Genomic DNA, 115,343 nt, shown 5'->3' with positions numbered 1-115,343 from the left:
TGGTACGGGCGTCCGAGCCCATCACCAGGATGTTGATCGGCGTGCGGCCGAACGCGTCGGCCTTCTCGGTGCCGCCCTTGCCGTCGAGGGAGACGCTGTTGATGTTGCCGTTGAGGTGCTGGTAGAACCACCAGCCCGCGCCCGCGGTGACCACGATCAGCAGGGACACGCAGATCCCGGCGATCTTCAGGAAGCGTCGGCCCCGGCCCGCCGGCCTGGCCCGCCGGGAGTTTCTTCCGCCCCGGGATCCGGCCGCCTGCCGGGCAGCGGCCCGCCCGCCCGTCGGGCGCGTCTCGTCCGCGGCAGCCGTACGCTGCCCGGGTACCCGGTCGGTACGACTGTGCGTGGCCTGCCCGACCGGGCCGCCCCAAGGGTCGCTCATCTCCCACTCCCACGAAGAAACGGTCGGGCACCGGGGTGCGTGGCTGCGAAATCTAACAAAGCCATGGCCCGAGCAGCACAGATCCTCATGCAACTCACAGCCGGAGATCTCTCACACTCCCGGGAGCCTCAGCCCCCGGTCCGCCCGTACCGGGCGATGATCCAGGCAGCCCCGTGCTCGGCCAGCACCCGTCGCCGCCCTCGCCGCGAACGCCGTACGCCGACGGTCGGGGACGGCTCCCGGGACGGCGCCTCCGCCAGTGCGGCGAGCCGGCGTGCGGCGCGGGCCAGGTCCGTCTCCAGTCGCCGACGGCCTTCCGGGGTACCCGCCCTCAGTAACGCCGTGTAGAGCCCCTCGACCTCGGCCATGGCGGCACCGATCCGCAGGTTCGCTTCGCGCGCACTGCGGCTGTCCCCACGTGGCATGGCTGTTCACCCTCCCCCGACGCCGGGACCGTTCCCGGCGCTTCCATTATTGCGCAATGCAGCAAGTGAATTCAGCCGTCACGTCAGCCACCGCCACCCTCCTTGGACGCCTCGTCGCAGAGGATCGGGGGCCGAGACTCCCGTGGGACGCCGCCGGGCCCGCCCCTCACGTCGCGGTACCGCTTTCCCCGCGACGCCGTTCGTAGCGCGCTCTGGCGGCCAGGACCGCGGCGGCGTAGAGCGCGAGGACGGCGGCGAGCAGCAGGTAGTACGCCGGAGACAGGGTCGTCAGGCCGAGCGGCGGACCGAGCGGTGAGGGCGGCAGCAGCAGTCCCACCGCGGCCAGCGCGGCCGCGGCCCAGACGACCGAGCCCGGCTTGCGCCCGTGCGCCCACAGGCGGCCTTCGCGCAGCAGCATCATCACCAGGGCCTGGGTGATCAGGTTCTCGGTGAACCAGCCCGAGTGGAAGATGGCCTCGTCGTCCCCGGTCCCGGGCCCGTGCAGGGCAAGGGCGAGGACACCGAAGGTGGCGAGGTCGGCGACCGCGTTGAGCAGTCCGAAACCGCAGATGAAGCGGAGCAGTTCGCGGGGCCTCAGTACGGTCGGGCGGACGAGTACGGAGGGGTGCGGGCGGTCGTGGACGTAGGCCAGCTGGGCGGCGTCGAAGCAGAGGTTCTGGATCAGGACCTGTGACGGAAGCATCGGCAGGTAGGGCAGCAGCAGCCCCGCGGAGAGCATGGCGATCACGTTGCCGAGGTTGGAGGAGAGCGTGATGCGCAGATAGGTCGCGATGTTTCCGCCCGCGTGCCGGCCTGCGGCGATGGCGTGGGCGACGGCGGTGAGGTCCTTCTCGGCGAGCACCACGTCGGCGGCCTCACGGGTCACGTCGGCGGCGCCCCGCGGAGCGATCCCGACATCGGCGGCGCGCACCGCGGGCAGGTCGTTGACCCCGTCCCCGAGGAAGCCGACGGTGTGCCCGGCGCCGCGCAGTGCCTCGGTGATACGGGCCTTGTGTTCCGGGGTACAGCGGGCGAAGACCGTCGTACGGCCGACGAGTTCGGACAGCTCGGTGTCGCTCGCGCCGTCGATGCGGTCGGCGGTGAGCAGTCCGTCCTCGCCGACGGGAAGGCCGAGGTCGCGGCAGGCACGTGCGGCGGTGCCCGGATGGTCGCCGGTGAGGATCCTGACGGTGACCCCCTGGCCGGCCAGAACGGCGAGCGCGTCGGCTGCGGTGGGCGCGAGGGCGTCCCGGAGGGTGACCAGGCCGCGGAAGGAGAGGCCGCGTTCGTCGGCCGGGGTGTACTCCCGGGCGCGGGCGGGGCGTTCGGCGGTGGCGACCGCCAGTACCCGCAGGCCGTCGGCGGCAGCCTCGGCGGCGAGCCGGCGCAGCCGCTCGCGCTCACGCCCGGCCGCGCGCTCGTCCCCGTCGAGCCGGCAGCGTTCGAGGACGGCTTCGACGTCCCCCTTGACGACCAGGGTGTGGCTGCCGAGCCGGCCCGGGGTGCGGATCACGGCGGTGGCCAGCCGGCGCACCGGGTCGAAGGGGACGACCGCCGTCCCGTCGTACGCCGTGAGCGCGTCCTCGTCCGCCGCGTCCAGCAGTGCCTCGTCGAGGGCGTCGGGCTCCGGCAGCTCGGCGAGTTGCAGGGTCCACCAGGCATTGACCGCGGCCCAGTGCAGGACGTCGGGGTCGTCCCGGCCGTCCGGGCCGAGCGCGCCGGCGACGAGCGGCCGGTCCTGGGTGAGGGTGCCGGTCTTGTCCACGCACAGCACGTCCACCGCGCCGATGTCGTGCAGGGCGGGCAGCCGCTTGACGATCACCCCGTGGGCGCGGGCCAGCAGGGCGGCGCCGCGGGACAGGCAGGTGGTGACCAGGACCGGCAGCGTCTCCGGGGTCAGCCCGACCGCCACCGCGACGGCGAACGGCAGCGTCTCCAGACCGCGGCCGCGCAGCGCGGCGTTGCTCATCAGCACCAGCGGCGGGGTGAGCAGCATGAACCGGATCAGGATCCAGGAGACCCCGTGCACGGAACGGTCGAAGGCGCTGTCCCGGTGCCGGTCCGCGCCCCGCGCGTGACCGGCGGCCAGCAGGGTCCGGGCGCCGGTCGCGGTGACGACCGCGGTGGCGCTGCCGGAGGCGATGCTGCTGCCCTGGTAGCAGGACTGCGGCTGCTCGAACCCGTCGGCTCCCGGTGCCCGGTCGTCACCGGCGCGCTTCGGGACCGGCGCGGACTCCCCGGTCAGCGCGGACTGGTGCACGGTCAGCCCGCTCGACCGCAGCAGCCGTACGTCGGCCGGGACCAGGTCGCCCGGCCCCAGGCGCACCACGTCGCCGGGGACCAGTTCGTCCACGGGGACCTCGCGGGCCGTCGGCGAGGCGTCCGCGTCGGCGCGCCGCAGCACGCCGGCGGTGGTGGCGACCAGCTCCCGCAGGGCGGCGGTGGACCGGTCGGCCCGGTGCTCCCCGGACGCCCGCAGCACACAGCTGACCACGACCAGGAGGAGGATCACCGTTGCGGTGCCCCAGGCGAACACGGCCGCCGACACGAGGCCGAGGCAGACGAGCACCGCCGTGAACGGGTCGCGCAGGCTTCGGACGAGCAGCCGGGGCCAGGAGGGTGCGCGCCGTTCCGGCAGCGTGTTCTCGCCCCACCGGGCCAGGCGTTCCTCGGCCTCGGCCTCGGTCAGGCCGCGCGGGCCGCTGTCCAGGGAGCGCAGCACTTCCAGCACAGTGGGCAGGGAGTCGCCCGCCCCGGGTTTCCCAGCGATGTCCGGGGCCCGGCCGGTGCCCCCTGCCGGCCCGGCCCCGCGATCGGGTGTCCCGGCGTCCGGTCCCGAGGCCGCGGTGGCCTCAGACACCGGTCCTGTGCAGTCGGTCCACCGACGCGCCGGCCTGGTGCGAGCGCGCGGTCAGCTGCCCGACCATCACCCGCACCACGGTCACGATGTCGGGGTCGTCGACGTAGTAGATGTGCCTGCGGCCCTCGCGGCGGGAGCGCACCAGCCCGGCGAGCTTGAGTTTGGTCAGGTGCTGGCTGACCGCGGGCAGGGCGCCGCCCACCCGGTCGGCGAGATGCGTGACATCGCTCTCGCCCTGCGCCAGCGCCCACATCAGGTGCAGCCGGGCCGAGGACGCGAGCAGCCCGAACACGGCGGCCGCCTCCGTCAGCACATCGACGGAGGGGTCCTCCAAGCCACCGGCGTTCTCCGCCACAGTCCTCTCCCGTCCCGCCCACGGTCACGGCGCCCGCACACGCGCCGACCCAGTGTAGGGGCCGCGGCCGCGGCCCTGGCGCTGCCGGGACGGCTGTGGCCGGCAGGGAAACCGTTCTCGCGAGGGCTGTCCCGTCAGTCCTCGTAGTGGTTGTTGGCGATCACGTCGGGCTCGTCGTCGTCGAACGCATCGTTCATCAGACCGCCGCCGATCAGGCCGGCGGCGCCGGAGGCGGCGCGGTCTCGCGCAGGACGTCGACGCCGTAGTCCGCGGACCGCCGGCTCGACGACACGGCGCCGCCCTTGGTCAGGGGGCGGTCATGCGCTCCTTCGATTCCGGACTTGCGCAATATCCGAATCAAGCAACAGAACCTCGACGACCGTGCGGCAACCGCGCATAACCCCTCGTCAGGGCACCGAAACCGTCCATACGCTGGCGCGGACGATCAATCCGCACATCTGGAGGACAACACCGTGGGCATCATCGGCTGGATCATTCTCGGCCTGCTCGCCGGAGGGATCGCCAAGGTCCTGCTGCCCGGCCGTGACCCGGGCGGCCTGATCGGCACCACCCTCATCGGCGTCGCGGGCGCCTTCGTGGGCGGCTGGCTCTCCTCCCGCTTCCTCGACCGCCCGGTCGAGAACCACTTCTTCGACCTCTACACCTGGGGCGCGGCCATCGGCGGCTCCCTGGTCCTGCTGATCGGCTACCGAGTGCTGTTCGGCAACTCCCGCGACTGACACCGGACTCCGGTGCCCCTCACAGGTGCCGGACGATGACGGGCAGGAGGTCCTGGAACGTCCGTCCCGTGGCCGGTTCGCCGATGGCCGTCAACTGCCAGCCGCCATCGGCCCGGTGGAGCTTGGCCATGATCTGCGCGGTGTACGTCCCGCCGCCGCTGAGGGTGTAGCGGGCCAGCTCCGCGCCGCTGGTCTCGTCGACCAGCCGGCAGAAGGCGTTCTGTACCTCGGCGAACGTCTGGCCGGTGAACGAGTTGACCGTGAAGACGATCTGGTCGACGTGGTCCGGGACACGGGCGAGGTCCACGAGGACGACCTCGTCGTCGCCTCCGGCTCCGGCTCCACCGGTGAGGTTGTCCCCGAGGTGCCGTACGGACCCGTCGTTACTCGTCAGGTGCTGGAAGAAGACGACATCGGCGAGTTGCGCGTCGGCGAAGAGCAGGGCCGAGGCGTCCAGGTCGATCTCCCGGGGGCCGGCCAGCTTGGCCAGGAACCCCTTGCGCTGCGCGGCCTGCCAGCCGAGCCCCATGCGAACCGCGCTCAGCGCGCCGCCGCCGGACTTGCTCAGGCTGATCCGCTGGCCCTTGCCGAGGTTGACTGACACAGGTCGTCTCGCCTTCTGTCGCTGGTTGGTTCACGGGGACGGCCGGCCCCGGGGGGCCGCGCCGTCTCCGGATGTGCCGCCGACCGTGGGTACGGCGGGTGGCCCTCGGTCAGACGCCGACGCCGAAGTCGGAGGCGATACCGGCAAGGCCGGAGGCGTAGCCCTGGCCGACCGCGCGGAACTTCCACTCCGCGCCGTTGCGGTACAGCTCGCCGAAGACCATGGCCGTCTCGGTGGAGGCGTCCTCGGACAGGTCGTAGCGGGCGAGTTCGGCGCCGCCGGCCTGGTTGACGACCCGGATGAAGGCGTTGCGGACCTGTCCGAAACTCTGCCCCCGGGCATCGGCGTCGTGGATCGAGACCGGGAAGACGACCCGGTCCACCTCGGCCGGTACGGCGGCGAGGTTCACCTTGATGGACTCGTCGTCGCCCTCGCCCTCACCGGTGAGGTTGTCGCCGGTGTGCTCGACCGAACCGTCCGGGCTGCTCAGGTTGTTGTAGAAGACGAAGTGCCGGTCGGAGACGACCTTGCCCGAGGCGTCCAGAAGCAACGCGGAGGCATCCAGGTCGAAGTCGGCACCGGTGGTGGTGCGCACGTCCCAGCCGAGGCCTACCAGCACCGCGGTCAGGCCCGGCGCCTCCTTGCTCAGCGAGACATTGCCGCCCTTGGACAGGGAAACACCCATGTTCATCCCTCCACGCACTGCCATTGATCTGCCGTCGGTCTGCCGTCGACGCGGGTCCGCGCCACGACTCCCGGCTAAAATCTACAACACTGTAGAAGTAAGCGGAGGAACAGCCGCGCGACCCGGCCATGGCCATCCACTCCCTGGCCGCACCGGCAGCGGCCGTCCGCTCTATACGATGTGACGCTCCCCGGCGCGAGGAGCCGAAGCCAGGCAGGAGGGAGAGCCGTCCGTGGGGAAGGCCGATCCGCGCCGCCCGCGCAGAGCGCAGGGCGCGCTGGAGACACGGGTGCTCGCGGCACTCCACGAGGCCGAGGGCGCGGTGACCGCCAGTTGGGTTCAGGACCGGCTGGCCGCCGGCCTCGCGTACACCACCGTGATGACGGTGCTGGCCCGCCTGCTGGCGAAGAACGCTGTGACGCGCCGACGTGAGGGGCGATCGTTCGTGTGGATGCCCGCCGCGGACGAGGCCGGGCTCGCCGCGCTGAGGATGCACCGGGTGCTGGACGGCGAGCACGACCGCAGGGCGGTACTGGCCAGCTTCATCACCACGCTGCCGGAGAACGACGAGCAGCTGCTGCGCGAACTGCTGGCCCAGGCCGGCGACGAGGACGAGGACTAGGACTGGGACCGGATGGGGATCTTCGTCTTTCTCCCGATGGTGCTGCCGTTGACGGCCTGGCCGATCGCGCGCCTGGCCGAACAACGTCTCCACCCGCGCTCCGCCACGGCTCTGCTGACCGGAGTCTCCTGCGTGATGGCCCTCTGCAGCACGGTGTGCCTGGCGCTGCTCATGGTGGTCGGTACCGCCCAACTGCCCGGCAATCCGCTGCCGGACGGCTGGTCGGATCCCGAGGTGCGCGAGAGCGTGCCGCGCCACGAGATCACGGGAAAGGCCGCGATTCTCGCGCTGATCTCCGTCGTCGCGAGCTGGGGCCGGGCGTTGGCGCGTCACTACCGTGTCCGATGGCGTGCTCACCAGGCACTGGCCGGTCTGCCGCCCACCGAGGTCGCGGTACTGCCCGCCCCGCAGCCGTACGCCTATGCCCTCCCCGGTGGCCGACGCAACCGGATCGTGGTGTCCACGGCGATGCTCGCCGGTCTGGGCTCACAGGAGCGCCGCGCCCTGTTCGCCCACGAACGCGTACACCTCGCCGCCCGGCACCACCGCCATCTGCTGTTCGTCGAACTGGCGGCCTGCGCCAACCCGTTCCTGTGGCCGCTGCGCCAGGCGGTCGCCTATGCGGCGGAGCGCTGGGCCGACGAGGAAGCCGCCCAGGTCGTCGGCAGCCGCCGGGCGGTCGCCCGTGCGATCGGCAAGGCGGCCCTCGTCTCGCGCGACGCCCCCACTCGAACGTTCGCCGCCTTCGCCGCACCGGGGCCGCTCCCGCGCCGTATCGCTGCGCTGCTCGGCCCGCCGCCCGCCGTACGCGCCTGGCCGCCCGTCTTCACCGCCGTCGGTCTGGCCCTGTGGACGGCCACCGCCGGAGCCCTCATGTCGGCGATGCTCTCGGCCAACTCGGCCGTCACCCTGCTCCTGCTGCTGCACGCGGCGACACCGCTCTGAAACGCAGAGGTCCGCACGGCGTCCGGCTCGGAGAGCGAACTCGCGCGGCGGCAGCCGCAGCGTGACGCACGGATCCCGCACCACGGCCCGCTCAGCGGCGTCGAAGGGGTGTCCGCATCCGCATCTGCGCCGCCGAGTCCTTGCTGCGACCGCGCGAACCACCCGTAAAGACTAACGCGCGGCCCGATCACCCCGCTCCCCCAAACGGGCTTCCTCGATGCGGCCGAGCAGGAAGGGCACCACTCCCCTTTCAAGCAGGGCGAGTTCCCACTCGTGCCGGGCCCGCACCGCTTCGACCTCCGCCTCCGCCTCCGCCTCCGCCTCTGCCTCTGCCTCGAACCGACTGTCACCGCGCCCGGTGGGAGCGTTGTGCGCCGACGCGAGCAGCCAAAGCAGGTCGCCGATCACCGCGCCGGCCGCCACCGCACCGGCGATCAGCCCTGCCGTGATCAGGCCGTCGCCGACGTAGGGACGGTCGCCGAAGGCCCGCAGGCAGTACCCGATCAGCAGACAGACGACGGCGGTAGCCGCCGAAAGGCGAGGCCAGAGCCTGGCGAGCATCAGCAACAGTCCTCCGGCGCAGGCGGGGGCAGCTGCCGGGTCTCGGACGCCCTCTGTCTGCCCCGCCGACTCGTCACACCCGCGTGTGAGCGCGAGGTACGCCCGGTACTCGACGGCCACCGTGGCAAGGATGACGGTACGTTCACGGACCGCTCTGCTGCGCAGCCGCTCGCGGTCGAAACCACCGATGCCACTGCCGAGCACCTCGTCGACCTGCCGGGAGGCCAGGGCCTGGTCGAGCACGCGCTCGAACACGGCACCGATCTCGGCCTCGGACAGCCCGGAAAGCTTCATGAGTAACCCCGATGATCGAACGCGTCCTGGCGCCCACGGTCTACGGAGGCGGCCGGGCAGTGAGGAGTGGCGATTCTATAGTTACCAAATTGCGCAACCAATGAAGACTTGCTCGGGTAACGGCCATCTGACGCTTCAGCGCATTTCAGCGCGACGGCGTCGCCTCCGGTTTCACTCGACGCGCCCCGACCGCGCTCGGCATGGTCGCCACGAAACCGCGCACGTGGTTGCCTTCGTCAAGGCGAAGGACGGCGTGGAGCGGCCGGGCGAGCCCGCTGGATCACGGGCCGTCTCAGCCCGCCGCTGCGGCGTCGGTCGTGTCACAACAGGGGCCGTTCGAGGAGGACGTACGAGGCGAGGGCCGCGACGAGTGTTGCAGGTCAGGGCTGTGGCCAGGGCCAGTTTTCGGCTCTGCCAGTCGGTGCGGACCTCGTACGGGATCTTGAGACCGTGAGCAGCTCGTGGCAGGGTCATGCCGCATGATCGATGAATTCGCGAAGGACAACCTGCACGGGAGACTGCGGCGGGACCGCGAGGCGTTGCTCTGGAAACTCGACGGCTTGTCCGAATACGACGCCCGCCGGCCTTTGACAGCGACCGGGACCAACCTCCTCGGCCTGGTCAAACACGTGGCCACCGTCGAGGCCAGGTACTTCGGCGAGGTCTTCGACCGCCCTTCCCCGGAACCGCTGCCCCGGTGGCAGGACTACGACGGCACCGATCTGTGGGTGACCGAGGACGAGACCCGCGATCAGATCATCGGGTTCTACCGGCGCACGTGGGAGCACTCGGACGCGACGATCAACGAGCTTCCCCTCGACGCCCCCGGCCACGTGCCGTGGTGGCGGGAGCCTCATCCCAACACGAACCTGTTCGCCGTCATGGTCCATGTCCTCGGCGAGTCCATCCGGCATGCCGGCCACGCCGACATCCTGCGCGAGGGCCTCGACGGCCGGACCGGGGTGCGCGCCGAATACGAGCAGCAGATCGACGAGGAAGCCCGTGCGGCCTACTGCGCGAAGATTGAGCAGGCCGCCAGATCGGCCGCACCGATCAAGGCCAAGAGGCTGTCTGACGTGACGTGATGTCCGTGCGGGCATGATGCTGCGCCTGACGGCATCTGCCGGCGACGGCCGGCCTGTGGACCCGCGGGTGGTCGGGACGATCGCTCATCACACCGGGCACGCTGACGGGCTCCAGGATCAGGCGTCGCCGCGGTGTCTGCCGGGTCGGCGGTTCGCGCGTCCGGACTGTGCTCTACTGCGGGACAAGGACGGTGAGCCACTCCGCTTCGCGTGGCCGGTACCCGTAGCGGTCCCAGAGCCCCGACACGATCGCCGGGACGTGGCCGGCTCCGTAGACGATGGCCACCCGGATCGGCTCGGCGCAGCGTTCCGAGTGGATCTCGCCGAGGGCGTCGAGCAACCGCTGGTCGCGCCGGTCGGTCATCGCGTGCTCGACGGGGTTGTCGGCCATCATCTCCGCCCGCAGTGTCGACGGCAGGTCCTCGACCTCCTGGTCCTCGTCGAGGAAGGCACGCGGACCGCGCAGCGCGAACACCAGGCCCATCACCGGGGCCATGAGCATCAGCAGTACGTACATCCACCGCGGCAGTGTCTTCAGGTCCTCGGCCGCCTCGGCCGCGGTCACGTCCGGGTTGACCACCGGCACGCCTTCGGGAAGCACCAGTTCATCGCGCTGCTCCTGCAGGCCGTTGCGCCGCCGGCGCGGGGCGAACCGGTAGGCGAGCGTGAGGGCGCTCACTCCGACCGATCTCCCCCGGATTCCTTCGACGACTATGAGATCGCATTCCCTGAGCCTGAGGCGGACCTGGGAGTAGAACGTCGGCGATGCCACATGCAGCATCGGGAAGATCACGAATTCAAGCGGTGTCTGCGTCCGTCTCATGGTGATCACAGCAGACCGGACGGCGTACCCGGTCACCTCGATGATCTGCATGATGCCCTCCTTCGTGCGCCGCCGGGTTCGACTCACGCCCGCAGCAGGACACGAACCCGCCCCGGTCCGCGGTTCCCTGGCGGCGGCGATGCGTCGTTCGCCTGCGGCGAGCGGGCGCCCAGCGGGGGTTGCGTCGGGGACGCGGCCGGGGTCACGTGGGCGGGTCGGGTGCGGCGCCTCCGCCGCTTCGGCTGTCGGCGCGCGTCTCGGAGACGGCTGCCTGAACTGCCGTCGACGTACGGGGTATTGACGCACAGCTGGTCTAGTCCATACCGTCTCCAACCATCGCCGGTTCAGCACTGGAACCATCGTTCAACTACGTGAACTCCAGCTTCAGCTCCCGAATGCTCCGCCTCGGCACCCCCACCTCGCGCTTCCCGCGTTCATGACAGGAGCCGCCCCGTGTTCAGATCCGCTGCCAGAGCCCTCACCGCCGTTCCCGCTCTCCTCGCGACGGCGGCCACCGTCCTCGTCGCCGCCGGCGGCTCCGCGAGCGCCGCGACCAACCCCGGCCCCGGCTTCCCCGCCCGCTACGCCGCGCCGTACGTCGAGACGTGGAACTCGCCCTCGGCCATGGCCAACGCCCGCAACGCCACGGGCCTCAAGTACTTCACCCTCGCCTTCGTCATCGACGGCGGCGGCTGCAACGCCATGTTCAACGGCGACACTCCGGTCACCGACGCCGGCTGGACCTCAGCGATCAACTCCCTGCGTGCGGCGGGCGGCGACGTCATCGCCTCCTTCGGCGGCGCGTCCGGCACCGAGGAGGCCCAGGCCTGTACCACCGTGGCCTCGCTGAAGGCCCAGTACAAGAAGGTCGTCGACACCCTCAACCTCACCCGGGTCGACTTCGACATCGAGGGCAGCGCGATCGCCGACACCGCAGCCAACGACCGCCGGAACAAGGCACTCGCCCAGCTCCAGCAGGAGTACGCCGCCGCCGGGCGCAAGCTGGACGTCCAGTACACCCTGCCTGCCATGCCCAACGGCCTGGACGGCAACGGCACGAAGCTGCTGTCCAACGCCAAGAGCAACGGGCTCAACGTCAATCTCGTCAACATCATGACGATGGACTACTACGACGGAACCCGGGACATGGGCAAGGCGGCCACCGACGCCGCCACCGCCCTGCGCACCCAGCTCGGCGCCATCTGGCCGGAGAAGTCCGACGCCCAGCTGTGGGCGATGGAAGGCAACACCCCGATGATCGGCGTCAACGACGACACCACCGAGATCTTCACCACCGGCAACGCCACCACCCTCGCCAACTTCGCCAAGTCCAAGGGCATCCAGGAACTCGCCTTCTGGGCACTCGGCCGCGACAAGGCGTGTGCCACCAACGGCCAGCTCTCCGACACCTGCAGCGGGACGCCGCAGAGCGCCTGGCAGTTCGCCGGCACCTTCAACACCGTGACCGGTGGTACGACTCCCCCGCCGCCCACCGGGTCCACGGGCCAGATCACCGGCCTCGGCGGCAAGTGCGTGGACGTCGCGGCGGCAAGCAGCGCCAACGGCACCGCCGTTCAGATGTATGACTGCAACGGGACCACGGCCCAGCAGTGGACCGTGGGTTCCGACAACACCATCCGCAGTCTCGGCAAGTGCATGGATCTCACCTCCGCCGGCACCGCCAACGGCACGAAGGTCCAGTTGTACGACTGCAACGGCACCGCGGCGCAGGTCTGGCAGCGGAGCAGCGGCGACACCCTGGTGAACCCCGCGTCCGGCAAGTGCCTCGATGTCACGGACAAGTCGACGGCCAACGGAGCCCGGCTGCAGATCTGGACCTGCGCCGGCGGCACCAACCAGCAGTTCCACCTGCCGGCCTGACAGGAACGTACGTCCGCCGGATCGCACGCGGCGTGCGGGAGACCCGACACCCCGGCGCGTTCGTAGTGCAGTGCGCGGGCCGCCTCCCACCAGTGGAGGCGGCCCGCCCGTTCCCTGTGGTGGCGTGGCTGGTTCGTCCGGCCTGTCTCACCAGGGCGCCGGGGCCGGTGGCGGAGCCACCGGGGGCCGGTCGTCGCAGGTGATGGTGTTCGGCAGTTCCCAGGACGCCAGCCAGGGGCCGGTGGTGCCGCCGCCGTCGTTGCCGCCGAGGTCGTTCACCGTGAACTCGGATCCGGATGCGGGGAAGTTGAAGGATCCGCAGTTGTTGATGCCGACCGCGCCGACGTTGCGGGCGTCCACGTTCTCGAAGGACGCCGATCCGGCGGAGCGGGCGCTGAGCACGGAGGTGCCGGTGCCGTCCACGCGGATGTCCTTGAAACGGACGCCTCGGATCGCGTACTTGTCCTTCACCGGGAAGTCGGAGACCAGCATGATCGCGTTGTAGGTGTTGTCGAGGAAGTGGTCGCCGGTGACCTGGATGTCGGCGTCGATGTCCCGCTCCAGGGCGTAGAACCAGATCGCGCCCAGGCCGATCTTCCAGTTGAGCTCGAACGGCCCCGAGCGGACGGTGGTGTTGTCCGAGATCTTCAGATAGCCGGTGAACGGCTGCGCACCGAACCGGGAGCCGACCTGGATGGCGCTGCCCTCTCTGATCGGGTCGGCTATCAGGTTGCCGGTGACCGTGTTGTCGGTGCCGCCGTACAGGGCGATGCCGTTGGCGAGGACCGGGGTCTGCACGGTGTTGTGGTCGAAGACGTTGCGCGCGTCGCCGGTCTTCTCCGACCACATGGCCAGACCGTCGTCGCCGGTGTTGCGGACGAAGGTGTCCGAGACGCTCGAATCAGTGACGCCGGTGTGGAAGTTGAGACCGTCGGCGATCTGGTCGGCGATCTGGGTGCGGGTGACGCGCAGACCGGTCATCGGGCCGTCGAACCACATGCCGACCTTGGTGTGGTGGAGGTAGAGCCCGTCGATCGTGGAGTCGCTGAGCGCCCCGCCGATGGCGTTGACCTGGTCGGTGTCGATGCGTTCGCGTACGTCGCCCTCGACGGCGAAGCCCGACAGGTGGACGTCGTGGCTGCCGCCGTCCGCGGCGTCCTTGCCGTAGAAGCCCACCCCGGTGTGGACCGAGCCGTCGGGGGCGGGGGTGTCGAGGGTGACCTGGTGGCCCTTGACGATCGTGTACCAGCTGCCGGCGCCGACGATCGTCACGTCGTCCACGATGAGGTGGCGGTTCACCTGGTACGTGCCCGGCGGCAGGTACACCTTGAGGTGCCGCTTCTTGGCGTAGGCGATGGCCCGGTCGAAGGCGTCGCCCGCGTCACGCCGGCCGGTGGGGTCGGCCCCGAAGGCGATGACGTTCGCGGCACGCGTCTCGACGTGGGGCGCGCCGACGAGCTGGGTGTCGAGCAGGTCGATGACGGTCCAGGCGGCCGTGCTGTTCCTGGGCGCGGTGAGGCGGACGGTGTCGCCGGCCGAGTACCGCTTGCCGAGCAGCAGTCGCTGCTCGTCGTAGAAGTGGCTCGGCCTGAACGGCTTGTCGATGGTGGGCGCCGGGGTGGTGGCGGCGGGAACGCAACCGCATTCGGTGATCCACCAGTCGGGGTGCAGCAGGTCGCCCTGGGGGTCGTTGCTGAACGGGTACTGGTTGTAGAGCCAGGAGTACTGCGAGGTGAGGCTCATCGTGGCGCGGTGACGGCCGCCCACGGAGACGTCGAGGGGGGCGGTGATGCCGCCGCCGCCCGGGGCGTCGGGGATGCTGTACCGCACGGTGAGGGCGTTGGCCGCGCGCGGCAGGGTGAACTCGACGTACTGGCCCGGCTGCAACCGTACCGCCGTGCGGCCGGATGCCTCCGAGGGGAGCGTGTAGGCGGTGCGGTCGGGGCCGATGACGGTGCCGTCCGTCGCCGCGTTCTCCGCCTCCTGTTCGTCGAAGTCCACCGCGGCGCCCCGCCCCGCGACAAGGGCGGGGTCGAGTCCGGCCCGGGTCACCGCCGGGGAGCCCGTACCGTCACCGTGCCACGACGACGCCGGGGCCGGTGCGCCGAGGCCGAGCACGAGTCCCGCGGTGACCGCGGTCAGTGCCACCAGGGTCCGAGCCGGTCTTCGCGCACGGCCTCTCAGCCGTTCCGCAGCCACGTGGTTGGTGTACCGCGCCATCGGATTCTCGTTTCTCTGGGAGCGGAGGCCACCGAGGGCAGCTCGGTGCGCGGCGGCACGACGGGAACGGGCCGTGCCGCTGCGTACCGGGACATTAGGACGCGACGCGACAGCCGGACAAGACAGTGGACGCTTCTTTCCATCATCCAGTACGGATCCTGCATGAGTTTGTCGATTACTTGCGATCCGGCAGGAGTGGCCGGTCAGTGTTCCTCGGCCCGCCGGCAACAGAGGCAGCAGGCCGCCTCGAACCGTTGCCCGGACGTCCGTGACCTGCGATGATCCAGTCCCGATTCGTGATCGCGGGGGAGTCCGAGCATGGGATTTTTGAGACCGGGCAGTCACAGCACCCTGTCCTGCCGGAGCGTGAAACGGCCGCGTACCACGCTGCTGGCGGCCCTGGGACTCACCGCCGTCTTCGTTACGGGGTGCGGCAGTTCCGCCGACGAAGGACTGCCGGTGCGGTTGGTGAACGAGTCGGCCTGGAATGCTCACGTGCTCGGCTGCCCGTCATGCGGAGAGCGCGGCCTCATAGTCGAGGGCGACCCCGACCCAACGACGGGCGGGAGCGGCGGCACCTACTTCGGGTGGAACGAAAAGCGCGCATGGCCTGTGACGTACAAGGTGGTCGTCCGGGGAGTGGAGTCGGTCTGCCCCGTCATCGACCCCGAGCCCGGCAAAGCGGACGGCGCGGTCGGCACCCGAGACATCATCTACGTAGTGGACAAGACCGGGACCTGTGTCGCGGGCCCGCCGAGCATGGACGACATCTGACGTCGGGACAAACCCCACGGTGACCGCTTCGGGTCGGTCATGTGTTCCCGGCTGGAAGCCGCTCCTCTCAAGTCAGGGGGTGCCTCGCCACCGGTGGCCCGGGCGCCACGGCGGTGCGTTCCCGGTGTGCGGGCGAAGGTGACCAGTGGGATTCTGTACTTCCTGGAAGCCGAGGGGGGAAACGGCACGACCCAAGGCACCGGCAGTTGCCCGAGGTGGTTGAAGTGATGGGCATCATGGGAACAGGACGTCCGCGACGACGGCCCCTCACGCCGCTGGCCGCCGTCGTCAACGGCGTCGTCGCAGGCGTCGCGGGGACGGTGTGCATGGATGCCACGCGCTATCTGCGATACCGCCGCACGGGAGGGACCGAAAGTCCCAAGGACTGGGAGTTCGCGCCGGTCGAAGGCTGGGAAGACGCCCCGGATCCGGGCAAGGTCGCGAAGCGGCTGCTGGAGGGGTTCACCCAGCGCGAGGTCCCTGACCGGTGGGCATGGCTCATGAGTACCGCGATGCACTGGTCCTACGGCTCCGTCTGGGGTGCGCTGTACGGGATCGCCGCCGGGTCGGTCCGGAGCCCGAACCCGTTGCTCGGCATCCCCCTCGGCGCGACCGTGTGGGCCAGTGCGTATCTGGTCCTCCCGGAGGCCGGGCTCTACCAGCCGATCTGGAAATACAGCCCGAAGACATTGGCCGACGACCTGAGCGCACACCTCGTGTTCGGTCTGGGAGCCGGCACCTGCTTCTGGCTCACCAGCAGACTTCGCTGACCTCGCGCTCGGCGAGAGTCTCGGCGCACCGCGCCGACCCCGCTACGGGTCTCGCGCGGCCGAGCGGCAAGGCGATGCCCAACCACCTCAGTGCAGTTGCTCGGCCAGGCCGACGATGATGCCCTCCGGGCCGCGGAGATAGCAGAGCAGGTAGCTGTCCTCGAACCGGGCGATCTCGCCGACCAGTTCGGCGCCGTGCGGGCGCAGGCGGGCAACGGTGTCCTCGATGTCGTCGACGGCGAACATGACGCGGTGCGTGCCCAGAATGTTGTGCGGCCGGTTGCGCGCCCCGGCGCTGATCGCCACGGGGCTGCGGTACTTCGCCAGTTCGAGCCGGCCGTGTCCGTCCGGGGTCCGGACCATCGCGATGTCGCAGCGGACGCCGTCGAGTCCGGTGCACTGGTCGGCGAAGACGCCCTCGACCTCCGCCCTGCCCTCCAGCTCCATGCCGAGTTCCACGAAGAACGCGATGGCGGCATCCATGTCCTCGACGACGATGCCCACGTTGTCCATCCGCTGAATCGCCATGCTGGTCTCTCCTTCTTCGCAGCGCGGCCGGTGGCAGCCGCTGTCGTCCCTGGGACGGAGCCGGCAGCACGTTCTCGACATCCGCAGACCGCCGGGCTCCGAAAGAGCTGGATCGTGCCGCACCGGACGGCTAGGGGAAATCGGCCCGGTTGCCCTGCGTGAGGTTGTCGAGGATCGTGCGGAGCCACGGGCGGCGAACGGCCGGCAGGCGGGCCAAGGTGTGCTGGAACGTCTCCCGGTCGGCGCGGAACCGGTAGGCGGGCAGGAGCGGCGGCGGGTCGTCGCGGAGGACGTCCTGGGGTATGCGGCCCGACGCGGGAACCGGCGGATACGGCTGGGGAGACACCAGCCACAGCCACACCCCCAGCGGCAACGGCACCGGGTGTGCCGACGCGGCCGGGCCCGCGGGGGTCCAGGCCCGGCCCGTCCGGGGATGGACCGGTACGAGGAGGATGTCGACGCCCGCGTCCGGGGAGGGCCGTCCTGGTCCGGCCAGGGCGGCGTGCCGCTTCGGGTTGCCCGGGGGCAGCAGGGCGTCGAGCGCGTGTTGGAACACGTCCGCGGTCAGACCGGCCGGGACCTGCACCGGCTGCCCTCGGGAGGCGACCAGCAGGTGGGCGAGCGCATGGCCGACTGCCGCCTCCCACTGCGGGCTCCACGACCAGTAGTGACTCGACCCCGACCGTCCTCCCCACGTGGCGATCGGCTCGAACGGGGGCGTCCTCTCCCCCTTCTCCACCAGCTCCGGCCAGGAGAGGGGCGGTGCGTGGACACCGCCGACGGGAACGCGGTGCGCGGTGTCCGGGCTGAGCCGTACCACCTGCCAGAGCGAGCAGTCGTCGACCCTGGTCGCCACGGGGAGGTCGCAGGCCTCGCAGGCCGTGTTGGGCCCGTCGGCTCCGTCGAGGCCGCAGCAGGCACCGCCGCGCTTCCCCGGAATCAGCCGGGTTCCACGGATGTCACCGGGTGCGATGAGACTCGCTCCGGGAGTGCCGTCGGACAGGGCGTAGACCGGCGCGTAGATGCCACGCGCCTCCGCCTCGCCCGGATCGATCTCGTCCCACCTCCGCCACGGCCCGCCCCAGGGCTCCGGGTCCACGGCAAACGTCCCTGACTCCATGAGCACCGGGAGCTGGGTGCCGTTCCCGTATTTCTGACGGGCGTGAACCGGCAGTGCGACCTGGGACAGCGGGGTGGTCAACTCGGCACCGCATCCCGCACACACGAAAACGAACAAATGTCCTCCGTCTGGGAAAGCAGGCGCATCCTCGCAGCTCGCTGCCGGCCCGCCAACAGGTTTTCTCATCGGTGCGGGAGCGGCACCTGCCGGCGTCGGCAGGCCCACCGGGGTCCACATCCCCGAGGGGCGGGCCGAGTGTGCGGTCACGGACTCAGGAGCACACGGCCGAAAGGGCCGCCTTCGATGAGATGGCGCTGGGCCTCGGCGGCCTGCTCCAGCGGGAAGACGCGGTCGACGAGCGGAGTGATCTCCTTGCCGGCCACCAGATCCAGGAGTGTGGCATTGGCCGCGTTGACCTGCTCCTGCGTGAACAGGGCGAACAGGAAGCCGTGCACGTGGGCCGCCTTCCAGATCAGGTCGGTGACGTCGATGCCGGCCTGCGTGCCGGCGGAGTAGCCGATGCTGATCAGGGTGCCGCCCCACGCGAGCGCGCCGAGGGCCGGCCCGGTGATCGGCCCGGCGACCCCGTCGAGGACGACGTCGACGCCCTTGCCGTCGGTGAGCCGGGCGACCCCGTCGCCCAGCGACTCCCGGCTGAGGTCGATGACCTCGTATCCGGCAGCCCGGCTCCGCTCGGCCCTGACCGTGGAGGTGGCGGTGGTGAGCGCGAGCGACGCGCCCAGGTGCCGGGCGATCTCGACGCCGCCCTGGCCCACCGCGCCACCGCTTCCCGGGGCGAGCACGGTGCCGCCCGGCTGGAATCCGGCGAGCTCGGTGAGCGCCAGGTACCCGGTCAGGTAACCGGCGCCCGTGGACAGCGCCGCGGCGGCGGTGTCGTCGACCCCGTCCGGGACGGCCAGCAGGTGCGCCGGATCGACGGTGACGTACTCGGCCCAGGTGCCGTCGGTGGCGACGCCGTACCGGCCGCCGCTGACCATGACCCGGGTGCCCGCAGCCGGACCGCTCCCACCGGGCTCTTCGACCGTGCCCACGCCGGCGCCTCCCGGAGTGATCGGGAACGGCTTGACCGGGCCCCGCTTGCCGCTGCGCACGGTGTCGTCCAACGGCTGGATGCCCGCCAGGGTCAGCCGGACCAGGGCCTGCCCGCTCCGGGGCTCGGGCCTGGGCACGTCCACCGGGCGCAGGACGTCGTAGTCGCCGAACTGGTCGTACTGGATCGCTCGCATCGTCTTGGCCCTTCCGCTGTGCCGATGCGCGAGGCTCGATGCGTATGTGTGCGGCGCGCTCAATGCGTTTGTGTGCGGCGCGCTCCGTCATGGTGCGGCGCGTTGGGGCAAGGCCCCCAGCAGCAGGAGCGCAATCCACCTTCCAACCCTAAGACTCCGCTAGATATCGGGACAAACCGACATCGCAACTCGACCAGAAGGTGATCCAGACGCGCGCTCTGCCGCGCCCGGACGTTCCCGGCCGACCGCTCACGGGGGGGGCGAAGGACGAGGAAGCCCCGGATGCCGACGGCCGACTCCGTACCCTGGCGGCATGCGCATGCGCCCCACCCTGAGCTGGACCCCCGCCGCGGATCTGCCGCCGGGCACCACCGACCTGGAACCGGTCGTCCACGCGCTGAGCACCGGCGGTGTGCTGGTGCTCAGCGGCGCGGGAATCTCCACGGAGTCAGGCATCCCGGACTACCGGGGCAAGGGCGGGAGCCTGAGCCGGCACACCCCGATGACCTACCAGGACTTCACCGGCAGCGCCCACGCCCGGCGCCGCTACTGGGCGCGCAGCCACCTCGGCTGGCGCACCTTCGGCCGCGCCCTCCCCAACGCCGGGCACCGGGCCGTGGCCGCCTACGCGCGGCACGCCCATGTCTCGGGTGTGATCACCCAGAACGTCGACGGCCTGCACCAGGCCGCCGGCAGCGCGGGCGTCGTGGAACTCCACGGCAGTCTCGACCGGGTCGTCTGCCTCTCCTGCGGCGACTTCAGCCCCCGCCGCGAACTCGCCCGGCGGCTGGAGGACGAGAACCCGGGCTTCGACCCGGTGGCCGCAGGGATCAACCCGGACGGTGACGCCGACCTCACCGACGCGCAGGTCGGGGACTTCCGCATCGTGCCCTGCGCCCACTGCGGCGGTGTCCTCAAACCGGACGTGGTGTTCTTCGGCGAGGCGGTTCCGCCGGAGCGCGTCGAGCACTGCCGGCGGCTGGTCCGTGAAGCGTCCTCGCTGCTGGTCCTGGGCTCCTCGCTGACGGTGATGTCCGGGCTCCGGTTCGTCCGGCAGGCGCACCAGGAGGGAAAGCCGGTGTTGATCGTCAACCAGGACCCGACCCGGGGCGACCCGCTCGCCGTCACCCGGGTCGCGCTCCCCCTCGGGCCTGCCCTGACCACCGTGGCCAACCGGTTGGGCGTCCCGGTCGACGGCGGGTCCGCGAACTGAGGCGGCGTCCACCCGGTGAGCGGGCCCAGCCGTTTCACCTGGCGGCCGCGGGCCCGGGTCGTCCTCGTGCCCGGCAGCGCCGAAGATGTCCGGCAGTGGTGGCAGGCGGCGTATGCGAACAGAATGGTGATCCGTGCGACCGCCTGCTCACAGCCACGTGCCGCACGGCCGGTGTCCCGCCGACGGAGGGTGGAAGACATGCGGCACTACGATCTCGTCGTCCTGGGGGCGGGCAGCGGCAACATGCTGCTGTCCGAGGAGTTCGACCGGCTGCGGGTCGCCATCGTCGAACCGGACCGGTTCGGCGGCACCTGTCTGAACCGGGGGTGCATCCCGAGCAAGATGTTCGTGGTCGCCGCGGACGCCGCCGAGGGGGCGCGGGAGGCACGGCGTCTCGGTGTCCACGCGAGCGTCTCGCACGTCGACTGGAAGTCCGTCCGGGACCGCGTGTTCCACCGCATCGATCCGCTGCACGCGAGTGCGGTGGAATTCCGCAGAAGCCAGGGCGTCGACGTGCTCACCGAGGCGGCCCGCTTCGTGGCCCCGAAGGTGCTGGAGGTCGGGGCGGAGCGGATCACCGCCGAGACGTTCGTCGTCGCAATCGGGTCGCGGCCGGTGGTGCCGGACATCCCGGGGCTCGACACCGTGCCCTTCCACACCTCGGACACGATCATGCGGATCGACGACCTGCCCGCCTCGCTGCTGGTGCTCGGCGGTGGTTTCATCGCGGCCGAGTTCGGCCACGTGTTCGCCTCGTTCGGTGTGGACGTCACGATCGTGCAGCGCGGGCCCCGCCTGCTCATGGCGGAGGACGAACAGGTGTCGCAGCGCTTCACCGAACTCGCCGCACAGCGGCACCGTGTGCTGCTCGGTGCCGAGGTCGTCTCCGTCGGACCGAAGGGGGACGGTGTGGCGGCCCGGGTGGCGGGTCCGGACGGTGAGCACGCCGTCGAGGCCGACATGCTGCTGGTGGCCGTCGGCCGCAGGCCCAACACCGACCGGCTGCGGGCCGTCGACGGCGGGCTGGAGCTGGACGAGCACGGCCACATCGTCACCGACGCCGCCTACCGCACGTCGGTGCCGGGGGTGTGGGCACTCGGCGACGCGGTGAACCACTTCCAGCTCAAGCACGTGGCGAACGCCGAGTCGCGGGTGGTGCGGCACAACATCCTCCATCCGCAGGACGTGCGGACGCTGCCGAACACGGTGGCACCGCACGCGGTGTTCACCCACCCGCAGATCGCCGGTGTCGGCCTCACGGAACAGGAGGCGCGGCGGCGCGGCACCGACTTCCTGGTGAGCGTCCGCGACTACGCCCAGACCGCCTACGGGTGGGCCCTGGAGGACACCACCAGTTTCGTCAAACTCCTCGCGAGCCCCGCCGATCGCCTGCTCCTGGGCGCGCACATCATCGGGCCCCAGGCCGCCACGCTCATCCAGCCCCTGATCCAGGCCATGTCCCTGGGACTGACGGTGGACCGGATCGGGCACGACGTCATGTACATCCACCCGGCTCTGACGGAGGCCGTCGAGCAGGCGCTGCTGGAGCTGTAGTCCGGCGGCACGAGGGAGTGCGCCTCCTGGGGCGGCGACGATCAGGCCGTGACGTCGAGGACGACGCGGAACCGCGCCTTGCCGGAGAGCATCCGCTCGTACGCGTCCATGGCCCGCTCGAAGGGCATCGTCTCGATCGAGGGGCGGATGCCGTGCGCCAGGGTGAAGGCGAGGTTGTCCTCGTTCTCGATGGACGAGCCGGTCAGGCTGCCGACGATGCTCCGGGTGCCGAAGATCAGGTCGGCGGTGGCCACCGACAGCGGGTCGGGCGCCGCACCCACGACGACGAGCTTCCCACCGGGCGCCAGGCCGCGCACCAGCGGACTCATGGACGCGCCGCTCGACGCCGTGGCGACGACGAGCGAGGCGCCGCCCAGGGCTGCCAGCGCCGCGCCGGGGTCCGTCTCCGAGCTGTCGATGTACTCGTGAGCGCCCAGCTCACGGGCGAGCGGCTCCTTGTCCTTGCCGCGGGCGACGGCGGCGACCCGGTGACCGAGGCTGCGCGCGTACTGGAGGGCGAGGTGGCCCAGCCCGCCGATGCCCTGCACGGCCACCAGGCTGCCCGCCCTGACGGAGTCCTGCTGAAGCGCGGAGAAGGTGGTCAGTCCGGCACACAGCAGCGGGGCGGCCTCGGCCGCGGACATGCCCTCGGGGATGCGGACCAGTCCGCTGGCCCGCGCGTAGGTCACCTCGGCGTAGCCGCCGTCGACGTCCGTGCCGGTCTGCCCCTGGTCGAGGCAGTTGACGAAGTCGCCCCGGCGGCACGGCTCGCACTCCCCGCAGTGCCCGTTCAGGAAGCCGACGCCGACGCGGTCGCCGGGGTGCCAGGCCGTGACGCCCGGCCCGACGGCGTCGATGACGCCGACGATCTCGTGGCCGGGCACGATCGGACTCGACGGGTCGGCGCGAAGGCCCTCCACGGCGAGGACGTCGGAGTGGCAGACGCCGCAGGTCTCCACCCGGAGGCGGACGTGTCCGGGCGCCGGGTCGGCCAGCTCGCGCTCGACCAGCCGCAGGTTGTGGACTCCGGTGGCCTCGAAGGCTCGGTAGGTGGTGGACATGGAGGCTCCTTGGTAGCGCCCGCCGGACGTGGGCCGACGGGGCTCGGTGTGATGATGCTTTTCAATATGACCGGTCGTCTTAGATGACGTCAAGCCTGGCCACCCAGGGTGCGAGGGTCCGCCTTCCAGGGTTGACAGCGGCCAAGACGACCGGACATATTGAGGGTGAGGTGATCCGAATGGCACGTGCATCGAAGCGCGAGGACATCGCGCAGGCGGCACTGGAGCAGTTCCGCACCCGGGGCTTCAACGCCACCGGCATAAGCGACATCACCTCGGCAGCCGGCGCCCCGAAGGGTTCGTTCTACAACCACTTCGCCAGCAAGGAGGACAGCGCCCTGGAGGCGCTCGACCGCTATGCCGCCGGTCTGCGCTTCGACATGCTCGACGCCGCCGGGCGCCCCCCGCTGGAACGCCTCCGGGCGCACTTCGAGTTCATGGGCTCGGACACGGTGGACAGCGGCTTCGCCCGCGGCTGCCTGGTCGGCAATCTCGGCGCCGAGGTGGCCGACCACTCCGAGGAGATCCGCTCGGCCGTCCGGCGCGGCTTCCAGCAGTGGGCCTCGCACATCGAGCGCGTACTCGCCGAGGCCAAGGAATCGGGCGAGGTCAGCGCCTCGCTCGACGTGCCGGCGACCGCGCTCTTCGTCCTCAGCGCCTGGGAAGGCGCCCTGATCGCGGCCCGCGCGGACAAGTCCTCCGCCCCCATCGACGCGTTCTTCCACCTGGTGTTCGACGTCGTGCTGCGCTGAGTCTGCCTGCCACCGTCACAGCCACTCCGGGTTGCACAGTCACGTACAGCTAGATAGCGTAACTGGCAGTGAAATGCCGTCGGCGCCTCACGACCCGGGCGGCGAACGATTTCAGTCCTGAGTCACTCCGCCCCATCTGCGATGCAGTATCTCGGTATGCGCACTTTTCCTCGCCGTGCCGACGAGTCGACTCATTGAAACAGCACTCCTTTCGCACGCTTCGCGACTGCGGACCCACCCAGGAATTCTTCAGGGAGATCCACTGTGTCCGAATTTCTTCGTCCGTGCTCCCGCAGGAAGTTCATCTCCGTGTCCGCGACCGCGGCGACCGCCGCGACAGGGGGATTCGGGCTGCGAGCCTGGAGCATTTCCGGAAAGCCGGAATCGCCGAGCGAGAGGCAGAGCATCCGCCCCTTTCGCGTGGACGTCCCGGAGCAGGACCTGGCCGAGCTCCGCCGACGCATCAAGGCGACACGATGGCCCGACCGCGAAACCGTCCATGATCAGTCCCAGGGCGTCCAACTGGCCACGATGAAGGAACTCGCCCACTACTGGGAAACGGCCTACGACTGGCGGAAGATCGAGAAGACGCTCAACTCCCTGCCGATGTACATGACGGAGATCGACGGACTCGACATACAGTTCATCCATGTCCGCTCCCGCCACAGCGACGCCCTCCCGGTCGTTCTGACCCATGGCTGGCCGGGCTCCATCCTGGAGTTCCTTAAGGTCATCGGGCCGCTCAGTGACCCCACCGCCCACGGGGGGCGTGCCGAGGACGCCTTTCACCTCGTCATACCGTCGATGCCCGGATACGGCTTCTCGGAGCGGCCGACGACCACCGGCTGGAATCCCGACCGCATCGCGCGTGCCTGGGCCGTACTCATGGAGCGTCTGGGATACCGGCACTACGTCTCCCAAGGCGGGGACTGGGGCGCGGTGATCTCCGACAGGATGGCCGTGCAGAAGCCCCCCGGATTGCTCGGAATCCACGTCAACTTCCCGGCCACCGTCCCGCCGGACATCGCGAAGAAGCTCGCCTGCGGTGACCCGGTACCCGCCGGTCTCAGCCCGGACGAGAAGGCGGCCTACGGCCAACTGGCCACCCTCTACAAGACCGGATCCGGCTACTCGGCCATGATGGTGACCCGCCCGCAGACCGAGGGATACGGGCTGACGGACTCGCCCGTCGGACTGGCCGCCTGGATGTACGACAAATTCGCGGCTTGGACGTACAGCGGCGGCCACCCCGAGCGCGTACTCACCAAGGACGAGATGCTCGACGACATCACCCTCTACTGGGTGACGAACACCGCGGTCTCCTCGTCACGTCTCTACTGGGAGAACAACGCCAACAACTTCAACGCGGTGTCCGTGTCCGTCCCGGCCGCCATCACGGTGTTCCCGGGCGAGATCTACCAGGCCCCACGCAGCTGGGCGTCACGCGCCTACCACGACCTCTTCTACTACCACCGTGCCCGCAGCGGGGGCCACTTCGCGGCCTGGGAGGTCCCGGGCATCTTCACGGACGAACTCCGGGCCGCGTTCGCACCACTGCGCGGATCCCGGCGGTCCGCCGGCAAGTAGGCGCCCACCTGGCACGGGGCCGACACTGCCTTGCGGACCGCCGGACTCGGCGGTCCCCCACGGCGCCGGGGCCCGATCAGGACCCCGGTCACCGGCCCCGCCTCGCTATCTGTACGAGACGGCCGTGGCCACGCGGATGCTCCGTGGGGGCATGGTGATCCGCAGTACGTGGGTGCCGGCGTCCCAGTGCCAGGCCGCGGTCGCCAACCGGGCACCGTCCGCGCTCACTTGACTCGGTGCTGCGCCGACTCCGAGGAAGGACACCGTCCAGGTGCGGCGGGTCGTCTGTCCGGGGAAGGTTCCCCTGGCGGGTGCGATCTTCAGCAGGTGGGTCCCCTTGTGTTCGGCGTAGCGGATCCGGGTGGTTGCCGCACGGCCGGGGTCCGAGGTCGTGCCGTCGTCCTCGTAGAGGGAGAACGCGCCGGACGTTCCCGGGGCCACGGTGACGCTGACCTTGTCGAGCGGGCTCCGGCTGTCGTTCGGCACGTTGTCGGACCGGGTCGCGACGATACCGCCCGCTCGGACGAAGACCGGCATGGTGTCCAGGGTGGTCGCGATGTCGTACGTGGCTCCGCCGGCGGGTGCGGTGTAGGTGCGGCCGGTGAAGTAGTCCGTCCACCGGCCCGGCGGGAACCACACCCGCGTGGTCGTGTCGGTACCGGGGGTGGTCACGGGGGCGACCAGCAGGTCGGGGCCGTAGAGGTACTCGCTGTCGGCCTCGGTGTAGGCGTTCTCCTCCTCCGGGTACTGGAGGTACAGGGGGCGGACGATCGGGGTGCCGGTGGTGCCCGCCTCGTGCGCCAAGGTGTACGTGTACGGCACGAGCGCCTCGCGCAGCCGGAGGAACTTCTCGGCGGACCCCTGTGCTTCGGGGCCGTACTGCCACGGCAGGCGGTCGCTGTGGTTGCTGTGCAGCCGGTCGACGGGCTGGAAGGTGCCGAACTGCACCCAGCGTGCGTACAGGTCGTCGGGCAGTCGGGTGGTGAGGCGGGTCTGGCCGTTCGAGGTGTACGTCTCGGATCCGGGGATGCCGTACCCGTCGTTGTGGCCGCCGATGTCGTGGCTGACGGCGGCGAGGCCGGTGGCGGCCGACTCCCCCGGTGTGTAGCCGACCTCGGCGCGCAGGGTGCCCCAGTTCGAGGTGGTGTCACCGGTGAAGTGGAGGGTGCTGCGCTTGTCGGCCCAGGGGCCGGTGGGCAGGCCCACCCCACCGCTGTAGCCGCCGGCCTGGAGGGAGCCGTAGGCGCGGGACAGGACGAAGCCGCGGTCGCCGGTCTCGGAGGAGGTGAGGTCGGCGTACTTCTGGTTGATCCATGCGTCGGGGGTGGCTCCGGACCGGGAGGAGCGGGAGGCGTCGCAGCACCAGTCGAGCCACCAGAAGTCGTTGCCGGCCTGGTCCATCGGCCGGTGCAGGTCGAGGTAGGCCTTGAGCTGGTCGGGGTCGCCGAAGTCGAAGGTGTAGCAGTCCGGGCCCGCGCCGCCCGCGCAACCGCCCTTGCGCAGCCTGCCCTTGGCCGTGGCCTGGGCCGTCGCGAACTGCGGGTCGGTGCCGAGGATGCTGGGGTGCACGTTCAGGGTGTTGTGCAGGCCTTGGCCGGCGGACCAGTCGAAGAAGGCCCTGGGGTCGGGGAACTTGGCCGGGTCGAAGTTCCAGCCGCTCCAGGTGTTGGGCGACTTGAAGTCGGTGTCCGTCACCAGCACGTCCAGCGGGACGTCCGCGGCGCGGAACGCGGGCAGGACGGTGTTCTCGTAGTCGCTCGCGGTGCGGTCGATGTACTCGGAGTACCAGACGCCGTAGGCCCAGCGGGGCAGCAGCCGGGACGGCCCGGTCAGGGTGGCGAGGTCGGACAGGCCCTGTGGGTAGTCGTGTCCGAAGGCGAAGAGGTAGCCGTCCTGGTAGGGCCGGCCGCCGTGGGCGGGGCGGGGCGTGGCCTGCTCGGTGCCGGTGTCGTAGAGCGCGGAAGGGGTGTCGTCGAGGAGGTACCAGCCGTCCCGGTGCAGGAGACCGGGTGTGGTCCAGGGGGTGGGGTCGGTGTCGCCGTTGAGTCCGTCGAGGCTGCGGCGGTAGCCGCCCAGGGCGAGGTGGGGTGCGGGGGCGGGCTCTCCTGGCCGGCTGAGGGCGAGGGTGTCCAGGTTGACGTGGCAGCTGGTGGACTCCGGGCAGCCCAGGGTGACTTGGTCGGTGCCCGCCTGCAACTCGACGGGCACGGCGGCCGTCTGCCAGGTGTCCCAGTTGGCGGTGGCCGGGAGCGTGAGGGTGGTGTGGGAACTCCCGTCGCCGGTGCCGACGTCGATCGTGCGGGGCTGGTGCAGGCCGTCGCCGCCGGTGCCGTTGGCGTACCGCAGGTTCAGCAGGTAGGTGCCGTCGGCGGGCACACCGGTGATCCGGTCCGAGACACCGGAACCCTGATTGAGTTCGGCGGTGAAACCGTAGCCGGCCTGGCCCCGGTGATCCGTGGCGATGACGGCGGACCCCGACAGGAGGGCGTCCTCGGCCTCGCAACTGGTGCCGAAACGGCAGCCGTCGACCGTGCTCCGGGCCCGGTCGGGATAGGTGGCACCGGAGTCGAGGAGGGCGAGGCTGTCGATGTTGACGCTTCCGGAGTCGGCGGCGGCGCGACGGAGTCCGACGGTGTGGGGGCCGGCGCCGAGCGTCAGCGGCAGGCGGGCCACACCCCAGGTGTTCCAGTCCGGGGTCGCCGGAAGCGTGAACGTCCGGTCGGTGCCGCCGTCCACGCTGAGGCTCAGGGTGCGTGTCTCGTGCCGGCCGTCGCCGCCCACCGCGTTGGCGTAGCGCACGGCGATGTCGTAGGTGCCGGCGGACGGTGCCCGCACGTCCGCGGCGAGGGAGTTGCCGTCCACCTCGAAACCGGCGAGGAAGCCCTTGCCGGTGAAGCCGCCGTGGTCCGTGGCCAGGCCGGGACCGTCGTACTGCTGGTCCTCCGCCTCGCACAGGGAGCCGACGGTGCACACGTCGTGGTGCCAGGGTGACGCGAGCACCGGCGTCGGACCCGCCGTGAAGGACGTCGTCAGGTTGTCGGCGTCGAAGGGTCCGGAGCCGATGCGGTAGCGCAGGGTCATGGCGCTGGTGGTGATGGTCAGGACACCGCCGCTGACGGACGACGTGTACGGGGGCGGGGTGAAGGAGTCCCGGCCGACGGCGTTGAAGGTGGGGCTGTCCTCGAAGTGGCCGTCGCCCGCGTACTCCGTCCTGATCAGGGTCGGCGACAGGACTTCGAAGCGGGCGTCCCGCACGGTCACGGCGGAGTGGCGGGCCGCCCGGCTCCCGGCGTCCGCGGCCGCTGCCGCCGGGCCCGGGCCGACCAGGCAGAGCCCCAGAGCCGCCAGGACCACGGCGAGAGTGCCCGGTCTGCGGAGGGTTCTCGGCAAGGAAGGTTTCACAGCACTCTCCGTCTCCGGCCCAGCCAGGTCTGGGCGACCACCACCACGGCCAGGAACGCCCCGCTGACGACCTGCTGGTAGGCCGAGTCGAGCGAGCCGATCTGGTTGATCACGTTCTGGATGACCTTCAGCAGCAGCACCCCGACGAGGGAGCCGCTCACGAAGCCGGAGCCGCCGCTGAGCAGGGTGCCGCCGATGACCACGGCCGAGATGGCCTCCAGCTCCATGCCGCTGCCGAGGATCGTCACACCGGACAGCAGCCACGCCGCGTTGAGCGCGCCGGCGAGCCCGGCGCACAGGCCCGAGAGCGTGTACACGGAGATCTTCGTACGGGCCACCGGCGTGCCCATCAGGGCTCCCGCGTCCTCGTTGCCGCCGACCGCGTAGACGTACTGCCCGAACCTCGTCCGGCGCAGCACGACGGCGCCGAGCACGAACAGCGCCACGGTGATCCACACGGGCACTCCGATGCCGACCAGGGAACCCTGTCCGAGGGTGGCGAAGAAGGAGTCCTTGTCGACGAGATACGTCGTCGAGCCCTCGTCGGTGACGGCCAGCAGGATGCCCCGGGCGCCCAGCATCGCCGCCAGGGTGACGATGAACGGCGCGAGCCGGACCCGTGCGATCAGCACTCCGTTGACGAGGCCGATCAGTCCGCAGACGGCGAGCGGCAGCAGCAGCGCCACCGCCGTGCCGTACCGCGAGCCCCAGGCGGCCAGGACACCGCCGAGGGCGAACAGCGAGCCCACCGACAGGTCGATGCCGCCGGTGGTGATCACGAACGTCGTGCCGAGGGCGACCACGGCGAGGAACGCCGAGGACAGCGCCATGTTCTCCAGGTTGTCGCCCGTCAGGAAGGTGTCGAAGCTCAGCGACGCCACGGCCATGGCGGTCACGAGGGTGACCAGGGCGCCGTGCTGCTGCGCGAGCCCGCTCAGCCGCTCGGCGCGGTTCGCGCGTCCGGAACCGGCACCCCCACGGCTCATGGCGTCGGCCGGCGTTCCGGCCTCTTCGGTCCGCGTGGTCATCGCCTGCCTCGTTCCCGGGCCGCGTAGACGGCGAGGACGATCACCACGGCCTGGGCGATCTGGGTCCACGACGGCGGCAGATCGTGCTTGATGAGGGTGGTGGTGAGCAGCTGGACGAGCACGGCGCCCGCGGCGGTGCCGCCGATGCGCACCCGCCCGCCGCTGAGCGGGGTGCCGCCGACGACCACCGCGGTGATGGCGGACAGTTCCATCAGGGTGCCGAGGGAGGTGGGGTCGCTCGCGGCGAGGCGGGCGGTGGCGAGCACACCGGCGATCGCGGCGAGGGCGCCGGAGCAGACGTACACCACGACCAGGACCCGGCGGACCGGGAGTCCGGCGAGCCGGGCCGCCGGGCGGCTGTCGCCGACGGCCAGGACCTGCCGTCCGAAGGTGGTACGGCGCATCACGAACGCGACCAGCACGGCGAGCGCCGCGGCGATGAGGGCCAGGTAGGGCACGCCGAGGACGTCACCGGAGCCGAGTGCCGCAAGTCCCGGGTCGCGTACGTCCTTGAGCTGGGGCAGCAGGACCAGGGCCAGCCCGCGGGCGCCGACCATCAGGGCGAGGGTCGCGACGATGGGCTGGACGCCCACGATCGCGATCAGCGTGCCGTTGGCGACGCCGACCACGGCACCGGCGAGGACCGCGATCAGCGTGGCGGTCCAGGGCCCGTAGCCGAGGTAGAGCGAGAGCAGGGAGGTGGCCAGTGCCATCACCGAACCCACCGACAGGTCGACGCCCTCGGTGCCGATCGTCAGGGCCATGCCCAGGGCGACGATCAGGACCGGGGCGACCTGGACCGCCTGGGTGCGGAAGTTCTCCGCGGAGGCGAAGTGGGGGGTGAAGGCGAAGTTGAACAGCAGCAGCGCCAGGACGCCGGTGTACACGCCGTAGTCCTGCAGCAGGCGCAGCAGCCGGGCGCGGTCCAACGTGCCGCGCGCCAGGGCGAGTTCAGTCATCGCTCCCTCCGACGGGTTCGGCGGCGACGGCGCGCATCAGTTCGTCCTCGGTGACGTCGTCACCGGTCAGTTCGCGGACCACGGCGCCGTCCTTGAGGACGACCACCCGGTCGCTGCCCTCGATCAGTTCCTCGGTGTCGGAGGAGATCAGCAGTACGGCGAGGCCGTCGTCGGCGAGTTCGTCGATGAGGGCCTGCACCTCGGCCTTGGCGCCGACGTCGATGCCGCGGGTCGGCTCGTCCAGGAGCAGGACCTTCGGGTGCAGGGCGAGCCAGCGGGCCAGCAGGACCTTCTGCTGGTTGCCGCCGGAAAGTTCGCCGGCCTTCTGGTGCGCTCCCGCGGCCTTGATGCGGAGCCGCTTCACGAACGTCTCCACGATCCGGTCGACGCGGGCGTCGTCGACGAGGCCGAAGCGGGACAGCCCGGGCAGCGCGGCGAGCGCGATGTTCTCGCGGACCGACAGACCCGGCAGGATGCCCTCGCTCTTGCGGTCCTCCGGCAGCAGGCTGATGCCGGCCCGGATGGCTGCGGCGGTCGAGCCCGGCCGTACCGGTACGCCGGCCACGACGACCCGGCCGGTGTCGGTGGGCAGGGCCCCGGCGATGGCCTTCGCGGTCTCGCTGCGGCCGGAGCCCAGCAGCCCGCCCAGGCCGACGACCTCGCCGGGACGGACCGACACCGACACGTCCCGCAGCTGGTGACGGACCGTCAGCCCGGTTGCGCTCAGCACCGGTTCGGCGTCGGTGCCGTGCGCGCCGGAGAACCTGGTCATGCCGTCCGCGCGCACCTCGCCGATCTCCCGGCCGAGCATCATGGCCACCAGCCGCAGCCGGTCCAGTTCGGCCAGCGGGCCGGTGTGCACGACGCGGCCGTCGCGCAGGACGGTGATGGTGTCGCAGAGTTCGTACAGCTCGTCCATGCGGTGGCTGACGTAGACGACCGCGACACCCCGCTCGCGCAGCATGCGGATCACCTCGAACAGGGTCCGCACCTCGCGTGGTTCGAGGGAGGAGGTCGGTTCGTCCATGATGACGACGCGGGCGTCCACCGCGACGGCGCGGGCGAGTGCGACCATCTGCTGCGCGCCGACGCCGAGTTCGCGCAGCGGCCGGTCGACGTCGATCCGGATGCCGAGTGCGCGCAGCGCCTCGTCGGCCGCGCGGCGCATGCGCCGGAAGTCGATCAGGCCCAGCCGGCCGAGCGGTTCGCGGCCGAGGAACAGGTTGCGGGCCACGCTCATCAGCGGGACGAGGTTGACCTCCTGGTAGATGGTGGAGATGCCCGCCTGCTGGGCCTGCAGCGGTGTGGTGAAGCGGGCGGGTTCTCCGTCGTACGTCACCTCGCCACGGTCGGGCCGGTACACCCCGGTGAGCACCTTGACGAGCGTCGACTTGCCGGCGCCGTTCTCGCCGACGAGCGCGTGCACGTGTCCGGCGCGCGCGGTGAAGTCCACGCCGGACAGCGCGCGCACGCCGGGGAAGCTCTTGGACAACTGGGTGACCGAGAGCACGTCAGTAGGCCTTGCCGAGGTCCGACCGGGCATTGCCCTTGTCGTAGGCGCTGTCCTTGATAACGATGTCCTGCCCGACCTTCCCGCCCTTGGTGAAGGTGTCGAGGGTCCGGAAGGCGAGCGGTCCGAAGCGCGGGTTCGACTCGATGACCGCGTAGATCCAGCCGTCCACGATGCTCTGTACGGCGTTGCGGGTTCCGTCGATGGTGACGATCTTGACGTCGCCGGGCTTCTTGCCCGCGCCCTTGAGGGCGTTGACGGCGCCGAGGCCCATCTCGTCGTTCTCGGCGTAGATCCCGGTGATGCCGGGCTTGGACTGGATGAGGTTCTCGGTGACCGACTGGCCCTTCTCCCGGGCGAATTCACCGGTCTGACGGAACACGACCTTCAGGCCGGGCGCCTTCTCCTTGATACGGTCCTCGAAGCCCTCGGTGCGTTCGGTGGTCACGTTGTTGCCGGCCGCGCCGAGGAGGACGGCGATCTCGCCCTTGCCGCCGGTCGCCGCGATCATCTGGTCCGCGGCCCGTCTGCCCTGCTCGGTGAAGTCGGAGCCGATGAAGCTCACGTAGTCCTTGCAGGCCGTCGCGTTGATCTTGCGGTCGATGGTCACGATCGGGATGAGCCTGGCGGCCGCGGTGCGCAGCACCGGCTCCCAGCCGTCGGAGTTGAGCGGTGCGATGACCAGCAGGTTCGCGCCCCTGGTGATGAGGTCCTGGACGTCGCTGATCTGCTTGGAGAACTGCGACTGGGCGTTGGCGGTGAGGAGTCTGACGCCCTGCGCCCTGGCCTCGGCCCTGATGGAGGCGGTCTCCGCGATCCGGAAGGGGTTGGCCTCCTTCTCGGACTGGGAGAAGCCGACGGTGGCGGTCCTCAGGTCGAGTTTTCTGCCGCCGTAGGCGTCGACGGTGCAGGTCGGGCCGGAGGCGGTGCCGGGCGAGGCGACCACCTGGCCGGCGTCCTGCTGTGCGGCGGAGGGCTTCGGGTCCGGGGCGTCCTCGGACTTGGTGCAGCCGGCCGCGAGCGCGAGGCTCGTCACGAGGCCGGCGGCGAGGAGTGTGCGAGCGGAGGTGCGACGGGCAAGTGCGGTGGGCTTCATGGGGGTCCCCAAACGGCACGGCCCCGGAGCTGAGAGCGCTCTCGGGGGAGGCTTGCTCTTGCGTCAACTCGGCGTGCTCGTCGTTCAGGGGAGGTTTTTACATCGTTGGAAGGGGCGTGTAAAGCCTTCCGTCCGAAATCTCGTCACCGTCGGCCCAAGGTGCTCTCCCGCTCCACCAGCTCGAATTCCGCGGTCAGTTCGCGTCCGCCGGGCTCCGCGCGGCCCGCCAGGCTGCGCAGCAGCGAGGCGACGGCCATCCTCGCGATGGCCTGCTTGTCCGGTGACACCGTCGTCAGGGTGACGGCGCCGAAGCACCCCTCCGCGATGTCGTCGAAACCCACCACGGCCACGTCCCAGGGCACCCGCAGCCCCCGCTCGTGCAGCACCCGCATCGCGCCGATCGCGATCAGGTCGTTGAAGGCGAAGACGGCGTCCGGACGCACGCCGGAGTCCAGCAGTTCGGCCATCGCCCGCGCGCCGTCGTCCCGGTCCCAGCCGCCGACCGGCACCACCAGGCCGTCCGGCGCCGGCACCCCGGCCGCCGCCAGCTCCGCGCGCCAGCCGTCGAGGCGCAGGTGGGCGGGCCGGTTCACGGAGTCGGTGCGCACGCCGAGGTAGGCGATCCGGGTCCGGCCGCGGCCCAGCAGATGACGCACCGCGCACCGGGCCGCCGCCACGTTGTCGATCGCGATGTGGTCGAAGGGCAGGCTGTACTCGCGCTCCCCGAGCAGCACCAGCGGCACGTCGTCCGGCCGCCCCCGCAGGTCCTCGGCCTCCAGGGCCAGCGGGCTGAGGATCAGCCCGTCGATCACCCCGCCGCGGAAGCCCTGGCTGACCAGGATCTCCTGTTCGCGCTCGCCCCGCGTGTGGTCGAGCAGGACGGTGAACTCGTGCTCCGCGGCCGCGTCGATCACCGCACCGGCCAGCTCCGCGAAGTACGGGTTGCCGAGTTCGGGAACGGCGAGCGCGATGATCCCCGTCCGGCCCTTGCGCAGGTGACGTGCCGTCAGGTTGGGCCGGTAGCCCAGCTCGTCGATCGCCGCCTGCACCCGGGCGCGCATGGCCGGGGTGACGTGCGGATAGTTGTTCACCACGTTGGACACGGTCTTGATCGAAACGCCCGCGCGTTCCGCCACGTCCCTCAGGCTGACCCGCAAGGGATCTCCTCAGCTTCGATGAGTGCCCCGCGCCACCGGGGATTGTCATGTCCCTGGACACAGGCCGAGAGCCGTGCTCTCATGCCAACTGCCGTTCCTTCCAACGTTGTACAGACAGAAGCAACGAGCCGCCACCCTTCCTCACCCAAGGAGGATTCGTGCGCATCAGACCCCTCGGGCAACGCCTCACCCTGCTGCTCGCCGCGGCACTGGGCCTGGCCGGCCTCACCGCGCCACCCGCCGCCACCGCGGCCTCCGTCTCCGCCCCCGCGGCCGACGATCCCGTCGAAGTCCACGGCCTCAAGGGCGACTACTACACCCAGTCCGCCCCCGGCGCCTTCGACTTCCACGAGCTCAAAGCCACCGGGTTCGACCCGAACCTCGACTTCGACACCCTGGAGCCGCGCCTGAACTTCGCCACCGGCCAGTCGGACGACGTCAGCGTCCGCTGGACCGGGAAGATCGTCCCGGCGAAGACCGGCCCCACCACCTTCTCGATCATCGGCGACAACGGCTTCCGGCTGTGGGTGGACGGCCGGCTGGTCATCGACCACTGGGTCGACGACTGGGACATCGAACAGACCGGCCAGCCGGTCGAGTTGACCGCGAACAAGGCGTACGACATCAAGGTCGAGTACTTCGAGCACTACGGCGGCTCCAACCTCCACCTGCGCTGGACCCCGCCCGGCGGCACCAAGGCAGCCGTACCGCAGTCCGCGTTCCGGCTGCCCGACGGCTTCGACTACGACGGCGCCGTCTCCACCGAGGTCCAGGCGAGCGGCCGTACCCTCGCCCTGGAGTTCGCACAGCCGCTCGGCGCGCCGCCGGCCGGTCTCGGCGAGCACCTCGACGCCGTGATCGGGGGCGCCGCCTGGCCGCTGGGGAAGGCCCGGCTGGACCCCGCCGACCCCCGCAAGCTGCTGATCACGCTGAAGGAGCCCGTCGTCGGCAACAGGACCGGCACCGCGTCGGGTCTCGCCGACGTGCGCTACGACGGACAAGGTGGCCTGGCCCGCACGGATGGCAACGTTGTCAGCTCCTTCTGGAGCAGCGGTGCCAACAGATCGACGTACGAGTTGCGCACCAAGTGGGCCGACCAGGTCGGCCCGGACAACGCCCACCCGGAGTACCCGAGGCCCCAGCTCACCCGCAGCTCCTGGCAGAACCTCAACGGCACCTGGCAGTTCGCCGCGGCCACGGCGGGCGAGCAGCCGCCGGTGGGCAGGAAGCTCGGCGAGAAGATCCTGGTTCCCTACCCCGTGGAGTCGCAGCTGTCCGGGCTCGAACGGCACGAGGACCGCATGTGGTACCGGCGTACCTTCACCGTCCCGGCCGGCTGGAGGATCGGCTCCGGCAAGCGGCTGCAGCTGAACTTCGGCGCGGTCGACTGGCGGGCAGAGGTGTACGTCAACGGCACCAGGGTTGCCGAACACCAGGGCGGTTACGACAAGTTCAGCGCCGACGTCACCGACGCCCTGAAGCCCGGCCGCACCCAGGAGCTGATCGTCGGCGTCTACGACCCCACCGACGCCGCCGACGGCGAGAACCCGCCGGTCGGCAAGCAGCGCCTGGACCCGAGCGGCATCTGGTACACGCCGACCTCCGGAATCTGGCAGACGGTGTGGATGGAGCCGGTGGCCGCCGACCACGTCGACCGCCTCAGGCTCACCCCGGACGTCGACGCCGGCACACTCACCGTCGAGCCGCAGGGTGTCCGCGACGGCCTGCCGGTCACGGCGACGGCCTACGCGGGCAAGCGCAAGGTGGCCACGGTCACCGGCCGCAGCGGCACACCGCTGACCCTGCGCCTGCACGACCCCCGGCTGTGGTCGCCCGACGACCCGTACCTCTACGACCTGAAGGTGAGCGTCGGAGCCGACCGCGTCGGCAGCTACTTCGGGATGCGGTCCGTCGGGGTCGAGAAGGTGAACGGCGTCCCCCGCACCCTCCTCAACGGCAAACCGGTCTTCATGATGGCCACCCTGGACCAGGGCTTCTGGCCTGACGGCCTGTACACCGCCCCGACGGACGAGGCACTCGCCTACGACCTGAGGATGCACAAGAGCATGGGCTTCAACGCGGTGCGCAAGCACATCAAGGTCGAGCCCGACCGGTGGTTCTACTGGGCCGACCGGCTCGGACTGCTGGTGTGGCAGGACATGCCCGCGATGACCGCCGGAGTGAACCCGTCCGCGCAGGCGCGCGCCGAGTACGAGCGCGAGATGAAGCAGATGATCGACGAGCACTACAGCAGCCCGTCGGTCGTCATGTGGGTCACCTTCAACGAGGGCTGGGGCCAGTACGACATGGCCCGCATCGCCGACCAGGCCAAGTCCTGGGACCCGACCCGGCTGGTCGACTCCATGTCCGGGCTCAACCTCGGCGAGGACGGCGGCACCGGCGACATCATGGACGAGCACGGATATCCCAGTCCGGCCCTGCCGCCCCACCCCGACGGCCGGCGTGCCCTGGTCAGCGGCGAGTACGGCGGCCTCGGCCTGGCCGTACCGGGACACGCCTGGTCGGTGCAGCAGTCGTACGTCGACGTCGACCCGGCGACCTACACCGACGACTACCTGGCCAAGCTCGCCGAGGTCCACGCGCTGGCCTGCCAGGGCGGCAACGGCGCGGTGTACACCCAGATCTCGGACGTCGAGGGTGAGCTCAACGGCCTGCTGACGTACGACCGCAGGGTCGTCAAGCCCGACGTCCAGCGGCTCAGGACGGCCCAGCAGGCGCTGATCTCCGACGCCTCACGGGCCACCCCGGCCGGGTGCGCGCCCTGACGCCCGGCCGGAGCCGGCGAACGCCTCCCCGCGCCGCGCCGAGTCTCCCGCGCCATCCGTAGGAGGAGTGCGGTCCGCCGCCGCCCGAACGGCGGCGGACCGCCCCGGCTGCTGCGCACCCTATGGACACGGCCCCCGGTCCGTGCTGTCATGCCGATTGGTCTCTACCTTCCAACGTTGAAATGCCCCAGGCGCCCCGGTGATCTGCTCGCGGGCCCTGGTCCCCGCACGTCCGGATCGTGCCAGGAGGCTCCCCCATGCCCCTGAACCGCAGACACTTCGTCGCCGGCGCGCTCACCGTGGCCGGGGCGAGCGGTCTCCCGCTCGCCGTGGCCGGCCCCGCCCAGGCGCGCGGCACGCGCACCGCACACCCCTCGGCATCGTCGCGCTCGGCGCCCGCCCCCGGCGGGCTCTACGCCCCCAACGCGGCGCCCCTCTCCCCCACCGCCTTTCTGCGCCTGCCGCCCGGCGCGGTCACCGCACGCGGCTGGCTCGATGCCCGGCTGCGGCAGCAACTCGCCGGTCTGTGCGGCCAGTACGCCGCGATCTCGCACTTCCTGGTGATGTCCGACAGCGGCTGGGCGCACCCCGAGCGCACCGGCTGGGAGGAGGTCCCGTACTGGCTGCGCGGGTACGTGGACCTGGCGATCCTGACCCAGGACGCCACCGCGCTCGCCGCGGTCCGCCAGTGGATCGACGCGATCGTGGCGACCCGCCGGTCCGACGGCTGGTTCGGCCCCGCCGCCCTGCGCACCTCCCTCGGCGGCGGCCCGGACTTCTGGCCCTTCCTGCCGCTGACCTGGGCCCTGCGCAACTGGCAGGAGTACAGCGCCGACAGCCGGATCGTCCCCCTGCTCACCGGCTTCTTCCGCTTCATGAACGCGCAGGGCCCGTCGGCGTTCGACCAGAGCTGGGTCTCGGTGCGTTGGGGTGACGGGCTGGACAGCGTGTTCTGGCTCTACAACCGCACCGGCGAGACGTTCCTGCTGGACCTCGCCGACAAGATCCATGCCAACGGCGCGAACTGGGTCGACAACCTGCCCTCGCTGCACAACGTGAACATCGCGCAGGGGTTCCGCGAGCCCGCCCAGTACGCGCTGCGCTCGCCGTCCGCCGCGCTGACCCAGGCCGCGTACCGGAACTACACGTCGGTGATGACGTCCTACGGGCAGTTCCCGGGCGGCGGATTCGCGGGCGACGAGAACGCGCGGCCCGGGTTCGGCGACCCCCGGCAGGGCTTCGAGACCTGCGGCATCGTCGAGTTCATGGCCAGTCACCAGCTGCTGACCCGGATCACCGGCGACGCGGTGTGGGCCGACCGCTGCGAGGACCTGGCCTTCAACTCGCTGCCGGCGGCGCTCGATCCGTCCGGAAAGGCCATCCACTACGTCACCGGCGCGAACAGCGTCGACCTCGACGACAGCGCCAAGACCCAGGGGCAGTTCCAGAACGGCTTCGCCATGCAGGCGTTCATGCCGGGGGTCGACCAGTACCGCTGCTGTCCGCACAACTACGGCATGGGCTGGCCCTACTTCACCGAGGAGCTGTGGCTCGCCACCCCCGACCGGGGGCTGGCGGCCGCGATGTACGCGCCGAGCCAGGTCACCGCGAAGGTCGCCGACGGCACCGCGGTGACCGTCACCGAGACCACCGACTACCCCTTCGGCGACACGGTCGCCCTGACCGTCTCCACACCGCACCCGCTCGCCTTCCCGCTGTACCTGCGGATCCCCGGCTGGTGCGGATCCCCGCAGGTCACCGTGGCCGGCGCCGCCGTCGCCGCGTCGGCCGGCCCGTCCTGGACCGTGGTCCGGCGCACCTGGAACGACGGCGACACCGTCACGCTGCGCTTCCCGCAGTCGACGGTGCTGCGCACCTGGCCCGGCAACCACGCAGTCACCGCGGTCGACCGCGGACCGCTCACGTACTCGCTGGACATCGGCGAGAACTACGTCCGGTACGGCGGCACTTCCCAGTTCCCCGAGTACGAGGTGCACGCCACCACCGCGTGGAACTACGGACTCGCGCCGGACGACGGGCCCTGGACGTTCAGTCGCGGCGACGGCCCGCTGCCCGACGATCCCTTCAGCCGTGACACGACGCCCGTCCGGATCACCGCGCCCGCGCGGAGGATCGCCGAATGGCAGGCGGACGACCAGCACGTGGTCTCCCCGGTGCAGGACTCGCCGGCCCGCAGCACCGCTGCCGTGGAGACCGTGCCGCTGATTCCGATGGGCGCCGCCCGGCTGCGGATCTCCGCATTCCCCACCACGTCACCGACCGGCCACCCGTGGCAGCCGGTCGCCGTGTACCGCCTGGTCCGCAACAAGAACTCCGGCAAGGTCATGGGCGTCGACCTGATGTCCACCGCCAACAGCGCGCACGTCGTCCAGTACGACGACAACGGGACCGCCGACCACCTCTGGCAACTCATCGACAACGGCGACGGCTGGTACCGCATCCGCAACAAGAACTCCGGCAAGGTCCTCGGCGTCGACCTCATGTCCACCGCCAACAGCGCACACGTCGTCCAATTCGACGACAACGGGACCGCCGACCACCTCTGGCAACTCATCGACAACGGCGACGGCTGGTACCGCATCCGCAACAAGAACTCCGGCAAGGTCCTCGGCGTCGACCTCATGTCCACCGCCAACAGCGCACACGTCGTCCAGTACGACGACAACGGCACCGCCGACCACCTCTGGCAGTTCGGGTAGGGCCGGGTGTCCGCCCTGTTTCGCTGCCGTCATTCCCCTCATTCGGATCACTCGGAGGTCAGGTACATGCGATTGAGCCCTGCGAGACCGCTGCGCGCCAGATGGAGAAGAACGCTCGGCCTGATTCCCGTCGTCGCGCTGACGGTGGCGGCCACCCTCACCGCGTCGCTCACCGCCCAGGCGGCCGTGCCCCCGACGCCGGCGGGCTTCTCGCTCACCTGGAGCGACGACTTCAACGGCGCGTCCGGCACCGGCATCGACCAGAGCCTGTGGAAGTACGACACCGGGCCGGGCAGCAGTTTCGGCACCGGTGAGATAGAGACCATGACCAGCAGCACCTCGAACGTCTACTACGACGGCCAGGGCCATCTGGTGCTCCAGGCGCTGCACTCCGGTTCCGACCCGCGCAGCGGATGGACCTCGGGGCGTGTGGAGACCCAGTCGGCTTCCTTCGGCGCCCCGGCCGGCGGAGTCGTCCGCGTCGAGTCCGTCCTGCAGCAGCCCAACGTCACCACCGCCAACGGCGCGGGCTACTGGCCGGCGTTCTGGATGCTCGGCGCACCGCTGCGCGACGGTGTGGTCTGGCCGAAGTCCGGCGAGATCGACGTCATGGAGGACATCAACGGCCGCAGCTCCGACTTCAGCACCATCCACTGCGGCGTGAACCCGGGCGGGCCGTGCAACGAGTCGACCGGTATCAGTTCGGGTGAACGCGCGTGCGCGGGCTGCCAGACCGGCTTCCACGACTACGCGGTGGAGATCGACCGCTCGGTGTCGCCGGAGCAGATCCGGTTCTACCTGGACGGGAACAACTTCTTCACGGTCAACGCCAGCCAGGTGGACGCGACGACCTGGTCCGACGCGATCGACCACCCCTTCTTCATCATCTACGACCTGGCGATCGGCGGCGGATTCCCGGACGCGTTTGGCGGGGGCCCGAACGCGGCCACGGTCTCCGGCGGCAAGCTGGTGATCGACTCGGTGGCCGTGTACAACAAGGGTCCCGGCAGCGGTGGCGGCGGTTCGGTGACCGGCCAGACGATCACCGGTCCTGGCGGCAAGTGCGTGGACGTGTCCGGTGACGACACCGGCGGCGACGGCACCGCGGTCCAGCTGTGGGACTGCCAGTCGGCGGCCAGGGACCAGCACTGGACCTGGAGCGGCCAGAGCCTGCAGACCCTCGGCAAGTGCCTGGACATCGCCGGCGGCAACAGCGCCGCGGGTACCAAGCTGCAGCTCGCCACGTGCAACAGCGGCGGCTACCAGTCCTGGGTGCGGCAGACCGACGGTTCGCTGCGGAACCCGACCAGCGGCCGGTGCATCGACTCGCCCTCGGGCGCCACCGCGAACGGCACCCGCCTCCAGATCTGGGACTGCAACGGCTCCGGCGCCCAGAACTTCGCCATCGGCACTCCGATCTACGGTCCGGGCGGCAAGTGCGTGGACGTGGCCGGCGACGACACCGGCGGCGACGGCACCGCGGTCCAGCTGTGGGACTGCCAGCAGGCGACCTCGCTCGACCAGAAGTGGACCTGGAACGGCCAGACCCTCCGCACGCTGGGCAGGTGCCTGGACATAGCGGGCGGCGTCAGCGCGGCCGGCACGAAGCTGCAACTCGCCACCTGCAACGGCGGCGGGTACCAGAACTGGGTCGTCAACGCCGACGGCTCGATGTACAACCCGACCAGCGGCCGGTGCATCGACTCGCCCTCGGGCGCCACCGCGAACGGCACCCGCCTCCAGATCTGGGACTGCAACGGCTCCGGCGCCCAGAAGTTCGCCCTGGCGTGAGCGGATGGTGCGGGCTCCCCGTCGCCGACGGGGAGCCCGCACCTGCCCGGTTGCCGGGGACCGGCCGGTTTCCATGTCAGGTGGCGCGTGGTGTCACGGAGCGATCCGCAGGCTCGCGATCAGCCCGTCGCGCAGGCGGAAGGTCATGGGGCCGGTGCCGTTGTAGCCGTTGCCGGTCACGGTCAGGGTCGCGACATAGGTGTCGGACGACGCGCCGGGCTCGATCGCGTCCAGCGTGAGATGTGCCTGGACGCCGATGTTGTCGGTCCGGTCCCAGGCGCGCACACCGTCGCGGCCGCGGTACTCGCGGCCCCAGTCGTCGAGTTCGGCGTCATGGGTGAACACGGCGGCGAACGCCTCGGCGTCGCCGCGGTTGGTCGCCTCGACGAAGGTCTCGATGGCTGCGGGGACTTCGTTGATGCTCATGGTGGGTGTCTCAGCTCTGGACGGTGAGCAGGTCGGCGAGGCCGATGCGGGTGAGGAAGCTACGGCGGATACGGTCGGCGGTCACGGAGACCTCCTCGGATCCGTCGTCGGCGGGGTCGACATGCACGCGGTAGGGGCGCTTTCCGGCCGGCAGGGCGACGATGCGGGCGATCTCCGCGGAGACGAGCGACGCGGGCGCGTCCTCGGGGGCGAGGGCGGCGAGCTTCGCCGCCATCTGGTCCATCAGGCCGGGGTACCGGCTCTCGTACTCGGCCTCGACGGCGGTGTCTTCGGGGTGGCCGGAGTGGGCGAAGTGGTTGGTACCGCTGGTGAACGAGCCGGGGACGACGATCGAGGTCTCCACGCCCCAGCGGGCGAGTTCGCCGGCGTAGGACACCGCGAGGGAGTCCATGGCGGCCTTGGCCGCGAAGTAGGGGGCGAGGTAGGGCGGGGTGCCGCCCTTGACGCTGGTGCTGGACACCCAGAGCACCAGTCCCCGCCGGCGCCGGCGCATGCCCGGCAGCACGGCGCGGTTGACGCGCTGGGTGGACAGGACGTTCACGTTGTAGAGCTCGGCGAGCTGGTCGGGGGTGAAGGCTTCGGCCGGCCCGGTCACCATGTGCCCGGCGTTGTGGATCAGCACGTCGACGCGGCCGTGCTCGGCTTCGATCTGTGCGACGGCGGTGTCGACGGAGAGCTGGGAGTTCACGTCGAGCTCGACGGACCGCAGGTCGACGTGGTGCTCGTCGGCATAGTGGGCGGCGGCCCGGACCTGGGGCGCGTTGCGGCCGGCGGTCTGGCGCATGCCGGCGTAGACGGTGTGGCCGGCGTCCGCCAGCGCACGGGCGGTGAGCGCTCCGAAACCGCTGGAGGCGCCGGTGATGACGACGACGTTGCCGGTGGTGGACATGGACGTGGTTCCTTTCCGCGCTGACAGTGCAGGGGCTGGGTGGTGCGTATGGGGGGTGTGCGTCTGGGGCGTGTGCGTCTGGGGGGTCAGGCGAGTCCGCCGTTGGCGTAGAGGACCTGTCCGTTGACCCAGCGCGCGGGACCGGCCAGGAACGAGACGACCTCGGCGATGTCCTCGGGCGTGCCGAGCCGCTCCAGCGGGGTCGCCTTGGCGAAGTTCGCGATGGTGGCGTCATCCTTGCCGTCCAGGAACAGCGGTGTGGCGGTGGGGCCGGGCGCGACGGCGTTGACGGTGATGTCCCGGCCGCGCAGCTCACGGGCCAGGATGAGGGTCAGGCCCTCGACCGCGGCCTTGCTGGCGACGTAGGCGCCGTAGCCCGGCAGCTGGGTGCGGACCACCGAGGTCGAGACGTTGACGATCGCGCCACCCGGACGGACCCTGCGTGCCGCCTGCTGGGAGACGACGAAGGTGCCGCGGATGTTCGTGCGGTGCATCCGGTCCAGGTCGGCGAGGTCGAAGGTCGCGACCGGGGACAGGATCATGATCCCGGCGGTGTTCACGACCACGTCGATGCCGCCGAAGGCCGACTCGACGGCGTCGAAGGCCGCGTCCATCGCGCTCTCGTCGGCGACGTCGCCGCCCACTGCCAGGGCCCGGCCGCCGGCGGCGGTGATCGCGGCCACCGTGTCCTCGGCCCTGGCCTTGTTTCCCGCGTACTGCACGGCGACCGCGAATCCGTCGGCGGCGAGCCGCTCGGCGGCGACGCGGCCGATGCCGCCCGAGCCTCCGGTGACCAGTGCGACACGGTCGGTGGTGGGGGTGCTCATGGGGGTCTCCTTCTCAGGCACGTACAAATGAACGACGAGTTCATATAACCATGAAATGAACTCGACGTCCATATCTTCGAGGCGTGCCGGATGTCGCACAGGCTTTTCCACCAGGTGTCCGCCGCTTCACGCAGGGGTCTTGGAGTCGGCCTGGGATGGCGGGGCGGTGCGGGTACGAGGGGTGGCGCCGCACACGTCGAGTCGTACGTCAGGAGAGGCATGTCTGTGAGAGCCGAGACGTTCGGGCACGCGGTACGGGATGCGGGCCGGAGGGCGGGACGGGGTTTCGTGCTGGGGACCGTGCTGGCCCTGGTCGCGTTCGTTCCGCCGGCCGGCGCGAGCACCCGGACCGGAGCCGCCGCCACGGATGCGCTCACGTGGACCACCCGGTACGTGGCGCCCGGGGTCGAGGTCCGCACCGGGGTGCTCGCCGACCCGCAGGCCGCCGGAGGGTGGACGGTCACCGTGCAGGCTCCGGCCGTCAACCGCCTCACGGGTGCCGCCACCTGGGCCCCGCTGGGTGACCGCGGGTGGGCCGACACCACCGCCGCGCAGTTGCGGGCCGCCGGGTTCGCACCGCGACTGGAACGGGTGACCTGGGACCGGTACACCGACACGCCGCACGGCACGATGGGCTGGCAGGTCAGGGCCGGCGAGTACGCCACGCAGGCCGAGGCGGGGACGCTGAACTCGGCGATGGCGGCCGCCGGTTTCCGTACCTCCGTCGAGTGGACGGGCTACGACGGACGCCGCCCCGCCGACGCGGAACGCGTCCATGTCGCCGTCGTCGACCCGGCCCGGCTGCGCGGCACGGTCGAGGTGAGCGACGGCGGGAACGCCGCCGACCGCGAGAAGACCTCGACGGTGGCCGCCCGGCTGGGCTCCCTGATCGGCGTCAACGGCGGATTCTTCGTCACCTCCGACGCGGACGGCGTCCAGGGCACCTCGGCCGGACTGTCCGTGGTGCGCGGCGAGTTGCAGTCCATGGCGGCGGGTTCCCGTGCCGCGCTGATCCTCGCCGACGGCGGACGGCACGTCCGGGTCGCGGACCTGTCCACCACCGTGACCGTCCGTTCCGGCTCCGCCGTCCACGCGGTGCAGGGCATCAACCGGGTCCCGGGCAAGGTGCGCAACTGCGGCCGCCCCGGCGCCGTACCCACCGAACTCCCCCGCCAGGACCTCACCTGCTCGCTCGCGGACGACCTGGTGAGGTTCACCTCCGAGTTCGGGGCACCGCTGCCGACCGGCCCGGGTGTCCAGGTGGTCCTCGACCAGGACGGTGTCGTCCTCTCCCAGGGCGACCGCGGCGGCTCCGTGCCCGCCGGCGGCTCGGTCCTCCAGGGCACCGGGACCTCAGCCGCCTGGCTCGCCGAACACGCCGCGCCGGGTCGCCGGCTTGAGCTGCGGGAGTCGGTCCGGGACACCTCGGGCAGGCAGGTCCGGCTCGGCCCCGACGACAGCATCGTCAGCGCGGCCCCGACCCTGGTCGAGGACGGCCGGGTGCACATCGACGCCGCCACCGAGGGCACCCTCGACCCGCTCGACCTCTCCTTCGGGTTCGCCTGGTCCAACGTGCGCCAGCCGCGCACCCTGGCCGGCGTCGACGGTCGCGGGCGGCTGCTCCTCGTGACCGTCGACGGCCGGCAGCCCGGTGTCAGCGAGGGCTTCACGCTCGCCGAAGCCGCCCGGTTCATGCGCTCGCTCGGCGCCGTACAGGCCCTCAACCTGGACGGCGGCGGCTCCACCGCCATGGCCGTCGACGGCAGCCTCGTCAACACCACCTCCGACGCCACCGGCGAGCGTGCCGTCGGCGACACGGTCCAGGTCCTGCCGCGCGCCGGACAGGACTGACCACCCGCGCACGGCACCGGCCGGCGGGACGAGCCCGCCGGCCGGGCCGGTCGAGGAGGCGGACCGGCGTGCCGGAGCGAACCCCGCTTAGTTCATGACTTGATTTAACTGATGACTTCCAGCGTTCGGCAAGCCTTCGGGAGCCGAAATCTTTCCGGGCCCCCTTCTGCCGGATCCCTTGACACCTAGATGACATGCCCTCAACACTCCTGGTCGGGAGAGCGCTCTCCCGCTCGTCTCCGGCGCCCCCACGTCAGCCCGCCTGACGTCACGTCATGGGGACGCCTGGCGACGGCCTCTGCCACCCCCACCGTTCAGGAGGAGGTCTCCATGCCACGGAGATCGAAAGGCCTGTCAGCCACGCTGATCACCGGCGCGCTCCTGCTGACCTCGCTCGGCCTCGGCGGCATCGCCGTCAGCGCCGGGCCGCCCGCACCGCACAGCGCCGCCGCGCGGTCGTTCGCGGCCACCCACTCCGGGCATGCGATGGCCGCGTCCACGGCCAACTCCCCGGAGGACCCGGACGGCGACGGCTACATCCTCGCGAACCCGCCGGTCACCGGCGTGACGCCGTCCACCCAGGACCCACCGCACCGGTACTTCCACGAGTTCCAGGCCAACTGCTCGGTCACCCGCACCAGGCCGGACGACCCGATCGTCTACCCGCAGCAGCCCGGCAAGTCCCACGACCACACCTTCATGGGCAACACGACGACCGACGCGAACAGCACCACCGCGTCGCTGTCGGCCGGCGGCACCACCTGCAAGGCCCCCGGCGACCTGTCCGGTTACTGGATGCCCACCCTGTACAACGGCGACCAGCAGATCCTGCCCGTCGGCCCGCAGGTCGTCTACTACAAGTCGGGGGTCACCGACTACACCAGCGTCCGGCCCTTCCCCAAGGGCCTGCGGTTCGTCGTCGGAAGCCCGATGCAGAGCGCCGACGAGTTCCGCAACCACCCGGGCTTCGTCGAGGGCTGGGAGTGCGGCGACAGCTACTTCAACACCGAGTTCCCCGCGAGCTGCCCCAGCCGCGCGGACGTCCAGCTCAACATCCGCTTCCAGGCGCCCAGTTGCTGGGACGGCAAGTACCTCGACACTCCCGACCACAAGAGCCACATGGCCTACCCCGTGGTCAAGCCCGGCACGAACGACAACATGTGCCCGGCCGACCACCCGGTGGCCCTGCCGATGATCGAGTTCAAGATGGCCTTCCCCGTCAACGGCGACATGTCCAGGGTGCGGCTCTCCAGCGGGACGGGGCACAGCTTCCACTACGACTTCTTCAACGCCTGGGACGACCGCACCCTCGAGGCGCTGGTCGACCACTGTGTCGTCGGCGGGCTCCAGTGCGACGCACGCGGCTACGACGAGACCCACCCGGAGGCGGGCGCCGCACTCGACGAGCACTACCGACTGCCGTGAGGAGCTCGCGCATGACCCCGCCCTCCCGCACCCGCACCCGCATGCGGCTCCGCCCCCGCCGTATCGCGGCGCCCCTCACCGCCGGCGTGCTGGCAGCCGGACTCCTCGCCGCTCTGCCCGCCGCCCAGGCCCACGCCGCGGGCAGCGTCGTCAAGGTCACCGGCAGCCAGGGCGCCTGGCAGCTGACGGTGGACGGGCAGCCGTACCAGGTCAAGGGTCTGACCTGGGGTCCGAGCGTCACGGACGCCGAGAGGCACCTGCCGGACCTCGCGTCCATGGGTGTCAACACGATCCGCACCTGGGGCACCGACGCCACCAGCAAGCCACTGTTCGACTCCGCGGCCGCGCACGGCATCAAGGTCGTCGCCGGCTTCTGGCTGCAGCCGGGCGGCGGACCCGGCAGCGGCGGCTGCGTCAACTACCTCACCGACACCGCCTACAGGAACCAGGTGCTCGACGAGTTCCCCAAGTGGGTCCAGACCTACAAGGACAACCCCGGCGTGCTCATGTGGGACGTCGGCAACGAATCGGTCCTCGGGCTGCAGAACTGCTACAGCGGCGACGAACTGGAGAGGCAGCGCAACGCCTACACCGCCCTCGTCAACGACATCACCAGGAAGATCCACGCGGTCGACCCGAACCACCCGGTCACGTCCACCGACGCCTGGGTCGGCGCCTGGCCCTACTTCAAGAGGAACGCGCCGGACCTCGACCTGTACGCCGTGAACTCCTACAACGCGGTCTGCGACATCAAGTCCGCCTGGCAGCAAGGGGGTTACACCAAGCCCTACATCGTCACCGAGACCGGGCCGGCCGGCGAGTGGGAGGTCCCCGACGACGCCAACGGCGTCCCGCTGGAGCCCTCCGACCAGGCCAAGGCCGACGGCTACACCCGGGCCTGGGGCTGCGTCACCGGGCACAAGGGAGTCGCGCTCGGGGCCACGATGTTCCACTACGGCACCGAGTACGACTTCGGCGGCATCTGGTTCAACCTCCTGCCCGCCGGCCAGAAGCGCCTGTCGTACTACGCCGTGAAGAAGGCCTACGGCGGCGACACCGGCCACGACAACACCCCGCCCGTCATCTCCGACCTGACCGTGGAGGGCGGCGCGGGCGCGGTGCAGGCCGGACGCGACCTGGTGCTGTCCGTCAAGGCCACGGACCCGGACGGCGACCGGATCTCCTACGAGGTCCTCGACAACAGCATGTACGTCGACCAGAGCAAGAACCTGGCCTCGCTGCCCTTCACCGACCTCGGCGGCGGCCGTCTGAGGTTCACCGCACCCGACCGTCCGGGCGTCTGGAAGGTCTACGTCAAGGCGACGGACGGCCGGGGCAACGTCGGTGTCGAGACCCGCTCGGTCCGGGTCGTCCCGCCGGTCCCCTCCGGCACGAACGTGGCACGGGGCAGACCGGCCACCGCCTCGTCGTACCAGGCGGGTTACGGTGACTGCCCGTGCACCGCGGCCAACGCGGTCGACGGCGACCAGGCCACGCGCTGGGCCAGTGACTGGAGCGACCCGCAATGGCTCCAGGTCGACCTCGGCACCCGCACCACGTTCCGGCACGTCCAGCTGTCCTGGGAGGCGTCGTACGCCAGGGCCTACACCGTCCAGACCTCGGACGACGGCCAGAACTGGCAGACCGTGCACACGGTGTCCGACGGAAACGGCGGGATCGACGACTTCGATGTCACCGGCACCGGCCGCTACGTCCGCGTCAACGGCACGGCCCGGGGCACCGGCTGGGGTTATTCACTGTACGAGTTCGGCGTCTACGCCTGACGGACGCGCCTCTCCCGGAGCGGCGGACCCCGCTCCGGGAGAGCGCTCTACTGCGGGGTTCCCAGGTCCGTTAGGGTGCCTGCATGAGCAGACGGGCCCCGACGCTGGAGGACGTCGCCCGGGAGGCCGGTGTCTCCCGGGCGACCGTGTCCCGCGTCGTCAACGGCATCCGCAACGTGGATCCGGAGATACAGGAGATGGTCCGCGGGGCCATCGAACGGACGGGTTACGCGCCGAACCGGGCCGCCCGTTCCCTGGTGATCCGACGGGCCGAGACCGTCGCCCTGGTGGTGTCCGGCGCCGGGGACACCACGGACGCCGGCCAGAACGCCTTCGCCGCTTCGGTGTTCGCGGATCCCTTCTTCGGACGGGTCGTCAGCGGGGTCGTCGGCTTCCTGCGCCCCCGTTCGATGCATCCCGTCCTGATGTTCGCCGAGTCCGCCGAGGCGCGGGAGGAGGTGCTGACCTATCTGCGCCAAGGCCGTGCCGACGGCGCCCTCGTGGTCTCCACCCACGCGGACGACCCGCTGCCGGCCCTGATCGCCGACGCCCGGCTTCCCGCGGTGCTCTTCGCCCGCCCTTCCCGGCCGGTCCCGCTCAGCTACGTGGACCTGGCGCACCGGGACGGCGGGCGGCTCGCGGCGGAACACCTGCTCGCGCGCGGCTGCCGCCGTCCCGCCACGGTCTGCGGCCCGCTGGACGTGGAGGCGAGCCAGGAGCGGCTCGCGGGCTTCCGTGACACGCTCGCCCGCCACGGCCACCCCTATGTCCCGGTCGCCGAGGGCGGGTTCACGCTGGACAGCGGTCTCGCGGCCATGTCGGACCTGCTGGCCCGTCACCCCGACACGGACGGCGTGTTCGCCGCCAACGACCTCATGGCGCAGGGTGCCTGCCAGGTCGTTCGGGAGCACGGCCGCCGGGTGCCCGAGGACGTCGCCGTCGTCGGCTTCGACGACTCCAGCGTCGCCGAGACCTGCCGGCCCCGGCTGACCACGATCCGCCAGCCGGTCGAGGAGATGGCGGCCGAGATGGCGCGCCTGCTCGACCAGCACATCCACGGCGCGCGCACCGACGCCACGTCGGTCATCTTCGACCCGAAGCTGGTGGTGCGCGACTCGGCGTAGCCGTGCTGTCCGGACAGGCCGCGGCGGGCCGGGGCAGACCGGGCCGACGCGGGCCGGGGCCGTCGGGAACCCGTGCGTGATCTCGCGCAGACCCCCTAGGCGTACCGACTAGTCGGTACTACCCTCTGGCCACGCTCTCGGAGCCGGGCCGGCGCGAGGCCTCGTCGCGTCCACCCGAAACACCCGGTCTCCGAGTCTCCCCGGGAGGAGCCGCATGTCCGCTGCCACGACACCGTCCGCCGCCGACAGACCCGCGCCCGATGTGCCCTCCGCAGCCGCCCGCACCCCGCTGGCCCGGCTGTACCGCCGCGAACTGCCGGACTACCCGCCGACGGGTCGCCGTATGGTGTACCTCGCGATCGTGGTCGTCACCACGGTCGTCCTGTACTACATGCTGTACATCCAGTACGCGGTGGCGACGTCGATCATCACGCACTTCGGCATGACGTACCGATACTTCATCTGGGTCTCGGTGATCGGCAACGCGGTCGGGGCCTTCGCCTCGCTCGTGGCGGGTCTGGCGGACCGTTGGGGCCGGGCGAACCTGGTGGTCTACGGGCTGCTGATCGCGGCACTGCTGGTCTTCTTCGGGTTGCCGAACGCGGCGGGCCAGACGACCTACCTGGTGCTCTTCGCGCTCGTCAGCTTCATCGAGGGCATCGTGCTCGTCGCCACCCCCGCGCTGATCAGGGACTTCTCCCCGCAGCTCGGCCGGGCCACCGCGATGGGGTACTGGACGATGGGCCCGGTCATCGGCTCGCTGGTGGTCACCGTCGTCACCAGCAACACCCTCGACAGCGCCACCTGGCAGGACGAACTGCGCTACTCGGCGATCGCCGGGTTAGTCGTCTTCGTCGTCGCGGTCCTCGCGCTGCGCGAGCTGTCCCCGGCCCTGCGCGACCAGATCATGGTGACGCTGCGGGACCGGGCCCTGGTCGAGGCACGTGCCAAGGGGCTGGACACCGAGGCGCTGCGGCGCGGCGAGTGGCGGCAGATGATGCGCCTGGACGTGCTGGGCTCGGCCTTCGCCATCGCCGTGTTCCTGCTGCTGTACTACGCGGCGGTCGGCAACTTCGTCGTCTACTTCTCGACCGTCTTCGGCTACAGCGAGCAGCGCACCAACGCGCTGGCCAACTGGTACTGGGGAGCGAACGCCATCGCCCTGGTCCTGGTCGGCCTGGCCTCGGACCGGCTCAAGGTGCGCAAGCCCTTCATGATCGTCGGCGCGGTGGGCTCGATCGTGGTGACCGCGGTCTTCGCCACCCGCGCCACCCACCTGACGACCGGTTACTACACCTTCGCCTGGCTGTTCGTCGGCATCGGTGTCTTCAGCGCCATCGCCTACGCGCCCTGGATGGCGAGCTTCACCGAGACGGTGGAGAAGCACAACCCGGCGGCCACCGCGGCGGGTCTGGCGGTGTGGGGCTGGACCGTGCGCATCGTGGTCGCCGTCTCCGCGGCCTTCATCCCGGTACTGGTCACCTCCGTGACCCCGCTGGTGGAGCACGGCGCCGAGGTCAAGGCCGCCTCGGCGCAGGCGGCGCCCGCGCTGGCGATCGTCGACGCGCATCCGGACCTCTTCGCCAAACTCGACAAGTACACCCCCGCCACCACGCCCCCCGCGCTGAGCGCCCGCGCCGTCAAGGAGGTCGGCGCGGCGAACCTCGCCGTCGTACAGAAGGCGGGGCCGCAGCTGAAGGTGCTGCAGGAGTACGGGGCCAAGGTCCAGAAGGCGTCGAAGGACGGGCCCGGCGAATGGCGCACCTGGTGGTGGATCTGCGTCGGCGGCCAAGTCGTCTTCCTGCCCTTCGTCTTCGTGATGGCGGGCCGGTGGAGCCCGAAGAAGGCACGCATGGACGCCGAGGCGCACGAGGCCGCCGTCAACCGCGAGCTGACCGCCCTGGCCACCGCCGAGGAGTGATCGGACGCGGCACCGGGCGCCGGCCGGGTTCGGCGGGCGGACACGACCGGAGCGTCAGGCGATCCGGCATGGCTGTGTACGGCTGCCTCGTGCAACCCTTCCGCTCGCCGGCGGGTCCCACAGTCGGCGGCGGGCGGCGGGGCTCCGCGGCCGGGTGCCGTCCATCTCCGTGTCCGGCCTCGCAGTGATCCCGGGAGCCTCACCGTGCGCCAGAACAGACCCTCCGCCACCCGCGGTTCGCGCCGCACCACCGGCGTCGCCGCCGCGACCCTGCTGCTGGCCGTCGGCGGCACCGTCACGGCGACGGCCCCGCCCGCCGAGGCCGCCCCCGCGCCGATCACGCACGACGACTTCAACAACGACGGCTACCGCGACCTCGTGGTCTCGGCCCCCGGCGGAACCGTCAGCGGGAAGAAGGGCGCCGGCTACGTCGCCGTCCTGTACGGGTCCGCGAGCGGTCTGTCCGTCGCACACCGGGCGACGTTCAGCATGAGCACCCCCGGTGTGGTGGGCCTCGCCGCGACCGGCGACCACTTCGGGCAGGCCACGGCCACCGCCGACCTCGACCGGGACGGCTACGACGACCTGGTCGTCGGCACCCCCGGCAAGGACATCGGTGCGGCCGTCGACGCGGGCGCGGCCACCGTCCTGTTCGGGTCGCCCACCGGGCTGCGCGCCACCGGCAGCAGGGGGCTGCGCGAGATCGTCCCGGTGGCGGGCAACCGGTTCGGGGCCGCGCTGGCCGCCGGCTGGTTCAAGGTGGACGACTCGTCGGTGGCCGTCCTGTCCAGGGACACCCTGTGGTCCTTCGGCTTCGAGGTCGTCTCCGGCGGCCGCCGGATGGAGACGGACCACACCTCCCTGTCCAGGTTCGTGCCCTCGGACTTCCGTGCCACCGCCCTCACCATGGGCGACTACGACAAGGACCGCGCGGACGACCTCGTCATCCTCGGGAACGGGACGTTCGACAGGGCCGGCGTGTACGGCCGGGCCGTGTACGTGTCGGGCGGACGCGGCGGGTGGGCGGACCACTACGAACTGACCGGCGGCGGCCAGGTCGGCGCCTCGGGGGACGTGAACGAGGACGGCTACGCCGACGTCGTCGTCGGCACTCCCGACGACCGGGACTCCGAGGGCCACCTGACCACACCCGGAGGGTTCTTCGTCCACTTCGGCGGACCGTCCGGGCCGGGCAGTCCGGAGGGCGGATACAACCGTCAGTACTGGACGCAGAACTCGCCGGGCGTCCCGGGCGTCAACAAGCCCGCCGACCGCTTCGGCGCCGCGCTCAGCGTCCGGGACGTCGACGGCGACGGATACGACGACGTGGCGGTCGGCGCACCGGGCAACGACATCGGCAGCGCCGTCGACGCCGGTACCGTCTGGGTCATGCGCGGTTCCGCGTCCGGCCTCACCACGAAGGACGTCCGGGTGCTCAGCCAGAGCCCACGCGCCGTCCCCGGAGTCCCGGAACGCCGTGACCGGTTCGGCGCCGCGGTACGGCTCATCGACGCCGACCGCGACAAGAGGGCCGACCTGGTCGTCGGCGCTCCCGGCGAGGACGGCGACAGCGGCGGAGTGTGGGTCTTCCCCACCGCCGGCAGCGGGCCCTCTCCCGACCGCTCCTGGTCCTTCGACGGCGGCACACTGCACGCCCCAGGCCCCGGCGCCCGTTTCGGCCAGACCCTCGCCCCGCACGGCCGCTGACAGCGGACCCGCCGGACACCGGCGGCCGGCCCCGAAGCGGTCGTCGCGGTAGTGCCGGACACGGCAGGAAGGGGCGTCCCCGCCGGGACGCCCCTTCCCTATCCCTTCACCGCCCTTCGGGGCCTACTCGATGTTGATCTTGAAGGTGCTGGTCGTGTTCTTGATGTCCTGGGCGTTGCCGCTCATCCGCAGGTTGCGGAAGGTGGCCTCGCCGACGGCCGGACCCTGGCCGGGCTCGGGCAGTTCGTTGGCCCAGATCCCGAAGCCGGACTTGGCGTCGAAGGCGTCTCCGCTCTTCTTGGAGTTGGTGATGGAGATGTCGGTGAAGATGGTGTCCTTCACCGGGAACTGCGGCTGGCCGCCGACGTAGTTGGTCTGGAACATGACGCCTCCGTAGGTGGAGTCGTCGATGTCGACGTCGTTGACCCTGATGCCCTGGAAGACCTTCGAGGCGGAGAACGCCCAGATGGCGGGGAAGACCTGGGAGCCCCAGAAGTGGCCGCCCGTACGGTCCAGGGAGACGTTCTCGATCGTCGTGGGATCGGTGCCGAAGCCGTTCATCGGGTAGCCGAAGTCCAGCGAGGAGATCGTGATGCCGGAGTAGACGAGGGTGTCGGCGACGCGGATGTTGCGGAAGGTGTTGGCGTAGCCGCCGTAGACGGCGATGCCGGCCGCGCGCCAGGTGAGGGTGGAGGTCAGGTTCTCGTAGAGGTTGTTCTTCTCGTCGGCGCCGCCGGCGTCGATGGCCGAGAAGAGGGCGAAGCTGTCGTCGCCCGTGGCGCGGGCGTCGTTGTTGACGACGTGGTTGTCCGTGGAGCCGTTCGTCATGTTGATGCCGTCGGCGAACGTGTCACGGATGCGGGAGTTGGAGATGGTCATGTTGTCGGTGTTGGCGCCCCAGTAGAGGCACACCATGTGCTCGGCCCAGATGTTGTCGATGGTGATGTTCGAGACGTTGGAGAAGTCGAAGACCTTGCCGGGGCCGTCGATGCGGGACGTGTAGTTGCCGAAGTAGGCGAACCCGGCGAACGTCGAGCCGTTGGCGGTGGACTCGGCGCGGAAGCCGACGTCGGTGTTCTCCTGCGAGGCGGGGGCGTGGAAGCGGGTGAACCAGGGCCCGGCGCCGACGACCTTGACCGCCTTGCCGTAGACCTGGAACTTGCTGGAGGTGTCGTAGTCACCGGCCGGCAGGTACACGCCGACGAGCTTGCCGGTGGTGTCCATGCGGACCTTGTCGAGGGCGTTCTGTACGTCCTGCTGGGTGAAGCCGGCCGGGACGGTGTAGGCGGCGGGGTCGGGGTTCGCGATCGCCGTCGCCTGTTCGGTGTTGATGAAGTCGATGGCGTAGTAACTGGCGGTGTTCGCCGCGTCCTTCTGGAGGCGGATCTTGGAACCGGCCGGGACGGTCTTGCCGAGCAGCAGGTTCGCCTCGTCGTAGATGTGGCGCGGGGCGCCGGAGCCGGGCGAGTTGCCGGGCGCGGTCTCGCTGCCGTAGAGCCAGGCGTACTTGGAGGTGAGGTCGATCGCCTTGAGGAACTGGCCGTCCACGTAGACGTCGAGGGTGGCGTTGGTGCCGTCCGGGATCGCGAAGCGGGTGACCAGGGTGTTGGTAGCGGCGCGGGTCGTCCACTCGACGTACTGGCCGGTGGTGTCGAGGGTGACGGCCTTGCGGCCGCTCGCCTCGCCGGCGAAGTCGCCGATGGTGCGGTTGGGGCCGACGACCTTGGCGCCGCCGCCGACCGTGCCGTCCTCGGCCTCGTACATGTCGTACGGCATGTCGGCGCCGCGGCCGACGAACAGGTTCTGGGTGGTGGTGTTGTTGGTGCGCTTGACCGGGAGTTCGTTGGTGTCGTCGGCGATGACCGTCTTGACGGTGTACTTGCCGTTGACGGCCGTCCAGGAGCCGAGGCTGATCGGTGCGGTCGTCTGACCGGAGCCGATGGTGCCGTTGTAGGTGCCGGTGAGGGTCTTGACGGTGGCGCCGTTCGCGTCCTGGACCGTGAGGGTGACGCCGTGCGCGCCGGAGGCGGAGTCGATCGTCCCCTGGTTCTTGAGGGCGACGGTGAAGGCGACGGTGTCACCGGCCGAGGCGCTGGAGGGCGTCCAGGCGACCGGGGCTGCGACCAGGTCGGAGCTGGAGACGGGCTTGACGACGAGGGCGTCGGAGCGGGTGAAGGTGTTGTTGCCCTCGTTCTGCTCGATGACCTTGTTGGACGGGTCGACCTCGGCACCGAGCGGGTAACTGCCCGCGTCCCGGGTGCCGATGCTCGCGGTGACGGTCGCCGAGGCGCCGGCGGCGAGGGCCGGGACGTCGGCGGTGGCCGCCTTGGTGCCGCCGAGAGTGAAGTTCAGGTCGGTGGCCTTGGAGGCCTTGCTGCCGCTGTTGGTGACGGTCGCGGAGAGGCTGATGGCGTCCGACTCGACCGGGGCCGTGGGCGAGTTGGTGATGCCGGTGACCTTGAGGTCCGGGTTGGCGGACGGGGTGCCGATCACCTGGAGCTCGCCGACCTGTCCGCCCGGAGCGCCGGTGTTGGAGGCGAACTTGAGCTGGATGTCGGCGGCGGCACCGGAGACCGGGATGGTCACGGTGTTGCCGGTGGCCGGGTTGAACGTGTAGTCCTTCGCCGCGGCGAGGCTGGTGAAGGTGGTCGCGTCCTGGTCGCGGCCGAGCACCTGGATGTTCTGGGTGCGGGTGGACCAGGCCGGGTCCGGGTTGAGCTTGACGACGACCTGGCTGAGGTCGGCGTTGGCACCGAGCTTGGTGGTGAGGGTGGCCGGGTAGGCGCCGCCGCCGCTCTCCCAGTAGGTGCCGATCTGGCCGTCGTTGGCGTTCGCGGCGACGTAGGTGAAGGTGTACGAGGAGGCCTCGATGGGCTTGCCCTGGGCGAGGTCCGAGCCGCCGCCGGAGCCGGGCCGGGTGACGCTGTTGCTCGCCACCGACACGTTCCCGGCGGCGTCCTTCGCCTTCACGTAGTAGGTGACCGTGGCCGTCGCGGACGGGGTGTCGGTGTACGTCGTGACGTCGCCCGCCACGGTCTTGACCAGTTGGTCGTTGGCGTAGACGTCGTACCCGGTGACCGCCACGTTGTCGCTCGACGCCTGCCAGGTGAGCTTCACGTCGCTGCCGGACTGCGTGTAGGCGAGGTTGCCGGGCGCCGTGGGGGCCTGGGTGTCGCCGCTCGCTCCCTTGCGGGTGACGCTGTTGCTGTTGGCGGAGACGTTGCCGGCGGCGTCCTTGGCCCGCACGAAGTACGTGATGTCGGTGCCGGCGGGCTGGGTGTCGGTGTAGGTCAGGACGTTCCCGGCGACGCTCGCCCGCAGCTGGCCGTTGGCGTAGACGTCGTAGCCGGTCACGCCCGTGTCGTCGGTGGCCGCGCTCCAGGTCAGCTTGATCTGCCCGGTGGCCGGCTCCGTGTAGGCCAGGTTGGCCGGCGCGGTGGGCGCCTGGGTGTCGCCGGTGGCCGGTCCGTAGACCTCCAGCTCGGACGCCTGCCCGGCGGGCCAGCCGTCGTTGGCGGTGAAGTACGCCCGCACGTACCGCGTCGTGGTCGTGTCGAAGCTGATGGTCGCCGACTGGTCGTTGGAGCTGTTGAAGGCGTACGCCTGGGACGCCGTCAGGTCAGTGAAGTTCTGGTTGTCGGTGGAACCCTGGATCTTGAGGGTCTGGTTGCGGCTCGGCCAGCCACTGGGCAGCCGCAGCGTCACCTGGTTCACCGAGACCGAGGAACCGAGGTCGACCTTGAGCCACTGCGGGAAGGCGTTGTTGGTGCTCTCCCAGTAGGTGTTGCGGTTGCCGTCACCGGCGTTGGCCGCGCCGTAGACGTCGGCGTGCCCGCTCTCGCTGAAGGGCTTGCCGAGCGCGAGGTTGGGGGTCGCGGCGGCGGCCGTGAGGACCTGCAGCTCGGCGAGCTGGGCGGTTCCGGCGACCGAGTTGGCGCTGAAGTCGGCCCGCACGTACCGGGCGAGGGTCGCGGGGAAGGTGACCTTCACGGTGTTGTCGTTGCCGGGGCTGAAGACGTACTGCGCCGACGACTTGAGCGTGGCGAAGCTCTTGCCGTCGGCGCTGCCCTGGAGGGCCAGCGTCTGCTTGCGGGTCTGCCACTGCTCGGGCAGCCGCAGCACGACCTCGCGGACGCGCCTGGTCTTCCCGAGGTCGGTCTGGACCCACTGGGCCGACTTCTTGCCGGCCTGCCAGTAGGTGTCGGTGTCGCCGTCGGTGATGTTGACGGCCGCGTGTGCGGCGCGGGCGCTGCCTGCCGTGGTCCTGGCGTCCGCGGCGGCGTTCGGGCCGCCGGCCGCGTGTGCGCCGACGGCCGGCAGGCCCAGAACCATGACGGCGGAGGCGAGCACGGCGGTCGCTGTGCGGCGTCTCCAGGATCTCGGCTTGTGTCGAGTCATGCGGGGTCACTTCCTGCGGAGGCTCGCACGCCGGTGGGGCGGCGAGGGGCGGCTCGTTCCTGGCGGAGTGGTGCAGAAAGGTGCTGTGCAGATGGCGCGACGGCTCAATACGCAGTCTTTTGCATTGTTTCATCGAAATATTGCAGAGCAATGTGAACCCGTCTACTGCCAGGACTGCACAAATTTCACCAGAAGAACTCACGCATCGCCGGGGGTTCGAAGGGTAGGCAGGAAAGTCGCACGCTGCACTTGCACCCTATGACGCAAGCGAACGCAAGCAGCGCAAATTATTGCGCTCGCGTGTATCGGTGTGGCCCGGAAAAACGGCGAACGCCCCCGGACCTCGGCGGGTCCAGGGGCGTTCGGTTTGCTGTCGGCTGCGTCGTGGTCAGCCGCGCGGGCGCTCGAAGGTCAGGAGCAGGCCCTCGACGGCTCCGGGACCTATACGGCCCTTGACGTCGGCGGAGGTGATGGCCTTGAGGGCCCAGCCGTCCTCGGCGTGCTTGTTGAGGACCTTCTCCAGCTTGTCGCTGTCCAGCGCGTCGCCGATCAGCGACTCCCGGAACGTGACGACCTTGTATTCGTAGGCGTAGGCACTGCTCATGACTGCGGGGTCCTCCTGCCGGCAGAGCCGGGTCGGGGTTGGAATCGGCCAGGGCCAGCCAATCATCCCCGCGTGCCGTGGCGCAGCGCAGGGCCCGGGTTTCTCTGCTTCAGGGGCGGTCCACGCGGAAGTGGTAGCAGCCGTACTCGACGGCACGCACGTGCACTTGGGCGGTTGCGAGGTCCGCGAAGGCCTCGGCCAGCGCGTGGGCGAACGCCGCCTGGGCGTCGTCGGGAAGCTCCAGGAGGCGACCGCCCGTGATGTGCCCCCGGCTGTCGTAGCGGCGAAGAACGCGCAGCGCGCCGGGGCGGGCCCACGGGTAGTCGGCGGGGTGCTGGTCGGCCGGGCCGCCGCAGTCCTCGGCGTGGACGAAGACCGGCCCCTGCTCGTCGTAGGCCCCGGGATCGGCGCCGGTCCGTGCCGCCCAACGGCGCAACGGGGCGTAGGAGAGCAGGGCGATCCGGTCTCCCACGGTGCTGGATCGAAGACAACAGCGCAGTGGCGCACCGCCTTCGTCGTCCGTGTACGGACTCGGCGGCTTCCCGGCGTCGTCGCGGACGCGGAGTTCCCGGAGGGTCGCGAAGGGGATGGGGACGGGCGGGAAGGTCGTGGTCATGCCGTTCAGCGTGGCGCGGGGCGAGGCGGGTCGCTGGCGGGTTTCGGACCCCGATGTCCGTCCGGGGACGACCGTGCGCCCCGGAGCGCGCAGCGGCGGGCCGGGGCGACCCGGCCCGCCGCTGCGCGGGGGAACTTCACTCTTCGGGATCGGTGCTCGTCAGGGGAGCTTGATCAGCGAGTAGTCGTCGCAGTAACCGGCCGCCGAACCGGAGTTCTTGTAGCAGTAGACACCGGCGGAGGTGGTGGAGACGCCCGTGGTGAAGAAGACGGGCTGCTGGGCGTAGGACGTGGTCGAGGCCCGCAGGTACGTCTCCGTACCGCCGAAGCTCTTCACGCCGACCGCGACCTCCTCACCGGCCGTGGCCACCTTGGCCCAGCCGACCAGCAGGTAGCTGCCGCTGGAGGTGAGACCGCTGACGGTCTGGATGGCGCCGCTGGCACTGATCCCGGTCTGGAGCGCGTAGGTGCCGGAGCGGGCGTTGGAGGCGACCACGCTCGACGCCGTACCGGTGGACTGGACCCAGGGGGTCAGCGCGCCGGTCTCGTAGCCGGGGTTGGTGACGGCGTTGGTGGCGGAGGACAGGGGCTCCACCGCGAGGTCGTCGCAGTAGCCCGCGCCGCTGCCGCCGGCGTTCTTCCAGCAGTAGACCGTGGCCGTGGTGCTCGACGAGCCGGTGGTGAACAGGACGGCCGCCTGGCTGTACGACGTCGTAGCGATGTTGGTGTAGGTCTCCGTCCCGCCGAAGTTCTTCACGCCGATGGCGAGGGTCTCGCCCGCGGTGGCGACCTTGGCCCAGCCGGTAAGCAGGTAGGTGGTGCCGGGGCTGAGGCCGGTGAGGGCCTGGTTGGCGCCGCTGCCGCTCGCGGCCGTGGTCAGTGCGTCGCTGCCGGTGCGGGCGTTGGCCGCGGTCACGGACGAGGAGTTGCCGCTCGCCTGGGTCCAGGGGCTCAACGCACCCGTCTCGAAGCCCGCGTTGGAGAGCAGGTTGCCGCCGGTGCCGTTGTAGGCGCCGATGTTGGGGGCGGCCGTGGCGGAGACGGCGTTGCCGAAGGCGTCCTGGCCGCCGTTGGAGCTGATCACCGTACCGGCCCGGATCACCGGGGACGAGGCGTGCACCTGGTAGGCGTTCTTGCCGGTGTACGACGACGAGGTGTTGGCGTTGCCCGGGTTGCGGAACTCGGGGTCGGTGGTCACCTTCGCGGCGTCGGCGGGCTCGCGGGAGGGGTGGTTGCCGTAGAAGAGGTTGTTGGAGAAGGTCGAGGTGCCGGTGGTGGTGAAGTAGTTGCCGGAGCCGTAGTTGAAGACGGCGTTGTTCTGGAAGGACAGGGCCCCGCTGATGGAGGTGCCGGAGCGGGAGTACAGGATCGGGGTGGACAGGCCGTCCCGGACGGAGAAGGTGTTGTTGTAGAAGAGCGGGACGGCGCTGGAACTGCCGCTCTGGTTCGGGACGCCGCCCACGAAGTGCAGGACTCCGCCGCCGTGGGTCTGGGTGCCGGAGGTGGGGCAGCCGGAGTTGCTGCCGTCGTTCTCGCTGATGTTGTAGCGGACCACCGTGCCGTCGCTGGGCACCGTCGAGGTGGGCTCGTTGGCGATGGTGAAGGGCGGCATCACCAGCAGGAAGCCGCCGAGGTTCTGGTGGCTGTAGTTGTACTGGAACGTGGTGTTGTGGTTGCCCCAGTCCACGTCGAAGCCGGTGCCGTCGGCGCCGTTGACGTGGCAGTACACCTCGTTGTTCTGGACGACGGTGTTGCTGCTGCCGGACATCCAGATGCCGGCGGAGGCGCCGTTGCAGTACTGGCCGGACGGCGGGCAGGTGGACTTGGCGCCGCCGTAGCCCGCCTTGTTGCCGTCGATCAGGGCGCCGTCGTTCTTGACGACGAGGACGTCGTCGGCGCCGTCGTAGGTCATCGTGTTGTTGCGGATGACGGTGTTCGTGGTCAGGCCGGTGCCCTGGCCGTCCCCGTCGGGGGTGACGGCCACCGCTATGCGGTCGACGTGGTCGAAGGTGTTGTTCTCGATCACCACGTCGTCCCAGGTGGAGACCGGGGTGGTGTGGTCGGTCTGGACGCCGACGCCCGCGTTGGTGGAGTACCAGCCACCGCCGTAGCCCGCGATGTTGTGGATGTACATGTCGTGCACGCGGATGTGGTGCAGGACGCCGCCGGAGCTGTTCTCGGCGAGGACGCCGGAACGGTAGGCGGGCGAGGAGGCGTTGTCGATCAGCTCCAGGCCGCCGATGTCCCAGTACTGCTGGTTGAGCAGCTTGATGACCGCGCCGGTGGCGCCGGCCGCGTCGATGACCGGCTTGGCGCCGGAACCGTAGGCGCCGATCGAGATGTTGCTGCCCGAGGCTCCCGAGCCGCCCGGGGTCAGCTGCCCTGTGCAGGTGGTGCCGGCGGCGAAGAGGATGCTGTCGCCGGCGGTGAACGTGGTGCTGTTGACGCTGCTGACCGCGTTCCAGGGGCTGCTCTGGGTGCCGCTGCCGTTGCTGGTGGCGGAGCAGTTGACGTAGTAGGTGGTACCCGCCGCCATGGCGGACTGGACCGGGAGCACGAGGGCTCCCGCCAGGGTGGCTAGCAGGGCCAGAACGCGTGCTGCCCGGCGGACCGGACGCGTCGGTCTGCGACTCTTCATCGCGACGCTCCTTGCTGGGTGATCGAATCCTCCGCGCCACGGGTTGTGACGCGGTTTCATGTGCACCGGGCGCGACGCCGAGGGGCTGCGGATGCGTCCGGAATCCGTGGCCGCCGTGCTGCGGCACCGGAGCCGAGCAGGTCGGGCGAAAGCTGGGAAAGGAACGGCGCGACCAGCCACGATGGCGCCGTGGACGGTCGACGGACCGTAGCGGCGCTTCCGGCGGAGCGCTCAGCGCGCGGCGAGCGCGCCCGCGACGGAGGTCTCCAGTACGGGGCGCGACGTCTCCAGGACGGAGGCGTGCCGCATGCCCGGCGGGAAGGAGAGGGCGACCGGCTCCCACGCCACGCCGTCCCTGCTGCGGGCCGCCCCGTAGCGCCCTTCCAGGAAGTGGTCGAAGATCATGATCCATTCGTCGCCGCGGCGGAACAGCGCCGGTCCCTCCACCAGGGAAGGTGTCACCGGACCCGCGGGCGCGGCGTACGGACCGCCGGGGCTGCCGAAGGTGGTCAGATGGATGTCCTTGTGCGCGGTGTCGCGGTCGTTGATCCCGCGCTCGTCCTTGAAGGCCATCAGGAAGCCGCCGCCGTCCAGTTCACGGACGGTGGCGTCGATGACGGAGTGGCCCGGGTCGAAGAAGACGCCGGGTGCGGAGTAGGTGCGGAAGTCCTGGGTGGTGCAGTGCCAGATGCGGTGGTCCTGGCTGATGTGCTCGAAGTCGCGGCCCTCGGCCGTGTGGCCCGGTTCGACGACGGACGACCAGATGAGGTGGTACAGCCCGGTGGCACGGTCCAGGAAGAACTCCGGGGCCCAGGCGTTGAGGGCGCCCGCCACCCGGGCCATCACCGGAACCAGCCGCTGCTCGGACCAGCTCACCAGGTCGGCCGAGGTGGCGTGGACGATGTACGGGCTCGTCCAGCCGTCGGTGGCCAGCAGGTGGAACAGACCGTCGGGGCCGACCCCGATGAACGGGTCCCGAAGCCGGCCGGTACCGACGGTCCCCCGCAGGACGGGGCGGCCACCGTTCACCGCCGTGAACTCCTCGCCGTCGTGACTGTAAGCGAGGTGCAGCGCCTCGTCCGCGTCGGTGAAATAGGAGACCACGTACATCGGTGGGGGTCCTTCCGGGATGTCGGGACTGGTGGCGGCAGGGCATGGCGGCACGGCCGGACGTCGGTGCGGGGCACGGCGCCAGGGGGTGAACCGGTGGGCGGGGGCAGGGGGTGAACCGGTGCGCGGGGGTCAGGACTTGACGGCGCCGGCGGACAGGCCGGCCACCACGTGGCGCTGCAGGAAGACGAAGATCAGGAACAGCGGCAGGACACCGAGCAGGGCGGCCGGGAAGAGGGTGGTCGGCTGCACCGTGTGCGGGTCGATGAACGAGTAGGCGTTCACCATGACGGTCCGCTTGTCGGGGTCCTGGAGGAACACCAGCGGGACGATCAGGTCGTTCCACACCTGGAGGGAGACGAAGGTCAGCAGCGTGCTGGTGATCGGACGCAACAGCGGCAGGACGACCGTGAAGAAGGTACGCAGCGCCCCGCAGCCGTCCAGCGCGGCGGCCTCCTCCAGGTCCGGGGGGATCGAGCGGATGAAGCTGGTGTAGAAGAACACCGCGACCGGCAGGAACATCGCCGTGTAGACGAAGACCACGCCCGCGTAGTTGTCCAGCAGGTTCAGGTCCCGCATCAGCAGGTACAGCGGTGCCACGACCACGAAGACCGGCACCGAGGTGCCCACGATGAACAGCCGGTACACCCAGGTGGACCAGCCCTGGGAGATGCGGGCGAGCGGGTAGCTGGCCAGGGAGCCGAGCACGGTGATGCTCAGGCAGGACAGACCCGTGATGAGCAGTGTGTTCAGGGCGCTGCGGCCGTAGTGGATCTGCGAGAAGGCGGCGGAGAAGTTCTTCAGGGTGAAGGTGTGCGGGATGCCGAGCGGGGCACGGGCCACGTCCGCCGCGGTCCGCAGCGAGGTGAGCACGGTGAACACGAAGGGCAGCACGAACACCAGCACGCCGAGGCAGAGCAGCACGGTGCCCAGGCCGCCGAGGATCCGGCGCCGGGTGGTGCCGGAGCGGACGGGGGCGGCGCCGGCCCGTGGCCCGGACGCGGAGGGCCGGGTCTTGGCCTTGGCCTTGGGGGGCAGGGTGTGCGAGGTCATGGTCGTATCCGCCCGTCAGATTCGTCGCTCGCGCAGGCGGAGCAGGGAGGAGGTGGCGCTGGACAGGACGACCACGGTCACCAGGAGGAGTACGGAGATGGCGATGCCGAGGGCGAACTTCCCGCCGCCGAACACGTTCCGGTAGACGAGGGTGGTCAGGGTCTCGGTGGCGCCGGCCGGGCCGCCGTTGGTGAGCACCAGCGGGAACTCGAAGACCTTCAGGGAACCGATGAGGCTGAGCGTCACGTTCACGGTGAGCGCCGGGGCCAGCATCGGCCACTCGATGGAGCGGAAGCGCCGCCAGCCGCCCGCGCCGTCGACGGCGGCGGCGTCGAGGAGTTCGGTGGGCAGGCTCATGTAGCCGGCCAGGAAGATGGCGCAGGAGTAGCCCGCGAACATCCAGATGTTGACGGCGGCCACCGCGTACAGCGCGGTGGAGGTGTCGCCGAGCCAGACGTGCTCCAGCGAGTGCAGACCGAGCAGGCCGAGGAGGGCGTTGATACCGCCGTCCGGGGCGAACAGGTACGACCAGATGAACGCGGCCATCACCGGTGACACCAGGGTCGGGGTCAGCAGCACCACGCTGAGCGCCTTGCGGACCTTCGGCCGGCGGAAGAGCAGGCTCGCGAAGAGCAGACCGAGGCCGTTCTGGACGACCACGACGACGGCCGCGTACAGGACGGTGTGCCACAGGGCGGCGGTGACGTCCGGGTCGTCGGCCATGGCCCGGTACTGCTCGGTGCCGACGAAGTGGGCGATCGGTCCGCCGAGGCTGTCGGTCATGCTCAGATAGACGCCGCGGGCCAGCGGATACAGCATGAAGGTGGCGTACACGGCGATCGCCGGAAGCAGGAAGGCGGCCATGGTGGCGCGCCGGCGATGGATCACAGGGGTCCTCCTCGTGCCCGGACGGCCGTGGCGGGGGCGGCCGGGAGCCGCCGGTCGCGCCCCGCCACGGTCGGCCAGGGGGCGGGTTACTTCGCGGACGCCGCGGTCTGGATGTCCTTGAGGGTCTGGGCGGCGGACGACTTGCCCAGCAGGTAGGCCTGGATCTTGGAGCCGACGGCGGTCTCGGCGGTCGCGCCGTACCAGGAGTTGGAGGGCAGGATCCGGTAACGGCCGTCCTTGAAGGCCGTGGTGAACGCGGTGGTCTCGGTGCTCTCGGGCGTCGTGCCGCCCGTGAACGGCGACTCCGCGTGCTCGGCGTCGAGGTACTTGGCGAGGTTCTCGCTCTGCGACCAGAAGTCGACGTACTCGCGGGCCGCGTCACCCTGCTGCGACTGCGAGTTGACGGCCCACATCGTGCCGGAGAAGAGCATTCCGTTGGGCTCGGTGCCCGCGGCACCGCCCGGCCAGGGCGCGAACGAGACCGGGAATCCGGCCTTCTTGACGTTGGAGACCTGCCACGCGCCCTGGTACCAGAAGGCGCTCTTGCCGGCGCTGAAGTTCTGCGGGCCCTGGGACCACTCGTCGACGCCGAGTTCGTTCTTCCAGTCGACGTAGCCCTTGTCCTCCAGGGCCTTCAGCTGGTCCAGCGGTCCCTGCCAGTCCGGGTCGAAGGAGGCCTTGCCGCCGAGGAAGGCGGAGTCCCACTGCTTGTTCTTCTGGTAGACGACGGTCGATCCGCTCGCCTGGAACACCGAGCTGCCGGTCCAACCCGACTTGTCGGGAAGGGAGATGGGGTTGATGCCGGCCTTCTTGAGCTTGGCGAGGTCGGCGAGGAAGGTCGGCCAGTCGGCGGGGACCTCGGTGATGCCGGCCTTCTTCAGCAGGTTCATGTTGGCGTACAGGCCGATGCCGATCAGCTCCATCGGCATGGCGAGGGTCTTGCCGTCGGTCTGCGCGAAGGGCTTGGCGTCGGGGGCTATCTTGCTGGCCCAGGACTCCTGGGACAGGTCGGCGAGGTAGCCGGAGGCGCCCCACTTCTTCATCTTGTCCGTGTCGACCATGATGACGTCGCCGGCCTTGCCGCCCAGCAGCTCGGGCTGGAGCTTCTGGACGTAGGTGTCGTTCGCCGTGATGTACTCGAAGTCGATCTTTATCTTCGGGTGGGCCTTCTCGAACGCCTTGTTGATCTCCGCGACGTTCGCCGGCTCGGCACCGCCGCCCTTCCACGCCTGGACGTGCAGGGTCACCGTGCCGTCACCGGACGCGCCGCTCGACCCGCCTCCGCACGCGGCCAGCGACATCGCCATGGCGGCGGCCGCCGCGGTGGCGACCGCGACACGTCTCCCGGAACGCTTCATTGCACACCTCACCCATCGTCGGTACGGACCGACTTGTCATGTCTGAAGGGGTTGATCCGGTCGGCCTGCATCCGTGTGGGTACAGCGCCGATACGGCGGAAAGGAGGTCGGTGGACCCGAGTTGCGGCAATCGTTTCGTGCCGATGGCCGGGAACTGTAACGCAAAACTTAGGCGACATCTATACGTAACTTTCCGTGGCCGTCGCCCATAGTCCCGGCAGTCGTATGCCCCAAGCCCACACGGGGTTTCACTCGGAGAGGCTCTAGCCTTATCGTTACAGTTTCCTGGAAGTTTCCCGGAGTACCATGGTTGGGTGAGCCGGCACGACGGAGTTCCGGTTCGGCCCATGTGCCTTGCAGGCAGGAGGAGTTGGAGTGGCAGAGCGGGTGACCATCGCGCGGGTGGCCGCGGAGGCCGGCGTCTCCGCGATGACCGTGTCGAACGTCATGAACGGCAAGCCCGGGGCCTCCGAGGAGACCCGCCGCCGCGTCATGGAGGTCGCCGGCCGCCTCGGATACCGGCCCAACATCTCGGCACGCAACCTCAAGGCCAGCCGCACCGGACTGATCGGACTCATCGCCCTCGACCTCACCAGCCAGTACGGGCTGGAGATCCTGCGCGGCGTCGCCGACGAACTGGCCGACGCGGAACAGGAGTTGCTGGTCAACGCCTCCTACCACGACGCCGTACGCGAGAAGGACCGCATCGAGTTCCTGGGCCGCGGCCTCGTGGACGGCGTCCTGATGATCGCGCCGGTCCTGGAGGACGAGACGGTCGAGCTGCTGCGCCGCCAGACCCTGCCCTGCGTCATCATCGACCCGCGCCGTCTGGACGTGCCCCTGCCCCGGCTGACCGTCGACAACTACCACGGCATGCGGCAGGGCACCCAGCACCTGATCGACCTCGGCCACACCCGGATCGCCTATCTCCGGGGCGAGGAGGACCTCGAAAGCACGTCCGTCCGGTTCCAGGGCTTCGAGGACGCGATGCGGCTGGCCGGGCTGGAGGTGGACGCACGCTTGGTCGCGTCCTGCGACTTCTCCTACGCCTGCGGATTCCGCACGGCCACCCGCCTGATCGCCGACCACGCCCCCACGGCGATCGTCGCCGGAGCCGACCTGATGGCACTCGGCGCCGTCGACGCCGCGCGGGCCCACGGTCTCAAGGTTCCCGACGACTTCTCGGTCGTCGGCTTCGACGACCTCCCCCAGGCGGCGCAGAGCTTCCCCGGCCTGACCACCGTGCGCCAGCCCCTGCACGACATGGGCCAGAAGGCGGCCCGCGCGCTGCTCTCCCTCGTCGAGGGCCAGAAACTGCTCATGGATCACATCGAGGTCGGCACACAGCTCGTGATCCGCAACTCCACGGCCCCGCCCTCCGCCACCGCCACCTCCTGAGCGGATCGAGACCGGCTCGGACCTCCGTCGGTCGGCCGATCCGGCGCAGACGGCGGCGGCCTCCCAGCCCGTGCGAGCCGCGTCGGGGGCGGACCGGTGCAGGGGCAGGCGGTTCCTCAGTCCGCCGGCCGGACGACGGTGGGTGCCGGGCGCGCGGGCCGGAGTGTTCCGGAGGGCAGCGCCCACGCCAGACCGAGCAGTGCGCCCACGGTCGCGATCCACAGGGTGGGGCGCAGGCCGATCGCCGAGCCGAGCCAGCCGCCTGCCAGTGCGCCGACGGGGCGGATGCCGTGGCCGAAGAGGCGGGCGGCTCCCGCGACGCGGGATCGCAGGGTGTCGGGGATCAGCGACGCGGTCAGGGATCCGCCGGCGATGTCGAGGAGCATGACACCGAATCCGGAGCCGAACTCCGCCAGCAGCAGGCATGTCGCCGTGACGGGGAGGGGGCCCCGGGCCAGCGGGACCAGGGCGAGTGGGGCGGGGAAGGCGAAGAGGCCGAGGAGTGCCGCCCGCCCGGTTCCGAGCCTGCGCACGATCCGGCCGGTCAGCAGGGCGCCGATCACCGAGCCGACGGCACCGCAGCCGAGCACGGCGCCCAGCAGGCCGGGACCGAGCCCGAGTTCGGTGGTGGCGTACAGGACGAAGACGGCCTGGAAGGCGAAGTTGAACAGGTTGAGCGTGGTCACCGCCCCGTAGTAGGCGCACAGGATCCGGGAACGGACGAGGTGGCGGAAGCCGGCCGTGAGGCCGCCCTCGGCGTGGGTGGCGGCCGGTGGTTCGGCGGGATGGATCCGGGACAGTTGCCAGGCCGACGACAGGTAGGAGACGGTGTCGGCGAGCAGCGCGACCGGCGCGGACAGGAGTTGCACCAGCAGCCCCGCGGCGCTGGTGCCGCCCACGTAGGACATGGCCCGGCTGCCGTTGAGCAGGGAGTTTCCTTCGACGTAGCGTTCGGCGGGCACCAGGGAGACGAACAGCGCGGCGTTGCAGACGTCGAAGAGCACGCTCAGGGTGCCGACGGTGAACGCGACCGCGTAGAGCTGGCCGAGGCCGAGCAGGCCCAGGGCCCAGGTGACCGGGATCGATACCAGTGTCAGCGCCCGCCCGAGGTCGGCGACGATCATCAGGTGCCGGCGTCGCCCGCTGCGGTCCGCCCGGACACCGGCGTGCACCGAGAACAGCAGGCTGGGCAGGAGCCCGGCGGCCGTGAGCCACCCCATCTGCGCCGGACCCGCGTCCAGGGCCAGGACGGCGAGCAGGGGCAGGGCGACCTGGGTGATCTGGTCGCCGAAGAGCGAGACGGTCTGCCCGGTCCAGTAGCGGCGGAACGCCGGCTCGCGCAGGAGGGCGGGTAACCGCCCGGCCGGGCTCACGCGTGCGGTTCTTCCGTGTCGCCCTGCGCCGGCGTGCCGAACTCCCGTGCCGGGTGCGCGAAGTGGACGTACGACACGCGGCGGGCCGCGGCGGGGCGCTCTCCCGGATCCTCGGTGCGGCGGATGTAGGGCCGGAGCAGTTCCCACACCTTCTCGTCGAGTTCCTTGAGCTCGGCGGCGGTGACGAAGATCGTGGCGTCACCCAGCGGTGCCGCCTCCTGCCACTCCGCGGGCTCGGTGTGCCGGTTCTCCAGCCAGCGGGTGGCCTCGGTGAAGTACCGCTCGACGAGCGCGAGGCTGAGCGCGGTGGCGGCCTCCCGCACCTCGGGGTCCGCCGCGTAGCCGGGCCAGGAGGTGGACGATGCCGTCGCCCGCCAGGGTTTCTCCCTGCCCTGTCCCCCGCCCGTCTGCTCCGCGAGCCCGTACTTGGCCAGCATCCGCAGGTGATAGGAGCAGCCGGCCACCGACTCCCCCGTCAGCTCGGCCGCCCGGGTGGCGGTCATCGCGCCTTCCCTGCGCAGCAGCCCGATGAGCGTCAGGCGGAACGGGTGGGCGTACGCGCGGAGGGCGCGCGGGTCGGTGAGCTGTCGCCGGTCCATGATGTAAAGGTATCTTTCTAAAGAAACCTTTACAAGAGCTCGATCCTGGCGTTACTCACAGCTTGTGTTGTTTTGATCACTTTTATCCCTTCGGTGAGCAGGGTACTTGTGTTACTCATGAGATGTGCGGAGAGGGTTCTCCGGACCCGTCCGCATGGACTCGGGAAGATCTGCCGGTACGCGCCGGAGTCAGCGAGCTGTGTGAGCTGCATGGACCCCACGCCCTCCTCTGCTTCGCCGTTCGACACGGTCAGCGGCGCCCTGGGGGACTACATCCCGAAGGGCGGAGCGACGGTGGTGGGCAGGCAGCACCCCTTGGGGGCCGACAGCCAGGCCGAGGACGGGGAACAGATCCTCGGGGTGGTCGGTCTCCGCCCGGATCTGCGGGTCAGCGGCTCCAATCTGGAGGCCGCCCCGTTCGCGGGGGTGACCGCCGCGCCGGGGACCGCCTTCGCCGATCTGCTGCCGCCCGTGGACGTACCGACGGTCACGCAACGGCTGCGGCGGGTCCTCGAGACGCGGGAGGCGCACGTCGCACGGGTCCAGCGCCTGCGGCGGGACGACGGGACCGAGATGGTGGTCTCGATGAGCATCCTGCCGGCCGCACCACCGCAGGAGGGTCTGACGGTCTCGCTGATCGCCATGGCCAAACGGCTCCACCTGTACGCCTCGGCCACCGCGATCGGCACGTCCCTGGACATCGGGGAGACCGCCCAGTCCCTGGCCCAGTCCCTGCTGGCCTGGGGTGACGTGGCCGCCGTCAACCTCGACTACGCCGTGTGGACCGGCGAGGCCGTCACCGAGCAGGCGCAGGACCGCATCCGGCTGCGGCGCGCGGCCCTGGTGCCGGACCGGGCCTGGCCCGAGGGGTACCTGACCCCCGGGGACAACCTCCCCCGTGAGGCGAGCCGGCTGCTGGCCGGTGCGGTCATGCGCGACGACGTTCCGCAGGCGGTCGTCATCCCGGACCGTGCGGCGATCGAGCGGGCGCTGGACGACCCGCAGCTGGTGCGCGCCCTGGTGCCCGGCAACCGGCCGGTGAGCGTCGCCTGCATACCACTGGTCGTGGAAGGACCGGAGGGCACACCGGGGCCCATCGTGCTGGGCGTGACGGAGGTCTGGCGGCGCCCGGAGTGCCTCTTCGGCGACGGCGAACTGCTCGACCTCCAGGAGCTCGTGGCCAAGACGGCCCGGCACGTGGACCTGGCCCGCCAGCACCAGCGTGAGCACGCCCAGGTCCTGGCGTTGCAGCGGCGGCTGCTGCCGCGGACCGGCAGCGACACCATCGAGGTCGCCAGTGTGTACGAGCCGACCACCCCGGACAGTGCGGGTGTCGGCGGTGACTGGGTGAACAGCTTTCCGCTGCCGGGCGACCGTACCGCGCTGGTGGTCGGCGACGTCGTGGGGCACGGACTGGGGGCCGCGGCGGCCATGGGCCAGCTGAGCATGGAGGCCCGCGCGCTGCTGTCGGCGGGGCTGGGCCCCGGGGAGGTGCTGGAGCGGCTGGACGAGACCGTCACCCTGCTGGACGACACGGACGCGGGCCTCGCCGCCGGGTACAGCGCGCTCGGCTCGACGTGCTGCATCGCCGTCTACGATCCGGTCGACCACCGGGTGCTGATCTCCAACGCCGGCCACCTGCCCCCGCTCCTCGTGCATCCCGACGGGTCCACCGAGACCGTCGCGGCGCAGCCGCACCCGGCCCTCGGCGCGGAGTTCGTCGTACGGGAGCCGTTCGAGGTGCACGAGTTCGCCGCGCCGCCCGGCACGATGCTCGTCCTCTACACGGACGGCCTGGTGGAGGATCCGGCCGCCGCGATCGACGACGGCATCGGCCGGCTGACGGACGTGGTGCGCGAGGTGCATCCCTGGGACGACCTGGAACAGGCCGCCCGGCGTGTGGTCGCCCGGCTGGGCCCGGCGGAGCCGCTGCGCGACGACGTCACCCTGCTGCTCGCCCGGATGGCCGGGCGGCGCGGCCGGGACACCGCGACCTGGCGGCTGCCCGCCCGTGACGACAGCGCCGCCCGCGCCCGCGCCCTGGCCGCGCCCCTGCTGCGCCGCTGGCACCTCGGCGAACAGGCCCGGGACGGCGCGCTGCTGGTGATCAGCGAACTGGTCACCAACGCCGTCCGGTTCGGCACCGGGCCGGTGACGGTGCGGCTGGTGCGGGCCGGACACCGACTGACCTGCGAGGTCGGCGACGCCGGCAACGGCCGGCCGCGGCTGCACCGCGGTGACCTGCTCGACGACGACGGGCGGGGCCTGCACGTCGTCCACAAGCTGACCACGCGCTGGGGGGTGCGGTGGACCGACACCGGCAAGGCCGTCTGGGCGGAGCTGGAGGGATAGCGCCGGTGCCGCGACGGGAGCGGCAGGGCTTCCGCTACAGCCACTCCCCTTCCAGGGCCGTGGCCGTCAGCCCGGGCGCCGCCGCGTACAGCACCGTACGGCTGCCCGACTTCTGGCCGGCGTCGTGCGCCCGGCGCAGGATGTCGAGTACGGCGGCACCGCCGCGGTTGCCCGAGGTGTAGCTGTCCCGGCTGTAGGCCAGCAGTCCCTCCGGCCACGTGGCGGGCATCGTCTGCTCCATGTACTCCAGGACCCGGGTCCCGCCGGGATGCGCCAGCAGCAGGTCGGGGTGCCAGGTGGGCCCGTCGTCCCGGTGCCGCGCGCGCAGCCACTCCCACATCGCGGCCACCGTCTCCTGTACGGCGCGCGGCCCGCGGCGGTCCATCACGAAGTGCGTGCCGTCCTCCCGGGTCTCCAGCCGGTGCAGGTCGGTGGTGCCGGGCAGGGTGTGGTGCCAGGCCGCGTCCAGGCGCAGGACCGACTCCGGCCGGGGGCGGCCGGTGACCACGACGGCGACCGCGGTGTCCGCGAAGAGCAGCCGCACGATCAGTGATTCCAGCGTGTCGTCGGCGGGCTGGTAGGTGGTGCTCAGCGCCTCCGCTATCACGACCAGCACCACCCGGTCGGGGTCCGCGGCAACCAGGTCGGCCGCCAGCGCCAGCGACCGGGTGCCGGCGATGCAGGCCCACTGGGTGGCCGGCAGCAGCAGTACGTCGTCGCGCAGCCCGAGGCGGTTGAGGAGGGACAGGTCCAGCCCCGGCAGGGCCGGGGTGGTGGAGTGACTGGTGATCAGGCAGTCCACGTCGGTGGTGTCCAGCCCGGCGGTTCGCAGGGCTTCCCGGGCCGCGTGCGCCGCGTACGTCTGCACGGCCGCCCAGGCCGGAGCGGTGCGCTCCTGGATGGTCTGCGGCGCCGGTATCGCCTCCAGCGCGGCGATCGCGCGGTTCACCTCCTGCTCGGTGAACCCGTGGCCGGCCAGTGCCGCACGGGCCGGGCCGGCGCCCGGAGTTCGCAGGCCCGTCCCGCCGCCGGGCCCGGTGGCCGTCTCCAGCGGCAGCATCCACCCGCGGGAGTCGATCCCCGTGCTCGCGGCGATGCCGTCGATCCGGGAGAGCCAGGGCGCCTGCGGGTGCCGGCCGCGCACCTCTGCGAGGATCTCGCCGGTCTTCACGGCATGTTCGCCCTGTACTACGGCTGGAGGAGTCAGATAGGCGCCCATAGCACGCATCTTTCACAGAAAGCCAGTAAATGAGTGAAGTGTCCGAAACGCTCCTGATTGCACAGGCTTGAGGTCAAGACACTGCCATTGCAATGTACTTCGCATTCGACAACTCCCGGGGCGGCCCATCTGCCAGGGAAGTCACGCCAGTTCCCTCCGGCACTTGCGCGACAGGGGCACGCGGCCGCCCGGCAGAGATCGTTGCCGAGCAAACTCCTTGCACCTTCGGGAAGTTGAGCGCCGTACGGATCGAGCCGCGCTCCGAGACCTACGCCACCCATGAAGTGCGTCACAGTCACGCCCCGCGCCGGTGGGCCAACCGGCGGGCGGCCCGGGGCTCATGGGGTGTGCGACGGCGCACTTTTCGAACGGATCGCGCCACCCCGCACGCCGCGCATGCTTCATCACCTCCCTGCGGAGATCCCGACGTCAGCCCCGCGGACCGCGGACCGTCCGCACCGAGTCCGGCCGCACCCCTGGCGGACAACGCCCACGCCGGAGACCATGGCGCCCTGCTCACCCGACCGTTCCCCCACGGCGACGACACCCCGGACGACCGGCGCACACGGCTTCGCACGACCTCCCGGCCGCACACCGTACGGCCGCCCGAACCGCTCTCCCCGCTCGCTACCCGTCACGGCCGGGTCCGCGGTCCCCATCGAGGAGTTGTCGAAATGTCCTACGATGTCCCCGATTTACCCTCGGATGGGTTTTCCTACGACCGCCCGGCCCCGACCTGGTCGGCCGACGCGGAGCCGTCCGACGGCGCTTCCGCGAACCCCCGGTCCGGTGCCCACCGCACCCTGCGCCTGCTGCGGCGCGCACACCGCTGGCACCGGCGGGTGGCGACCGTCACCGCGCTCGGCTACTTCGCCGCCTTCCTGACGCTGACCGTCAAGGCGCCTTCCCTGATGGCCCGCCCCGGCCCCGGCGGCCTGCCCACCGGGCTGGTCCTCGCCCTCGTCCAGATCCCCGTGACCTGGCTGGCGGTCCTGCTCCACGAGGCGGCCGCGCACCGCTTCGTGGATCCCCTGGCGCGGCGCGCCCGCCGTCAGACGGGCGCGGCCACGGCGGGCCGGGAGCAGGCACCGTGACCGGGCTGGGCGGCTCCGCCCAGTCCTGGTCCCTCGTCGCGTTCTGCTCGGTCGTCGCCCTCACCCTGCTCCTGTGCGTGCTCACCGGCCCGGAGGCGGACGACCTCGCCGAGTTCTACACCGGCTACCGGTCCCTCTCCCCGTTGCGCAACGGGCTGGCCATCGCCGGTGACTACATCTCCGCCGCCACCGTCCTCACCATCGGGGGGATCATCGCCCTGTGCGGCTACGACGGCATCGTCCTCGCCCTCAGCGCCCTGCTGTCCCTGCTGCTGCTGATGTTCCTGCTGGCCGAACCCCTCCACAACACCGGCCGCTACACCATGGGCGACGCGCTGGCGCGCCGCCATCCGGCCCGCTCGGTCCGCGTCACGGCCTGTCTGGTCACCCTCGCCGCGCTCGTTCCGATGATGGTCGTCCAGCTCGCCGGTGTCGGTGAACTCCTGGCCTACGTCCTCGGGTTCTCCGACGCCGGGATGCAGAACGGATGCGTGGCCGGGGCCGGTGTCCTCATGATCAGTTATGCGGCGCTCGGCGGGATGCCCGGCACCGCACTGGTCCAGATCATCAAGACCGTGGCGCTGCTCGGCTCGGGGCTGGTCGTGAGCGTACTGATCCTGCGCGCGTTCGACTGGCAGCCCCAGGCGCTGTTCCACGCGGCGGCCGGGCGGAGCGGGGCCGGTGACTCCTATCTGACCTGGGGGCTGCAGTACTCCAGCAGCCCGCATCCGGCCCTGGACATGGCCAGTACCCAGTGCGCCATCGTGCTGGGCGGCGCCTGCCTGCCGCACGTCACCATGCGGATGTACACCGCGGGCACCCCGCGCCAGGTCCGCCGGGCGATGTCCTGGGCGGTCTCCTCGGTGACCCTCTTCATCCTGATGCTCACCCTGATCTGCACCGGCGCGACCGCGCTGGTCGGTCACGACCAGATCGCCGCCGCCGACGCGCACGGCACGACCGCCTACCTGCTGGGTGCCCGTGCCGCGTTCGGAACCGGGCTGTCCCGGCCGGAGAGCCTGCTCCTCGCCACCGTCACCACCGCCGTCTTCCTCACGCTGCTCGCCTCCGTCGCGAGCATGACGCTGGCCTGCGCCAACACCCTCGCCCACGACCTGACGGCGTCCCGGGCCACTCCCCCGGCACCGGCCCGGGAACTCACCCTCGCCCGGTGCAGCGCCCTCGCCGTGGGCATCCCCACCATCTTCCTGGCCGTCCTCGCCCAGCACCGCAGCCTTCAGCCCCTGGCGACGGTCTCCTTCACCCTCGGCGCCTCCGCCATCGCCCCGGCACTCCTCTACACCCTCTTCTGGCGCCGGTACACGCGCACCGCGCTGCTGACCACCCTGGTGGTGGGCTCGCTGTCCGTGCTCGCCCTGGCCCCCGGCACCACCCTGGTCTCCGGGACACCGCTGTCCGCCTTCCCGGAAGCCGACTTCGCCTGGTTCCCCTACAACACCCCCGCGCTCGTCTCCGTACCGGCGGGCTTCCTCGCCGGCTGGCTCACCACCGTGCTGGCCGGCAGGCGGTCCGCCGAACGGGAACGCAGCCGCTACGCGTCCCACGAGCGGCATCTGCTCACCGGGCCGCCCTCACGCCACTCGCCCCGGTAGGGAGCCGCCGGGCGAGGCGGCACGGCCGGGCGAGGCGGCGCGGCCGGGCGAGGCCGCCCTGCGGCCCGGGCCGCAGGGCGAGAACCGGGTCGGGGCCGGACGAACCTGTTCGACGGACGAACCTGTTCGCCGGACCGACCAGTTCGCCGGACCGGCGGCCGGCCTATTTGGCCGGGGGACGGTCCTGCAGGCCGGTGGTCATGGACGTGGCAGCCGCGTTGAGACCCGCCACCGCGGCCTTGGGAAGCGCCCCGGCGACCTTGGTGGCGAGGTCACGGGACGGGCCGGGCCCGGTTCCGTCCGCGTGGGCAGGGGCGGCGAGAGCCACGCCCGTCAGGGCGAGCGCGGCGGCAGTGATGATCCTCTTCATGCCCTGAGGAACGACCGTCCCCGGCCGGGGACACGACCGGCGGCGGCGCACCTCAAAAACGGCCCGGGCCCCCGAGTGGCGGCTCCGGCCCGGTGGGACCACGCTGGATGCCGGAGAGCCGGGCCGGGCCGCCCGTCGGCACGGGGCTCGGGCACCGGACACCGGACACCGGGCGCTCGGTGTGCGCCTCCCCCAGGCCGGGGCACTCGCTCCGCCGGAGCCGGAGGGCTCCGGACGACACGAAGGACGCGAGGACGCGAGCACAGCTGTGCGGCTTGTCCGGCGCCGCCCCCGGGGCGCGGCCACGGGTGCCCCGACCGGCCTCCGGTCCCCGGTCCCCGGACACCGTGAGGACCCCGGGTCCCCGCGGGGACCGGCACCCCCTGCTCCGTGCGGAGAAAGGCAGAGTCATGACGCAGAAGCCACCCCTCACCACGACCGACTCCGGTGCCCCCGTCGAGAGCGACGAGCACTCGCTGACCGTGGGGCCCGGGGGACCGGTCCTGCTGCAGGACGCCTATCTGATCGAGCAGATGGCACAGTTCAACCGGGAGCGGATCCCCGAGCGCCAGCCGCATGCCAAGGGGAGCGGCGCGTTCGGCCGCTTCGAGGTGACCGACGACGTCAGCGCCTACACCATGGCAGGCCTCTTCCAGCCCGGCACCCGCACCGACCTGGTCATCAGGTTCTCGACGGTCGCCGGTGAGCGCGGCAGCCCCGACACCTGGCGCGACCCCCGCGGCTTCGCGGTGAAGTTCTACACCAGCCAGGGCAACTACGACATGGTCGGCAACAACACACCCGTGTTCTTCGTGAAGGACCCGATGAAATTCCAGCACTTCATCCGGTCCCAGAAGCGCCGTGCGGACAGCAACCTGCGCGACCACGACATGCAGTGGGACTTCTGGACGCTCTCCCCGGAGTCCGCACACCAGGTGACCTGGCTGATGGGCGACCGCGGCATCCCCCGGACCTGGCGCCACATGAACGGCTACACCTCGCACACGTACATGTGGATCAACGCCAAGGGCGAGCGGTTCTGGGTGAAGTACCACTTCAAGACCGACCAGGGGATCGAGTTCCTCACCCAGCACGACGCCGACCAGATGGCCGCCGTCGACACGGAGTACCACATGCGCGACCTGTTCGAGCACATCCGTGACGGCCAGTACCCCAGCTGGACGCTGTACGTGCAGCTCATGCCGTACGCGGATGCCGCGGGTTACCGCTTCAACCCGTTCGACCTCACCAAGGTGTGGCCGCACGGTGACTATCCGCTCGTCCCGGTCGGGCGGATGACCCTGGACCGCAATCCGACCGACAACCACGCCGAGATCGAACAGGCCGCGTTCCAGCCCAACAACTTCGTCCCCGGGATCGGGCCCAGCCCGGACCGCATGCTGCTGGCCCGGCTGTTCTCCTACGCGGACGCCCACCGGCACCGGATCGGCGCCAACTACCAGCAGCTCCCGGTGAACGCGCCGATCGTAGACGTCCACACCTACTCCAAGGACGGGGCGATGGCGTACCGCAAGACGTCCGACCCGGTGTACGCCCCGAACTCCAAGGGCGGTCCGGTGGCCGACCCCGCCGCCTTCGGGCCGCCGCCGACCTGGGAGGCGGACGGCGAGATCGTCCGTGCCGCGTACGTCTCCCACCCCGAGGACGACGACTGGGGTCAGCCCGGCACCCTGGTCCGGGAGGTGCTGGACGACGCGGCGCGCGACCGGCTGGTCTCCAACGTCGTGGGGCATCTGCTCGACGGCGTCAGCGATCCGGTCCTCCAGCGGGCGTTCACGTACTGGTCGAACATCGACGAGACGATCGGCAAGCGCATCGCCGACGGCGTACGCGCCAAGGGCGACTAGGCGCTCCGCCGGAGGTCCCGCAAGGTGCCGTGCGAGCCGAGTGCTCGCACGGCACCGCTGCGAGCGGGTCCTGGCCGGCCGCGAGGCGTTCACAAGGCCGTGCAGAGCAGCAGCAGGAAGGCGAGGGTGCCGGGTACGACGGTCAGCGCGGAGCGCATCATCACGGCGGCGGCCTGCGGACGGACGGCGTCGTCCGCGGCTACCGGGCCGAGGTGGACCTGGCGGCTCTGGGGCACGGCCTGGAACTGCTCAGCGACATCCGCCTGCGGGAGGGCGTCGACCGCACCGCCTTCGAGGCCCGGCTGCACGACGTCCCGCAGGTCGTGGCCGCGATGCGGTTGACCGGGGACTACGACTACCAGCTGCGCGTCGCCTGCGCGGACGCCCGTGAGTTCAAGAACGTCGTCGACCGGCTCAAGGCCGGCCTCGGGGTACGGGAGGCGCGCAGCCGCCTGCTGCTCCACGAGGTCCCGCTCGGCCCGGACCGCCTCCTGAGCCCCTGACGGTGTCCCTGCCGGTGTCCCGGGCGGCCCGAACTCCCCATGCCCGGACACAGGTTCACGTTCCCGGTCTGGTCCGAACCAAAAAAGGAAACAAACATTGACGCACTCGAACAGCGTGCGTAGGTTCCGGGCGAGCCGATCGAAGAGCTGTGCCGCCGCACCCTCGGTGCGGCCCGCCCCCACTCCAGCTTCGAAGGGACGCGCCATGCGGGGTTCCCCGTCCGCCTGGAATGTCATGACCTCGCCAACACCATGGATGCGAAGGTCCCCGGTGGTCGCCGTGCTGGCGTCCCTCGGACTCGCTCTCGGGCTGCTGCTCGGGTTCCCGGCGGCCTCGCAGGCCGCCGGCTCGCTGCCGTGCGACATCTACGCCGCGGCGGGGACCCCGTGCGTGGCCGCGCACAGCGTCACCCGCGCGCTGCTGTCCTCCTACGACGGCCCGCTCTACCAGGTGACCCGCGTCTCGGACGGGGCCACCGCCGACATCGGGCTGCTGGCGCCGGGCGGGTACGCCGACGCGGCGGCCCAGGACGCCTTCTGCGCCGCCGACGGCGGCTGCCGGATCACGAAGATCTACGACCAGAGCGGCCGGCACAACGACCTCACGCCCGGACCCGCCGGCACCGCGGGCACGGGTGCCGACCGGGGTGCCGACGCGTCCGAGATCGCCGTCACCGCGGGCGGCCACAAGGTCTACGGGCTGTGGATCTCGCCCGGCGTGGGCTACCGCTACACCGGCGTCGCCTCGGGGGTCGCCGTCGGCGGACAGCCCGAGGGCGCCTACATGGTGGCCAGCGGCACCCATGTCGGATCGGCCTGCTGCTTCGACTACGGCAACGCCGAGCGCACCCCGGCCGACACCGGCAACGGGCACATGGACGCCGTGTCCATCGCTACCACGTGCTATTTCGCGCCCTGCACCGGGAGCGGCCCGTGGGTGGAGGCCGACCTGGAGAACGGCATGTTCCAGGGCGACAACGGCTCCAACACGGCGAACCGGGGCAACGGTTCCGCCTTCGTCACCGCCGTCCTGAAGAACAACGGGCAGACCCGGTACGCGCTCAAGGGCGGTGACTCCCGGTCCGGCGGGCTGTCCACCTGGTGGGACGGGGCGCTCCCGACCCGGGGCGGGTACCAGCCGATGCAGCAGGAGGGCGGCATCATCCTCGGCATCGGCGGCGACAACAGCAACTGGAACCGCGGCACCTTCTTCGAGGGCGTCATGGTCTCCGGCTATCCCACCGACGCCGCCGAGAACGCCGTGCAGGCGAACATCGTCTCCGTCGGCTACAGCGGCGGGACGGACGTGCCGAACGGTCCGCAGGGGACGGTCACCGGACCGGGCGGCAAGTGCGTGGACGTGGCCGCCGACGACACCGGCACCGACGGCGCCGCCGTACAGCTGTGGGACTGCCAGACGTACGCCGAGGACCAGCACTGGACGCACAACCCCGACGGTTCCCTGTCCACGCTCGGACGGTGCCTCGACATCGAGGGCAACGGCACGGCCGGCGGGGCGAAGCTGGAGCTGTGGGACTGCAACGGGGTCGGCGGCCAGAAATGGGTCCAGCAGGCCGACGGCTCCCTCCTCAACCCCCAGTCCGGCCGCTGCCTCGACTCCCCCAGCGGCGCCACCGCCAACGGCACCCGCCTGCAGATCTGGGACTGCAACGGATCCGGCGCACAGAAGTTCTCGGTGAACGGCGGAGGGCCGGTCAAGGGCCCCGGCGGCACCTGTGTCGACGTGGCCGCCGACGACACCGGTGGCGACGGCGCCGCCGTGCAGCTGTGGGGCTGCCAGTCGTACGCGGTCGACCAGCACTGGTACCACGGTTCGGACAACTCCCTCTCCACACTGGGACGTTGCCTGGACATCGTCGGCAACGGCACGGCGAACGGCGCCAAGGTCGAGCTGTGGGACTGCAACGGGGTCGGCGGCCAGAAATGGGTCCAGCAGGCCGACGGCTCCCTCCTCAACCCCCAGTCCGGCCGCTGCCTCGACTCCCCCAGCGGCGCCACCGCCAACGGCACCCGCCTGCAGATCTGGGACTGCAACGGATCCGGCGCACAGGCCTTCGCGCTGAGTTGACCGCCGGCGGTGTCACTCCTCCTCGGGCACCGGGCCGCCGTTCGCGCCCCAGGAGACGAGTGAACGTGCGTCGCTCAGGGCCGCCCGGCGGAAGGTCCGGCCGTAGCGCCTCAGTCCCATGCGGCGCACGAGCCTGTCCTCGCACTCGCTGCGCAGCGCCGCCATCTCCGGTGTGCCGCGCTGCGGGTGCCCGACCGTCTCCCAGAAGCGCGTGGCCGCGCCGAAGGCGTAAGCGGCGGCGGGCTCCTCCCCCGCGTCGGCGAGGGCGATGGCGAGGAGATCCATGACCATGGCGATCCCGAAGGCGTCCCCGATGTGCTGCTTGGCGTCGAGGGCGGCCCGCGCGTGGCGTACCGAGTCGTGCGGGCGGCCGGCGAGGAAGGCGATGAGGGCCAGCTGGTGTTCGGCGTAGGAGCGGGTCCAGTGCTCGTCCAGCGCCGCGCACAGGTCGCGGAGTTCGAGGGCCTCGTGCCGGGCCTGGTCCAGCCGGCCGGAGCCGGTGAGCCCGAAGACGTGGACCAGGCGGCACAGGACCGTCGGTGCGGTCAGCTGGTCCGGGCGGGTGGCGCCGGCGCCGGGCTCCGTCGTCTCGACGCCGTTCACCGCGGCGAGGGGGCGCCCTTCCAGCAGGTGTAGCAGGCCCTCCAGGTAGGCGGCCCGCCCCAGCCCCTCGGCGTCGAGAGCCTCCGCGGCGGCGCGCCGGCACGCGGCGGCCGTCTCGTGCGCCGCGGCCTGCTCACCCTGCAGGGTCAGGGTCAGCCCCAGGCTCCACAGTCCCTGCACCCATGTCTCGTCCCGGTCCCGGGCGGCCGGCACGGTCGCCGTCTCCAGGTACTGGCGGGCCTCGTACAGGTAGCCGGAACAGACCCAGAAGAAGGTGACGTTGCCGATCATCTCCAGGGCCGCGGCCGGGTCGGTCGCCAGGAGGTGGTCGACCGCCAGCCGGATGTCGGAGTGCAGGAACCCGATCCGCCGGTACCAGCCCCGCTGCGCCGGACCGAACCACTCACGGTGGGCCCGCCGGGTCTGGGCCAGCACGTACTGGGCGTGCCGGTGGGCGAGTTCCTGCTCGCCGCCGAGCTCGGACAGCCACATCCGGCCGTACTCGCGTACGGCGTCCAGCATCCGGTACGCCCCGTCCTTGCGGACGACGACGGACTTGTCGCACAGCGAGACGAGCGTCCACCCGACGCTGCCCGGTGCCAGCGGGGCGCCGCCGGCCAGCTGTCCCGCGAGTTCGTCGTCGAAGGCGGCGGGCAGGTAGGAGAGCCGCGCCCACAGCAGCCGCTCCTGCGGGGTGCACAGCTCGTGGCTCCAGCCGATGGTGGTGCGCAGGGCCGCGTGCCGGGGCGGCCATCTGCGCGTCGGTGCCGGTGGCAGGTCCACCAGCCGGTACGGTCCCGCGCAGAGGTCCGGCAGCGACATGCTCCGTAACTGGCCGGCCGCGAGCTCCAGTGCCAGCGGGAGCCGTTCCAGCTGCTCGCACAGGTCCACGGCCAGCCGCCGGTCGGTGTCGTCGGCGAGCGGGCTGCCCGCCGCCGCGGCACGGTCGGCGAACAGGGCGACCGCTTCCTCGACGGAGGCGAACGGCTCGATCTCGACCACCGCCTCGCCGCGCACCCGCAACGGCTCCCGGCTGGTGGCCAGGATGCGCAGGTTCGGACAGGCCGTCAGGAGATCGCCGGCCAGGTCGCGGCACTCGGCCGGCAGGTGCTCGCAGGAGTCGAGCACCAGGAGCGTCCTGCGGTCGCCGATCCACGCGCAGACGGCGTCCGCCGGCAGCCGCGAGGTGTGGTCGGACAGCCGCAGCGCGTCCGCGACGGTGGCCGCCAGCAGGTGTGCGTTGCGCAGCGGGGACAGGTCCGCCCAGGCGACCTCCGCGCTTCCCCCGCCCGCCGCCTCGCCGAGGGCCACGGCCCGCTGGGCGAGCCGGGTCTTGCCGACCCCGCCCGGGCCGCTGAGCGTGACCAGTCTGCTCCCGCCCAACACCGCGGCGATCCGGTCGAGTTCCGCCGCCCGGCCGACGAACGAGGTTTCCGCGTCCCACATCATCCACACCATGCCCACATCCTCCTGGCGGGCCGGCGCACGATGAGCCGATCACGGCATTGCCGGGTCCCCCGCTCCCCCGGCCTCTACTCTGGACCGAGCCCTGCCGTGCGCGCGCGAGGATCACCCGTCCGAGTGAACAGGTGATCGTGCCCGGGTACCGGGGGCCGGTCACTCGCCGCCGGTCGGACGCGGGTCCTCCACGCGGGAGAGCCAGGTGGTGAGCAGCGTTTCGAGCGCCTCCGCCTCGGCGGGGGCCAGCAGGTCCACGAGGCGGCGTTCGTTGCGCATGTGGTCGGTGAAGGCCTGGTCGACGAGTTCACGCCCCGGCGTGGTGAGGGCGACGATGCGGCCGCGCTGGTCGTCGTCGGAGCGGCGGCGGGTGACGAGTCCGGCCCGTTCGAGGCGGTCGATCCGCTTCGTCATCGCGCCGGTGGTGACCATGGTGTGCGCGGCCAGTTCGCCCGGCGCCCGCTCGTAGGGCTCCCCCGCCCGGCGCAGGGCGCACAGGACGTCGAACTCCCCCTCGCTGAGGCCGTAGCGGCCGTAGACGAGGCAGAGCTCCTCGGTGAGCCGGCCGGCCAGGCGGTGCAGCCTGCCGATCACCCCCTGCGGGCCGATGTCGACGTCGGGCCGCTCACGGCGCCAGTCGGCCTGGATGCGGGCCACGCGGTCGATGGGTTCACCGTGCTTCATGCACCCATGATAGCTTCCCGGGAAGCTATATTGGCTTCCATGGAAGCTAATTCGCGTTGGGTGGCGATCACCGCGGTGGCGCCGGTCGCCTGGGGTGCCAACTACTACGTGACACACGAGTTCCTGCCGGCCGGCAGCCCGCTCTACGGGGCCGCCCTGCGGGCGCTGCCCGCGGGGCTCGTCCTGCTGGCCCTGCGCAGACGGCGTCCGCACGGTGCGTGGTGGTGGCGGTCCGCGGTGCTCGGGCTGCTGAACATGAGCGTGTTCTTCGTCCTCGTCTACGTGGCCTCCCAGCTGCTTCCGACGAGCGTCGCCTCGACCGTCATGGCCGTCTCGCCGCTGACGATGATGCTCATGGCCTGGCCCCTGGTGTCCGAGCGGCCCCGGCCCGCCCAGCTCGCCTGCGCGGTGCTCGGACTCGGCGGGGTCTGCCTCATGCTGCTCACGGGGGTGGCGGGCGTGAGCGTCGCGGGCGTCCTGGCCTCGGCCGCCGCCATGGTGGTGTCGGCCTTCGGGCACGTCCTGACCAAGCGGTGGAGCGCCGGTACCGACGTGCTCGCCTCGACCGCCTGGCAGCTCACGGCCGGCGGCCTCTTCCTGCTCCCGGTCGCGGCGGCGGTGGAGGGTCCGCCGCCCGCGCTCTCCGTACCGGCGCTGCTCGCGTTCGGCTACGTCTCCCTGGTGGCCACCGCGCTGGCCTTCGTCGCCTGGTTCACCGGGCTACGGCACCTGTCCGCGGGAACGGTCGGGCTGATAGGCCTGCTCAACCCCGTCACGGGCGTCCTGCTCGGTACGGCGGTCGCCGGAGAGGTGCTGACCGGCCGTCAACTGTGCGGGCTCGTCCTGGTGCTGGCCGGAGTCGTCCTCGGCCGGCCCAGGCGGCAGGGTCCGCCGCCGCTCCCGGAGGAGCGCCGGCGACCCGCCCGTCGCGCGTCAGAGCGCCGTGGACGTCTCCTGTCCTGAAGCGCTGCCCGTGAGCCACTGGTCCCAGCCGAGGTTGAAGTCGGCGTAGCCGTTGTCGGCCGGCGCCTTGCCCCGCGGGGAGCCGGTGATGGTGACCGGGTCGCCCTGCTTGACCTGGCCGTAGAACCACTTCGCGTCCGACAGGGACAGGTGGACGCAGCCGTGCGAACCGCGGGCGCTGCCGCTGCCCGGGTTGGGGTCGCCGGTCGAGAAGTGCACGTAGGTGCCCGACTGGGTGAGGTGGACGTCCCAGGGCAGCGTCAGGTCGTAGAAGTTGGGGCTGCCCTTGTCACAGCTGATGCCGACGCTGCAGGAGGTCATGTGGACCTTCTCCTGCTTGTCGATGACGGCCATCGTGCCGTCCCACGTCGGGTACTGGGGGCTGCCCGCGTTGATCGACAGGGTCCGTACGGTCTGGCCGTTGCGGGTCACCTTCATGGTGTGGCCGGTCACCGAGACGTCCGCCCGCACGTCGTCGCCGATCGTGAAGGTGTGCGTGTAACCGTGCACGCCGTAGCGTCCGTTGCCGTTGCTGACGCCCGTCATGTCGGCGTCGATCCGTACCTTCGTGCCGGAGGGCCAGTAGGCCTTCGGCCGCCAGTCGGCGCGCCGGTCGCCCATCCAGTGCCAGGCGCCGACCACCGGCTGCGAGGTGCTGACCTTCATGTGCTTCTCGACCGTGGCCCGCGCCTTGGCCGCCACCGGGTTCGTGAAGATCACCGAGATCGGCATGGCCACGCCGACCGTGGTACCGGTCTGCGGGGTGATCGTGTCCAGCAGCATCGGCGGACCCGCGGGCTTCGTGGGACTGGGCGAGGCGCTCGCGCTCGGCGTCCCCGACGCCTTCGCATCGCTCCCGCTCGCCTTGTCGCTGCTGCCCCCGCCGCCGCAGGCGGTCACGCCCACCAGCATTGCGACCGTACCGACTGCGATGCCTATGCCGCCCTTGCGCCGTCCCACGCCCTGCCCCACTCACTCGTCTCGCTCCGCGGCCTCGACAGGCCCCACAGTCCGTCAGACTGCCGCAGCACCGGTTCCAGTTCCCCGGGGGACGTAAAACATGGATCAAGACTCGGTACGCGCCACCGGCCAGGACAGGACGCCCCGAGGCCGGCGCGAACCAGACCGGAGGAGCCGGAGACCCACGTCACAGTGCACTGGGTGTCACACCCCGCCAGGCTGTCCGGTCAGTAGTGCGTACCAGCAATTCTGCTAGGAGGACCGATGGACGCACGTCTCGACTACTACGGCAATCCCTTCGCGGGCAAGGTGCTGAGGCATCTCCTCTCGACCAGCAAGGTGCTGTCGGACTCGACGCTGCCGGCCACCGTTCAGCATCTGGTGGAGGTCCGCGCCAGTCAGATCAACGGCTGTGGCTTCTGCACCGACATGCACACCAAGGAGGCGGCCCACTCCGGGGAAACCTCGGTGCGGCTCAACCTGATCGCCGCCTGGCGGGAGGCGACGGTCTTCACCGAGGCCGAGCGCGCCGCGTTGGAGCTGGCCGAGCAGGGCACCCGCATCGCGGACGCGGCCGGCGGGGTCACCGACGAGGCCTGGGCGAACGCCGCCCGTCACTTCGACGAGGACCAACTCGCCGCGCTGACCACCCTCATTGCCGTCATCAACGCCTACAACCGCATCAACGTCATCACCCGGCAGCCGGCCGGCAGTTACAAGGTCGGCATGTTCGGCTGAGCCGGCACCGGGGCCCGGCCGGACGCGGACAGTCCTTGTCGGCGTCCCCGCTGCCCCCGTCGGGGAGACCGGCTTGCGGACACCGGCCGATGACGCTCGGCCACCTGGTCGGCCGAGCCGGTTTTCTTCGCCGCCCGGTACGGCATTCACGGATGTCGACACGCTGCGCCTCGCTACCGGAAAGGCGGGAGCGACGTGGCCGCGTCCGGCCGCAAGGCAGGAAGCTCGTGGCGTGTCACAGATGTGGGCCGTGCCTTGTCTTCACTGTGAAGCAAGTTGTCGTGAGCCCGGAACCGCCGACGCGAGATCGTCCGTTCCGGGCAGGTCTACGGAGGTGTGGCACCATGCACGAAATGCACTCGGAGGACGGTTTCGGACCCAGGATGCTGGCGGACGTCAAACCGCCCTTCATTCCCGAAGGCGCATCCGGAATGACCGTCCTTGTCGAGTGGGCGCCCGGTCACCCCGGCACTCCCCCGCACCGCCACTCGGGGCCGTGCTTCGGCTACGTGCTCGAAGGAGCGGTCCGGTGGGAGCTTGAGGGTGAGCCGGAGCGCGTGCTCCAGGCGGGCGAGACCTTCTGGGAGCCGGGCGGTGAGGTGATCCACTACCAGAACGGCAACGCCTCGGCAGACGCGCCGGCCAAGTACATCGTGTTCATGATGTGCGCGCCGGACCAGCCGATGCTCACCCTGGTCGACGACGAGGAACTGGAGAAGCGGGCCCACCTGCGCGCCCCGCGCCCCACCGCCTGACCTCCGGCCGCGCACGGTCCGGTTCCGGACGGAGCGTGCGCCGCAGGCTGACGCACCGTTCGCAGCCGCGGCCGGTTGCGCACTGCGGCGACACCGCCATGGCGAGTGCCATGGCGGTGTCGCCGCTGGTGCGGTCCGCCGGCATCGTTCCTTCGAGGGTGAGAGTTCGTCAGGAGAGCCAGTCGCTGTAACGAGTGGGCGCGAGGTGGGCGTTCTTGTCGGTGAGGACGTCCCCCTTGACCAGGGCGAACATTCCGGCGGTGGGGTCGGTGACGACGGTACGGTGGTCGCCCTTGCGGGACAGGGTGATCCGGCCCAGTTCGTCCAACGGGAAGATCTCGGGGCCCGCGATGTTGCGGATCCCGTTCAGCGGGGCGCCCGCGGCGACCTCCGCGACCGCTGCGGCCACGTCCTTGGAGGCGATGGGCTGGATGGGTGTAGTGGGCAGCCGGACGCTGTCCGCGTCTGCGGTCCACGAGAGAACCGCGTCCAGGAAGTCCATGAACTGCGTCGCTCGGACGATCGAGTAAGGAATCGGCCCGTCCGCGAGGATCTTCTCCTGGAGCGCCTTGGCGCGGTAGTAGTCCAGCCCTGGCACCTGATCCGTGCCGACGATCGAGAGGATGACGAAGTGGCCGACGCCGCCCTTGTCGGCCGCGGCCAGGAGGTTGTCCATCGAGTTCTGGAAGAAGGCGAGGGAGGCGTCGTCGAAGGTCGGGGAATTCGTCAGGTTGACGACTACATCGGCTCCCGCCATCGCCGCGTCCAGCCCCTGCCCGCTGATGATGTCGACCCCTGTGGACTGCGAGTGCGGCACCGCCTCGTGCCCGGCAGCGTTCAGGTTCTCGACGACCTGCGACCCGATCAGTCCCGTACCGCCGATGACTGCGAACTTCATGAGATGCCTTCCGCCGGTAGTGCACCTGAAGTGAGACATAAACCACTATATGTGTGCAATATGGGTTCGGCCTGGACAGTCCGGGGCCAGGACAGGTGACGACCCCACGCACCCGGGAACCCGCCTCGATCGCCAGCGTCGAAGCGGTCGCCGGTCCGGCCGAACCGTCCGGGGATCGCCGTGCCGGTCCGGACCGGCACTGGTGCGCACGACCGTCAGATCCGTCCCAGCAGCAGGGTGGCTTCGTGCGGGGCGAACCGGCGGCCGATGCAGGCACGTTCGCCGTTGCCGAACGGCTTGAACCGATGGATCGGGCGCGCCGCCTCCCGCTCGGGGGGTGAACCGCTCGGGGTCGAAGAGTTCGACGTTCCCACCCCAGGCGGGGTCGCGGTGCAGGGCCGGGGTGAGGATCATCAACGTCTCGCCCTTGCGTACCTGGTACGTGCCGCCAATCACGGTGTCCTCGGTCGTGACGACCAACCCGCACACACCGTTGTCATCCGGCAATGTCGATCGACTGTGTTACTTGGGACGGTCACTCGACAGAGCCAGGCCGAGGTGCGGAGCGTCAGGGAACGCCGGCGGCGGCCCGGGTGCCGGCGGTGCGGAAGAAGCGGGCCATGGCCACCAGGGCCAGGGCGAGGGCGGCGGGTACGGCATAGGCGATGCGGAAGTGGCCGGTCGCTCCCAGGCCCCCGCTCGCGCCGGCTCCGACGAGGACGCCGACGTAGTTGAAGACGTTGAGCCGGGCCAGCACGGTCTCGGGGGCGCCGGGCCGCAGGCGTCCGGCGGCGGCGACGCACAGCGGGGTGAGGGCGGCGACTCCGAGGCCGGCACATCCTGCCGCGACGACGGCGTACGGCCAGCTCCGGGCCGCTGCCAGGGCGGCCAGGGCGGCAGCCGCGAGCAGGGCGGCAGTGCGGACCACCGCCACCGGACCGATCCGGCGGACCAGGAGGTCGGCGCTCGCCCGGCCGGTCACCGTGCCCGTCTGATAGGCCGCGTACGCGAGCGGCGCGGCCGCCAGGGACGCGGCGAGGGTCTGATGAAGGTAGGCGGTCGACCATGCCGAGACCGTGGAGTCGACGACGTAGGCGACGAGGAGAACAACACCGAAGGGGACGAGCCGCGGCCACACTCGCCGACCCGGAACCTCCTCGTCCGGCGCCGGGCCGTCGCCGGACCAGGAGAGCGCGGGCGGGAGAACGTGGGGCCGGACGGTCAGGGCCAGCAGGGCCACGAGTGCGGCGTGCGCGGTGAGGATGTACTGGATCGGCCAGCCCAGCCGGGAGACGCCCGCCGTCAGCAGCGCGGCCGCCACGCCCGCGGCGCTCCAGGCGGCGTAGAAGGAGGAGAGGATGCTGCGCCCGTAGTGGCGCTCGACGGTCGCCGCGCGGGTGTTGACGGACACGTCGACGGCGCCCAGTGCCAGCCCGAAAAGGACATAGGCGGCCGACGCGGCGCCCCGACCGGGTGCCCAGGCCACGGACAGCAAGGCCGCGGCCGCGGTCAGCACCGCCGCACGCATGACGGTGACGGGACCCGAGCGGCGCACGGCGGCCAGCCCCGCGAAGCTGCCCGCGCCCGCCGCCAGCGTCAGGGCGATCGTCAGCACGGTCATCGCGAGGGACGACAGCCGCAGATGGCTCTCCACGGCGGGCACGGTGGTGGACACGGCGGCCACCGCCGCGCCCTGGGCGGCGAACACGGTGGCCGTGCCCCGGCGGGCGCCCGTGAGAGGGCCGCCTCTTACGGGCAGAGGGGGAGCCGTCGCTCGGACGGATGCGGTCATGGGGCCTCTTCCTGTCACGGACCGTGGGCGGGCCGGGGCGCGCGAACTGGAGCAACCGTAGGAATGCGGGCCGACGCGTCGGAGGACACCGACGGCCACTCGGAGGACCCTGGCGGCCAGCGGCGCACGGTCCGGGCGGTGCCGCGGGGGACCGGCTCGCCACCGGCCGGGCGGTGAGGTCACCGGCTCGGGCCGCGCCGGGCCGGTCAGCGGCCTGGCCGCTGGAGCCCCCTTCGTGGCCGCACAGGCCAGTCCGCGGGCGCTTGCACGCTGCCTAAGTTCCTCCCACGCCGAAACGTGGCGACGAGAGGAGGTGGACTCGTGAAGGAGTCCGAATTCGACACCTGTGTCATCGGTGCGGGGCCCGCGGGGTTGGCAGTGGCACGGGCGCTCGCCGAGCGGCGGCTTCCCTGTACGCACATCGAGCGTCACACGGGTCCGGGAGGTCTGTGGGACATCGACAACCCGGGCAGCCCGATGTACGAGTCGGCGCATTTCATCTCCAGCAAGACCCTCTCGGGGTTCGGCGGCTGGCCGATGCCCGACCACTTCGCCGACTACCCTCCGCGACGGCAGGTCCTGTCGTACCTGAGGTCCTTCGCCGACGCGTACGGGCTGACGGAGCGGATCGAGTTCGGCACCGGGGTCCGTGACGTGGTGAAGAACCCGGACGGCACCTGGACGGTCACCCGTGCCGACGGGCGCACCAGTCGGCACGGGCAGGTCGTGGTCTGCACCGGCGCGCAGTGGCACCCCAACATCCCGGAGATCCCGGGTGACTTCAGCGGCGAGATCCGGCACACCGTCGGCTACCGCAGCAGCGACGAACTGCGCGGCAAGCGGGTCCTGGTGGTCGGCGCGGGCAACTCGGGCTGCGACATCGCCTGCGACGCGGCCCGGGCCGCCGACCACACGGAGATCAGCATGCGCCGCGGCTACTGGTTCATCCCGAAGCATCTGTTCGGCAGGCCCGTGGACACCCTCGAAGGCGTCGGTCCCCGGATGCCGAAGTGGCTGGAGCAGAAGCTGTTCGGCGCACTCCTGCGGATCGTCAACGGCGATCCGCGCCGCCTGGGCCTGCAGAAACCGGACCACAAGCTCTTCGAGACCCATCCGACGGTCAACTCGATGCTCCTGCACCACCTCCAGCACGGCGACATCACCGCACGGCCCGGCATCGTGCGCGCCGAGGGCCGTACCGTCCACTTCACCGACGGCAGCAGCAACGACTTCGACCTGATCCTGCTGGCGACCGGCTACGTCCACAAAGTGCCCGTCGCGCAGCGCTACTTCGGCGACGAGCAGCACCCCGACCTGTACCTGTCCTCGTTCTCCCGCGAGCACGAAGGGCTGTTCGGCGTCGGCTTCATCGAGACCAACTCCGGTGCCTACCAACTGTTCGACGCGCAGGCGCAGTTGATCGCCGGCTTCGTCCAGGACACCCGGCGGGGCATGCCGAACGCCGAGCGGTTCGCCGGCATGATCCGGGGCGACCGCCCGGACCTGTCCGGCGGCCTGCGGTTCGTGGACTCCCCACGGCACACCGGCTACGTCGACAGTGCCGCGTACACGAAATACCTCGGAAAGGTCGCCGCCGCCATGGGCTGGCCCACCGAGGGACGCCCGCCGGCGGTGGCGGCCGTCCGCGGCAAGGAGGCGGTGGCATGAGCGGCTACGACTACACCGGCAAGGTGATGCTCGTGACCGGCGGCGCGGGCGGCATCGGCAGCGCGCTGTGCCGGCGGTTCGCGACCGGCGGCGCCGTGTGCGTCGTCGTCGACATCGACGGTGAGCGCGCGAAGCGGGTCGCGGACACCCTGCCCGGCGCCGGTCACCTGGGCCTCGGCTGCGACCTGCTGGACCGGGCAGGGGTGGCGGACCTCTTCGAACACGTCGCCGCCGCCTTCGGCCGCCTCGACGTGCTGGTCAACAACGTCGGCATGACCAGCACCGAGCGGTTCGACGTGCGCGCGGTGGAGACCATCGAGCGGGAGATCGACCTCAACATGGTCTCCCCGCTGGTGGCCACCCGGCTCGCCATTCCCCTGCTGAGGGCCTCCGGCGACCCCCGCATCATCACCACCGTGTCACTCGCCGGCATCTTCCCCCAGGGCGAGACCCCCATCTACGCGGCGTCGAAGTTCGGGCTGCGCGGCGCGATGCTGTCCATCGCCCTCGACCTGGCGGGCAAGGGCATCCGTGTCGGGTCGGTCCTGCCGTCGGCGACCGACACCGCGATGCTGCGCCAGGAGGCCGTCGGCGGCGGCAACTCCCTGCAGTTCCAGGACCCGCCGCAGCAGCCGTCCGACGTCGTCGCCGCCGTGGCCGGCATGCTCGACCGGCCGCGCTTCGAGGCGTATCCACGCGTCGGTGAATCGCTCCTGGTCCGCTTCTCCATGCTCGTGCCGAACCTTCTCCCCCGGCTTCTCCCGCTCTTCCGCAAGCGCGGCGAGCGCGGTCTGGCGCGGTACCTGGAGGACCTGCGCCGCAGAGGACTGGCCCGGCAGGTCGACGGCCGCTGGGAACTCGTGAAGGAGGCATGATCATGACCACGGAAGCGCACGATCGTCTGCTCCGGGTCGTCAACCCGGCGACCGGGGAGACGCTCGACACCCTGCCCGCCGCCACCGCGGACGAGGTGGACACGGCCGTGGACCAGGCCCACCGTGCTTTCGACAGCGGGGTGTGGGCGGATCGGCCGCCCCGGGAGCGGGCCGCGGTGCTGCTGCGCCTCGCCGGGCTGATGGAACGCGACGCCGGGATCCTGGCCCGCCTGGACTGCGAGGACGCGGGCAAGCCCATCACGGAGTGCCGTACCGGTGACGTGCCCGGCGCGATCGAGTCGATCCGCTGGTTCGCGGAGGCGGCCGACAAGGTCTTCGGGCGCATCGCGCCCACCGGCCACGACCACCTGGGCCTGATGAGCCGGGAGCCGGTCGGAGTAGTCGCCGCCGTCCTCCCGTGGAACTACCCGCTCGCCATGGCCGCCTGGAAGATCGGCCCCGCCCTCGCCGCGGGAAACAGCCTGCTGCTCAAGCCCGCCGAGGCGACCCCGCGCTCGGCCCTTCACGTGGCACGGCTGGCGACGGAGGCGGGACTGCCGGACGGCACGCTGACCGTCCTGCCCGGCTACGGCACGGAAGCCGGTCAGGCGCTCGCACGCCATCCCGGGGTCGGCGCACTCTCCTTCACGGGCTCGACGGCGACCGGACGGCGGATCCTCGCCGATGCCGCGGAGACCAACTTCAAGCGGGTCTCGCTGGAGATGGGCGGCAAGAGCCCCCAGGTCCTGATGCCGGACGCCCTCGACTTCGGCAGCGAACTCATCGGCGACATGATCGACGCGGCGTTCCTGACGACGGGGCAGAACTGCACGGCCGGCTCCCGGATCCTCGTCCACGAGGACATCGCCGCCCAGGTCGTCGCACGGTTCACGGCCGCCGCCAGGGCCCTGGCCATCGGTGACCCCGCCAAGCCGGACACCCGGACGGGACCGCTGATCAACAGGGCGGCGCGAGACCGGGTCGCCGGCGCCGTGGACGAGGCGGTCGCCGCCGGAGCCGTGGCACACGCCGCCCGGCTGCCGGCGGACCTGCACCCGCACGGGGCCTACTACCCGCCCACGGTCGTCGTCGGCGCCCCCGACGGAAGCAGGGTCCTCACCGAGGAGCTGTTCGGGCCGGTGGTCACCGTCCAGACCTTCGCCTCCGAGCAGGAGGCGATCCGAACGGCGAACGCCACCCCGTACGGCCTCGCCGCCTCCCTGTGGACCCACGACCTGGACACCGCCTTCCGCCTCGCCCGCGGCATCCAGGCCGGAGTGGTCTCCGTCAACGCCTACAGCGAGGGCGACATCACCGCCCCCTTCGGAGGCTGGAAACAGTCCGGATTCGGCGGCGTGGAGCGGTCCACCGACGCCTTCGCCCAGTGGACCAGGGAGAAGACGGTGTGGATCCGCACCCGCTAGCAAGGCCGAACCCGGACGCGAATGCCTAGAGTGGTCGCGAGTACGGCCCTGGAGAGACGCCATGCCCGATCCACCCCGTCCGGAGAACGGCACCACCCGCAGCACGTCGGCGACGATCTCCCCGAACATTCTGCGCTACCTCAGCCGGATCACCGGGGAGTACGGCGTCGACCTGCGACCCGAGCTGACGGAAGTGGGGCTCACCGAGACCCTGATGCGGTCGGCGGCCCTGCGCGTCTCCTACCGCCAGGGCAGCACCGTCATCCGGCGCGCCGTCGAACTCACCGGTGACGAGAACCTGGGGCTGCGGGTCGGAGCCGCACAGCACCTCACCGCGTGGGGTCTCCTGGGCTTCGCCATGCTCGCAAGCGACACCCTCCAGGCCGCCATCGAGGCGGGGGTGCGCTTCCAGAACGTGTCCGGGGCCATGACCGTCTGGTCGGCGGGCCGGGAGGACGCCGACTACGTGGTCCGGGCCGACCTCCCGGATCCGGTGATCGACCCGAACGTCGGCGTCTTCCTCGTGGAGGAGGCGTTCTCCAGCGTCGTCACACTGGCCCGTCTCGCCGTGGGCGCCGACCTCGCACCCCAGGAGGTCCGCTTCGCCTTCCCCGCCCCGCGCGACGTCCAGCCGTTCCGTGACCTCTTCCGCTGCCCGTTGCACTTCGGCGCCTCCCGCAACCGGCTGGTGGTTCCGCAGGCGTGGATCAGCCGGCCGATGCCGGGCCGCGATCCGATCACCTGCGCCTCGACCCTGGAACTGCTCGAAACGCAGATGGCCTCACGCCGCCGCCAGCAGGACCTCCTGGAGGTACTGGAAATCTCCGTCGCGCAGAGCCTCCCGGCCGTCCCCTCCTTCTCCGAACAGGCCCGCAGACACGCGTCGAGCGAACGCACCCTGCGCCGCCGTCTGGCCGACTGCGGCACCTCCTACGAGGCGATCGTCGAGGGCGTCCGCCGCGAACGCGTCGAACAGCTTCTGCGCCGCCCCCACCTCACCCTCCGTGAGGTGGCCCGCCAGGCAGGCTTCTCCGACGAACGCGCCCTGCGCCGGGCGGTCCGCCGCTGGCACGGCATGGCACCCCTGCAACTGCGTGAGGGCATCCTCTCCCCGGACGGCGTCCCACCGGGCGCGGTGTGAACCCGCGACCCGCTCCACGCGGTGGTCCTCGGAAGCCCAGGCGAGCCGAGGAGGAAGGCGTGCAGCGCCGCCTGGCTGTCGGCCTTCTCCGCCGGCCGCATCGGAGTCGGCGGGGCCGCGAACGCCCCCTCGGTCCCGGGTTCGGGGACGCGGTCGCCGAACTGGTCGAAGAAGCGGCGTTCCAGGCATGGCATCACGAGGATCAGGAGGATCGAGGCTGCGGCGGAGGGCAGCAGCTCGGGCGGGATCCGTCGCCCGGTCCGAGCGAACCGCCGCCCGGCGTGCGGGGCGAGGTCCGTGTGGAGGACTGCCTCCGCCGCGGGCCGAACCGGGCACGGAGTCTGCGGCCGAGCAGCACCATGCCGATCCGATGGTGGTCGGGCACAGCGGCACGCCACGGCCTGGGGCCGTTCTCCGGGCTCCACCACGGCAAGGAACGGCCGAAGGCGCACACTGGAAGGGCACGCCCCTGGGCGGACGTGCAGGTGATGGGGCTCACCGCAACCGCGGAGGCGTCCGCTGACGGTGCCTGGTCCAGCGACGCCGACCAGGAGGAACCATGTCCGTATCCTCGTTGGGCGGCACCAACACCGCCTGGCGGCACCGCGCCGTCCACCTCGCCACCCGGCTGCGGAAGTTGCTCGCGGTACTGGAGGACGCCGTCGCCGCCCAGCGGCGAGCGGACGCGGCGAGGAACGGCGAGCGGACCGGAGCGGGTTGACCGGGGCAACCCCCGGGAGCAGGACAACAGGCAGGCAAGGAGGCCGTCGTGGAGTTCGACGTGATCGTGGAGATCCCCCAGGGGTCGCGCAACAAGTACGAGATGGATCACGAGGTGCACCGCATCCGGCTGGACCGGCTGTTGTTCACCTCGACCCAGTATCCGGCCGACTACGGCTACATCGATCACACCCTCGGCGGTGACGGGGACCCGCTCGACGCCCTGGTCCTGGTCGGGGAGCCGACGTTTCCCGGCTGCGCCATCGAGTGCCGGGCCGTCGGCATGTTCGTGATGAGGGACGAGCACGGCCCGGACGAGAAGATCCTCTGCGTACCGGCCCATGACCCGCGCTGGGCGAGCCTTCAGGACATCGGTGACGTCCCCGACTTCGACCGGCTGGAGATCACCCACTTCTTCGAGGTCTACAAGGACCTGGAACCCGGCAAGTCCGTCGAGGGCTCGCACTGGGAGGGACGAGCGCAGGCGTACGCGGAGATCGCGGCGTCCCGCGAGCGGGCCGCGAACACGGGTGCGGGGAAACCCTCGTGACCCTCCCTTCCGGAGCACTGCCGGGCAGACGCCCCGCTCACGCCCGCAGCGCCTGGGCGAAGGCGACGCCGATGAACAGCGCTCCCAGGCCCGCCACCACGCTCGCGATCACGTTGGCGGCGGCGAAGAGCCGGGCCCCGTCCTCGGCCGGCCGCAGCGTCTCGTAGGAGAACGTCGAGTGCGTCGTCGGCGCCCCGCCCAGCCCGGTGCCGAGCAGCAACTGCACGTGCGAGGAGGCGGCTCCGGCCGTCGCCGCGCCGCACTGCCCGGTCGGTGAGGTAGCGCAACGGGGCCCGCCCTGTCGATGTTGTCCGCTGCTCCGTGCGCCTTCGGTCCTGCCTCGGTGGCGCCCGAGCAGGTAATGGGCGGTGGGGGCCGATGCATACCTGCCAACAGGCTTGGGAGACTCAAGCCGTGACGACCTTGGACAGTGCCGACCGCACGGCTCTCCTCCGCCGGGGCTTCGCCCTGGAGTACGTGACGCTGGGCTGGAACGTGATCGGGATCGTGGTTCTCGCGGTGGCGGCCGTGTCGGCGCGCTCGGTCGCGCTCGCCGGGTTCGGTCTGGACTCCCTGATCGAGATCGGCGCGTCCACCGTGGTGATCTGGGAGCTGTCCGGCACCGGCGAGGCGCGTCAGCGCCGTGCGCTACGGCTGATCGGCGTCGGGTTCGCCGCTCTGGCCGTCTATCTGCTGGTGCAGTCCACGTGGGTACTGGCCACCGGCTTCCATCCGCGCACCTCGCCGCTTGGTATCGGCTGGACCGCGGTCACGGCCGCCGTGATGTTCGCCCTGGCGTTCGGCAAGACCCGCACCGGGGCCGCGCTCGGCAATCCGGTGCTGGCCACCGAGGGCCGGGTGACCTTGATCGACGGCCTGCTCGCCGCCGCCGTACTGCTCGGCCTCGTCCTGAACACCGCGTTCGGATGGTGGTGGGCCGACCCGGCCGCCGGATACGTGCTCGTCTACTACGCGCTCCGTGAAGTGCGGGAGATCTTCTCCGGGGACTGACCGCGGCGGGGTCGTCGAGGGTCCGGTCGAGGTAGCGCTTGCCGGGGATGACCGGGCAGGCGTCGCCGCAGCCCATGCCGACGACGACGTCGGCGGCGCGGACGACCTCGTCGGTCCAGCGCTTGGCGAACTCGCGGAGATGTCGATGCCGCGCTCGGTGAACCGAGTTCACGACCCGCGCGGCGAGCACGATGCCGGGGATGGAGCGTTCCGCCTCCCCGTGCCGCGCGCACGGCGTGTTCTCCGGCGGAGAACTGCCAGGCCACCGCGGCGGCGGACGAGACCTCGATGACCGAGTCCAGGCCGAAGCCGACCAGGGCGGTGGAGGAGGCAGGGTGACGGTCGCCTCGATCCGATCCGCGTCGGAGGAGCATGCTGGTATCCGTACATGTGGGCCAGGAGGTGCCGGAATGCGGTGGTGGGCCGGGGTTGGGGCGGTCGCCGGGATGGCCGTGCTGATGGCGTGCGGTACGTCGGCCGGAGGGCAGTCAGGGAGAAGCGGCGGCCCGTCGGGGCCGTCGGGCCGTACGCCGACGGGCACGTCCGCGAGCCCCTCCGAAGCGAGCCCGTCCGTCTCGGCGGCCTCACCCTCGGCCTCGGCGGGGAACTGCGCCGCCGGACATACGGAGGTCACCGTCGCGCCGGGGGATGCGCCCCGGCGGGGGTTGTGCGTACGGCCCGGGACCGTGGTGTCGCTCGTCCTGGAGCCCCGTGTCGACGACAGGCGCTGGACGGGGGTGCGGAGTTCGGCGCCTGTCTTCGCGGTGCCCTCCGGATGGCGGCTGGACGCGGACGGTACCGCCCGTGCCTCGCTGCGATGCGCGGGCACCCGGGGCGGTACGGCCGTGGTCTCGGTGACGGCGAAGGCACCGGACGTGGCGGGTGCGGCACGCGTCGCCTTCATCCTGAGTGTGAGCGTGGTGCCGTACCCGACACCGGGGTGACCCCGGAGGCCGGGATCACCCCTGTCACGCCGCGGCGTCAGCGGCAGTCGCGCACCTTGATCGTGTAGATGCCGCGGCCGTGGGTGGCCGCGTACAGGGTGCTGCCGTCGGGGCTCAGCTTCAGCTGGAGCACGGCGACCGCGGGGAGCGAGCCGACGCGCTCCCACTGCGTGCGGCCCGGGGCGCGGTAGACGACGCCGAGGTCGGTGGCGACGGCGAGGCCGCCGTTCGGGGTGACGACCGCGGAGTTCGCCGGCACGTCGGGCAGGTTCGCCGAGATGTCCTTCCAGGTGGTGCCGGCGTCGGTGGACTCGAAGACGTGGCCGACGCCCGCGCCCGGTCCCTCGGTCCAGTGCCGGGAGAAGCCGTTGACGGCGAGGAAGACGTGATCGGCGTTCTTCGGGTCGACGGCGAAGCCCGCGAGGTAGCGATTGGGCACGGTCCCGTCCGCCCCCGTGGTCGGCAGGGTGATGTCGTGCCAGCCGCTCCCGTCCGCGTTGCCGACGGAGATGCCGCGGGCGAAGCCCTGGTTGTTGCAGGGGCCGCACCAGGCCGCGTACACCTTGCCGCCCGAGGCCGCGACGGCGGTCGCGGTGCGGCCGGCGCCGAGGTCGTACACGCTGGTCCACTCGTCACCGCTGCGGATGGCGTAGCCGTGGGTCTGGACCCAGATGTGCCGGCCGCCCGCGATCCAGGTCGCGGGGTTCTTCGCGTCGGCCGTGATCGGTGCGATGAAGCGGGCCTCTCCGGTGGCGTTGTCGGCCGGGGCGACGTTGTAGGAGGTGGCCTTGGTGGCGTCGGTGGTCCAGCTGCCGTCGTTGACGGCGCAGTTCTGGGTCACCTGGATGGCGAGGTAGACGTACTCCTGGGCGATGTCGCAGCCGTTGGCCGGGTCGGTGAGGGTGTCGCCGCCGTCGCCGCCGAAGTTCGAGCCCATGATCCTGTCGCTGCCGCGGAGGATGGACTGGCCGTTGTCCTGCAGGCCGCCGGTGACGGAGACGCCGCCATAGGTCAGGTCCTTGCCGACGCCCACCGAGTAGTACTGGAGGGTGTCGATGGTGCCGTCGTTGAGGGAGGTCCAGTCAGTGGCGTGCCCGGAGGCGTCCTGGGAGCCGTTGAGCGGGCGTTTGTAGACGCCGCCGTCGTTGCCGACGTACACGAAGCTCTTGCCGTGGTAGCGGCCGATCGCGACGCCGTGCTGGTCGGAGTGGGTGGTCTGGCTGCAGTCGCCGGTCTGCTTCGCCGGGTCGATGGACCAGCAGGGGAAGGAGAAGTTCCAGTACGGGCCGACGGTGGACCAGGTGGAACCGCCGTCCTTGGTCTCGTAGACCTCCTCCAGGCCCGCGTAGACGTGCTCCGCGTTCGCCGGGTCGACGGTGAGGAACTGGTTGTACCAGGCCTGCACGCCCGGCATGTAGCCGCTGGTCGTCAGCGCCGAGCCGTCGGCGGCCAGACCCTGATAGTCGGCGATCTTCGACCAAGGGCCGGTGGGGGAACCGGACCTCGAGACGTAGATACCCTCCAGACCGCTGTCCGGGTTGGTGTTCAGCTGTTCCGGCGACTGGTCGATGGCGTAGTAGCGGGAGCCGTCGGCGGAGCGCGCGAAGGTGACGTTGCCGACGTCGTCCGGGTCGGCCGGCAGGTCGCCCAGGCCGTTGGTGATCCGCGTCCAGGTGCCGTCGGCGCCCTTGGTGTAGAAGCCGTTGTAGTCGTCACCGCTGCGCCAGCCGACCGCGAGGACGACCTTGCCGGGGTCCTTCGGGTCGATCGCGATGTCGTTGGCGATGTTCTTGTACGCGGCCGAGGGGTCACTCGCCAGCGAACCGCCCGGCAGGTAGTCGGGGTTGGGCGCGAACTCCAGCTTCCAGGCGCCCTTCAGCGTCCTCGTGGAGTGGCTCCACACGCCCTCGCTGGTCGCCGCCCACACCTTGCCGCCGCCGAAGCGGAGTTCGTGGATGGTGGTGGACTCCAGCTCGTCGCCGCCGACCCGGCTGCGGGCGGAGAAGGTGCCGTGCCGCGGGTCGGACAGGACGTAGACGCCGCTGCCGAGATAGGCGTCCGCGTTGGTCGTCGCCTCGCCGGTGCCCAGCCACAGCCGGCCCGCGCCGTCGACCGTGAGCGCGCCGGTGGACTGGGAGGGCAGCTTGTCGCTGATGGGCTGCCAGTGGCCGCCGCCGGTGCGCGAGCGCCACACGCCGCCGCCCGCACTGCCCGCGTACACGTATCCGTCGTCGTCCGCAGCGATCGCGGCCATGCGGCCGGTGACGTCGCCCGAGCCGCCGCTGGAGTTGGAGTCGATGTCGCGGTAGCGGGAGTCGTCGGAGTTGTACGGCAGGTTCGTGATGTTCCGCCAACTGCCGCCGGTGCCGGGCAGGTTCGTCAGGCTGGCCCAGGCGGCACCGTAAGCGCCGGGGGCGACGATGCCGGGGGAGGTGCGGGCCTCGGCGTACTGGTCCGCGCCCTCGGCTATCTCGTCCGCCTCGTTACCGTCGTCGTCCTCGGCCGTCGCCTTGGGGGTGACGGCCCCCACCGACTGGGCGCGTTCGGTGGCGAGTCGGGCGAGCGCACGGGCTCCGAACGGGCTGTTGCCCTGGCCGGACGCGGCGCTTGCGGGTAGCGCGACGAGTGCGGCGGTTGCGGTGATGGCGCAGGTCATGAGCCATCGTCTTCTTCGGGTTGATGCTGACACCGGATCCTCCCAGGCGGGCTTTCGTACGGCCGTCGCTGGGACCCGACCACGGACGGGAGGGCACGTCCGGCACTTGGGCAGGCTTTGACCGGAACCTGCCACTTCTGGGTCCGCGAAAGCGAACCGGCCACAGGCCGAGCGATGGCAGGGGACGCCCTTCCCGCCGACGAAGAGGAGGCTCTCGAGGGTGAACGGTGCGCGTGCCCGCCCTGCTCTTCGGGTCGCCGGTAACACGCGTGCCGTCGGCCGGCTCAGCACAGAGATGCCCATCCACGTCAGCTCGACCGTCGCTCTCGGCACGGATACCGACAAGGCGGCCGCCGCTGTCGACCGTCAGCGCGCGCGAAAGAAGAAGGACGCGACGGAACCGAACTCCCGCAAACCCGGACTCGGCCCGTTACGAGGCGCCGACCGGCAGGGCCTCGTCGCCACGCTCTGACCGCTGATCCGCGGCTTCACGCGGGCGACCACACTCGCCCGCCAGGGTCACGGCAGAGGACTGGCCGAGCACTGGCCGAGCACTGGCCGGGGCAGCGAACGCGCCGAGCACTTCCACCTCGCCGAATGGAACACCACTCCATGCCTCCTGATGCCCACCTGCCGCTCAGGGTCCACAGACTGCCGGCCTGACGCCCCCAGTGCCGGTCGGTATGGCACCGCTGCTCAGCACTCCGCCGCGCCGGCCGACCGCGGTCGGCAGGGCGAGCGGAGCCCTCGGCGTTCACTGTGCTGACCACGGGCTTGCCTTCCCGGCCCGCGCTGCGAACGCGGGCCCTCTCGGTGATCTCTCGATCGATCGCCCGGGAAGGTATTCCTTTCACACACTTCCAGGGAGCCGATCCACACGTCCTGAACATTGCTCCGGTACGACATCGGCCGGTGTGGACGTACGGTGCTGGTATGTGCGCCATGCGGGAAGACGGCGCGTCACAGCCCTACGGGACGGGTCCGTCCTCATCCGTCTCCGGGTCGATCCGCCGGGCGGAGCTGGACCGGCTGCTGGAGTCCGCCGTGCGCGACGCGGGGGCGCTCGCGGGTGCGGTCTTCCTGACGGCGCCCGACGGGCAGGCGCTGCGGTTGGAGGTGACCGCGGGGCTGCCGGCGGAGTACCTGACGCCGTGGGCCCGGATGGCGCTGTCCAGCCCCGTTCCGGTGGCCGAGGCGCTGCGCGAACGGCGGCTGGTCTGGGTGAGCGATCCCCAGGAGTTCGCCCGGCGCTACCCGCGCACAGCGATCGCGCTTCCGTACCACTGTGCGGGAGCCGCGGCACCGATCGTCACCGGCATCAGGGCCTGGGGCACACTGCTGCTCCTGTGGCCCGGCTCCGACAGCGCCGGTCCGGAGCCCGCTCGTGTCACTGCCGTCTGCCGCCGCCTCGGGCGGTTCCTGCGCGACGCCGCCGACACCGGGCACGCCGTCCGTCCGGGCCCGGCGCCCCGCACCCTGCCGCAGCGGTCGGCCCACGGCCGGCCGCCGGCCGAGGCGCTGGCGGCGGCGGACCTCGTCGAACGGCTGCCGGAGGGCGGCTGCTCGCTCGACCTGGAGGGCACGTGCACCTACGTCAGCGCCACCGCCGCCGTCCTGCTCGGCGGCAGCATCCCCGATCTGACCGGCACACGTCTGTGGCAGTCCTTGCCCTGGTGCGCCGACTCCGCCTTCGAGGACTGCTACCGCAGCGCACTGGTCAGTCGCAGGCCCGCCTACTTCACCGCGCTGCGCCCGCCGGACCAGTGGCTCGGCTTCGAGCTCTTCCCCGACGGATCCGGGGTGAGCGTCCGGATCTCGCCGGCCGGTCCGGACCGGGACGCACGGGCCGGGGCCACCCGGACGGGGACGTTCCTCGGCGAGCCGATCCCTCTGGGCGAGGTCTACCAGGTGCTCCACCTGGCCGCCGCCCTCTCCGAGGCCGTGGGCGTGTCCGACGTGGTGGATCTGATCACCGAGGAGATGCTGCCGGCCTTCGGCGCCAAGACCGTGGCCCTGCTCGCGGCCGAGAACGGCAGAATGCGAGTCATCGGCCGCCGCGGATACAACCCCGGGCTCCTGGAGCACTTCGAGGGCGCTCCGCTGACCTGCCCGGCGCCGCCGGTGCAGGTCCTCACCAGCGGCCGGCCCAGTTTCTTCGCCACTTTCGAGGAACTGTCCCGCGCCTACCCGCCCGCAGTCCGTCAGGAAGATCTGCATGCCTGGGCGTTTCTGCCCCTGATCACCTCCGGGCGTGCGGTGGGCTCGTGCGTGTTCGCGTTCGGCCGTCCCCACCCCTTCCCCGAGCAGGAACGAGTCGTCTTCACCGCGCTCGCGGGACTGATCGCGCAGGCACTGGAACGAGCCCGTCTGTACGACGCCAGCCAGGAGCTCGCGCAGACCCTGCAGGCCGCCCTGCTCCCCGATTCGCTGCCCGACATCCCGGGAGTGGACGCGGCCGCCTGTTACCTGCCCGCCACCCGTGGCATGGACATCGGCGGCGACTTCTACGACCTGGTCCGGGTGGACGGCGCGACCGCGACCGCGTTCATCGGCGACGTTCAGGGCCACAACGTCACCGCCGCCGCGCTGATGGGCCGGATCCGCCCCGCCCTCCGCTCCCACGCCGTCTGCGGAACCGAACCGGCACAGGCTCTCACGCAGGCCAACCGTCAGCTGGTCGCCCTGGACCCGGGCCGCTTCGTCAGCTGTCTGTACGCACATCTCGACCTCGCGCACCGCCGGGCCGTCCTGTCCACCGCCGGGCATCCCCCGCCGGTCCTGCGCCACCCGGACGGACACGCCGAGGTCCTCCCGCTGCCTCCCGGGCTGCTGCTGGGTATCGATCCCGACGCGGACTATCCCGCCACCGAGATCCCGCTGGCGCCCGGCTCCATCCTCGCGCTGTACACCGACGGGCTCGTCGAGACTCCGGGAGTCGACCTGGACGACGCCATGTCCGGGCTCGCCGCCCAACTGGCCCGGACCAGGTTCCAGCCGATGGACCGGCTCGCCGAAGCCCTCATCGACCATGCGCGGCGAACCGCTCCCCGGACGGACGACATGGCCCTGCTGCTCATCGGGCTCACCACCGCCGGGCAGGACTGACGGCCCGGGGCCTCGACCGGACGGAAGGACCCCTCGGCGCGACACGCCCGACCGGGCTGCGGAACGCTCCGCCGCGCTGGTTCGATACTCGGTCCATGCGTGCGGAACATGCCCCCGAAGAGATGAGAGACATACCGGGAACCTGGCCCCGCACTCCCTCTCCAGCAGCGCCGGAACCGATCCCCCGATCGTCCGCAACACCTCGATCGGCCGGACGGACTCCCTGCGGAACGCCCGGGCCACCGGCGAGTCCGTCGTCGGCTTCCGGTCCGAACCGCTCCTGCAACTGATCGGTGCCGCCGCCGTCGGCTTCCCACGCCCGGCCGGCTGCTGATACTCGGTGGACACCTGCGGAAGGTCGCTGTGCAGTGCGCCAGGGGGGGGCTGACCGTCCGTCACAAGGGCCGTCATCACTCGGCTTCGCATCCGCATGTGATGCGGGAGAGCAACCGAGCGCGCGAGGCTCCAGCAGCTGCCGCGCGTACTGCATGCAGCGACCACCGTTCTTCAACGCTCGGCAACACCCGTGCGTCCAGCGGGTGTTGGGCGTAACGGTCCGGTCAACTCCTTCCGTGCGTTGGCGCGGAGTTCACCAGGCGCACCTGACGCACCGCACCGGCCGGGGCCCACAGTGAACGACGGCCCGTCCTCGTGGCCGGGCCTGGCGTCACTCCCGCAAAGGCCTTCCTGCCGGAGGGCCCGAGAAAGGAGCAGTCATGGCCGAACTGACCCGCCGCAGACTCCTGGGCTCCGCCGCCGGCGCGCTCGGCGGTGCCGCGGCCCTCTCCCTCCTGCCGCCCAGCGTGCAGAAGGCCGTCGCCGCCGGACCGCCGCGGAACGGCTCCCTGCACGACATCGAGCACGTCGTCATGCTGATGCAGGAGAACCGGTCCTTCGACCACTACTTCGGCACTCTCTCCGGCGTCCGCGGCTTCGCCGACCCGCACGCGCTGAAGCTGGACGACGGGCGGTCCGTCTTCTACCAGCCCGACGCCGTCAACCCGAAGGGCTACCTGCTGCCCTTCCACCTCGACACGCACAAGTCGAGCGCCCAGGCCATCCCCTCCACCAGCCACGCCTGGTCCGTGCAGCACCAGGCCTGGAACAACGGCAGGATGGACCAGTGGCTGCCCGCCCACCGCAAGGCGGACGGCGTCAACGGCCCCTACGTGATGGGCTACTACACCCGCAAGGACATCCCCTTCCAGTTCGCCCTCGCGGAGACCTTCACCATCTGCGACCACTACTTCTGCTCGGTGTTCGGCCCGACCTGGCCCAACCGGCTGATGTGGATGACCGGTTCGATCGACCCGGGCGGCACCCTGGGCGGCCCGGTCATCAGCAACGCGGCACCCACGCCGTACCGCTGGACGACGTACGCCGAGCGCCTCCAGGCCGCCGGGATCAGCTGGAAGGTGTACCAGGAGGAGGACGACTACGGCACCAACATACTGGAGCAGTTCGCGTCGTTCCGGAACGCCCGGCCCGGCTCCGACCTGTACGAGCGGGGGGTACGGCCGCAGGCGCACGGCACCTTCGAGGACGACGCCCGGGGCGACCGGCTCCCGACGGTCTCCTGGATCTGCCCGACGAGCTACCAGTCCGAGCACCCGGACTACCTGCCGGCCGCGGGTGCGGACTACGTGGCGTCGAAGATCGAGGCCATCGCGTCGAACCCGACGGTGTGGCGGAAGACCGCCTTCATCCTCAACTACGACGAGAACGACGGCCTGTTCGACCACGTGGCGCCGCCGACCCCGCCTGCCGGTACCCGGGACGAGTTCGTCAAGGGCCTGCCGATCGGCGGTGGCTTCCGGGTCCCCGCGATCGTCGTCTCCCCGTGGACCGTCGGCGGCTGGGTGGCGTCCGAGACCTTCGACCACACCTCGGCCCTGCAGTTCCTCGAACGCTTCACCGGCGTGGAGGAACCGAACGTCAGCGACTGGCGCCGGCGGACCTTCGGCGACCTCACCACCGCCTTCCGCTTCCGCGACGCCCGCCCGCGCCCGCCGCGGCTCCCCCACAACACCGCCGAGCAGCTGGAGAAGGCGAAGGAGGAGGTCGCCACCCTCCCCAGGCCCACGCTCCCGCAGACCGACCAGACCTACCCCCGTCAGGAGAAGGGCCACCGCCCGCACACCTGACCGTCCGTGCGGAGGGACAGAACCGCGGCCGACCCCGTCCGCCGGCACGTGCGGTCCGGCGGGCGGGGTCTCGGCTGGGCGGGAGTATCCGGCGTGCTAGGCCTGGGCAGCCGGTTCCAGTGCCTCCACGGCCGCGGCGGCCGCGGACGAGTCCTGGCCGTAGAAGATGTCGATGTCGACCTCCTCGCCGCCCATCGTCAGCGTGTCCCAGGCACCGCTGAGGACGAGCATGCGCAGGGTGGCGGGCTGCAGCGTGCGCAGGCGTTCCAGGATCGCCTCGTCGTCCGGCATGCCGGGCAGACGGGCAGCCAGGCGGTCGCGGATGGCCTGCATGCGCTCCAGCAGCGTCTTGGTGTCGGCCTCCCGGTCGGGCTCCTCGGGGATCCCGTCGATGCCGTGGCCGATGATGTCCTTGATGGCCCAGGTGACACCGTGGTCGTCGGTGGTGACCATCGCCTTCCAGGCCCGGCTCTTGTGCCGGTACTGCAGCATCGACATCGCCGCCTCGTGCCGGAGGAAGTCGGCGTCCCGGAACGACCTGCCGTTCCATGCCCCGTTGAGGGAACGGGCCAGCGAGATGGCGGAGGCGAGGCCGCTGTTGAGGCCGCGGCCCGGCCAGAAGTGGATCGAGTTCGCGGCGTCGCCGAGCAGGAAACCGTACGTGCCCGGCGTGCTGGTCGTGGGCGGCAGCAACTCGGCCGAGAACCGGGGGCGTTGCACCATGTCCAGGCGGAAGCTGGTGACCGCCGACAGGTCGTCGGCCTCGACGCCGAACAGCAGCAGCCCCTCCTGCACCCGCCGCCACAGGGCCGAGCCCTTGACCAGGGCGGGCAGGAACAGCGTGCCGTGCGTGGAGCACTGGAAGTCGCCGTACTCGTCGCGGTCCATCAGGCACGGCCGGGAGGCGATGCACTCCTCGAAGACGCGGCGGACCGGGTCCAGGCCGATCACCTCGGCGGCTTCCGCGTCGGTGAGCCGCATGTTGAGGAAGCCCTCACCGCGCAGCGAGTTGAGCAGGAAGCGGTTCTGGGCGACGGTCATCAGGACCGCCATGGGGTCGGTCAGGCCGGACTTCACGCGCAGGCCGAGGACGACGTCCTGGAGGTGGCGGCCGTCGAGGGAGTAGATCGACTCGTCGGCCTTGCCGAACCTGGCGGCGAAGTGCTCGCGGGTGCGCGAGCGGCCGCCGTCGCAGATCGCGAGCACGTGCTGGGTGGCGAGCGCCTCCTGCTGCTCCGCCGGGTCGAACCGGGCGGGTACGAGGCGTATCCGGTCCCGCTTCTCGTTGGCCAGTTCCAGCAGGCGGTCCTCGATGTAGGCGATGCGCATGTTGCGCGGGCTGTGGTCGCCGACCGAGTCGGGGCCGGAGGGCCACATCTCCGTGTAGTGGTCCGGGTCGAAGAGGCGGGCCTGCACCTCCTCGGGCCACGCGAGGTACTGGCGGCTCTGCACGGTCACCACCTGCTGGCGCCGTACGTTGCCCTCGTCCTGCCCCTTCCAGACCACGGTACGGCCCTGCTTGCGCCACCTGCCGTCGTAGACGGTGATCTTCACCTGGGGTCCGAGGAAGTGCTCCAGGAGCAGGGCCAGGGAGAGCCCGACGGGACCGCCGCCGGCGACGGTGACCTGCAGGACAGGCCCCTGTTCGCTCTTCTGCCCGGCGTGGGTGACGGACCGGGGCAGGGAGAGCGCCATCAGCGTCTCCATGGCGTCCGCCACCTCGAAGCGGAACTCCTGGTCGCCCAGGGTGATCTCGTCACCGGGCTGCAGCAGCCGGGACTCCACCTCCTCCCCGTTGACCAGCGTGCCGTTGCTGCTCTCCAGGTCGCGCAGTACGTAGCCCTTGTCCTCGTCGAAGACGATCTCCGCATGGAAGCGGGAGACGCTCAGGCTGGAGATGACGACGGTGTTCTCCGAGTTGCGCCCAAAGGTGACGCGGGTGTCCAGGACCGGGATGCGCTCCCCCGCCAGCAGACCTTCGAGTCCGACCAGCACCGGTGCCACGGCACTTCCTTCCAGGAGTGATTGACCTCAACATCACTGCGGCACCGCCGGACACTGCCACGGACGTCCACGCCGGGCGGCAGTCAACCGGCGGAACAGCGACACGCTTGACATGTTGCCGAACCGTGGGACCGATCGGGTGTGACGGAGCCCCGGTTCTGCCGGTGGCGTCCGGCTTTCCTCACCAAATCGCCCCCATCCGGGAGCTTATACTTGCGCAGCCAAGCATTTCCAGTGGGCGCCGCGCTGCGATCTCGCGGCGGCGCGACGGGAGTTCGCCAAGGGTCCCGGGGCAAGCCGCGGGAGGACTGCGGCGACGGGCCGGACCCGGCCGCGTTCGCGCGCCGGCACGCGGCGCGGGCCGGGCGGTCGCCGCCCGGCCCGCGTCTCCCGCTGGTCGTGCGATCAGCCGGCGTGGCCGTCGGAGCGCTTGCGGTGCAGGCTGAAGGTCTCGAAGACCGACAGGTCGCCGTTCGGCTTGTTCACGTTGTAGTACGTGACCTGCATCCGGGTGGTGTCACCGGGGTGCCGGCCGGGGTCGACGGTGAAGGCGGCGAAGCCGTAGGGGTGTTCGACGTCCCGGACGCCGACCCACACCGCCTTCTCCTGCACGTAGGTGGAGGTGCGCTTGCCGTTCGCACCGGCGGTCGCCGACACGGCGGTGATCACCTTGCCGGTGCCGTCGTTGAAGAACTTCTGGTTGGTGGTGCCGGAGACACCGCCGCCGCCGAGGATCATGTGCACGGTGCCCAGGTCGGCATCGATGTCGTCGGTGGCCCGGGAGACCGGGTCGGGCGTCAGCGTCTCGCTGCCGTTCACCACGCCGCGGACGGCGAGCGATCGCTCGTAGTTGTGCTCGTGGCCGCAGAGCACCAGGTCGACACCGTACCGGTCGAAGAGCGGGCCGTACTTCTCACGCAGGCCGAGGTCGGCGCCGTTGGCGTCGGAGGAGCTGACCATGACCTGGTGCATGGCCACGACCACCCAGTCGACGTCCTTCGAGGAGCGCGCCGCCTTCAGTTCCTTCTCCAGGAAGGCGAGCTGGCGGCCGCCGGAGTAGCCGCTGATGTAGACGTCACCGCCGTCCTGGAGGCAGTTGTCGTCGTTCTGGAGCACGATGACCCGGACCGAACCGGCCGTGAACGCGTACCACAGGTTGGCGAGTTCGGCGTCGGTCTCGGTGGAGGGCAGCGAGAAGTACGTCTGGAAGGCGCCGAGGCCGAGCGGGCCGTTGGCCTTCTCGATCTCGTGGTTGCCGGCCGCCGGCATCCAGGGGCGGAAGCGCGCCGAACGGGTGTTGTTGGTGAAGAAGTTGTTCCAGGTGCGCACCCGGTCGACGTCCAGGTTGGCGTAGCAGAGGTCGCCGTTGAGGAGGTGGAACAGCGGGGCGACCTGCTCGATGCCGGTGACGATGTCCTTCGTCGCGGGCGTGGAGTTGGCGTCCAGGCCGACGCTGCCGTCGGCCGCCCAGGTGACCTGCGGGGCGGACTGGTCGCCGAAGCTGGTGAAGGTGACCGGCCGGCGTCCCTGCGGAGCCGTGCGGAACGTGCCGCTGTCGGGGGTCGCCCCCTCGTGCGTGGCGAGGTAGAGGTAGTCCGTGTCCGGGGTGAGGCCCTTCAGCAGGGCGTGGTGGACGTGGACGGTGCGGTTCGAGGTGCCGTCGACGTAGGTGACGGTCTGCGCCTTCTTGCTGGAGCCGAAGCCGTGCTCCAGGGTGCCGTAGCGCACGACGGGCCTGGTCACCGGACGGTCCGTGATCCAGGACACCGTCATCTGGGTGCGCGGGTCCGCCCCGAAGGTCAGGTGCAGGCCCTGGACGGGAGGTGCGCCGGAGGCGTCCGCGGTGAGGTGGAAGGCCGGAGCGGCGAGCGGTGCGGCCTGTGCCGTCCCCGCCCCCAGCAGGCCGGTGGCGGCCGCGCCCGCGCCCGCGGTCCCCAGCAGGCCCAGCGCGTGGCGGCGGCTGAGCCCCTCCGGGCCCTCCTCCGGTCTGTCCTCCGCGGACTCCGTGTGTGTGGTCATGACGCCCTCCCGAAGAGAAGCTGAGCAGACAACGACCGCACCCTTGCCCAGCCCAACTGCCGCCACATGAACAGCACATGGCCACTTGGCCATCACATGTCCGGCATCGGGCGGCCGGACCGACACCTGCCCGCGCCTTTGCCGGCCGCTGCCCTGCCCTTGACCCTCGGGGGCCGCCGACGCCCCGGCCGGGCATGCGCCGACCAGGGACGGAGGGGCTTGTAGCATGCTGGTCCGACCCTGGAAGGACCTGGATGCAAGCCGGTGACCACGCCGATCCCCTCGACCGGGCGACGAAGGAGTTCGTCGCGGCGCGTCCGCAGCTCTTCGGCATCGCCTATCGCGTGATCGGCAGCGCCGTGGAGGCCGAGGACATCGTCCAGGAGGCGTGGGTGCGGTGGCAGGGCACCGACCACACCGGTGTCCACGAGCCGGCCGCCTTCCTGGCCACGGTGACCACCCGGCTGGCGATCAACTTCACCCAGTCGGCCCGGATGCGCCGGGAGTCGTACGTCGGGCCCTGGCTGCCCGAGCCCGTGAACACGAACGCGGACCCGCAGCTGGGCGCCGAGCGCGCGGAGGCGCTCGACCTGGCGGTGCTCTTCCTGCTGGAGAAGCTGAACCCGGTGGAGCGGGCCGCGTACGTGCTGCGGGAGGCGTTCGACTACACGTACCGGCGGATCGCGGACATCGTGGAGACCAGCGAGGCCAATGCCCGGCAGCTGGTGAGCCGGGCCCGCAAGCGGCTGGCGGCGGAGCGCCGGGAGCCGGTCGACTCGGCCGAGCACCGGCGCTTCCTGGAGGTGTTCCTCGCCGCCGCGCAGCAGGGCGACCTGTCGGTGCTGGAGGAGGTCCTCACCGAGGACGTGGTCAGCTATGCCGACGGCGGCGGTATGCGCGGGGCGTCGAAGATCCCGGTCTCCGGGCTGCCGCACGTCTCCCGGTACCTCGTCGCGTTCGCCCCGCGGTTCTGGCCGCAGGCGCGGGTGCGCTGGGTCGAGGCCAACGGCAGGCCGGCCGTCCTGGTCTCGGCCTCGGGGGGCGCGGTGGCCCTGCTCTGCGCCGACGTGTCGGCGCGCGGCATCGAACGCCTGCTGTGGGTGATGAACCCCGCCAAGCTGGCGCCGTACGTGGCGTCGCTGGGCGGGTGACGCACCCGTTCTCCGGTTTTTCGGGACCACGTGTCACACACACGGAGTCTGCCCGGTCTCTTCTGATGGAAGCACCAGAAAGATCCCGAGAGGAATTCCGTCATGAAGGTCGTAGTGATCGGTGGCACCGGGCTCATCGGCTCGAAGCTGGTCCGCAGGCTCGTCGAGCAGGGGCACGAGGCGGTCGCCGCCGCGCCCAGCACCGGGGTCGACACCCTCACCGGCGAGGGCCTGGCCGAGGCCCTGGCGGGCGCCACGGTCGTGGTCGACGTCTCCAACTCCCCCTCGTTCGAGGACCAGGCCGTCATGGACTTCTTCCGTGTCTCCACGGCCAACCTGCTCAAGGCGGAGGCCGAGGCCGACGTGCGCCACCACGTGGCGCTGTCCGTGGTGGGCACCGACCGGCTCCTGGGCAGCGGGTACTTCAGGGCCAAGCAGGCCCAGGAGGAGCTGATCGAGGCGTCCGGCATCCCCTACTCCATCGTCCACGCGACCCAGTTCTTCGAGTTCGCGAAGGGGCTCGCCGACGGGGTCACCGTGGGCGACACCGTGCGGTTGCCCGCGGGCCGGATCCAGCCCATGGTCTCCGACGACGTGGCCGCGGCCGTGGCCCGCGCCGCGGTCGGCGCCCCGGTGAACGGCGTGGTGGAGGCCGGCGGACCGGAGAGTTTCGAGCTGGAGGAGTTCATCCGGATGGGGCTCACCGCGCAGGGCGACCCCCGCAAGATCGTCACGGACCCGCAGGCCACGTACTGGGGTGCCGAACTCCAGGAGGACACACTCCTGCCGGGCCCGGACGCGGAACTCGGCGAGGTCCGGTTCGCCGACTGGCTCGCCGGGCAGAAGTAGGGCCGGTCCGGTGCGGGGCCCGGTACCGGCTCCGGGCCCCGCGCCGCGGGTACGGGCGGCCTATGAGGCACCGACCAGCACCGCGGTGACGCACAGTGCCATCGCCGCGGTGACCAGGAGCATCGCGGTCAGCGTGCCGCGCAGCCACCGTCCGAAGCGGGCGTGGTGCCGCTGTTCCACCGCGCTGACGCTGGCGGCGATGTGCTCGGTCACCATGTGGGCCACGTAGGCCTGTTCCTGCAGGTACCAGCGCTCGATGTCCGTCTTCTGCGCCGGGGTCAGCCCCGGCTCCCGGGCGACGAAGGCCGAGACGCGCCGGCGTGCCGCTCGCAGATGGGCCTGCTGGTACAGGAAATCCTGGATGTCGGTCAGGCCGCGGGCGGCCTCCTCGCTCGTGTCCATGGTGTGCTCCACAGGTGAGGCGGCGGCTGTCCGGCCGGTCGCTGTGGTGCTCGGGCGCGCGGTACGCGCCTCAACGCCGGGAGGGAGAGCAGCGCGCACGAACGTATCGAGCCGGGACTGGTCGGGGCCGGCGGTCTCGCGAACGCCGTGGTGAGAGCCGGGACAAGCGGTGTGAACGTCCAGCGTGACAACTTCCGCACGCGGTCGCAAGAGTGTCGTCGCCGCCGGTACGGCGGGCGGGCTCGCAGGTCGCGAAGGGCGGCAGCCACGCGGTCCCGGCCGCCGCATGCCCGGTGGGGTGGTCCCGGCGTAGGGTACGGACGTCGGTAAGGAGACGACCATGGACGGTGCCGGTCATCCACCGGCGGGGTCGGCGGGGCGGCTGGTCGGGCGTGAGTACGATCTCGGCCTGATCCGGGAGTTCGTCGACGAGGCCCGGGGCTCGGGCGGTGCGCTGCTGCTGTCCGGGGACCCGGGTGTGGGCAAGACGGCGCTGCTGGACGCCGCGGCCGCGTACGGCCGGGACGTGGGCATGCGGGTCGTCCGTGCGGCGGGCGTGGAGTTCGAGAGCACCGTGGGGTTCGCGGGACTGCACCAGGTCCTGCATCCGCTGCTGGCCGGGCTGGGGCGGCTGGCCGAGCCGTATCGCGGTGCGCTGAGTGTCGCGCTGGGGCTGGCGCAGGGGGCGCCGTCCGACCAGCTGCTGGTGTCGAACGCGGCGCTGACGCTGCTCGTCCAGGCCGCCGGGGAGCGCCCGCTGCTGGTGGTCGTGGACGACCTGCCGTGGCTGGACCGGGCCAGTGCCGTGGTGCTGGGCATCGTCGCCCGCCGTCTGAACGGCAGCCGGGTCGGCCTCCTCGGCGCGTACCGGACGGAGGAAGGGACCTTCTTCGAACGCGGCGGGCTGCCGGGCCACCACGTACGGCCGCTCGACGCGACCGCGGCGGCGGTGCTGATCCGGGACCGCTTCCCGGCGCTGGCGCCGCGGGTGCGGGAGCGGCTGCTGGCCGAGGCGCAGGGCAACCCGCTGGCCCTGCTGGAGCTGCCCGTCGCCCTCCCCGGCACGGGCCACACCGCCGCCCGGGTGCCGGAGGTGCTGCCGCTCAGCCGCCGGCTCCAGGAGGTGTTCGCGTCCCGGGTGGCGGCGCTGCCCGCTCCGACCCGGTCGCTGCTGCTGTACGCGGCCCTGGACGGCACCGGCGACCTGCGGGCCCTGGCGGCGGCCGGGGGTGATCCGGCGGGTGTGGGGGACCTGGCCCCCGCGGAGCGGGCGGGGCTCGTGCACGTGGACGACGGCACCGGCCGGCTGGAGTTCCGCCACCCCCTCACCCGATCGGCCGTCGTGGAGCTGTCGACCAGCGGCCGGCGCCGGGAGGTGCACCGGGCCCTGGCCGAGTTCCGGGCCGACCGGCCCGAGCGCCGTGCCTGGCATCTCGCCCAGGCCACGGTCGAGCCGAGCGAGGACGTCGCCGGGCTGCTCGAACAGGTGGCGCGCGACATGGTGCGGCGCGGTGACGCGGGCGGTGCCGTCGCCGGGCTGCTGCGCGCGGCGGAGCTGAGCCCGCGCGGCTACGACCGCAGCCGGCGGATCGCCGAGGCGGCGTATCTCGGCGCGGATCTGACCGGTGACCTGCGGGACGTGCCGAGGCTGCTGGAGGAGGCCCACAAGGCCGACGGCGGACGGGCCGGGCCGCTGGTCGCCGCCGTCGCGGCGGCCCATCACATGCTGCTCAGCGGTGAGGGCGACCTCGGCACCGCCCACCGGCTGCTGGTCGGTGCGATCGAGATGCAGCACCGGCCGTACGACGCGGCCGACACCGCCGTCCTGGAGGCGCTGTACAACCTGACCTGGGTGTGCCACGCAGGTGAGCGGGCCGAGGTGTGGGAACCGGTGCGCCGGGCGTTCGGCCGGCTGAAACCGGCGGTGCCGGGCCTGCTGGCGCTGAGTCTCGACACCATGGCCGACCCGGCCCGGGCGGGACGGCCGGCGCTCGAAAGGCTCGACGCGCTGCTGGCCTCGCTCGACCGGGAGCGGGACCCGGTCCGGGTCATCCGGGCCGCCGTGACCTCGCTCCATGTCGACCGGCTGGCACAGTGCAGGACCGCGCTGCGGCGGGTGCTCAGGGAGGGGCGGGAGAGCGGCTCGGTCACCCTGGAGATCCAGGCGCTGGTGTTCCTGGGCAGGGACTGTTTCGCCGCGGGCGAGTGGGACGAGCTGGAGCGGCAGGCCGACCGGGGCCGCCGGCTCGGCGAGGCGCACAGCTACCAGCTGATGTCGGCGGAGTTCCGGTACCAGCAGGCGCTGGTCGCGGCCGCGCGCGGCGACGGGGCCGCCGTCCGGACGCTGACGGACGAGATCGTGCTGTGGGCGCGGCCGCGCGGGATGAACTTCCTGCTGTCGAGCGCCTCGCACGCGCGGGCGCTCGCCGCGCTCGGCCGGGGCCGGTTCGAGGACGCGTACCGGCACGCGCACGCCGTCAGCCCGGCCGGGGAGCTGGCCTCGCATGTTCCGGCCGCGCTGCAGGTCCTCATGGACCTGGTCGAGGCAGCGGTGCGCACGGGCCGTCTCACGGAGGCCGCCGCCCACGTGGCCGCGGTGCGGGACGCCGGGGTCGCGGCGATCTCGCCGCGGCTCGCCATGATCGTCCACGCCTCGGAGGCGCTCGTCGCCGCCGACGACGCCGCGATCGGGCTGTTCGAGGAGGCCCTCGCCGTGCCGGGCACCGAGCGCTGGCCGTTCGAGCTGGCCCGGGTACGGCTCGCCCACGGCGAACGGCTCCGGCGGGCGAAGTCCACCGCCGAGGCGCGCGTCCACCTCGGTGCCGCGCTCGACGCCTTCGAGAGCCTCGGTGCCCGTCCCTGGGCGGCGCGGGCCGGCAACGAGCTGCGCGCCACGGGGCTGCCCGTCGGGCCGGCCGGTGCCGGCGGGCCGGCGTCGCTCACCCCGCAGCAGCGCGAGATCGCGCTGCTCGCGGCGGCGGGCCTCACCAACAAGCAGATCGCCGAACGGCTCTTCCTGTCGCCGCGCACCGTCTCCACCCACCTCCACCAGCTCTTCCCCAAGCTGGGCGTGACCTCCCGCGCCGCACTGCGTGACGCCCTGGGCGACGGCGAAGAGACCTGAGCGTCAAGGGACTTCAGGCGCGCACCGGCCCACCTCAAGGCGGGCCGACGG

At 71.2% G+C, this 115,343-nt stretch carries 88 protein-coding genes and 3 pseudogenes (1 of these 91 running past the window's edge); 44 read left to right on the top strand and 47 right to left on the bottom strand.

What is annotated here, in order from left to right:
* From ACFZB3_RS08380 to ACFZB3_RS08365, 4 genes are all read right to left on the bottom strand, one after another.
* Positions 1 to 382, bottom strand: partial view of an LCP family protein gene (locus tag ACFZB3_RS08380; protein WP_391371632.1) — the beginning only. The gene continues 1,322 nt to the left of window position 1, outside the view; the window shows 382 of its 1,704 coding nt (coding positions 1-382); it begins with the start codon at positions 380 to 382; the stop codon falls past the left edge of the window.
* A 128-nt stretch (positions 383 to 510) separates the two neighbouring features.
* A complete protein-coding gene (locus tag ACFZB3_RS08375; protein WP_391371629.1) occupies positions 511 to 807 on the bottom strand; it encodes a hypothetical protein in 297 nt (98 codons plus the stop codon).
* Between the two features lie 166 nt (positions 808 to 973).
* Positions 974 to 3,667 carry a magnesium-translocating P-type ATPase gene (gene mgtA / locus ACFZB3_RS08370; RefSeq protein ID WP_391371626.1) on the bottom strand — a complete coding sequence of 898 codons (2,694 nt, stop codon included), beginning with the start codon at positions 3,665 to 3,667 and terminating at the stop codon, positions 974 to 976.
* A complete protein-coding gene (locus ACFZB3_RS08365) occupies positions 3,660 to 4,022 on the bottom strand; it encodes a metalloregulator ArsR/SmtB family transcription factor (RefSeq protein WP_391371623.1) in 363 nt (120 codons plus the stop codon). Before ACFZB3_RS08365 ends, mgtA begins: the two co-directional genes overlap by 8 nt.
* A gap of 473 nt (positions 4,023 to 4,495) precedes the next feature.
* Between ACFZB3_RS08365 and ACFZB3_RS08360 the strand changes: the two genes are divergently transcribed.
* The gene (locus ACFZB3_RS08360; protein ID WP_391371620.1) at positions 4,496 to 4,762 is read left to right on the top strand and encodes a GlsB/YeaQ/YmgE family stress response membrane protein; all 267 of its coding nucleotides are present in this window, start codon (positions 4,496 to 4,498) and stop codon (positions 4,760 to 4,762) included.
* A gap of 19 nt (positions 4,763 to 4,781) precedes the next feature.
* On the opposite strand, the gene ACFZB3_RS08355 is transcribed toward ACFZB3_RS08360, so the two are convergent.
* A complete protein-coding gene (locus ACFZB3_RS08355; protein WP_391371618.1) occupies positions 4,782 to 5,366 on the bottom strand; it encodes a TerD family protein in 585 nt (194 codons plus the stop codon).
* A gap of 109 nt (positions 5,367 to 5,475) precedes the next feature.
* Positions 5,476 to 6,051 carry a TerD family protein gene (locus ACFZB3_RS08350; RefSeq protein ID WP_391371616.1) on the bottom strand — a complete coding sequence of 192 codons (576 nt, stop codon included), beginning with the start codon at positions 6,049 to 6,051 and terminating at the stop codon, positions 5,476 to 5,478.
* A gap of 232 nt (positions 6,052 to 6,283) precedes the next feature.
* Here ACFZB3_RS08350 and ACFZB3_RS08345 point away from each other — a divergent pair, with 232 nt between their 5' ends.
* Both ACFZB3_RS08345 and ACFZB3_RS08340 read left to right on the top strand, forming a co-directional pair.
* A complete protein-coding gene (locus ACFZB3_RS08345; protein ID WP_391371614.1) occupies positions 6,284 to 6,673 on the top strand; it encodes a BlaI/MecI/CopY family transcriptional regulator in 390 nt (129 codons plus the stop codon).
* A gap of 12 nt (positions 6,674 to 6,685) precedes the next feature.
* Positions 6,686 to 7,618 carry a M48 family metalloprotease gene (locus tag ACFZB3_RS08340; RefSeq protein WP_391371611.1) on the top strand — a complete coding sequence of 311 codons (933 nt, stop codon included), beginning with the start codon at positions 6,686 to 6,688 and terminating at the stop codon, positions 7,616 to 7,618.
* Positions 7,619 to 7,789: 171 nt separating this feature from the next.
* Here the strand turns inward: ACFZB3_RS08340 and ACFZB3_RS08335 are convergent, their stop codons facing one another.
* On the bottom strand, positions 7,790 to 8,473 hold the full coding sequence (locus ACFZB3_RS08335) for a hypothetical protein (protein WP_391371608.1): 684 nt from the start codon (positions 8,471 to 8,473) through the stop codon (positions 7,790 to 7,792).
* A 479-nt stretch (positions 8,474 to 8,952) separates the two neighbouring features.
* Here ACFZB3_RS08335 and ACFZB3_RS08330 point away from each other — a divergent pair, with 479 nt between their 5' ends.
* The gene (locus tag ACFZB3_RS08330) at positions 8,953 to 9,558 is read left to right on the top strand and encodes a DUF664 domain-containing protein (protein ID WP_391371606.1); all 606 of its coding nucleotides are present in this window, start codon (positions 8,953 to 8,955) and stop codon (positions 9,556 to 9,558) included.
* Between the two features lie 172 nt (positions 9,559 to 9,730).
* Here the strand turns inward: ACFZB3_RS08330 and ACFZB3_RS08325 are convergent, their stop codons facing one another.
* Positions 9,731 to 10,432, bottom strand: coding sequence for a hypothetical protein (locus ACFZB3_RS08325; RefSeq protein WP_391371603.1), 702 nt, complete (start codon positions 10,430 to 10,432; stop codon positions 9,731 to 9,733).
* Positions 10,433 to 10,834: 402 nt separating this feature from the next.
* Here ACFZB3_RS08325 and ACFZB3_RS08320 point away from each other — a divergent pair, with 402 nt between their 5' ends.
* Positions 10,835 to 12,262 (top strand): ricin-type beta-trefoil lectin domain protein, encoded by a 1,428-nt coding sequence (locus ACFZB3_RS08320; RefSeq protein WP_391371600.1) that lies wholly within the window; start codon positions 10,835 to 10,837, stop codon positions 12,260 to 12,262.
* A gap of 147 nt (positions 12,263 to 12,409) precedes the next feature.
* Here the strand turns inward: ACFZB3_RS08320 and ACFZB3_RS08315 are convergent, their stop codons facing one another.
* The gene (locus ACFZB3_RS08315) at positions 12,410 to 14,482 is read right to left on the bottom strand and encodes a glycosyl hydrolase family 28-related protein (RefSeq protein WP_391371597.1); all 2,073 of its coding nucleotides are present in this window, start codon (positions 14,480 to 14,482) and stop codon (positions 12,410 to 12,412) included.
* Between the two features lie 468 nt (positions 14,483 to 14,950).
* On the opposite strand from ACFZB3_RS08315, the gene ACFZB3_RS08310 reads away from it, so the two are divergent.
* On the top strand, positions 14,951 to 15,256 hold the full coding sequence (locus ACFZB3_RS08310; RefSeq protein ID WP_391371594.1) for a hypothetical protein: 306 nt from the start codon (positions 14,951 to 14,953) through the stop codon (positions 15,254 to 15,256).
* Positions 15,257 to 15,462: 206 nt separating this feature from the next.
* On the top strand, positions 15,463 to 16,026 hold the full coding sequence (locus ACFZB3_RS08305; protein ID WP_391371592.1) for a hypothetical protein: 564 nt from the start codon (positions 15,463 to 15,465) through the stop codon (positions 16,024 to 16,026).
* An 87-nt stretch (positions 16,027 to 16,113) separates the two neighbouring features.
* Here the strand turns inward: ACFZB3_RS08305 and ACFZB3_RS08300 are convergent, their stop codons facing one another.
* The 3 genes from ACFZB3_RS08300 to ACFZB3_RS08290 all read right to left on the bottom strand — a co-directional run bounded on the left by ACFZB3_RS08300 (position 16,114) and on the right by ACFZB3_RS08290 (position 18,921).
* Positions 16,114 to 16,554, bottom strand: coding sequence for a VOC family protein (locus ACFZB3_RS08300; RefSeq protein ID WP_391371589.1), 441 nt, complete (start codon positions 16,552 to 16,554; stop codon positions 16,114 to 16,116).
* 130 nt (positions 16,555 to 16,684) lie between these two features.
* Positions 16,685 to 17,791 carry a hypothetical protein gene (locus ACFZB3_RS08295; protein WP_391371587.1) on the bottom strand — a complete coding sequence of 369 codons (1,107 nt, stop codon included), beginning with the start codon at positions 17,789 to 17,791 and terminating at the stop codon, positions 16,685 to 16,687.
* Between the two features lie 146 nt (positions 17,792 to 17,937).
* Entirely contained in the window at positions 17,938 to 18,921 is a 984-nt protein-coding gene (locus ACFZB3_RS08290) for a zinc-binding dehydrogenase (RefSeq protein WP_391371584.1), read from the bottom strand.
* 313 nt (positions 18,922 to 19,234) lie between these two features.
* On the opposite strand from ACFZB3_RS08290, the gene ACFZB3_RS08285 reads away from it, so the two are divergent.
* Complete coding sequence (locus tag ACFZB3_RS08285) at positions 19,235 to 20,134, top strand: NAD-dependent protein deacetylase (protein ID WP_391371581.1); 900 nt, start codon at positions 19,235 to 19,237, stop codon at positions 20,132 to 20,134.
* 198 nt (positions 20,135 to 20,332) lie between these two features.
* Positions 20,333 to 21,688 (top strand): mycothione reductase, encoded by a 1,356-nt coding sequence (locus ACFZB3_RS08280; protein ID WP_391371579.1) that lies wholly within the window; start codon positions 20,333 to 20,335, stop codon positions 21,686 to 21,688.
* Between the two features lie 41 nt (positions 21,689 to 21,729).
* Here the strand turns inward: ACFZB3_RS08280 and ACFZB3_RS08275 are convergent, their stop codons facing one another.
* Entirely contained in the window at positions 21,730 to 22,749 is a 1,020-nt protein-coding gene (locus ACFZB3_RS08275) for an alcohol dehydrogenase catalytic domain-containing protein (RefSeq protein WP_391371576.1), read from the bottom strand.
* A 179-nt stretch (positions 22,750 to 22,928) separates the two neighbouring features.
* On the opposite strand from ACFZB3_RS08275, the gene ACFZB3_RS08270 reads away from it, so the two are divergent.
* Positions 22,929 to 23,501 (top strand): TetR family transcriptional regulator C-terminal domain-containing protein, encoded by a 573-nt coding sequence (locus ACFZB3_RS08270; RefSeq protein WP_391371573.1) that lies wholly within the window; start codon positions 22,929 to 22,931, stop codon positions 23,499 to 23,501.
* Positions 23,502 to 23,921: 420 nt separating this feature from the next.
* Positions 23,922 to 25,088, top strand: a complete 1,167-nt coding sequence (locus ACFZB3_RS08265) for an alpha/beta fold hydrolase (protein WP_391371570.1) — start codon at positions 23,922 to 23,924, stop codon at positions 25,086 to 25,088.
* Between the two features lie 105 nt (positions 25,089 to 25,193).
* Here ACFZB3_RS08265 and ACFZB3_RS08260 read toward each other — a convergent pair whose 3' ends face one another.
* The 6 genes from ACFZB3_RS08260 to ACFZB3_RS08235 all read right to left on the bottom strand — a co-directional run bounded on the left by ACFZB3_RS08260 (position 25,194) and on the right by ACFZB3_RS08235 (position 34,240).
* Entirely contained in the window at positions 25,194 to 28,427 is a 3,234-nt protein-coding gene (locus tag ACFZB3_RS08260) for a TIM-barrel domain-containing protein (protein ID WP_391372074.1), read from the bottom strand.
* Positions 28,428 to 28,486: 59 nt separating this feature from the next.
* The gene (locus tag ACFZB3_RS08255) at positions 28,487 to 29,476 is read right to left on the bottom strand and encodes an ABC transporter permease (protein ID WP_391372070.1); all 990 of its coding nucleotides are present in this window, start codon (positions 29,474 to 29,476) and stop codon (positions 28,487 to 28,489) included.
* A 38-nt stretch (positions 29,477 to 29,514) separates the two neighbouring features.
* Positions 29,515 to 30,477 (bottom strand): ABC transporter permease, encoded by a 963-nt coding sequence (locus tag ACFZB3_RS08250; protein WP_391371568.1) that lies wholly within the window; start codon positions 30,475 to 30,477, stop codon positions 29,515 to 29,517.
* A complete protein-coding gene (locus ACFZB3_RS08245) occupies positions 30,470 to 31,987 on the bottom strand; it encodes an ATP-binding cassette domain-containing protein (RefSeq protein WP_391371565.1) in 1,518 nt (505 codons plus the stop codon). The genes ACFZB3_RS08250 and ACFZB3_RS08245 overlap by 8 nt, the downstream gene beginning before the upstream one ends.
* A gap of 1 nt (position 31,988) precedes the next feature.
* Positions 31,989 to 33,083, bottom strand: a complete 1,095-nt coding sequence (locus tag ACFZB3_RS08240; RefSeq protein WP_391371562.1) for a substrate-binding domain-containing protein — start codon at positions 33,081 to 33,083, stop codon at positions 31,989 to 31,991.
* A 143-nt stretch (positions 33,084 to 33,226) separates the two neighbouring features.
* A complete protein-coding gene (locus ACFZB3_RS08235) occupies positions 33,227 to 34,240 on the bottom strand; it encodes a substrate-binding domain-containing protein (RefSeq protein ID WP_391371559.1) in 1,014 nt (337 codons plus the stop codon).
* 158 nt (positions 34,241 to 34,398) lie between these two features.
* On the opposite strand from ACFZB3_RS08235, the gene ACFZB3_RS08230 reads away from it, so the two are divergent.
* The 3 genes from ACFZB3_RS08230 to ACFZB3_RS08220 all read left to right on the top strand — a co-directional run bounded on the left by ACFZB3_RS08230 (position 34,399) and on the right by ACFZB3_RS08220 (position 41,537).
* Positions 34,399 to 37,026 carry a PA14 domain-containing protein gene (locus tag ACFZB3_RS08230; protein ID WP_391371556.1) on the top strand — a complete coding sequence of 876 codons (2,628 nt, stop codon included), beginning with the start codon at positions 34,399 to 34,401 and terminating at the stop codon, positions 37,024 to 37,026.
* A gap of 257 nt (positions 37,027 to 37,283) precedes the next feature.
* Positions 37,284 to 39,746 carry an RICIN domain-containing protein gene (locus ACFZB3_RS08225; RefSeq protein ID WP_391371553.1) on the top strand — a complete coding sequence of 821 codons (2,463 nt, stop codon included), beginning with the start codon at positions 37,284 to 37,286 and terminating at the stop codon, positions 39,744 to 39,746.
* Positions 39,747 to 39,818: 72 nt separating this feature from the next.
* Positions 39,819 to 41,537, top strand: coding sequence for a ricin-type beta-trefoil lectin domain protein (locus tag ACFZB3_RS08220; protein ID WP_391371550.1), 1,719 nt, complete (start codon positions 39,819 to 39,821; stop codon positions 41,535 to 41,537).
* Between the two features lie 93 nt (positions 41,538 to 41,630).
* Here the strand turns inward: ACFZB3_RS08220 and ACFZB3_RS08215 are convergent, their stop codons facing one another.
* The 3 genes from ACFZB3_RS08215 to ACFZB3_RS08205 form a co-directional block, all read right to left on the bottom strand.
* The gene (locus ACFZB3_RS08215; protein WP_391371547.1) at positions 41,631 to 41,963 is read right to left on the bottom strand and encodes a nuclear transport factor 2 family protein; all 333 of its coding nucleotides are present in this window, start codon (positions 41,961 to 41,963) and stop codon (positions 41,631 to 41,633) included.
* Positions 41,964 to 41,973: 10 nt separating this feature from the next.
* Positions 41,974 to 42,873, bottom strand: a complete 900-nt coding sequence (locus ACFZB3_RS08210) for an SDR family NAD(P)-dependent oxidoreductase (RefSeq protein ID WP_391371545.1) — start codon at positions 42,871 to 42,873, stop codon at positions 41,974 to 41,976.
* 86 nt (positions 42,874 to 42,959) lie between these two features.
* Complete coding sequence (locus tag ACFZB3_RS08205; RefSeq protein ID WP_391371542.1) at positions 42,960 to 43,700, bottom strand: SDR family oxidoreductase; 741 nt, start codon at positions 43,698 to 43,700, stop codon at positions 42,960 to 42,962.
* Positions 43,701 to 43,919: 219 nt separating this feature from the next.
* Here ACFZB3_RS08205 and ACFZB3_RS08200 point away from each other — a divergent pair, with 219 nt between their 5' ends.
* From ACFZB3_RS08200 to ACFZB3_RS08175, 6 genes are all read left to right on the top strand, one after another.
* A complete protein-coding gene (locus ACFZB3_RS08200) occupies positions 43,920 to 45,551 on the top strand; it encodes a phosphodiester glycosidase family protein (RefSeq protein ID WP_391371540.1) in 1,632 nt (543 codons plus the stop codon).
* A 330-nt stretch (positions 45,552 to 45,881) separates the two neighbouring features.
* Complete coding sequence (locus ACFZB3_RS08195) at positions 45,882 to 46,976, top strand: DUF1996 domain-containing protein (protein WP_391371537.1); 1,095 nt, start codon at positions 45,882 to 45,884, stop codon at positions 46,974 to 46,976.
* An 11-nt stretch (positions 46,977 to 46,987) separates the two neighbouring features.
* Entirely contained in the window at positions 46,988 to 48,760 is a 1,773-nt protein-coding gene (locus tag ACFZB3_RS08190) for a discoidin domain-containing protein (RefSeq protein WP_391371534.1), read from the top strand.
* Positions 48,761 to 48,843: 83 nt separating this feature from the next.
* Positions 48,844 to 49,884, top strand: a complete 1,041-nt coding sequence (locus tag ACFZB3_RS08185; RefSeq protein WP_391371532.1) for a substrate-binding domain-containing protein — start codon at positions 48,844 to 48,846, stop codon at positions 49,882 to 49,884.
* 214 nt (positions 49,885 to 50,098) lie between these two features.
* On the top strand, positions 50,099 to 51,805 hold the full coding sequence (locus ACFZB3_RS08180; RefSeq protein ID WP_391371529.1) for an MFS transporter: 1,707 nt from the start codon (positions 50,099 to 50,101) through the stop codon (positions 51,803 to 51,805).
* Positions 51,806 to 52,009: 204 nt separating this feature from the next.
* Positions 52,010 to 53,512: a hypothetical protein gene (locus ACFZB3_RS08175; RefSeq protein ID WP_391371527.1), complete on the top strand. Its 1,503-nt coding sequence runs from the start codon at positions 52,010 to 52,012 to the stop codon at positions 53,510 to 53,512.
* 123 nt (positions 53,513 to 53,635) lie between these two features.
* On the opposite strand, the gene ACFZB3_RS08170 is transcribed toward ACFZB3_RS08175, so the two are convergent.
* From ACFZB3_RS08170 to ACFZB3_RS08135, 8 genes are all read right to left on the bottom strand, one after another.
* Positions 53,636 to 57,910: a discoidin domain-containing protein gene (locus tag ACFZB3_RS08170; RefSeq protein ID WP_391371524.1), complete on the bottom strand. Its 4,275-nt coding sequence runs from the start codon at positions 57,908 to 57,910 to the stop codon at positions 53,636 to 53,638.
* 388 nt (positions 57,911 to 58,298) lie between these two features.
* On the bottom strand, positions 58,299 to 58,514 hold the full coding sequence (locus tag ACFZB3_RS08165) for a DUF4177 domain-containing protein (RefSeq protein WP_089106991.1): 216 nt from the start codon (positions 58,512 to 58,514) through the stop codon (positions 58,299 to 58,301).
* Positions 58,515 to 58,623: 109 nt separating this feature from the next.
* Positions 58,624 to 59,130 (bottom strand): DUF1203 domain-containing protein, encoded by a 507-nt coding sequence (locus tag ACFZB3_RS08160; RefSeq protein ID WP_391371520.1) that lies wholly within the window; start codon positions 59,128 to 59,130, stop codon positions 58,624 to 58,626.
* Positions 59,131 to 59,289: 159 nt separating this feature from the next.
* Positions 59,290 to 61,767, bottom strand: a complete 2,478-nt coding sequence (locus tag ACFZB3_RS08155; protein WP_391371517.1) for a carbohydrate binding domain-containing protein — start codon at positions 61,765 to 61,767, stop codon at positions 59,290 to 59,292.
* A gap of 231 nt (positions 61,768 to 61,998) precedes the next feature.
* A complete protein-coding gene (locus tag ACFZB3_RS08150; RefSeq protein ID WP_391371514.1) occupies positions 61,999 to 62,877 on the bottom strand; it encodes a family 43 glycosylhydrolase in 879 nt (292 codons plus the stop codon).
* A 132-nt stretch (positions 62,878 to 63,009) separates the two neighbouring features.
* Positions 63,010 to 63,930 (bottom strand): ABC transporter permease subunit, encoded by a 921-nt coding sequence (locus tag ACFZB3_RS08145; RefSeq protein ID WP_391371511.1) that lies wholly within the window; start codon positions 63,928 to 63,930, stop codon positions 63,010 to 63,012.
* A gap of 15 nt (positions 63,931 to 63,945) precedes the next feature.
* A complete protein-coding gene (locus ACFZB3_RS08140) occupies positions 63,946 to 64,818 on the bottom strand; it encodes an ABC transporter permease subunit (RefSeq protein ID WP_391371508.1) in 873 nt (290 codons plus the stop codon).
* Positions 64,819 to 64,904: 86 nt separating this feature from the next.
* Positions 64,905 to 66,176, bottom strand: a complete 1,272-nt coding sequence (locus ACFZB3_RS08135; protein ID WP_391371505.1) for an extracellular solute-binding protein — start codon at positions 66,174 to 66,176, stop codon at positions 64,905 to 64,907.
* 375 nt (positions 66,177 to 66,551) lie between these two features.
* Here ACFZB3_RS08135 and ACFZB3_RS08130 point away from each other — a divergent pair, with 375 nt between their 5' ends.
* Positions 66,552 to 67,574, top strand: coding sequence for a substrate-binding domain-containing protein (locus tag ACFZB3_RS08130; RefSeq protein ID WP_391371503.1), 1,023 nt, complete (start codon positions 66,552 to 66,554; stop codon positions 67,572 to 67,574).
* 116 nt (positions 67,575 to 67,690) lie between these two features.
* Here the strand turns inward: ACFZB3_RS08130 and ACFZB3_RS08125 are convergent, their stop codons facing one another.
* Positions 67,691 to 68,947, bottom strand: coding sequence for an MFS transporter (locus ACFZB3_RS08125; RefSeq protein WP_391371500.1), 1,257 nt, complete (start codon positions 68,945 to 68,947; stop codon positions 67,691 to 67,693).
* Positions 68,944 to 69,546: a helix-turn-helix domain-containing protein gene (locus ACFZB3_RS08120; RefSeq protein WP_391371498.1), complete on the bottom strand. Its 603-nt coding sequence runs from the start codon at positions 69,544 to 69,546 to the stop codon at positions 68,944 to 68,946. Before ACFZB3_RS08120 ends, ACFZB3_RS08125 begins: the two co-directional genes overlap by 4 nt.
* Positions 69,547 to 69,756: 210 nt before the next feature.
* Here ACFZB3_RS08120 and ACFZB3_RS08115 point away from each other — a divergent pair, with 210 nt between their 5' ends.
* On the top strand, positions 69,757 to 71,898 hold the full coding sequence (locus ACFZB3_RS08115) for a SpoIIE family protein phosphatase (protein WP_391371496.1): 2,142 nt from the start codon (positions 69,757 to 69,759) through the stop codon (positions 71,896 to 71,898).
* 34 nt (positions 71,899 to 71,932) lie between these two features.
* On the opposite strand, the gene ACFZB3_RS08110 is transcribed toward ACFZB3_RS08115, so the two are convergent.
* A complete protein-coding gene (locus tag ACFZB3_RS08110; protein ID WP_391371493.1) occupies positions 71,933 to 73,117 on the bottom strand; it encodes a type III polyketide synthase in 1,185 nt (394 codons plus the stop codon).
* Positions 73,118 to 73,791: 674 nt separating this feature from the next.
* On the opposite strand from ACFZB3_RS08110, the gene ACFZB3_RS08105 reads away from it, so the two are divergent.
* Positions 73,792 to 74,211, top strand: a complete 420-nt coding sequence (locus ACFZB3_RS08105; protein WP_391371491.1) for a DUF485 domain-containing protein — start codon at positions 73,792 to 73,794, stop codon at positions 74,209 to 74,211.
* Entirely contained in the window at positions 74,208 to 75,824 is a 1,617-nt protein-coding gene (locus ACFZB3_RS08100; RefSeq protein WP_391371488.1) for a cation acetate symporter, read from the top strand. The genes ACFZB3_RS08105 and ACFZB3_RS08100 overlap by 4 nt, the downstream gene beginning before the upstream one ends.
* Positions 75,825 to 75,987: 163 nt before the next feature.
* Here ACFZB3_RS08100 and ACFZB3_RS08095 read toward each other — a convergent pair whose 3' ends face one another.
* Positions 75,988 to 76,194 (bottom strand): hypothetical protein, encoded by a 207-nt coding sequence (locus ACFZB3_RS08095; RefSeq protein ID WP_351715310.1) that lies wholly within the window; start codon positions 76,192 to 76,194, stop codon positions 75,988 to 75,990.
* A gap of 410 nt (positions 76,195 to 76,604) precedes the next feature.
* Between ACFZB3_RS08095 and ACFZB3_RS08090 the strand changes: the two genes are divergently transcribed.
* Entirely contained in the window at positions 76,605 to 78,062 is a 1,458-nt protein-coding gene (locus ACFZB3_RS08090; protein WP_391371485.1) for a catalase, read from the top strand.
* Positions 78,063 to 78,151: 89 nt separating this feature from the next.
* Here the strand turns inward: ACFZB3_RS08090 and ACFZB3_RS08085 are convergent, their stop codons facing one another.
* Positions 78,152 to 78,298, bottom strand: a complete 147-nt coding sequence (locus ACFZB3_RS08085) for a hypothetical protein (protein ID WP_391371482.1) — start codon at positions 78,296 to 78,298, stop codon at positions 78,152 to 78,154.
* Here ACFZB3_RS08085 and ACFZB3_RS08080 point away from each other — a divergent pair.
* Entirely contained in the window at positions 78,275 to 78,565 is a 291-nt protein-coding gene (locus tag ACFZB3_RS08080; protein WP_391371479.1) for an Lrp/AsnC ligand binding domain-containing protein, read from the top strand. The two genes, ACFZB3_RS08085 and ACFZB3_RS08080, sit on opposite strands and share 24 nt — an antisense overlap.
* A 256-nt stretch (positions 78,566 to 78,821) precedes the next feature.
* On the top strand, positions 78,822 to 80,654 hold the full coding sequence (locus ACFZB3_RS08075; RefSeq protein ID WP_391371476.1) for an arabinofuranosidase catalytic domain-containing protein: 1,833 nt from the start codon (positions 78,822 to 78,824) through the stop codon (positions 80,652 to 80,654).
* A 12-nt stretch (positions 80,655 to 80,666) separates the two neighbouring features.
* Here the strand turns inward: ACFZB3_RS08075 and ACFZB3_RS08070 are convergent, their stop codons facing one another.
* Both ACFZB3_RS08070 and ACFZB3_RS08065 read right to left on the bottom strand, forming a co-directional pair.
* Positions 80,667 to 82,715 (bottom strand): NB-ARC domain-containing protein, encoded by a 2,049-nt coding sequence (locus ACFZB3_RS08070; RefSeq protein ID WP_391371473.1) that lies wholly within the window; start codon positions 82,713 to 82,715, stop codon positions 80,667 to 80,669.
* Between the two features lie 159 nt (positions 82,716 to 82,874).
* Positions 82,875 to 83,399 (bottom strand): MarR family transcriptional regulator, encoded by a 525-nt coding sequence (locus tag ACFZB3_RS08065; protein ID WP_391371470.1) that lies wholly within the window; start codon positions 83,397 to 83,399, stop codon positions 82,875 to 82,877.
* 39 nt (positions 83,400 to 83,438) lie between these two features.
* Here ACFZB3_RS08065 and ACFZB3_RS08060 point away from each other — a divergent pair, with 39 nt between their 5' ends.
* Positions 83,439 to 84,362: an EamA family transporter gene (locus ACFZB3_RS08060; RefSeq protein WP_391371467.1), complete on the top strand. Its 924-nt coding sequence runs from the start codon at positions 83,439 to 83,441 to the stop codon at positions 84,360 to 84,362.
* Here ACFZB3_RS08060 and ACFZB3_RS08055 read toward each other — a convergent pair.
* Positions 84,333 to 85,274, bottom strand: a complete 942-nt coding sequence (locus tag ACFZB3_RS08055) for an Ig-like domain-containing protein (protein ID WP_391372067.1) — start codon at positions 85,272 to 85,274, stop codon at positions 84,333 to 84,335. The two genes, ACFZB3_RS08060 and ACFZB3_RS08055, sit on opposite strands and share 30 nt — an antisense overlap.
* Positions 85,275 to 85,586: 312 nt before the next feature.
* On the opposite strand from ACFZB3_RS08055, the gene ACFZB3_RS08050 reads away from it, so the two are divergent.
* A complete protein-coding gene (locus ACFZB3_RS08050; protein ID WP_391371466.1) occupies positions 85,587 to 86,060 on the top strand; it encodes a carboxymuconolactone decarboxylase family protein in 474 nt (157 codons plus the stop codon).
* Positions 86,061 to 86,404: 344 nt separating this feature from the next.
* Complete coding sequence (locus ACFZB3_RS08045; RefSeq protein WP_391371463.1) at positions 86,405 to 86,815, top strand: cupin domain-containing protein; 411 nt, start codon at positions 86,405 to 86,407, stop codon at positions 86,813 to 86,815.
* 169 nt (positions 86,816 to 86,984) lie between these two features.
* Here the strand turns inward: ACFZB3_RS08045 and ACFZB3_RS08040 are convergent, their stop codons facing one another.
* From ACFZB3_RS08040 to ACFZB3_RS08030, 3 genes and pseudogenes are all read right to left on the bottom strand, one after another.
* Entirely contained in the window at positions 86,985 to 87,713 is a 729-nt protein-coding gene (locus ACFZB3_RS08040; RefSeq protein WP_391371460.1) for an NAD(P)H-binding protein, read from the bottom strand.
* Between the two features lie 224 nt (positions 87,714 to 87,937).
* Positions 87,938 to 88,178: pseudogene (locus tag ACFZB3_RS08035) on the bottom strand (cytochrome P450); the annotation flags it as partial.
* A 103-nt stretch (positions 88,179 to 88,281) separates the two neighbouring features.
* Positions 88,282 to 89,505, bottom strand: a complete 1,224-nt coding sequence (locus ACFZB3_RS08030) for an MFS transporter (protein ID WP_391371457.1) — start codon at positions 89,503 to 89,505, stop codon at positions 88,282 to 88,284.
* A 321-nt stretch (positions 89,506 to 89,826) separates the two neighbouring features.
* Here ACFZB3_RS08030 and ACFZB3_RS08025 point away from each other — a divergent pair, with 321 nt between their 5' ends.
* The 6 genes from ACFZB3_RS08025 to ACFZB3_RS08000 all read left to right on the top strand — a co-directional run bounded on the left by ACFZB3_RS08025 (position 89,827) and on the right by ACFZB3_RS08000 (position 95,883).
* Positions 89,827 to 91,173 (top strand): NAD(P)-binding domain-containing protein, encoded by a 1,347-nt coding sequence (locus ACFZB3_RS08025; protein ID WP_391371454.1) that lies wholly within the window; start codon positions 89,827 to 89,829, stop codon positions 91,171 to 91,173.
* The gene (locus ACFZB3_RS08020) at positions 91,170 to 92,048 is read left to right on the top strand and encodes an SDR family NAD(P)-dependent oxidoreductase (RefSeq protein ID WP_391371451.1); all 879 of its coding nucleotides are present in this window, start codon (positions 91,170 to 91,172) and stop codon (positions 92,046 to 92,048) included. The genes ACFZB3_RS08025 and ACFZB3_RS08020 overlap by 4 nt, the downstream gene beginning before the upstream one ends.
* A 2-nt stretch (positions 92,049 to 92,050) precedes the next feature.
* On the top strand, positions 92,051 to 93,472 hold the full coding sequence (locus tag ACFZB3_RS08015; protein WP_391371448.1) for an aldehyde dehydrogenase family protein: 1,422 nt from the start codon (positions 92,051 to 92,053) through the stop codon (positions 93,470 to 93,472).
* A gap of 61 nt (positions 93,473 to 93,533) precedes the next feature.
* A complete protein-coding gene (locus tag ACFZB3_RS08010; protein ID WP_391371443.1) occupies positions 93,534 to 94,613 on the top strand; it encodes an AraC family transcriptional regulator ligand-binding domain-containing protein in 1,080 nt (359 codons plus the stop codon).
* Between the two features lie 559 nt (positions 94,614 to 95,172).
* Positions 95,173 to 95,334, top strand: a complete 162-nt coding sequence (locus tag ACFZB3_RS08005) for a hypothetical protein (protein WP_391371440.1) — start codon at positions 95,173 to 95,175, stop codon at positions 95,332 to 95,334.
* 48 nt (positions 95,335 to 95,382) lie between these two features.
* Positions 95,383 to 95,883: an inorganic diphosphatase gene (locus tag ACFZB3_RS08000; RefSeq protein WP_391371437.1), complete on the top strand. Its 501-nt coding sequence runs from the start codon at positions 95,383 to 95,385 to the stop codon at positions 95,881 to 95,883.
* A 37-nt stretch (positions 95,884 to 95,920) separates the two neighbouring features.
* Here the strand turns inward: ACFZB3_RS08000 and ACFZB3_RS07995 are convergent.
* A pseudogene (locus ACFZB3_RS07995) lies at positions 95,921 to 96,142 on the bottom strand (fluoride efflux transporter FluC); the annotation flags it as partial.
* 155 nt (positions 96,143 to 96,297) lie between these two features.
* On the opposite strand from ACFZB3_RS07995, the gene ACFZB3_RS07990 reads away from it, so the two are divergent.
* Positions 96,298 to 96,894, top strand: a complete 597-nt coding sequence (locus ACFZB3_RS07990) for a cation transporter (RefSeq protein ID WP_391371434.1) — start codon at positions 96,298 to 96,300, stop codon at positions 96,892 to 96,894.
* Positions 96,895 to 97,097: 203 nt separating this feature from the next.
* On the opposite strand, the pseudogene ACFZB3_RS07985 reads toward ACFZB3_RS07990, so the two are convergent.
* Positions 97,098 to 97,226: pseudogene (locus ACFZB3_RS07985) on the bottom strand (cation transporter); the annotation flags it as partial.
* Between the two features lie 354 nt (positions 97,227 to 97,580).
* On the opposite strand from ACFZB3_RS07985, the gene ACFZB3_RS07980 reads away from it, so the two are divergent.
* Positions 97,581 to 97,838, top strand: a complete 258-nt coding sequence (locus tag ACFZB3_RS07980; RefSeq protein WP_391371432.1) for an acetyl-CoA synthetase — start codon at positions 97,581 to 97,583, stop codon at positions 97,836 to 97,838.
* A 37-nt stretch (positions 97,839 to 97,875) separates the two neighbouring features.
* Here ACFZB3_RS07980 and ACFZB3_RS07975 read toward each other — a convergent pair whose 3' ends face one another.
* Positions 97,876 to 100,527, bottom strand: a complete 2,652-nt coding sequence (locus tag ACFZB3_RS07975; protein ID WP_391371429.1) for a glycosyl hydrolase — start codon at positions 100,525 to 100,527, stop codon at positions 97,876 to 97,878.
* Positions 100,528 to 100,789: 262 nt separating this feature from the next.
* On the opposite strand from ACFZB3_RS07975, the gene ACFZB3_RS07970 reads away from it, so the two are divergent.
* The 3 genes from ACFZB3_RS07970 (at position 100,790) to ACFZB3_RS07960 (ending at position 105,743) form a co-directional block, all read left to right on the top strand.
* Positions 100,790 to 100,966, top strand: a complete 177-nt coding sequence (locus ACFZB3_RS07970; protein WP_391371426.1) for a hypothetical protein — start codon at positions 100,790 to 100,792, stop codon at positions 100,964 to 100,966.
* Between the two features lie 470 nt (positions 100,967 to 101,436).
* A complete protein-coding gene (locus tag ACFZB3_RS07965; RefSeq protein WP_391371423.1) occupies positions 101,437 to 103,599 on the top strand; it encodes a SpoIIE family protein phosphatase in 2,163 nt (720 codons plus the stop codon).
* A 716-nt stretch (positions 103,600 to 104,315) separates the two neighbouring features.
* A complete protein-coding gene (locus ACFZB3_RS07960) occupies positions 104,316 to 105,743 on the top strand; it encodes an alkaline phosphatase family protein (protein WP_391371420.1) in 1,428 nt (475 codons plus the stop codon).
* A gap of 96 nt (positions 105,744 to 105,839) precedes the next feature.
* Here the strand turns inward: ACFZB3_RS07960 and ACFZB3_RS07955 are convergent, their stop codons facing one another.
* Positions 105,840 to 107,747, bottom strand: a complete 1,908-nt coding sequence (locus ACFZB3_RS07955; protein ID WP_391371417.1) for an FHA domain-containing protein — start codon at positions 107,745 to 107,747, stop codon at positions 105,840 to 105,842.
* Between the two features lie 405 nt (positions 107,748 to 108,152).
* Complete coding sequence (locus ACFZB3_RS07950) at positions 108,153 to 109,766, bottom strand: fibronectin type III domain-containing protein (protein WP_391371414.1); 1,614 nt, start codon at positions 109,764 to 109,766, stop codon at positions 108,153 to 108,155.
* 254 nt (positions 109,767 to 110,020) lie between these two features.
* Between ACFZB3_RS07950 and ACFZB3_RS07945 the strand changes: the two genes are divergently transcribed.
* Both ACFZB3_RS07945 and ACFZB3_RS07940 read left to right on the top strand, forming a co-directional pair.
* Positions 110,021 to 110,917: an RNA polymerase sigma-70 factor gene (locus ACFZB3_RS07945; protein WP_391371412.1), complete on the top strand. Its 897-nt coding sequence runs from the start codon at positions 110,021 to 110,023 to the stop codon at positions 110,915 to 110,917.
* 102 nt (positions 110,918 to 111,019) lie between these two features.
* Entirely contained in the window at positions 111,020 to 111,766 is a 747-nt protein-coding gene (locus ACFZB3_RS07940) for an NAD(P)H-binding protein (RefSeq protein ID WP_391371409.1), read from the top strand.
* A gap of 60 nt (positions 111,767 to 111,826) precedes the next feature.
* Here the strand turns inward: ACFZB3_RS07940 and ACFZB3_RS07935 are convergent, their stop codons facing one another.
* Complete coding sequence (locus ACFZB3_RS07935; protein WP_391371406.1) at positions 111,827 to 112,168, bottom strand: hypothetical protein; 342 nt, start codon at positions 112,166 to 112,168, stop codon at positions 111,827 to 111,829.
* A 340-nt stretch (positions 112,169 to 112,508) separates the two neighbouring features.
* Between ACFZB3_RS07935 and ACFZB3_RS07930 the strand changes: the two genes are divergently transcribed.
* Entirely contained in the window at positions 112,509 to 115,292 is a 2,784-nt protein-coding gene (locus ACFZB3_RS07930; RefSeq protein WP_391371403.1) for an AAA family ATPase, read from the top strand.
* Positions 115,293 to 115,343: the final 51 nt, after the last annotated feature.

Origin of the sequence: Streptomyces sp. NPDC008092 (assembly GCF_042957285.1) — a bacterium.
Classification (GTDB): Bacteria; Actinomycetota; Actinomycetes; order Streptomycetales; family Streptomycetaceae; genus Streptomyces.
This window is presented reverse-complemented; position numbering and strand designations above follow the sequence as displayed.

Excerpts from the sequence above, each read along its gene's own strand:
- ACFZB3_RS08375 (WP_391371629.1), bottom strand. The coding sequence starts at position 807 with ATGCCACGTGGGGACAGCCGCAGTGCGCGCGAAGCGAACCTGCGGATC.
- ACFZB3_RS08350 (WP_391371616.1), bottom strand. The coding sequence starts at position 6,051 with ATGGGTGTTTCCCTGTCCAAGGGCGGCAATGTCTCGCTGAGCAAGGAG.
- ACFZB3_RS08340 (WP_391371611.1), top strand. The coding sequence starts at position 6,686 with ATGGGGATCTTCGTCTTTCTCCCGATGGTGCTGCCGTTGACGGCCTGG.
- ACFZB3_RS08335 (WP_391371608.1), bottom strand. The coding sequence starts at position 8,473 with ATGAAGCTTTCCGGGCTGTCCGAGGCCGAGATCGGTGCCGTGTTCGAG.
- ACFZB3_RS08330 (WP_391371606.1), top strand. The coding sequence starts at position 8,953 with ATGATCGATGAATTCGCGAAGGACAACCTGCACGGGAGACTGCGGCGG.
- ACFZB3_RS08325 (WP_391371603.1), bottom strand. The coding sequence starts at position 10,432 with ATGCAGATCATCGAGGTGACCGGGTACGCCGTCCGGTCTGCTGTGATC.
- ACFZB3_RS08315 (WP_391371597.1), bottom strand. The coding sequence starts at position 14,482 with ATGGCGCGGTACACCAACCACGTGGCTGCGGAACGGCTGAGAGGCCGT.
- ACFZB3_RS08300 (WP_391371589.1), bottom strand. The coding sequence starts at position 16,554 with ATGGCGATTCAGCGGATGGACAACGTGGGCATCGTCGTCGAGGACATG.
- ACFZB3_RS08290 (WP_391371584.1), bottom strand. The coding sequence starts at position 18,921 with ATGCGAGCGATCCAGTACGACCAGTTCGGCGACTACGACGTCCTGCGC.
- ACFZB3_RS08285 (WP_391371581.1), top strand. The coding sequence starts at position 19,235 with ATGCGCATGCGCCCCACCCTGAGCTGGACCCCCGCCGCGGATCTGCCG.
- ACFZB3_RS08280 (WP_391371579.1), top strand. The coding sequence starts at position 20,333 with ATGCGGCACTACGATCTCGTCGTCCTGGGGGCGGGCAGCGGCAACATG.
- ACFZB3_RS08275 (WP_391371576.1), bottom strand. The coding sequence starts at position 22,749 with ATGTCCACCACCTACCGAGCCTTCGAGGCCACCGGAGTCCACAACCTG.
- ACFZB3_RS08270 (WP_391371573.1), top strand. The coding sequence starts at position 22,929 with ATGGCACGTGCATCGAAGCGCGAGGACATCGCGCAGGCGGCACTGGAG.
- ACFZB3_RS08255 (WP_391372070.1), bottom strand. The coding sequence starts at position 29,476 with ATGAGCCGTGGGGGTGCCGGTTCCGGACGCGCGAACCGCGCCGAGCGG.
- ACFZB3_RS08250 (WP_391371568.1), bottom strand. The coding sequence starts at position 30,477 with ATGACTGAACTCGCCCTGGCGCGCGGCACGTTGGACCGCGCCCGGCTG.
- ACFZB3_RS08240 (WP_391371562.1), bottom strand. The coding sequence starts at position 33,083 with ATGAAGCCCACCGCACTTGCCCGTCGCACCTCCGCTCGCACACTCCTC.
- ACFZB3_RS08225 (WP_391371553.1), top strand. The coding sequence starts at position 37,284 with ATGCCCCTGAACCGCAGACACTTCGTCGCCGGCGCGCTCACCGTGGCC.
- ACFZB3_RS08215 (WP_391371547.1), bottom strand. The coding sequence starts at position 41,963 with ATGAGCATCAACGAAGTCCCCGCAGCCATCGAGACCTTCGTCGAGGCG.
- ACFZB3_RS08210 (WP_391371545.1), bottom strand. The coding sequence starts at position 42,873 with ATGTCCACCACCGGCAACGTCGTCGTCATCACCGGCGCCTCCAGCGGT.
- ACFZB3_RS08205 (WP_391371542.1), bottom strand. The coding sequence starts at position 43,700 with ATGAGCACCCCCACCACCGACCGTGTCGCACTGGTCACCGGAGGCTCG.
- ACFZB3_RS08200 (WP_391371540.1), top strand. The coding sequence starts at position 43,920 with ATGTCTGTGAGAGCCGAGACGTTCGGGCACGCGGTACGGGATGCGGGC.
- ACFZB3_RS08195 (WP_391371537.1), top strand. The coding sequence starts at position 45,882 with ATGCCACGGAGATCGAAAGGCCTGTCAGCCACGCTGATCACCGGCGCG.
- ACFZB3_RS08190 (WP_391371534.1), top strand. The coding sequence starts at position 46,988 with ATGACCCCGCCCTCCCGCACCCGCACCCGCATGCGGCTCCGCCCCCGC.
- ACFZB3_RS08185 (WP_391371532.1), top strand. The coding sequence starts at position 48,844 with ATGAGCAGACGGGCCCCGACGCTGGAGGACGTCGCCCGGGAGGCCGGT.
- ACFZB3_RS08180 (WP_391371529.1), top strand. The coding sequence starts at position 50,099 with ATGTCCGCTGCCACGACACCGTCCGCCGCCGACAGACCCGCGCCCGAT.
- ACFZB3_RS08170 (WP_391371524.1), bottom strand. The coding sequence starts at position 57,910 with ATGACTCGACACAAGCCGAGATCCTGGAGACGCCGCACAGCGACCGCC.
- ACFZB3_RS08165 (WP_089106991.1), bottom strand. The coding sequence starts at position 58,514 with ATGAGCAGTGCCTACGCCTACGAATACAAGGTCGTCACGTTCCGGGAG.
- ACFZB3_RS08160 (WP_391371520.1), bottom strand. The coding sequence starts at position 59,130 with ATGACCACGACCTTCCCGCCCGTCCCCATCCCCTTCGCGACCCTCCGG.
- ACFZB3_RS08155 (WP_391371517.1), bottom strand. The coding sequence starts at position 61,767 with ATGAAGAGTCGCAGACCGACGCGTCCGGTCCGCCGGGCAGCACGCGTT.
- ACFZB3_RS08150 (WP_391371514.1), bottom strand. The coding sequence starts at position 62,877 with ATGTACGTGGTCTCCTATTTCACCGACGCGGACGAGGCGCTGCACCTC.
- ACFZB3_RS08145 (WP_391371511.1), bottom strand. The coding sequence starts at position 63,930 with ATGACCTCGCACACCCTGCCCCCCAAGGCCAAGGCCAAGACCCGGCCC.
- ACFZB3_RS08135 (WP_391371505.1), bottom strand. The coding sequence starts at position 66,176 with ATGAAGCGTTCCGGGAGACGTGTCGCGGTCGCCACCGCGGCGGCCGCC.
- ACFZB3_RS08120 (WP_391371498.1), bottom strand. The coding sequence starts at position 69,546 with ATGGACCGGCGACAGCTCACCGACCCGCGCGCCCTCCGCGCGTACGCC.
- ACFZB3_RS08115 (WP_391371496.1), top strand. The coding sequence starts at position 69,757 with ATGGACCCCACGCCCTCCTCTGCTTCGCCGTTCGACACGGTCAGCGGC.
- ACFZB3_RS08110 (WP_391371493.1), bottom strand. The coding sequence starts at position 73,117 with ATGGGCGCCTATCTGACTCCTCCAGCCGTAGTACAGGGCGAACATGCC.
- ACFZB3_RS08105 (WP_391371491.1), top strand. The coding sequence starts at position 73,792 with ATGTCCTACGATGTCCCCGATTTACCCTCGGATGGGTTTTCCTACGAC.
- ACFZB3_RS08095 (WP_351715310.1), bottom strand. The coding sequence starts at position 76,194 with ATGAAGAGGATCATCACTGCCGCCGCGCTCGCCCTGACGGGCGTGGCT.
- ACFZB3_RS08090 (WP_391371485.1), top strand. The coding sequence starts at position 76,605 with ATGACGCAGAAGCCACCCCTCACCACGACCGACTCCGGTGCCCCCGTC.
- ACFZB3_RS08075 (WP_391371476.1), top strand. The coding sequence starts at position 78,822 with ATGCGAAGGTCCCCGGTGGTCGCCGTGCTGGCGTCCCTCGGACTCGCT.
- ACFZB3_RS08070 (WP_391371473.1), bottom strand. The coding sequence starts at position 82,715 with ATGGTGTGGATGATGTGGGACGCGGAAACCTCGTTCGTCGGCCGGGCG.
- ACFZB3_RS08065 (WP_391371470.1), bottom strand. The coding sequence starts at position 83,399 with ATGAAGCACGGTGAACCCATCGACCGCGTGGCCCGCATCCAGGCCGAC.
- ACFZB3_RS08060 (WP_391371467.1), top strand. The coding sequence starts at position 83,439 with ATGGAAGCTAATTCGCGTTGGGTGGCGATCACCGCGGTGGCGCCGGTC.
- ACFZB3_RS08055 (WP_391372067.1), bottom strand. The coding sequence starts at position 85,274 with ATGCTGGTGGGCGTGACCGCCTGCGGCGGCGGGGGCAGCAGCGACAAG.
- ACFZB3_RS08050 (WP_391371466.1), top strand. The coding sequence starts at position 85,587 with ATGGACGCACGTCTCGACTACTACGGCAATCCCTTCGCGGGCAAGGTG.
- ACFZB3_RS08045 (WP_391371463.1), top strand. The coding sequence starts at position 86,405 with ATGCACGAAATGCACTCGGAGGACGGTTTCGGACCCAGGATGCTGGCG.
- ACFZB3_RS08040 (WP_391371460.1), bottom strand. The coding sequence starts at position 87,713 with ATGAAGTTCGCAGTCATCGGCGGTACGGGACTGATCGGGTCGCAGGTC.
- ACFZB3_RS08030 (WP_391371457.1), bottom strand. The coding sequence starts at position 89,505 with ATGACCGCATCCGTCCGAGCGACGGCTCCCCCTCTGCCCGTAAGAGGC.
- ACFZB3_RS08020 (WP_391371451.1), top strand. The coding sequence starts at position 91,170 with ATGAGCGGCTACGACTACACCGGCAAGGTGATGCTCGTGACCGGCGGC.
- ACFZB3_RS08015 (WP_391371448.1), top strand. The coding sequence starts at position 92,051 with ATGACCACGGAAGCGCACGATCGTCTGCTCCGGGTCGTCAACCCGGCG.
- ACFZB3_RS08010 (WP_391371443.1), top strand. The coding sequence starts at position 93,534 with ATGCCCGATCCACCCCGTCCGGAGAACGGCACCACCCGCAGCACGTCG.
- ACFZB3_RS08005 (WP_391371440.1), top strand. The coding sequence starts at position 95,173 with ATGTCCGTATCCTCGTTGGGCGGCACCAACACCGCCTGGCGGCACCGC.
- ACFZB3_RS07970 (WP_391371426.1), top strand. The coding sequence starts at position 100,790 with ATGCCCATCCACGTCAGCTCGACCGTCGCTCTCGGCACGGATACCGAC.
- ACFZB3_RS07965 (WP_391371423.1), top strand. The coding sequence starts at position 101,437 with ATGCGGGAAGACGGCGCGTCACAGCCCTACGGGACGGGTCCGTCCTCA.
- ACFZB3_RS07960 (WP_391371420.1), top strand. The coding sequence starts at position 104,316 with ATGGCCGAACTGACCCGCCGCAGACTCCTGGGCTCCGCCGCCGGCGCG.
- ACFZB3_RS07950 (WP_391371414.1), bottom strand. The coding sequence starts at position 109,766 with ATGACCACACACACGGAGTCCGCGGAGGACAGACCGGAGGAGGGCCCG.
- ACFZB3_RS07945 (WP_391371412.1), top strand. The coding sequence starts at position 110,021 with ATGCAAGCCGGTGACCACGCCGATCCCCTCGACCGGGCGACGAAGGAG.
- ACFZB3_RS07940 (WP_391371409.1), top strand. The coding sequence starts at position 111,020 with ATGAAGGTCGTAGTGATCGGTGGCACCGGGCTCATCGGCTCGAAGCTG.
- ACFZB3_RS07935 (WP_391371406.1), bottom strand. The coding sequence starts at position 112,168 with ATGGACACGAGCGAGGAGGCCGCCCGCGGCCTGACCGACATCCAGGAT.
- ACFZB3_RS07930 (WP_391371403.1), top strand. The coding sequence starts at position 112,509 with ATGGACGGTGCCGGTCATCCACCGGCGGGGTCGGCGGGGCGGCTGGTC.